Raw genomic sequence first — 115,343 nt, 5'->3', positions numbered from 1 at the left:
ATGTATCGGAGAGAGTAAAATACAGATTATCCTTACAGTGTTACTTCAACGTAATCCATAATCATCACTATAGCTACATAACGAAATATGGTCATGGAGTTAGTGACAAGATCATGTTCCCATGTTCTGAGTCTTATTCAACAAAAATTTCATCATTAAGAGAAATTGAACGTCTGGATGCATTAAGTCTCACATCTTCATTCTCTATTCCACTTCAACAACATGTCACAGACCTTCAGGATGAAGAGCCTAATGAGTCGAATGGGATTACCCCTTTACAATTTAGCAGAAGATTGAAACCAACCTTAACTCGAGTACTCGTATCCACGATAATTATTGCACTGATCTCTTTCATATACGTCCCAGAGTATTCATATACAAGTGAGAAAGTATTTGCAAATGTTATAAATGTATCTCCCGAATTAACCCAACGAATCGATCTGGAACCTAAAGTAATAACTGAGAATAATGAATTAACATCTTCTACTCCTTTAGAAGAAAATTCCTTATCTTCAGTAAATGAGCCATCCGAGATTACGGTTATGTCACCTCCTTCCCCCCATGTAATTGACATGGATAAGGAGGTCAATTTTAAGGTACCTGTTGGATCCGTTTCCATCACTTTTGATGATGGTCCTTCCATTTATACCAAGGATATCGTCAATATATTAAAGCAGTATAACGTAGGGGGAACATTCTTTTTCGTAGGAACGCAAGTTCGTAAATTCCCTGAGGCTGTCAAGTACGTAGATGACAATGGGTTCTCCATAGGAAATCATTCAATGACTCATGCTAATTTGGCTGAATTATCTGCAACCAACCAGAAATATCAAATCGAGCAGACCAATCAACTAATTCAGAACATTATATCCAAGCCAGTTCTTCTGTTCAGACCACCCTATGGCTCAAGGGATGACACACTTGACCAGCTAGTATCTAATAACAACATGAAAATGGTTCTGTGGAATAGTGATCCCGAGGATTGGAATCATAGTAGTTCGCAAAGAGTATTGGATTACATTATTAGTACCAAATCATCTGGTTCTATTATTCTTTTACATGAATCGAAAGAAACATTAAAGGTATTACCCTTAATCATTGAATTCTTACAAAAACAACAACTTGAAGTTTCGAGTTTACTCTAATTAATAAGACTAATATCCAGGAGTATCACTAGAAATTGGCCGTTACGATAACAGATTAGCTTGAGCAGTTTAAATAAAGTAAATATACAATAAAGACTGCTGATTCATTCAGCAGTCTTTTATTTGTCTTATATTCTTTTTTCGCCCCAAAAGTTAGACAAGTAACGATTTAGTAATAGTTATAGGTCAGTTAGATTAATTTATCTCTATTATCTCGTCAGATTCATTCCACTTAATCTAATTCTATATTTTATACATCATGTTAGCCATCCAAGAAAAAGATTTCACCCTCAAATGTACTCTCCCCTTCACCCTCCAGCGCTATCGAATAGCGCTTCATATTTATTCCCTCCTGTCTATCACATAACCACTCTCCCCGTGAATATACTTACTTAATAACAGACCACACTGTGCCGTACAATCCAATGGGAGGTGTCTATCATGTCATCGTCGCCCCAGCCTTATTCGTTCGTTGTTTCTCGCGAGGATTGGTCTCTTCATCGAAAAGGTTACCAAGATCAAGTCCGTCATCAACAAAAAATACGCGATGTAATTAAGCAGAACTTGCCCGATCTGATTACCGAAGAGAATATCATCATGTCTGATGGAAAACAGATTATTAAAGTACCGATTCGAAGTCTAGACGAGTATCGCTTTATCTATAATTCCCAGAAACAGAAACACGTGGGGCAAGGGGATGGAGATAGCCAAGTTGGAGACGTACTTGGTCGTGAACCCGCACAGAAACCGGGTAAAGGAGATAAGGCAGGGGACCAGCCAGGACAGGATATTGTAGATGCTGAGATCAGTATTGAAGAAGTGGAGAACATGCTTTTTGAAGAGTTAGAGCTACCCCACTTACAACAGAAAGACAAGGAACAAATCGAGACACACAAAGTTATTTTTAATGATGTCCGTAAGAAGGGTATGATGTCCAATCTAGATAAAAAAAGAACCATCCTAGAGAACTTACGTCGTAACGCATCCGCGGGTAATCCAGGAATTCACGGAATCAATCCAGATGACCTTAGATACAAAACATGGGATGATGTTGTGGTTCCTGATTCCAATGCAGTCATCATTGCAATGATGGATACCTCTGGGTCTATGGGATCTTTTGAGAAATATTGCGCACGGAGCTTCTTCTTCTGGATGAACCGTTTCTTACGGAAACAATATGAGAATGTTGATATTGTATTCATCGCTCATCATACAGAAGCAAAAGAGGTAACAGAGAATGATTTCTTCACACGTGGAGAAAGTGGTGGTACGATCTGTTCATCCGCATACCAGAAAGCACTTGAAATTATCGATCAACGTTATCCCCCATCCAAATTCAATATCTACCCTTTCCATTTCTCTGATGGTGATAATCTGACGTCCGACAATGAACGCTGCGTAAAGCTGATTGGTGAGTTACTCAAAGTCAGCAACATGTTCGGCTACGGCGAAGTCAATCAATACAACCGGAGCAGTACCCTCATGTCAGCCTACCGCAACATTAAAATAGATCAATTCATGTATTACGTTATCAAAGAAAAAGGTGAAGTATATCAAGCACTGAAGACCTTTTTCCATAAGCGTGAAGGTGCACCTAGTTAATGATTATAAAATAACGCTCTTGTCCCTCCAATTTGGAGGAGCAAGAGCGTTATTTACGTTGTAGTCCATATTTAAGGATCCCAGTTCACTAGCATCCAGTATTTCGCATTACGATCTCTATGAGATCCGATTCACTTGCAGCAATGAAATTTTCTTAATGGATAGTGTATCTCTCACGGTGTCTTCTGAAATAACATTCAACTTAATAAGACTAGCAATCTTCGTAGGATCTGCTTTAGAAATCATCTTCCACACACTAGGATCGGGCAAAGCGGCATATAACTTGTTATCGTCATATTCCTTTCGCTCCTGAGAAACGATCTTCACATGGTAAGGACCCATTTGAAGCTCTGTCAGCTCTTGTTCCGTACAGTGATTGATGATGTCATTTCGTAGATCGCCTAATTCGTGTTCTATTTCTTTTTGCTTCTTTTTGAGTTGGAAATACCGTTTTACTTTCGTCTCCATCATTTCACGCCTCTCTCTTTTTAACATAGATATGCTGAGAGAGTCACTTTTATAACGAAATAGAACGCGTGAGAAATTGCGGTCTATCTCATCTTATTCAGAAAACTTTGCTTGAAGATCGATCCATACCTTCTTATTACTATACTGCTTCTCTGAGCTTATATCTTTACCGAACCAATCGGGTGCTACGAAGGCATTCGCTTCCTCTAAGGAATCAAATTCAACCTCAACTACCATCAGATCAATTTGGTCATAACAATCAATTTCAACAACCATACCTTCCCACACTGCCGTAATTCGGTTCTTCGTTAACGGAATCGCATCAAATGCTTGTACAATTTGATCATATATCCCCTCTGAGATGGAATATTCAATCTCCTCGCGAGCCAGACCATTGCCTTTCTTGAAGGTATGTGTGAATGACATCTCATTCGTTTCTAGGTCAATAATCCTCCGCACTCTCAATTCCTGATCCGTATCGAGCGCTATATACGTCTGCTCTATCCGGTGTTCTGAACGGAATTGCAGCTTCCCTTCACCTACTAACGATTCTGATATTTCAGGTAGTAGGAACTTACGTTCAATTTCTAAAGACATATGTTATAGCTCCTTCTTCATACGATAAATAGCTTTATTCTCTAATCCACGAATGAACGGCGTCCATTCCTCTGTCTCTGGTGTTGTATCGAGTGCATCCTCTACCATCTGTAGTTTGGCATCCATCGCATCAATGAAATGAAGGGCAACGGCTTCTGCCATTTGAGGTTGAACCGGACTTCCCCATTCACCCAAGTTGTGATGTGATAAGACCATATGTTGTAGACAGATCACTTTTTCAGAATGAAGATCAATATCACATCTTATTGCAGCTTCCGTAATCCAATTCGACGCCATGGAGATATGACCTAGCAACTTACCTTGAACACTATATTCTTTGACGATACCAAGCTCTGCTGTCAGTTCCTCCGTCTTCGCTATGTCATGAAGAATAATACCTGCTTTGATCAGCTCTGCATTTAAGAAAGGTCTCTGTTTGCAGATGAATTCTCCAAGTTCCAACATGCGTACCATATGATAAGAAAGTCCTGCGTAAAAGGCATGATGGTGCATTTTGGCAGCAGGATAATGCATTAATTTATCTTCTACTTTAGTAACGCAGAAGTTAACAATAGTACGCATCTCTTCATCTTGAATACTTTCCATTGTCTGCTTAATGGTATACATCAGATCTATAGGCTGAATCGGAGCCGCACGAATAAAATCAGTGATCGTCACACCATCTTCATCCGTGACCTTACGCATCTTCGAGATTTTGACCTGTAACCGTTCACGATAAGTGTGTGCGATGCCCTGAACCTTTACGAGATCCATAGGGAAAAATGTTTCTTTATCTGTTGCACTAGCATCCCAGAATTTAGCTGAGAGTTGACCACTGGAATCGCCCAGGACAATATCAAAGTAATCCTTCGGAGGAGTCCCGTTCGTCTGTTTGACTTCCAGCTCTTTCAATATATAAAAGCCAGTAAATTCATCCTGATTTGTTAACGTATTAATTAAAGTCATGTGTTTACCTCCAACATGAAATGAAACCATTGTATTTTTTTAACAATAATATATTCGTAACTAGTTTCTTATAACTAACTACAATAACATACTGAGCATTTCTGTGCTATTTCTAGGCTTATCTTTTTTATGTAAATCTCTATTCATACCTAAAATGTTCTGCTCACCATTGATGCCCGCTCATTTGACACACTTCCTTATCATACAACATAACTATAAGAACGCCCATTGAATATCTCTACATCTCTCCACATACACATAATAAGAATCTAATTTTTCTCCTTACAGAACAGGAAAGGGGGAAGCTCAATAACATGCATCCGGATGAAATAACCGCATTAGAGCATTCCATAGCAGAAATTACTGAAATAGCCACTGGATTCGGATTGGATTTCTATCCTATGCGTTACGAAATATGTCCAGCGGACATTATCTACACTTTTGGAGCTTACGGAATGCCGATCCGATTCTCACACTGGTCCTTCGGAAAAACATTCCACAAAATGAAGACACAGTACGATTTCGGTTTATCCAAAATTTATGAGCTTGTCATCAATTCCAACCCCTGCTACGCTTTCTTACTTGATGGAAATTCGTTAATTCAGAACAAATTAATCGTTGCCCATGTTCTTGCTCACTGCGACTTTTTTAAGAATAATGCGCGGTTCAGTAAAACAAATCCCGCAATGGTTGAGAGTATGTCTGCCACAGCCGAGCGAATCAGCCAGTACGAAATCAAGTATGGTAGCCAACGAATTGAGGAATTCCTAGATGCTGTGTTAGCGATTCAAGAGCATGTCGACCCTGATCTAGTTAGTCCCTACCGTCGGAATCGTTATGACCGTAATGGAGATGGTATAACAGACTCTGGACACGAGAAGGCTGATAAGCCGATAACCGGGTTCGAGGATCTATGGGAATTAGATCAGGACGCTACAAATACTAAGAATCCCACAAACCAACCCAAGAAATTCCCTCCACGTCCGGAGAAGGATCTCTTGTGGTTCATCCAAGAATTCTCACCTAATTTAGAACCTTGGCAACGCGATATTCTAACGATGCTTAGAGATGAAATGCTCTACTTCTGGCCACAAATGGAAACCAAAATTATGAATGAAGGATGGGCCAGTTATTGGCATCAACGAATCTTAAGAGAACTGGATCTGACTTCCGAAGAAACCATTGAATATGCCAAACTCAATTCTGGGGTTGTTCAACCGTCAAAGAATAGCCTAAACCCTTATTATCTGGGACTGAAAATTTTTGAGGATATCGAGAAACGTTGGGACTCCCCTAAAGGGAACGATTTACATTCACATTCCTCTTCTCTTCAATCTGGGCAGGGACGAAGCAAAATATTTGAAGTACGAGAACTAGACTCAGACACCTCTTTCATACGCAATTATATGACGAAAGAGCTTGTGAATGATTTAGACTTGTATGTATTTGAGAAGAAGGGTCCCGAATGGAAAATAACCGATAAGTCATGGGAGAACATTCGTGATCAACTCGTCTACTCACGCGTAAATGGTGGCTTCCCTTACCTAGTCGTTCAAGATGGTAACTATGAAGATAACGGAGAATTATATTTAAAACATATGTATGAAGGATCTGAATTGGATCTAAAGTATGTTGAGCGGACTCTTCCCTACGTTCATAAGCTCTGGGGTAGGACCATTCACTTAGAAACAACGATGGAAGATAAAACGGTACTCTTTACATTCGACGGAAAAAAAGCAGCTAGAAAATTCGTCTAAACCATGTCATCACAAAAAGGACACGCAAATGTGTGTGTCCTTTTTGTGATATCCGTTAGTATTCCCTTGGCTTCCCTGTCGATTGCCTAATGACAAGATTCGAGGGCTCTGTCAAAATGGGTGGTTGAGAATTAGAATTCTCAATCATGACTAGTAAATGTTCAATGGCTCTAATTCCGATATTATGTACGTTCTGATTAATTGTCGTTAATGCTGGTTTAAATACCTGCGCATAGTATGTATTATCAAACCCTATAACAGATATATCTTGTGGAACGGACATTCCTTGTTCTTCGATCTCATGAATTGTCCCAAATGCAGCCATATCCGAAGTACATATAATACCTGTTGGTGGTTCAGGTAATGAGAGCAACTCTCTTGTGGAAGCGCTTCCCCCTTCAAATGAATAGTCGCATATTTTCAAATAGGAAGGTTCAAATGGAAGGTTTAAAAATTCTAATTGTTTCCTATATCCATTATATCTACCATCTGCAGCAATATGTCCTAGCACTCCTGAAATGTAAGAGATCTTACGATGGCCTAAACCATATAAGTGCTGTACTGCTAACTCTACAGCGTTCTCATTGTCTGTTGTAATATTACCAGCACGTTTCCCTGTTAATGCCGTATCTATAAACATAGCGGGAACTTCTGATTGAATAAGTTGCTCTAAATTAGGATTATCGTATTCCACACCAAACACCACAATACCATCCAAATTACGACTCTGACAATGATCAATAAAGGAGTAACTTGGATCATCAAGTCGGGTAGACAATTTCATGAGGTCATATCCACTATGTTCTAATGCTGTCTTAATCCCCTCTAATAACTCTGCTACGTAAGGATTCGTAAATGGAATGTTAATTAATACACCTACAGTCCAAGAACGTCCTTTCACTAATCCACGTGCGACTACATTCGGTTGATATCTCAGAAGTTGGATTGCAATCTTTACCTTTTTTCTTGTTTTATCACTAACGTCTGGGTAGTTATTGATAACCTTGGAAACGGTTGCAACAGACACGCCTGCTTCCTTTGCTACATCATGAATAGAAGCCACTACAAACTCAACCTACTCTCTCTTTTGAATCTATATCTACATGATACACTTGTCCTATATATTATAACGCACAACCAATTGTTTACAATACAAATAACCTCCAGTTCTCAGTTATAGAGTCTAGAGGTTATTTATATATTTATTTCCTAATCACTCCCATTACCTATTCAGCAAACTTCCCACATATTTCAACAACTCATTAGCACAGATTGGGCAGTACCCATGATCATTAATAAGTCGTTTACTTACCTCATTAATTCGTTTCAATTGGTTTCCATCTGGTGTTTTGGTCGACGTTGTAATCTTCACGATGTCTTTAAGATCAACGAAGAGTTTCTTCTCTATCGCTTCACGAAGCCGATCGTGATTGTTGTATTCGAACTTTCTACCCTTTCTGGAATAGGCAGAGATTCGGATTAGAATTTCCTCACGGAATGCTTTCTTAGCATTCTCAGAGACCCCAATCTGTTCTTCTATGGAACGCATCAGTCTTTCGTCCGGATCCATCTCCTCATCCGTCAGCGGATCTCGAATTTTGGACCAATTGCAGAATGCTTCTATGTTGTCGAGGTAATTCTCAAATAAAGTTTTGGCTGATTCTTCAAAAGAATATACAAACGCCTTCTGAATTTCCTTCTTAGCCAGTTCATCGTATTCTTTACGAGCAATCGCTATGAAATTCAGATACCGCTCACGCTCTTCTTTCGTGATGGATGCATGTTGATCCAACCCATCCTTGATAGCTCTCAGCACATCAAGTGCATTGATACACTGAAGATCTTGCTTAATTAGAGCACTAGAAATCCGGTTAATAACATAACGAGGGTCTACGCCCGACATTCCTTCATCTAGATATTCATTCTGCATTTCTTTCAGATCAGCTTCTTTATACCCTTCGACTTCTTCCCCATCGTACATACGCATTTTTTTGACAAGATCCATCCCTTGTTTCTTAGTCTCTTTGAGACGCGTCAGAATGGAGAAAATTGCGGCAGCTTTAAGTGCATGTGGGGCAATATGAATATGTTTCATATCACTTTGTCCAATTAATTTTGAATAGATCTTCTCTTCCTCAGAGACCTTCAGATTGTACGGTATGGGCATAACTATCATACGTGATTGTAGAGCTTCATTCTTCTTGTTAGAAATAAAGGACTTATACTCGGATTCATTCGTATGAGCAATAATGAGTTCATCTGCTGATATTAGAGCAAACCTTCCGGCTTTGAAGTTCCCTTCTTGTGTCAACGACAGGAGATTCCACAGAAACTTCTCATCACATTTCAACATCTCTTGAAATTCCATTAAGCCCCGATTCGCTTTATTCAACTCACCATCGAATCGATAAGCACGAGGATCTGACTCCGATCCAAATTCCGTAATTGTCGAAAAGTCTATACTACCTGTTAAATCCGCAATATCTTGGGATTTCGGATCCGATGGACTAAATGTTCCAATTCCGATACGTCCTTCTTCAGATATCAATACCCGCTGCACATTTACCTTTTCAATATCTCCACCGTATTCTGTCTTTAATCGCATTTGGCAAGAAGGGCATAAGCTGCCTTCTATACGAACGCCTAGCTCTTTCTCAACTTCGGGACGAAGGTCCAGAGGAATCAAATGTAGTGGTTCTTCATGCATCGGACAACCCTCAATCGCGTACACTGCCCCTTTATCCGTCTTGGTGAATCTCTCCATACCACGCTTTAAAAGGGTTACGATGGTTGATTTCCCTCCACTTACAGGACCCATGAGCAATAATATCCGCTTACGAACATCTAATCTTCTTGCCGAGGAGTGGAAATACTCTTCCACAAGCCTCTCAACAGAACGATCCAATCCGAAGATCTCCTGCTCAAAAAACTTATACCTCTTATGCCCATTAACCACTTCTGTGCCAAATGATTCGATCATTTCATACACACGAGCATGGGCAGTCATGGCAGGTGTAGGATCTTTTCGAAGCAATTCAACGTAATCTTTGAATGTCCCACTCCACTCCAACTGATTACTCTCTGCACGATAGGCTGCTACTCGTTCGAAAATATCCATGATTGGTACCTCCTATGACTTATGTTTAGAACTGGCATCTCCAAGTAGAACCGGCTTCTGCGTGAAATATAAGGATCCAGTATAGTGTGAAACCTATTCCTGCTTATATTTCTAAATGTGTCACGGGTCAACCCCTTATCGTTTGAAAAAGTGTACTACATACCTATGCAAGAAAGTGAGTTTAGTTGACCTATTTTTTATCAATATAGAGTTTGCCTTTTTAGAAATGCTATAATTAATCATTACTCATCCATGAATAAAGTCAGTGAAGGAGACATCTACATGGCCATTCAACACGAAACGGAGCTATATGAACCATTAAAACTTTTTTTTGAGAACCAGGGATTTGTCATTAAAGGAGAAGTACGCCATTGTGATCTGGTCGGAGTAAGGGAGGATTTAGCTGAACCTCTAATTGTGGAAATGAAAAAGACATTCAATCTCTCGTTGTTATTACAAGGGATGGAACGCCTCAAGATGAGTTCTAACGTCTATTTAGCTGTAGAACGTAGTCGCGCCAAGCGTGGAGCAGTAAACCAGCGTTGGAGTGAGTTGTCTGTTCTCTGTAGACGTCTAGGTCTAGGTCTAATCACAATTACCTTTTACAAGACTAGGAAGCCTATTGTAGAGATTCTCACTACGCCAATGGCACAAGTACAACCTCAAACAAGAAATAAACGCCGTCAATCCAAGCTAATTGATGAATTCCGTGAACGTAGTGGTGATTACAATATAGGTGGAAGTAATCGCGCGAAGCTCGTCACAGCTTATAGAGAAAAAGCACTTCGCGTCGCATTGCCTCTACGAAATGCCGAAGACTGCGGTATCTCTCCAGCGTCGATACGTGCTACTACCGGAGTAGCTAATGTAGCTTCCATCCTACAAAACAATTATTATGGATGGTTTGAACGGGTCTCTCGCGGTCGTTATATTCTTACCTCCGTAGGTCTTGCTGCCTTAGATCAGTATCAAGGTGTCTTAGAGGTGTCCTCTTCACTTCAATCTATACCTACACTTATAGAATATCCCACGGATTCAGAATAATCATTTAACTCCTAGCTGTGAATTCGTTCATGGCCTCGCCGATCAGATGCATCCCTAGCAATAATTCATCTCGTCCAGGATGGGTGAAATTAAGTCGAATGGTCCCCAAACCTTCTGCCTTGTTCGCGAAACATAATGTTCCTGGACAGAATGCCACCCCTTTACGGATAGAGCATTTAAGTAAAGCTTCGCTCCGCAGCCCATCAGGCAATCGTATCCATAGGAACATTCCTCCGGAAGGTAGATCATACCTAGCATCATTCCAAGCAGGACGCTTTAACAACTCATTCATCAGCTTCAGACGAATGCTATACTCACGTTTTAATAGAGCAACATGTTCATACCAGTCGAATGTTGTAGATTCCAGTAACTCGTACAATAATCGTTGATTCAAGTTACTGGATTGCCAGTCCGCTAATTGCTTCGCTGCACGCATTACCTCAATCAACTTCCGATGACCCACTGCCCATCCTGTTCTTAGACCTGGTGCCACTGTTTTGCTGAATGATCCGACATATAACACTTGTCCACCCTCACCGTGACCATCCAGTGCGAATAATGAGGGGTACTGTATTCTGAAAGTAGTAGGATCACTTATTTGATTAAAATAAAGATCCCCGTAAGAGTCATCCTCTATAATTAGAACCTGCTTCTGTCGACATAGTTCTAATACTTGTTGTCGTCGCTTAAGGCTCCACAGAACTCCTGTTGGATTCGTAAAATTAGGAGAAATAAATAGCAACTTCGGAGTTTTAGTCTCGATGAGCTCTTCTAATTGTTGTAGGTTTAACCCTTCATGATCCCCATCTACAGGAATAATGTTGGCACCTTGCATCCGTAATATTTGCAGACTACCCGGTGAAGTAGGATTCTCAACAAGTACAGCATCACCTATATCTACATACACTCGTGCTAATAAATCCATGGCTTGCTGGCTTCCTGTAGTTAGAAGAATTTGACTCGTGTCTACACTGATTCCTTTGTGCTGATTCCACTCGGAGCTTAGCCACTCGCGAAGTGGCATGTACCCTTGTGGGTCTCCATACTGCAACGCCATGGGATGACTCGAGAAAACAGCTGCTGCTGCAGTATGTAAAGGAGTAAGTGGAAATAGATCTTCCGCTGGAAGTTCCTCTGCGAGTGATATAAATGAGCTCTGTCGGGAATACGATTGGATATTCTCTAATGGAGAAGACATAATCCATTCTGCACGTGAAGCAAAAGAATATTTCATGATACAACCTCCTCTACTTTTCTCTTTACTCACCTACAGCCCTAATGGGTATTCTAAAACAGGGTGAATTATGCTAAGAAATAGTAGATATCTTTCATTACTATGTATATAGAGACCGAATCGGATACGTATAAACAGCGAATTTCTCAATCGCCTGCGCTCGCGTACTAACCCCTAACTTCACATATATCCTTCGCAAATAATTATCAATAGATCTTCTGCTAAGCTCAATTTCGAGTGCTATTCTATCGTAAGTGATCCCTCTTACAATACGCTCCATGATTAATACCTCCGTCTCAGACAGATGGAACAGATCCTGAGTACTTGGGGGTACCTCTGCTGGCCATATCCCTTTCTTCAACCATTGAAGCGGCATAAATGCGTACCCTTCACGCAATCCCTCAATAAGAAGGAGCAGTTGCCTTGAAGATGCTTGTTGAGATAATACTCCGCTTGCTCCAAGACTAAGTAAACTGTTAGCCTTTTGAAGGCCTTCTTCACCTATGAAAATAACAATATGACTTTTCGCTGAATGAATTCTTAACTGTCCTAACACATCTTCCAACTTCCCTTTTGGTAATAAGTAATCCAGTAGAATTAAATCTGGCTGTAACTCTTTAACCATATGTATTCCTTCGGAGAAACCAGAGGCCATTCCTATCACATTTAAATAAGACTGTTCCTCTAAAATTAACTTGGTTCCTAACATACTTGTGGGCTGACCGCCCAAAATAATGACGTTCCAAACTAACGACATCTATATAATCCTCCCAGTCATTCTAAACAGACATAATAGAATTGTATCGCAGAAGTTCCATTAATAGGAACAATATTATGAATAAATATATGATTTTGCGTTTTTGCGTAAATGATAGTGTAATGTTAGAATGGGAACTTGGAAAAAAAATATTAAAAGATGAGGTGATCATTTTGCAATCCTCAACGGATTCTCCAGCCCCTTACAATGAACGTCGTACCGCAAAACGTAAACCTTCAGTAAAAGTATTCTTATTGCTGTGGATATTACTGATCGGAATAGGAATAACTGCTTCCTATTTATATAGTAATGAGCTGAAAAAGGACATGCTCCAACAACTCCAAGCGGACAACCGACAGCAAATGACATTATTAAAAACAGAATATGTACAGAGATTCACAGAATTATCTTCTCAAGTTGAAGTATTGAACAATAAGGTGCAATCATTTAATGAATTACTTACCTTCACCAAGGATAATGCGACGAGTAAAACCGATAATAGCAACAAATTATACACGCAATTAAATGAAGTAAAGACCCAACTTAATACGCTTCAGAAGAAAATGGATCTTCTCAAATGAAATTGCAAGTTAAACAGGTCAATCGGCTTTTTCTACTCGCAACAGCACCATTCATAGGAATCTTGTTCTGTCTCATACTCAACCATGGATCAGTAGAATTGGACATCGATACAGCTACCTACATTCCTACTGAATCTATTCAAACGGAAGATATTATAAATTATCTAAATATGGCAGAGGATATGGTCCATAGTACCCTTTCAACCATACGTCACACATCGGAGTTATACCAGAAAACACTTCATACAACAAACAGTATTGTAAAGACGACAACATCACAGGCCCATATGCCAGAGGATATTTACAATAAGAGGATCACTACTAAACTCGGTACCCCTTATGAGAAGGTAACTAGTGATCGCATATCTATTGAACTTTATAAAGTGAATCCCGGTACATACCGAGGTTACGCTATGAAAATAAAGCTAAAGGATCCTAAGGCCATGAATATGAGTCTCGGAAGAGACGTTATTGGAGGCTCCGAGACGACCATGCAAGCTGTCCAACGCTCTGGTGCTGTTGCTGGCGTTAACGCAGGTGGGTTTGCCGACGGTAAAGGAAAACGATACCCACTAAGCACAACCATCTTGAATGGTGAGTATTTAACCGGTTTTGAATCTAGCTTTAAGGATCTCTCGTTTGTTGGATTAGATAAGTCAGGTAAACTTATCGGTGGGAAATTCCATAACAAGGAGGAACTTGATCAACTCAATCCCTCTTTTGGTGCAACCTTTGTACCTGTACTCCTACATAACGGTCAGAAGGTACCCATTCCAACCCAATGGCAGACATCGCCTTTACGAGCACCACGTACCGTTATAGGAAACTATAAAGATGATCAACTACTGATCATGGTCATAGATGGATACAATGAGAATGGAAGTTCTGGTGCCACCTTACAAGAACTTCAAGGTAAGATGTTTCAATTAGGTGTTCGAGACGCCTACAATTTGGATGGTGGAGGCTCCTCCTCTCTGATCTTGAACGGTAGAGTGGTTAATAATCCTTCGGATGGCAGTCTTCGTTCTCTGCCCACCAATTTTTTGTTTTTTAAATAAAATTTAAATGGTATAATAAGTATAATAAAGTAGTTATAGGAGGTGTGGTAGCCACGATGTCTTTTTCATTAACTTTTTGGATCATTGCATTGGTTCTAGCTCTATTCTTGACCGGCATCCTCACATCATCGTATAACGATGATAAAACAAAAGGCCTATAATTTCGCATGGATAGGATGGCTTCCTCTAATGAGGGGGCCCTTTTTTTGTCGTTAGCTAAACAAAAAAAGCATCACGGTAAAACGCGATGCTTCCTGTCACATGCATTAAGCCTCAAGAAGACCCGTCATTTCTGACTGGCACTGTGCACAAATAAAGCGTTCTTTGAATTCGCTCACTTCTTCTACAGAACCACAGAACACACATTTCGGACGATATCTCTCCAAAATGATATGATCACCTTGCACTAAAATCTCAACTGGGTCGCCTTCATTCATCTGATATCTTTTTCTCAGTGATTTGGGTAAAACGATTCTTCCCAGCTGATCCACCTTACGAACTACACCAGCAGGCTTCATAATGGTACTACACTCCTCTATCCAAAAAATATACTACGCCCTCAACGAATAAAATGGGTATATCTTATTAGTTCGATATGATTATGTCGAATCCTGCTGTTATAAACAATTTTTTATCGTAAATCCACGAAATCTAACTGTCTCAGTGCTTCATACACAACTATTGCCGCTGAATTAGAGAGATTTAATGAGCGAACTTGCTCACCCATAGGTATTCGCATACATGTATCCGGATTAGCTGCAAGTAGTTCAATAGGCAGTCCCTTAGTCTCTTTACCAAACACGAAAAAGTCTCCATCCTGAAATTCAAAGTCACTGTATCTTAGAGATGCTTTCGTAGAAGCGTAGAAAAACCGGCTTCCTGCATACTTCTCCTGAACCTCTTCGAAGGAATCATGATATTCGATATGGACAGCATGCCAATAGTCTAGTCCTGCTCTCTTCAATGTTTTATCGTCGGTAAGAAACCCAAGAGGGTGAACCAAATGTAGATGTACCCCTGTTGCTGCGCATGTTCTTGATATATTTCCTGTATTTGCCGGTATTTCCGGCTCTACAAGTACAATATGTAATGCCATGATGATATCCTCCACCTATCTATTTTTAATGATTATAACCCTAAAGGTTACACAAAACAAAAGCCCTCCACCGTTGGCGGAAGGCTAAGAGTATCAGAGAATTGAAGACGTTCAACTTTCGTTACCCATGACTTTTTTGGAAATGTGACATGAAATCAGTTAATGCTTTACAACTCTCATAAGGAACTGCATTATAGATCGAAGCGCGTAAACCGCCTACACTACGATGCCCCTTGAGACCTACAAAACCTTCCTTCTCTGATTCTTTAATGAACTGATTCTCAAGTTCTTCGGAAGTCAGACGGAATGTGATATTCATAATCGAACGGCTTCCTGGTTCAACAGGTCCCCGATAAAAGCCACCGCTGTTGTCTATTGTATCATAGATTAGCTGTGCTTTCTTGCGGTTTGTCTTCTCTAATCCTTCAAGAGCGCCCTGCTCTTCAACCCATTTCAATACTTCATTCACCATATATACTGAAAAGGCTGGTGGTGTATTATACAAAGAATTATTTGAGAGATGTGTATTATAGCGTAACATGGTTGGGATATCCTTAGGTGATTCGTTAATCAGTTCTTCTCGAGCAATAACAACGGTTACTCCAGAAGGCCCTAGATTTTTCTGAGCACCAGCATAGATCAGTCCGAATTGATTCAGATCAATCTGGCGACTTAGAATGTCACTCGACATATCCGCTATTAATGGAATACTACCCGTGTCCGGGTATTGTTGGTATTGTGTGCCTTCAATGGTTTCGTTAGAAGTCACATGAAGATATGCTGTATGATCAGACAATTGAATTTGACTTAGATCGGGTATGGACATAAACTTGTTAGCCTCAGAGGATGCCGCGATGTGTGTTTCCCCAATAAGTTTAGCTTCTTTAATCGCTTTATCAGCCCAACTTCCAGAGTGAACATAGCTAGCAACTTTACCTTTTGGAAGGAGGTTCATCGGTAACATTGCAAATTGAGTACTAGCTCCCCCTTGTAGGAATAGCACTTTATATCCCTTCGCATGACCAAGCAATGATAACAGACGGCTCTCTGCTTCATTATGCACTTCTTCGTATACTTTACCTCGATGAGACATCTCCATAATAGACATACCTGTATTTCTAAAATCTACAAATTCAGCTTGTGCACGTTCTAGAACTTGGAGCGGTAACGCAGCAGGTCCCGCATTAAAATTATAGGCTCTCTTAGTCAAGTGTACTCCCCACCCTTTCTCTTTCTTCATCTTAGAGGTTGTTCAAAAAGTCATCTTTTGATCACGAAGTATACCAAGAAGCTTATTCGACATCGAATATTGAATTCAGCCGGTCCTTCCGGTGCTCACGTAGATACTGCCTACGCTCCGCTCCTCACTCCCTATCTTCATCCAATCTTCTTGGTGCTGAAAATCCGACTTTTTGAACACGCACTTATATGATATCGCTATGATAGCAGTATTACTACAGCCCATCAAGTACGATTTGCACTAACTCATCGGAAACGGGAGATATAATTTTTTTATAGGTAGACTCATTTTTATTTATCGGATTAAAGCGGCACAGTGTGAAGGGACCATGCACCCTTTATATACAAAATCCTTCGGGCATGCCCGAAGGATTAACTTAATATTTGATTGTATGATAGCTATTCTAGCAATCGAAATATAGACCATATTCATGTGGATGAACACGTATTGCAACGGATTTCGCTTCAGCACGTTTCATATCAATAAAGTTATCAATGAAGGACTTCGTAAATACGTCGCCTTCTGTAAGGAATTCAAAGTCTGCTTCCAATGCATCCAACGCTTCATCCAAGGTTCCAGGAACGCTACGGATTTTGGATTTCTCTTCATCAGATAATTCATAAATATTCGTATCCATCGGTCCATAACCTAGTTCCGTAGGATCAATCTTTCTCTTGATTCCGTCAAGACCAGCCATAAGCATAGCTGAGAACGCAAGATAAGGGTTAGCCGTAGAGTCTGGTGTACGGAATTCAATACGACAGCCTTTAGGTGTAACGGCTGCTACTGGAATACGAACTGCTGCGGAACGGTTACCTTTGGAGTACACAAGGTTTACTGGAGCTTCATAACCAGGAACTAGACGTTTGAATGAGTTCGTGGACGGGTTAGTCAATGCAATTAGAGCTGGAGCATGGTACAAGATACCACCGATGTAATGTAACGCCATTTCGCTCAAGTTTGCGTATGCACCTTTTTCGTAGAAAAGAGGTGTGTCGCCATTGAAAATGGATTGGTGAACGTGCATCCCACTACCATTGTCACCAAAAATAGGTTTTGGCATAAATGTTGCAACCTTACCATATTGGCGTGCCGTATTGTGAACAATATATTTATATACCATAAGGTTATCTGCTGTTTTCTTCAATGTATCAAAACGGAAGTTAATCTCAGCTTGACCCGCTGTTGCTACTTCATGGTGATGGCGTTCTACACGCAAGCCTGCTTCTGCAAGTAGACGGCACATTTCACTACGAATGTCTTGTTGTGTATCTACAGGAGCTACTGGAACATATCCACCTTTAACCCCAACTTTGAATCCTAGGTTACCGCCTTCTTCTTTACGATTCGTGTTCCATGCAGCCTCTTCTGAATCTACAAAGAAAGAAGAACTATTCATGCCACTTTCATATCGTACATCATCAAAAATGAAAAATTCAGATTCAGGTGCGAAGAATGCTGTTGTACCTACACCGCTCTTTTGCAAAAACTCTTCAGCTTTGGCAGCAATCCCACGTGGATCACGCTCATAACGCTCACCATCTGGTGTATGAATATTACACATAATATTTAAAGTAGGGTGGGCAGTGAAGGAATCAATAAATACCGATTCCGGATCAGGCATCATAACCATATCTGATTCTTCTATGCCACGAAAACCGGTAATGGAGGAGCCATCAAATGCCACCCCGTTGATAAATGTTTCTTCTTCTACTTCTGAAGCTGGTACTGAAATATGATGGGCACGTCCTGCCAAATCTACAAAACGAAAATCCACCCATTCGATATTATGATCCTCAATACTTTTCAATACATTTTCAACTGACATGTCTCTTCCTCCCAAATTCCGAACATTAACCCGCCATATGATTTACAATGTTCATGATCATTTATTTTCTGTCGCAATTATAAGGCTTAATCATTTGCACCGTCAATACATATGTCAGGTATTTCTTTAGATTATGTTAGAAACCCTGACATAAATGAATTTTTCAATTATTACTAACAAAAATAGCCCACTACATCCGATTTTTTTTCAAAAAATGGAGTGGGCAAATCAAACTATTCATCTTCAGAGCTTATAATTACGTTCAGTGACTCATGCATCCATTCATTCAAACATAGGCTTGCTTACAGTCTACCAGCAAATGCCTCAGCCGGAGCCTTCTCCGTATTAAATGTTCTTCCTACCAACGGTGCCAATTTCTCTAAATCCTTCAATAGAGCTGCAAATTGATCAGGAAATAGGGACTGCACTCCGTCACCTGTCATCGAGTTATCTGGATCTGTGTGCATTTCAACGATTAGACCATTCGCACCCGCAGCGATAGAAGCTTTGGACATTGGCTCTACCAATTCACGTCGTCCCGTACCATGACTTGGATCCGAGATAACCGGAAGGTGACTTAATTGTTGTAAAACAGGTATCGCTGCTAAATCTAGTGTATTACGAGTATAGGACTCAAATGTTCTAATACCTCTTTCACACAACATCACATTTGGGTTCCCTCCGGCAAGAATGTATTCCGCCGCATTTAGCAACTCATCATAAGTAGCACTGAATCCACGTTTCAGAAGGACGGGCTTACCACAGGTACCTAGCTTGCGAAGTAGGTCAAAGTTCTGCATATTACGGGTACCAATTTGTAAAATATCCGCATACTCCGCACATATATCCACATACTCAGGCGTCATCACTTCAGTAATGGTTAATAGTCCATGTTTCTTACCCGCTTCTTGCATCATAATAAGACCTTCTACCCCAACACCTTGGAAGCTATATGGTCCCGTACGTGGTTTGAATGCCCCACCTCGTAAAACCTGTCCTCCAGCAGCTTTGACTAATGCAGCTATTTCATCGATCTGTTCAACCGACTCTACTGCACAAGGCCCACCCATAATCACAATCTCTTTACCACCGATCTTCACACCTTTAATATCAATGATCGTATCCTCAGGGTGGAAGTCTCTACTGGCAAGTTTATAAGATTTAGAGATCTTAACTACGTTCTCTACACCCTTCATTTGACGTAGATGTTCAGCAAGCTTAGGATTTACACTGCCAATCAGACCGATAACAGTACGGTCAGCTCCCTTAGATACATGAGCTTGTAATCCCTCTTTCTCAATTGCCTTCACAATCTCTCCAATTTGTTCTTCTGGCGTTACATTCGATGTAATCACGATCATAATTTATATCATCCTTCCTCATCATTTACTATTTAACACTCCACTTTTCAACTTAAACGCTTACCCGCTTTTATGCTTTTAATCGCTAAAGTAAATATACATCAAATGCTCATTCTCCGTCAAGCGAACTTCATGGTGATCATAAAAACAAGACTCGAAAGATGAGTGCTCTTGCTGAAGAGTCTCTCTTTCGAGTCATATAAAATAAGTCATACTTAACATTAGCTACTTCACAATTGATCTTACGTCGTTGGACTACTTTTCACTTTAACGTTTGGAAGTAGTTTCTTCATGTTAACGGTTCGTTTGGTCTCCCATGTCTCTGGATTGTTAGGGTCATACTGTTCTAGGTACAATATAACTTCCTTCGTTATGGGTGTAGGTGTAGATGCACCTGAGGTTACTGCCACTTTCGAGATGCCTTCGAGCCATTCCCTCTTAATTTCAGTTACATCTCCTACACGATACGCCGTAACGTTAGCTATTTCCTCAGATACTTGAACCAGACGATTCGAATTATTACTCATTGGGTCGCCCACAACGATAACTAGATCAGCTTGACCTGCTTGTTCTGCCACCGCTTCTTGACGTACTTGTGTCGCTAAGCAAATTTCATTATGAACTTCAGCAGAAGGAAACTTCTCTAACAATTTTTTCATAATATACTTAATATCCCATTGACTCATCGTAGTCTGATTCGTAATGACAATTCGAGAGGAATCTAAATGAAGATCCTTAATTTCCTCTTCTTTTTCAATGAGATGTACATGATCAGGAGCAATACCGATAGCGCCTTCTGGTTCTGGGTGCCCCCCCTTACCAATGTAGATCACTTCATATCCATCGTTAACCTTCTCTTCAATAAGAACGTGGGTCTTCGTAACATCTGGACAAGTCGCATCTACTGTTGTTAATCCTTTGTCACGAGCGATCTTACGTACTTCTGGAGATACGCCATGGGCCGTAAATATAACGGTTCCACTCTCAACTTTATCTAGAATATCAAGACGGTTAGTACCATCTAATGTAATAATTCCATCATCTTCAAAAGAATTCGTGACATGGCTATTATGAACGATCATTCCTAATATATATATAGGTCGGGGAAGATCTAAATTCTGCGCTGCTTGACGTGCAAGCACCATTGCATCTACGACTCCATAACAATATCCCCGAGGAGAAATCTTAATTACTTCCATTGGTATCAACCTCTTTTCATAAGCTTACCTTTCCTCATTATACCCTATTCCAAAGGGACAGGAAAGATCATAGGAAGCCAGATAATAAAGGTGGTTCCCTCATTCACTTTTGTCACCACTTCAATCGAACCATCCATTTCTTCAATAATCCATTTCGCAATCGACAACCCTAGCCCAATACCTTCTGTGACACCTCTAGACTGGTCTGCTCGATAGAAACGATCAAAGATAAGGGGTACATCCTCTTTATTCATTCCAATTCCCGTATCCGCTACACGTATTCCCACTTGATCTTGATATTTAAATGCATCTAAGGATACTTGACCTTCAGGTGTATATTTAAAAGCATTCTCTATGAAAATAAACAACATTTGCTGTAGATAGTCCTTATTTCCGTTCACATAAACACCATTTAACGTGGATAAGTTACCTATAATCCACTCTGCTTGATGAGGCAGGAATTGTGCACGTCGAGCTACTTCCTCGACCAATGGCTCGAGTGGTACGGGGGTTTTCGCAAAGGTCTGACCCGTATCTGCACGTGCTAATGAAAGCATATCAACGACAAGTTGACTCATTCGTTTGGCTTCATCCGAGATGTCATTTAATGCTTCTTTTGTCATGACTCGCATCGTCTCTTCATCCATATTAGAACGATTACCCTGTTCTTCATCCCATATCTTTTCGAGTAAATCAACATTGCCTCGTATCGTCGTAAGTGGTGTTCTTAGTTCATGTGAAGCATCCGATACGAATCTTCGCTGAGCTGCATAGGCGTCTTCTAATTCTTTATAGAATCCATTCATCCGGCTAAGCATATTATTGACAGTGCCAATTAATTGGCCAATTTCATCATTAGGGCCCTTATACTCAATTCGTAAGCTAAGATCTGCACCCTTCTGTATCTGATTAGCTGCCTCAATCACCTTGCCTATAGGTCGAATGGATTTATGCGCAAGAAATAACCCAAAGCTCGAAGCAATAATAATCATGATCACCGAGCCTAATACGAGTATATTCTGAAGACCATTTAATAGATTCTGTTCTGAACCTACATAAGTTGCGATTTGTAACAGTCCAATGATTTCTCCATTGTAAATAAAGGGCTCTTGATAAACCAAAAATGGATTCCCTTGAATTTGAACCTTGCTATACCCTTTGACCATGGTTTCTGGTTTTCCAGATGGAATGGGTATCTCCATACCTACTCTTTTCAAGTTGTCATCTGGGTTGATTACACCGTTAGTATAATTAAAAACTTGCACAAAGGTCTGAGACTCATCAAAATTACTTGCTGATCTCACCGAGAAATCATATGTTCCTCTAACTACATCAACTATAATTGTCGTTTTCACTCGTTGATTCTGCTGATAAATACGCTGCTCTACTTCATCGTACGTATTATAATAAATCACACCATAAACAGCAGACCCGAAGATGATAAGTGTTACAGCTAAAATAGCGGAATACCATGCTGTTAATCGGAATCGGATGGACATATTATGTATCTCCTCTTAGAATATATCCTGCTCCACGGATCGTCTGTATGATCCTCTTGCCTCCATGCTCTTCCAACTTTTGACGTAACATCGCTATATATACTTCTAATACATTAGATTCACCACTGTAGTCATAACCCCATATCTTATCCATAATCAAGTCACGCGATAGTACTCTTTTGGGATTCTGCATAAATAAGTTCAGCAATTCAAATTCCTTCGCTGTTAACTCTAATCTAACCCCTCCACGAAGTACTTCTCTTGCATCCATATCCAAGATAATATCTTCATAACTAAGCTTAGGTTCGCCTGCCTCATTCGGTCCTGGCTTACGGCGAAGAAGTGCACGCACACGTGCTAACAACTCTTCGAGGGCAAAAGGCTTAACCAAATAGTCGTCTGCACCAAGATCTAATCCTTTGACTCTATGTTCGATCTCATCTTTGGCTGTCAACATGAGAATAGGAACATTACTTCCCCCTTCCCGAAGTCTTCGACATACTTCGAATCCATCCACCTTAGGCATCATAATATCTAATACAACAAGATCTGGTTCACTATCCAGAATCATATGCAAGCCTTCAGCACCATTTGCTGCAGTTAGAACATCGTAGCCTTCAAAAGCAAGACCCCTGCGTAACATAGAAATAATTTTCTCATCATCATCAATTAGTAGAATAGTGGAACGCATAAATAAATCATAACCCCTTTATTATTGCATAATTAGGCATCTACCGATTATCCTTAGCCTCTATGCTCTATTGTAACCAACCACGAACACTCTAGCTATATATCCATATATAAATAGCGGAAGGGGAGTTTCCCTTCCGCTATTTAGTCACACCACTTCTATTCCTGAGTCGTTTGGATATCAAACCCATTACGATCTCCTATCGTTACAGGGAGATCCATCTTTCTACCGTCTCTGACAATATTGATTGTTATCTTCGTGCTCACTTCTTGCTTCTGAATGAAATCAATGAGATCTTGGCTTGTAGGATAATCTGTACCATTGATTCCAGTAATGATGTCGTACGGACGAAGGTCAGCTACATAGGCAGGAGATTTATATGTGATCTCAGCAATGACTGATCCTTCTTTCAAAGTCGTTCCCATTTGTTTTGCAACTTCATCGGTTAGTGTGATTAATGATGCACCAATGAATGGAACCGGATCTTTTGGAATTTCTTGATTATTCTTCAGTTTATCCACGACTTCTGAAATCACACTGGTAGGGATAGCAAATCCAATCCCTTGAGCATCTGCGCTTACCGCCACATTCATTCCGATAACTTCACCATTGAGATTCAATAGCGGTCCACCAGAGTTACCTGGATTAATAGAAGCATCTGTCTGTAGTAAATGCTCGTACTTACGAGTACCACTACCATCTTCCTCATTGATATCTATACTACGTTCTTTTGCACTAAGCACACCAGATGTTACCGTGTGGTCGAACCCTTGGGGATTACCGATAGCTACTACACTCTCACCTACTGCAGCTTTATCCGAATTACCCATTGGAACGATAGGGAAATTGTTGTCACCCTCAATCTTTAACACTGCCAAATCAAGATCCTTACTTGAACCAAGCAATTTAGCTTCATAAGGTTTGTTATTGCCTTCTAACGTCACTTGAATTACATCTGCGCCGTCAATAACATGTTGATTCGTTAGAATGTAACCCGACTTTTCATAGATAAATCCAGATCCAATACCGTAAGGAACTAGTTGATCTGATTCGGTTGTAGAATCAGAGTTCGAAGATGAACCTCCGTTTCCTTGACCGCTACTTCCACTTCCACCGAACTGATCCCCGAAGAAATAGGAGAATGGGTCACTTGAATAGGGGTTGGACTGCTGTCCACTTTTAGCTTTACCCGATTTAACCAAGGTTGCAATCTTCACCACGGCAGGACTTGCTTCCTTAAATACCGCAGAGACATTCCCTGGACTAGTTAACGGTAAAGTAGTCGTAGTAGCCGCGGCATTTTCATTATTACTAGGTGTTGTTACCGCTGTTGCATTGGATTCAATTGGAGCAATCGCCGCTAGCGGCGTGTCCGGTGTGAACAAGTTCATCCGATCCGCTGTAAACATGAGTGAAGTAATGACCAACATACCTGCTAGGAATGAAACTAATATCGTTTTTACTGAACTCTTAGGTTTCTTACTATATTGCCAATTTCCATTTCCACCAGAACCACCGTTGTTATCTCCTCCATCTTGACCATTTCGCGGTGAATTAAAAGAATTCCCCACAGGTAAGTTTCGAAGAGGCTGCGGTGGCGTAATCTCCACTTTGTCTCGATCACGATCATAGGAATCTGCTTCGTTCTGTATCACACTATCTTTACTTATCGATTGAAATGGTCCGTAGGAATAATAATAGGAAGAACCTGATTCTGAGGAATCTTTTTCTTTTGACATCTCTTGATCTAATTCATCATCCAACCGTCCGAATTTATTATCGCGTTCGTCCATATATAATTACCTCCTATACCCTAACCTCACTATTTGTAGGTGGGATATTATTTAACTGTTCTTATCATGTACTATTAACCTTAAAGTCACATTAAAAACAATTTAAAGGGAGATAAAACATATTTTTTTACAGATCTACCTTGGCCCACCCTTTACGATGAGCAAAAATAGCGAGTTGTGTTCGATCATCTAGTTCACATTTCATGAGTAAATTACTAACATGCGTTTTAACCGTCTTAATGCTGATATGTAGTTCTTCTCCGATATCCTTGTTACTTTTACCTTCAGCAATAAGAAGGAGTACTTCCTTTTCACGCTCTGTAAGTCCAGATGAATCTGCTTCGACCATCCTTTGGCGAATGCCTCTAGTAAGAGCTTGGGAGACATCGCCAGTCATCACGGGCATCCCTCTATAGGCACCTTGTAACGCATATATGAGCTCATCAGCTGATACTGTCTTAAGCACATAACTTACAGCACCTGCTTCAATCGCATCCACTACTAGATTATCTTCTAAAAAGCTGGTTAGGATCACTATTTTTAATTGCGGATATTCTTTGAGCACTGCCTTAGTCGTCTCGGCTCCATTCATGATAGGCATCATTAGATCCATTAATATTAAATCAGGTGGACCCTCAGGTATTCCTTTTCTTAATATATCTAATACTTCCTGACCGTTTCTTGCCTCCCCAATAACTTCGAACTTTGGCTCTAACATTAAATACGTCTTGAGACCCATTCGAACCATATCATGGTCATCTACGAGTAAAATCCGGATATTTCCTTCCATACTTATACTTCCCCCTCATATGTAGACACGGAATCATTCTCTCCAGGAGTAAATTTAGGAATATGTACGCGAATCGTTGTCCCTGCGCCTTCTTTACTTATAATTTCTACATGTCCACCCAATTTTTCTGCTCGCTCACGCATCGTAAGTAATCCATAGGATCCTTGTTTCTGAAACCCTTCGTTAAACCCTTGGCCATCATCACTAAGACTAAGTACCACTTGATGTTGCCCTTCGCGCAAAGACATACTAACTAATACCGCATGTGCATGCTTTACGATATTAGCCATCGCTTCTTGTATGATCAGGAATAGCTGATGTTCTATAGCTTCTGACAATTCTCCTTGTAACTCCATTTCCTTTATTCCTTTAAGTCCATTCTGACGGCAATAATCGGGGAACCACTTCTCCAGTGCTTCTGCCAGACTCTTCCCTTCTAATTCTACGGGTCGCAACTGCGCAATAAGTGCGCGCATTTGCTTCTGTGCCATATGAGACATCGTAATTAACTGTTCGAGAACCAACTTACCTTGCTCTTCATTCTGAACTAATACCTTCGGAAGAGCCGATGCAGACATATGAATGGCGAAGAGTTGCTGACTTACGGTGTCATGCAGATCTCTCGCCATCCTTCTGCGTTCTTCTAATACCGCATTCTCTGATGCTTTTTCTTTCTCTACCACTTCTTGAACACCTAATCGTTGTAGTAACATCATCTTCTTCTCAATCGCATCGATCATCGTATTAAATTCATGGTATACCCGTGCGAACGATTGATCCTCTGCTATAGGCATCCGCACAGATAGATTCCCTTTAGCAACCTGTAACATATTAAGATCTAGGACATCGATTCCTCGCTGAATGCGCTGCCCTGCCATGTAACCAATGACCACAGTGAATATAATAATGCCAAGGGAATAATACAACCACATGACATTATCTTTCACTTCAATATAGCCCATATAAATACCCATATATATAATCGCAGCCATAACGACTCCACTCAGTAAAAAATAAAACATTAACAACCATTTCGTGTTTTTCAGAATTTTCACCATTCGCTTAACCTACCGTGTTCACTTTAATGTCACCAATAAAGGCGCTGACATTAATGACTATTTTCTTTTGAGCCTCTTTGTAATAAGGCGTTGAGGATTGAACGGAGCTCATGAATCCGCTTTTAGATTGAGATAATATGGTCATGTCGCCAATAAAGGAACTTGAATTCACCTTAATACCCAAGTCCATGTCATTGGGAACATATATCTTAATATCACCGATGAAAGCAGAGATATTAATCTTAGTCTTTCCGTACGGAATTTGAGCTTTCGTCAGATCAAGTACCGCGTCTCCTATGAACTGAGATATGTTAGTAGGCTTTAGCTCGAAATAATCACTGCCCATATGAACATCGCCAATGAAGGCCGATTTATTAACCTTCTCACCGTCGCTATAGTTGTCATATTGAGCCTTGAATTTGTGTCTTTTGTCGCGAATATGATACGTTTCATCCTCTTCTTCATGCTCGCTATCATCACCCATATGAATATCAAAACTGATTCGTCTTTTATCCTGCTTTTTATCTGCAAACGAAACTCCAAACTTTTCTTCAAACTGTTTATCTAACGTCGATTGAGATTCCAGATCAGGTAAATCCGGTAGCTCAGATGGTTCTGGTGGATACCCCATTGGCTCAATAGGTGTCTTCATTTTCTTATCAGGTTTAGTTGTAGACCGGGTAGGCTTGAAAATGACATAAAGACCACAAAGAATCAGAAACCCAGGAATAAGAAACTTAAAGAACTCACCAGGACTTAAGAAGACCCAATCTAATGCCCGTGCTTGAAAATATCCCCCTACCGCTAGTAAGATGAATGAGCCTATAAAGGAACCCCCTTCACCACGTGCAGTCAACATGTTCTTAAGCCCTAAATAGATTAAGATTAGCGGCCAAAACGTTGAAATAATAGAACCTATACTAATATCTACATACCCCATCTGCTGAAGTAGAAATATAATCCCAATTCCGATAAGCACAAATCCGCCAAAAAAACGATCTGCCCATCCCTTTTTCATGTTCAACATCCCCTTATCCTCTTACGTAATCCTTAGTTTACAATAGAGTTATCATTTCGGATACAGGCCACAGAATGAACATGACTCGGTCTAGAGGATGAGATGAAGTCATATGAAAAAATGCCCCCAACGATAAGCGTTGAGGGCATTCTTAACTTGTCAAAAAAATACTTAAGGGGTCTCAATGATCAAAAACTAATTTTGAGATTTAAACTCCTCATCATACTTTTCATCCGGTGTCTTGTAATTATCTTGAACTTTATTTGGTTTCTGAATTTTACCATTTTCCTCAGCGAATTCAGCGTTAAACTTTTCATCAGGTGTTTTGTAATTATCCTGTACTTTCTTTTGTTTCGAATTCATGTTTTGATTGTTGGCCATGAGATTTTCACCTCCTCTTAGGTTTGCTTATGCAAACTTTAAGTAGGGCTACGACTTTTCCCCAGTCCATAGTATGTAACACGGACGAAAAATTATGCAGTAGCAGAGCGATAAAAATCTAATGCCGTAGTTTCCTTCATCAAATCGATTGTTCAAGCACAAATGCAGGTAACGATTTATAGGTCTCAATCGCCTTTCCTAGGCTCTGTACCATCTTTTCAGTACATTTCCCATTCCCGCGCTTAATCACTTGTACTTCCACATCTTTCTTACCCCATTCTTTATACACTTGCTTCGTTGTTGCAAAATATAGGTCAATCTTCCGCCCCTTAATGGCAGAACCCGTATCAGCTACAATACCGTAACCATAGCCTGGAATATACAAAATACTACCTAATGGAAATACTTTAGGATCGGCAGCAATTGTTGATACCTTGTTTTTATCGCGTTTCACCTTTACACCCGAATACGTAATCCCGTATTCAGGATGGTTAGGTTTCTTACCTGTAGATTCATATCCAGCTGTGTACCCTGTTGCTACTACCTTCACTGTTCGAATGACTTGGTCTTGGCTTGGAGCCGACACTGCAACAGCCGGTGTTGTGGATTTAGTCGTTGATTGCTTCGCCTTCACTGTGGTATTCTTCTTTGCTTTATCCTTACTTACATTAGATTTAGGAGTAGCATTATATACCTGTTGCTTATAGCATATATTTTCAGGAATTCCCGCGTAATAACATTGTGAATAATTCATTGAAGCATACGTTGTTTTCTCCCCAATCACCAATCCTACCAAAAATATACATAACAAAATCCTCTGCCCTATTTTAACCTTGTTCATAAGAAAATCTCCCCCTTACTAGCGAGGGTTCCCATTTAAACAGGTAAATATACATGAAGGACTGCCAAGCATATGTACATTGCTTGACAGTCCTTCACTTAGCAGAGGACTAAAAAAACATCCAACAGGTTCATTAATTATGAAATTTGATGGTTTGATATTTCTTCCTTCAGCATGGAAATAACCTCATCCAAAGGTTTAGTTCCGATGTCTCCTTCGCCACGTTTACGGATGGAAACTGTGCCACCATTCATTTCATTCTCACCAATGACGAACATATACGGTATTTTCTCAAGTTGGCTTTCGCGGATTTTGTAACCCAATTTTTCGTTACGAAGATCAGCTTCAACAGAAATACCACTTAACTTAAGCTTATCTGCGACTTCATTGGCGTAATCTTCAAAGGCACCTGACACCGGAATAACTTTTACTTGAACTGGTGACAACCATAGTGGAAGCGCACCGGCGAAGTTCTCAAGTAGGAATGCAGTCATGCGCTCCATCGTTCCAAGAATACCACGGTGAATTACGACTGGACGATGCTTCTGTCCATCATCACCGATATATTCCAACTCGAATCGTTCAGGCAATAGTACGTCGATTTGAGTTGTAGAAAGCGTCTCTTCCTTACCAAGGGCTGTCTTCACTTGAACGTCTAGTTTAGGACCGTAGAACGCAGCTTCACCTTCAGCTTCAAAGAATGGAAGTCCCATTTCTTCAACAACTTCACGAAGGATACGTTGAGTGGATTCCCACATTTCATCATCTGGCCAATATTTCTCAGTATCCAGTGGGTCTCTATAAGATAGTCTAAAACGATATTCCTTGATTCCAAAGTCTTCATACACTTTAGTAATCAATGTCACAACACGCTTAAATTCTTCCTTGATCTGGTCAGGTCGGCAGAAGATATGAGCATCATTCAGTGTCATCGCACGAACACGGTGTAAACCAGTCAATGCTCCTGACATTTCATAACGATGTTGCATACCAAGTTCTGCAATACGGATAGGTAGATCGCGGTAACTGCGCATATCACTCTTAAATACCATCATGTGATGAGGACAGTTCATAGGACGCAACACAAGTTCCTCATTATCAAGTTCCATTTTGGGGAACATGTCCTCTTGATAGTGCTCCCAGTGACCTGAAGTTTTGTAAAGTTCCACATTACCAAGCACTGGTGTGTAAACATGTTGATACCCTAGACTCTCTTCCATATCTACGATATAACGTTCCAATGTCCGACGTAACTTAGCACCTTTAGGCAACCACATGGGAAGACCTTGACCTACAAGAGGTGAGAATGTGAACATTTTTAGCTCTTTTCCTAGTTTACGATGATCACGTTTCTTCGCTTCTTCTAAGAAGTGTAAATGCTCGTCCAATTGGGCCTTCTTAGGGAATACTGTTCCGTAAATACGTTGCAACATCTTGTTCTTACTATCTCCGCGCCAGTAGGCTCCAGCCACATTCATCAGCTTAAACACTTTAATCTTTCCTGTTGAAGGTAGATGTGGTCCACGACATAGATCGAAGAATTCACCTTGATCGTACATGGAAATAATACTGTCTTCCGGAAGATTATTAATTAATTCTATCTTGTATGGATCTCCAAGTTCGCCGAATATTTGTAGTGCTTCTTCACGGCTAACTTCTCTACGAACGATTGGTAAGTTCTCACCAATAATGCGTTCCATTTCTTTCTCAATCTTCTGTAAATCTTCAGGATTAAGTGGATGCTCAAGATCCATATCATAATAGAAACCATCTTCAATCACAGGACCAATCCCAAGATGAACTTCTTTGTTACCGAACAAACGCTTAACCGCTTGGGCCATAACATGGGCTGTACTGTGACGCATTACTTCAATACCTTCTGGAGAATCCAGAGTCACAATTTCAATGAGAGCTCCTTCTTCCAATGGAGTGGACAAGTCCACAACGACCCCATTTAACTTACCTGCTACAGCACTCTTCTTCAAGCCACTACTTATGGATGCTGCTACATCTTCAATACTACTACCTTCAGCATACTCACGAACGGAACCGTCCGGTAATTTAATGCTTACTGCCATATTAATTCCTCCTAGATATTTCTATTTTAAAAAAAGACAACAAAAAAACACTCATCCCGGTAAGGGACGAGTGTTATCACCCGTGGTTCCACCCTAATTTGATAGTTGCAATACATTCTTGAAACATTGAATGCAATACCCATATCCTTCATCAGCATTTCATAACGGTTATGAACCGGTGATTCTTACTGTTCTCCAAATGTAACACATCAGAGAAGTTCATAATCACAGCTACAAAGGGGTAAACCAACGTCGGATACTGAAGGGAATTACAGCCTGGTTCCCTCTCTCTGTACAGTCCAAATCTTCGTGGTTCATGTCTTTTTCATTGCTTTTAGTCAATTTAACAGTAATTATAATTCTAGCTGACACTAAACGTCAAGTCATATCTTCTCTTTCTCTCTAAAGAAGGTGTGGCATTGTGGACAATAATGGCATACTTCCACGCGCTTATCAAAAATTTGCAGTATCGTCTTCACCGCCGGCATTTGTGGATCCCTAGTGTGAAGAATCAATTTGGCTGGAGATACCGAAATAAGCGTACTCACAACGGCATCCTCCATTTCCATATCCTGCTGATCAATTCTTTCTACAAAAACACCTTCGTTTGTTTTAGCCTCCAAAGGATTCATTTTTCCATCAAATAGTAAAAGTTCCTGACCGCCCTTATGAACAACATGAACTAATGGAATCTGTGGCTCTTGAAAATACACGAAATATTTAAGTAAACCTACAAATTCTTCATATTGCCGGTCAACTAAGAACTCATCTACGGCATATTCTATGATCTCTCGAAGTTCAACACCATAATTTTGAAGGCGAAACGAGATAAATCCATCTATATTTACTATAGGACTCTCCCGAAAACATTGGTACAAATTTTTGGTAAGCATCTTATATCGACGTTTCCATGGTTCGTTTGGGGCTCCATTTCCTTTTTCTACTAAAGAGATGCAGTGTTTTATAATTCGCTCTGAATCCTCTTTCCCCGAAAAATCAAATTCATCCCGCAGTAAGGTTCTGATTATATGTTGTTCCTTTATTTCTAAGATGACTTCCGCTGCTGCCTCTGCAGCAAGCTGGTACAAGGAGTCCATTCCATCTCCCAAGGAGATCTTTTGTTCATTCCCCATGCATTTCCACACTGACGTACCTTCACTCGAGATACATGAGAATTTCAATGGTTTATATTTCTTATGTAGTTCTTTGTTCTTTCTTGATACGATGCTTTCGAATAGAACCACTTCTTCTGCAGATGCTATCTTAGCTGATATACTGAATAGTACCATGGAGATCACTCCTTTCATTATCCTTGTTAAGTATATGGTCCCTGAACAAAGGATATACGGAAGGTGTTAGTGGAAAACAAGCTAACATTTCTCAGTTACTTAGCCCATAAGCATTCTAACTGAAAAGGTTGGTATTAAAAGTAAAAAGGGCTAATCCCAGAAAGTCGTTTTCCGACTTTCTGGGACAGCCCTCTTCATCACTTTCTTTTAATTCTGCATGATAAAATCACGATCGATGGTTGTTCCTTCTTCAAAGACCTTCAAGATGTCATATTTCGTATTACGTTGAGCTGGTATTTTACCCGCTTCACGAATTAATCCAAGAATAGACTCTATGTTGACCTTATGAACCGTACCAGCAGAAGAAACCACGTTTTCTTCCATCATCGTACTCCCGAAGTCATTGCATCCATAACTTAAAGACAATTTACCTACTTCAGGTCCCATCGTTACCCATGATGACTGTAAATTTGGAACATTATCAAGTAAAATACGACCCACCGCTACCGTCTTCAGATAAGCTTCTGGGGTCTCGCGTTCACGTGCATAGTTCGTGTTATCTGGTTGGAAAGTAAATGGAATGAATGCTAAGAAGCCTTTGGAGTTATACTTATTTGTAATACACTCATCTTGCGCATCACGAATCCGTAGCATGTGTAATGCTCTCTCTTCCATCGTCTCACCAAAACCAATAACCATTGTAGCCGTTGTATTCATACCTTGCTTGTGCGCGATTTGCATGACATCCATCCATTCACGCCAAGTGCCCTTTAAGCGGCTAATCTTTTTGCGAATACGATCATCTAGAATTTCGGCTCCACCACCTGGAAGGGAATCAAGTCCCGCTTCATGAAGCTCACGAACAACCTCTTCTAGGGATAATCCACCAGAAACCTCCTGCATCTTGCGAATCTCAGCAGGTGAGAAGGAATGCATCGTAATATTAGGGAATCGTTGTTTAATACCTCTGAGCAGGTTCGTATAATAATTAAATGGAAGATCTGGATTCGTTCCACCTTGCATCAGAATCTCGGTACCTTCAACGTCCTGTGTTTCTTGAATCTTCTTGAAGATAGCTTCATCTGGTAATACATAACCTTCACTAGAACCTGGGGCTCTATAGAAAGCACAGAACCTACAATATGTATCACAGACATTGGTATAATTAACATTCCGCCCAATAACAAAGGTCGTAATCGGGTCAGGATGTATCCGTTTCATAAGAATATCCGCTGTATGTCCTAGTTTCTCGATCTCGTTACTCTCTAACAGCCTAACGCCTTCTTCTAGATTAAGTCGCTCACCGCGTACTGCTTTATCTAGAATACGATCTACCGTATTCATAAAGGTAACCTCCCTTGATATGGATAATAAAAACAAATAAAAATATAATAACTACTCTTCATCTTAACATATTAGATTCAGAAGAAGAAACAGCACCGCCTAAACGATGCTGTTCATTCTTAATCCTCTTGGAGGGCTTGATCAAGATCTTCAATTAAATCCTCAATGTCCTCTAAACCTACAGAGAAGCGGAGTAATCCGTCTGTAATACCTCTCTCAGCACGAACTTCGACAGGCATAGCCGCATGAGACATCATCGCGGGATAAGACAAAATACTTTCAACAGCACCTAGACTTACAGCAACTAATGGAATTTTAACTTTGTTCAGTACCTTCTTAGCTCGTTCTCCTGAGCCAACATCAAAGGACACAACTGCACCATAACCCGTGGACTGCTTCTCATGAATTTCTCTACCTGGGTGCTCTGCCAGACCCGGATAATAAACCGCAGAAATATCCTGTCGTTCATTAAGCCAATTTGCAAGCTTCCCCGCACTGATTTCACTTTGATTCATACGTGTTTTCAAGGTCTTCATTCCACGCATAAGAAGCCAGGAATCCTGTGGACCGAGTACAGCACCCAATCCATTCTGAAGTTGCTTTAATTGCTGACCGATCGACGCCGTCCTAGCCACTGTAAGGCCAGCAAGAACGTCACTGTGTCCCCCTAGGAATTTGGTAGCACTATGGATGATAATATCTACACCTTGTTCAATTGGGCGTTGATAGTAAGGCGTCATAAACGTATTATCCAACATCGTAAGGAGATCATGCTCTTTTGCCCAGTCAGTTACCGCTTGTATATCAGTAATTCTTAATGTAGGGTTAGACGGTGTTTCCATATAAACGGCTTTGGTGTTAGATCTAAGTGCTTGTTTCACTTGATCCAAATCTGTCATGTCAACGAACGTTGTCTCAATTCCTAATCTGCTAAGAATACTTGTTAAGAGACGATAAGTTCCACCATATACATCCTCTGTGACAATGATATGATCCCCAGCCGATAAGAGCATGAATGTACTTGAGATGGCTGCCATACCTGATGCAAAGGCTAAGCCGCGTTCGCCACCTTCTAATAAAGATATATAATCTTCTAAAGCCTGACGCGTTGGATTGCCAGAACGACTGTAGTCATGCAGAGGTGGATTAAATATATCTTCATGATGAAATGTGGATGCTTGATAGATTGGAACACTTGATGCACCTGTAGTTCGGTCAATTTCAGATCCAAAATGAATTAACTTTGTAGCAAAATCCAGATCTTTGGGAGAACTTTTTCCTGATTGTTGTTGACTACTCATGCTTATTGTCCTCCTTCAATTTCTTGACGCGCTGCATCTAATGCCCCACCAAGATCTGCTATTAAATCCTCTACATGTTCTATTCCAACAGAGAAACGAAGTAATCTATCATCTACACCAATGGCATCACGAATCTCCAATGGAATGTCTGCATGTGTCTGTACTGCCGGGTAAGTCATCAACGATTCAACACCACCGAGACTTTCCGCAAAAGCAATTAATCGGATATGTCTAAGTAAGGGTTCCACATACCGAGCATCTTTCACTTTAAATGAGAAAATCCCCGTGTTGCCACTACACTGCTTCTTCTGAATATCATGGCCAGGATGATCCTTCAAGTACGGATGAAATACTTCAGCTACAGCAGAATGAGTCGTTAAGTATTCAGCTATTCGAATCGCATTACTCTCATGACGTTCCATTCGGAGTGCCAATGTCTTCATCCCACGCATAAGTTGATAAGAGTCTGTTGGACCAAGAACTGCGCCAAGCGAGTTATGAAGGAAAAACATTTCTTCCGATAGTTCTTTACCTTTTGTAATAATAAGACCTGCCAGTACATCGTTATGTCCACCTAAATACTTCGTAGCACTATGAACGACAATATCTGCTCCTAACTCCAATGGACGTTGAAAGAAGGGGGTCATTAATGTATTATCAACGATCGTTAATATTTGATGACGTTGTGCCCATAGGCATACCGCTTCAATATCCGTGATCATCATTAATGGATTCGTAGGCGTTTCAATAAACACAGCCTTGGTGTTAGGTCGTCTTGAACTTTCTAGTGCATCGATATCGTTCGTATCTACATAAGAGGCAGTGACTCCGAATTTAGAAAGAATTCGTTCCAATAGACGATATGTACCGCCATATAAATCTAAAGAGACAATAAGATGATCGCCTTGCGCGAACATGGCAAAGACAGTCTGTAATGCAGCCATTCCTGAACTACATGCGAAGCCCGCATCACCAGATTCTAGTTGAGCTGAAGCATCCTCTAATACTTTACGGGTTGGGTTCTTCGTACGTGAGTAGTCAAATCCAGTGCTCTTTCCTAACTGAGGATGGCGGAAAGCTGTAGCCTGATATATAGGGAAATTAATAGCACCTGTTACTGGTTCCTCAACTGATCCGATCTGAGCCAAGCGACTTTCTATTCGTAAGTCTTTCTCATTCATAGTGTTTTCCCCTTTATCATCATATTCTGATTATATTTGTGGCCATACTTCCATCGCTTCTCCAATATCAAAAGGTGTCTCTTGGTATACATAATAGTTCAGCCAATTTGCGAATAATAAACTTGCATGTGCACGCCATATCGCTGGAGGTACACGAGAAGGATCATTTTCAGGGTAATAATGTTGAGGTAAATCTATTTGCATACCCTTGGCTACATCACGTTCATATTCCCATTTCAACGAGAATGGATCATATTCCGAATGTCCTGTCACGAAGATTTGCTTGCCGTCTTTCGTCGCAACAATGTATACACCCGCTTCTTCTGATTCTGATAAGATCTCCAGTTCAGGAATCCCTTCAATATCTTCCTGACGTACTTCCGTATGACGAGAATGAGGGACATGAAACAATTCATCAAATCCTCTCAGCAACTTCACATTTGGCGTACTGATCGTATGTGAGAACACACCAAATATTTTGTCATTCAGATCATATTTGGGAACGCCAAAGTGATAATAAAGGCCTGCTTGAGATGCCCAACATATATGAAGGGTTGAGGTGACATAAGTCTTGCTCCATTCAAATATTTCTTGTAACTCTTCCCAATAATTAACGTCTTCAAATTCCATCTGTTCTACTGGAGCTCCTGTAATAATCAGACCATCGAATCGACTAGATTTCACCTCGTCAAACGTCTTATAGAATGTTCTCAAGTATTCTTCAGATGTGTTCTTGGAAGTATGTGATCTGGGATGCAACAATACGATATCAACCTGAAGTGGTGAGTTCCCAAGTAAACGAAGTAACTGCGTTTCTGTCGTTTCTTTCGTTGGCATTAAATTGAGAATCGCAATACGCAAGGGACGTATGTCTTGATGATAAGCCAGGCTCTCATCCATGACGAATATATTCTCCCCGGCAAGTACTTCCTTCGCTGGCAATGTATCTGGAATCTTAATTGGCATGCTGATTACACTCCTTTAGCTGAAATCGGCGATAATCATGTGAGGAAAGGGTTTTGTAAACAAAAATGACCTTAATCCATAGGAAAAAATCCATAGGAGAAAGGTCATCATCGTTAATCTATGCGCCTCTCTCATCTCTCAGGAATGGTTTGTCAGTGAAGTCGACAAATCTTCCTGCAAGAATTAGCACCGTGCGTATTACACGCCGGTTGCCGGGTTTCATCGGGCCTGTCCCTCCACCTGCTCTTGATAAGATTTCGCTGTATTCATTTTTAGTTTAATTGATTTTGGTAATATTTAAATCTGAATTAACTTTAAATCATAAAATTACCTTCGTCAAGAACTGTTCAACATTTTTACAAAGACTTATATTAAGTAACACCTAGATCACTCTTATTTCATAAACTGAAGACTAGAAGTAACCAGCTTTTCTTCTTGAAAGGATGTTAGGAGGACGTTATACTAGACAAGTATTACAATCCGGTTAAAGAAGAGGTGACCTGAAAGATGGACGGCGACCCGAGGCCCAAGCTGATTATTGGTGCATTACAACCGCATAGAACTAGTACCAGCCTGTTGGAGGAAGGAGCTATTCGACTCTTTCGTGCGTAAGCCTCTTACTCCATGAACAAGACTGATCTCTTTTCTATGCGCAGAAATTTAGCGCTACCCATAGCGAATTATGGGGATGAAGGAGTGAATATATATGAAAATCCGGTTGGTTAATTCTGGGGTATTCACCCCCATTAATGACATCCAAGTTACACTAACCCCACCAGAACAAGGATTCTACTGGATCGATGCAGATGCAGAGGATCTCACTTTATTACAACCTCTCTTTTCTCTTCATGACCTAGCTGTTGAGGACTGTCTTAGTGAAGATGAACAACGTCCTAAGATTGAAATATACGATAACCATTATTTCATTGTAGTTAACAGTATTCGATTCGACGATGAGGAAATTTTTCTAAGAGCTCTCAGCGTATTCTTAGGCAGACATTATATTATTACGGTTACCAACCAAAAAATAAACGAGCTTCGAACACTAAAGCCCATTCTGTGGGAGCAAGAAGTTAGTGAACCCGATAAATTTTTATATCTGCTCATCGACTTAGTTGTCGACAATTATTTCTCTGTAGGTGATCGGATCGAGGCCAAGATTGAGAAATTAGAAGAAGATATTCTGATGCACACTAAGAAATCTCATCTCATTGAGATTATTGGTCTACGAAGCGAAATATTATGGCTGAAGAAGGTTCTTGGACCCCAGAAAGAAGTAATCAACATTTTAAACAAGAAAGATCTTCGTCTGATCGATGACCAGCTACAGAAATACTTCAGCGATATTTATGAAAATGCTGTTAAGATCGCAGAAACTTTCGAAACCTATCGCGACCTTATGGGTAACTTACGAGAAGCGTATCAGTCCAGTATCGCCAATCGTGCGAATGAAATTATGAGAGTATTTACAGCGATTACTACCATTTTCATACCCTTAACACTCATTACTGGGATTTATGGAATGAACTTCACAAATATGCCCGAATTAGATATGAAGTATGGCTATTTTATGATTATTGGGATTATGGCTACATTGGGTTTCGGAATGTTCTTCATATTCAAAAAAAAGGATTGGCTCTAATCATTACACAAGGACGAAAGACGCTCTGTATACAGAGAATCTTTCGTCCTTGTGTTATTTAACCGACGTCTTGTCTAGAAGCCTGCCCCCGCCGAAAGCGAATGCGAATCATGCGTATGCGTTCATACAGTTGGTCTATACTTCCTTTCGCAATAGTATCTTTCCCTTCACCATATACCTTTTGTAGGATAGGCTTCAACAATAGATCTCCTAACTCTTCAAAAGCTGACCATATGGCATTCTGCTCGTCAGCAGACATATCATATAGTTCATTCTGAATAAGATATTCCGTATCATAACCTTCTTTCTCCATTTCCTCCAAAGCTTCAAGAATGTCTTTCCTAGGAGTATTGCATTCTTGTTCTAATTCTTCGAGACTCTTCCCTTCTGATATTCCTGTCATGAGTGTACGGCGTATCCTATACTGATCAAGCTCTAATTTGTATTTTCGCTCTTTTTGCTTGAATACCCAGTTCATATAGAGCTCTTCATTTAATTCACCATAAACCCAGTTTAAAGGATAATGATGATGACGTTCTACTTTTGCTGTTATTTCTAAAATATCTACACCGTACTCCCCGGCTTTCACATCACCGACCCCCGGTAGTTGGATTAGCTCGTCCACTGTCTGGGGGATAAAGGTACTAATGAGTCGGAGCAGTTTGTTACTAGCAATGAAGTAAGGAGCTTTACGTTCAGAGACTGCTCTTCTACGTCTCCATGAACATAATTCAGAATATAGATTCTCCTGTGGATGAAGCTCGCTGTAACAATATAGTTTCTGAGCACTCTGGCCACGATACCGTTGCTCATCTTCTTCATGAAATACACCTTCAATGATGGGTCGATACCCCTCTCCTAACTTGATTGCAAGACCATGACGATAGATGCATAGTAACTCATCCCATGAGACACCTTCGTACCAAGATGAATCGATCGTATCTTCACCTATTTGGAAATCTCTCCAACCTAAATGCCAAATACCATCCTCTTCACCAATCCATACTTGTCCTGCTGATTCTTCATCTTGTTGTGACCCTTTAACCAGACGATTCATAAATAAAATTTGCATCTTACATCCCTCCCATCATTCAATACAACACGCAAAAAAACACCCCTCTTACAATAAAGTAAGAGAGGTGCTTCCTCAGTCGAGCCATGTTATACTGTTATTCCTATAATACCATATACTGTATATTCGTCAACGAAATTTCGTGAGGGCTCAATATTCCAGACTAAGCTCCTTTAAGTGCTAAGGTTGCGAGTGCTAATGCCCCACACAGTCCTGCATTATCCCCTAATTTAGGAGAGACAATGTAGTTCTCTATATCGTTACTAATGGATGTATGTTGTACATAACCATTTAGGAGGCTACGAAGCTCACGTTGAATAAGTGGGAATAGCTGCTGTTGCTTCATAACTCCACCGCCCATAATAATTTTCTGCGGGGAAAGAATCAAGATATAATTCATTAATGCTTGAGCTAAATAATAAGCCTCGAGCTCCCAAGCTGGATGGTCGACACCTAACTCAGCACCTTGTAGTCCAACGCGGCGACCGATAGCTGGCCCTGCAGCTAACCCCTCTAAGCAGTCAGCGTGATAAGGACATGTCCCTTCATAACTATCATCAGGATGTCGTCGAACGATGATATGTCCCATCTCAGGATGAGAGAGTCCATGTAACATTTGCCCATTAACGACAGCTCCAGCACCAATACCTGTTCCAACTGTAATATACATACAGCTATCTAGGCCTTGTCCAGCCCCCCATAAATGTTCACCAAGTGCTGCACCATTGACATCTGTATCGAATCCAATAGGTACGTCGAAATGTGACTTCATAAAACCCACGATATTATATTGGCTCCAATGAGGTTTCGGTGTGGTTGTGATATAACCATATGTATCGCTCTCTTTAATCGGATCAATAGGCCCGAAAGAACCAACTCCGATGGCCTCGACTTCTTTCCCTTTAAAAAAATCCACTACCTGTGACATCGTTTCTTCCGGTGTTGTTGTAGGAAAACTGACTCTCTCCACAACCTCGCCATCCTTCGTGCCTATACCGCAGACGAACTTTGTTCCACCTGCTTCAATCGCTCCTAACAAGCCCATGTATAACATTCCCTTCTGTCCTAGGGTCGAATTTCCCCCATTATATTATATTGTACCTTTTTAAGATACTATAAAATAACGACATCCTTCACCTTGCCTGATAGATTCATAGAGAACTGTCCCCCGCAATAGATTCCATAAATAAAGGCGATTTCCCATTCTTGATTTCCGAATGAAAAGTCGCCTTTATTTATTAAGGATTTCTAATGAGGTTATACCTGAAAACCAATTGTCGTTCCGTAGTGTCCCATATGTGCAACTCGTCCATCTACAATTAGATTGCCATAAGGATTTGGAGAGCCACCATCGGCTTCAATGAATGCACCATTTATGGCAACTTCCGCATGATAGGCTATTACGATACTAACGTTATTATCGCTAGTATTCCTATTCATACCCATCCTTTTCGCACTGATTTAGATCCTAGTCTGCTCACTTAGACGGCTGCAACTCCAATCAATTGACATAAACTCTTCATTTCTAATTCTTCAAATTTGGAAGAGATCAGAACATTGTCGATTTGTAGCTGACAACCATCTACGGAGCACTCCACGGGCACTTCACAATGAATCTCTGCAAGTCTACGTGAAAGATGTAGCATTTCTAGATCTTTCTCAATCTTTATTCGTACGCTAGAGGAGAGTTTGTCTAGATTCTCCAGAATTCCCTCAATAGATTCGTATTCTTGGATCAACTTGATAGCTGTCTTCTCACCAATCCCACGTACTCCTGGATAATTATCACTCGTATCACCCATAAGTGCCTTCATATCTATGATTTGACGAGGACGAAGTTGCTTTTCCTCATATAAAGACTCTGGTGTATATACTTTATAATTACCCTGACCCTTTTTCATGATAATGACACTGGTTGCAGGACTTACGAGTTGAAGTAAATCATGATCTCCCGTTAATATTATAACATTCATTTCTTGGCTAATTTGAGCTGCTAACGTACCAATACAGTCATCAGCCTCGAAGCCTTGGTAACTCACATTAGGAATACCAAAACTTTCAATGACATCACGAATTAATGAAAACTGAGGAATAAGATCATCAGGGGCTTCCGATCGATTTCCTTTATATGCGGAATACTCCTTAGTTCGAAAAGTCCCGCCTCCGAGATCCCAACAGCATACAACATGGCTCGGATCAAAGGTCTGTACAGCATCCCAGAAATAACGTACGAAACCATAAATAGCATTCGTAGGTACGCCAGCTTTTGTTCGACGAATATATCCACTCGTAGCTGATGCAAAATATGCCCTAAACAATAGCGCCATTCCATCTACCAGCATTAATGATTGTTGTTTATTATTATGACTTGTCACTCTTTTAACCGCTCCTTATATATCTTTCTTCCGCTTAAACAGCGGCAATAGTTATAGTATAACATACCTCTAACAAGGCTTTGTCGTTTTATTCGCTTCCCCAAACATTGGCATATTGATCCTCTTTATAACCAACTGTCACCTGTTCACCACTACTTACGATAGGGCGTTTGATTAATTTTCCATTTGAAGAGAGCAACTCGATTTGTTCTTCGCGACTCATTTCACCAAGCTTATCCTTTAGTCCCATACTCTTATATACTTCACCACTCACATTAAAGAACTTCTTTAATTCTAGCCCACTTGTATTAATCAAATCGTTTAATTCTGAGACTGTTGGTGGCGCCTCAACGATATGACGAATTTCAAGTTCATGTCCATTAGCTCGCAACCATTTCACCGCATTGCGGCATGTACCACACTGTGGATATTGATATATTAAAAGTTTGCTCATAATTATTCTTCCTCCTCTATTGGATGTTGTATTAGTTGATTACGAAGGGTCTCCATATCGAAAGGGAGTGGTGCAGTAAAAGTCATCATCTCATGTAGAATCGGATGGACAAATGATAATTCTGATGCGTGCAATGCTTGACGTCCCATCAATTGATCAAGTCTAACTACTGCATTCTCAGCAATCGTAGGGTCCTCTATTTCAGTTATAGCACGATCTACATCCATCTCATGATAGACAGGATGTCGGTAAAATGAATCACCAATTAATGGGCAACCTATTGATGTCATATGCACACGGATCTGATGCGTTCTGCCCGTCTCTAATTTTAATTGTAGCATGCTCGCATCGTGATATCGTTCTAGTAACCAGTATCGTGTCAGCGAACTATATCCTGTTGGTGTTACTATTCGACGGTGAGGTTCCAAGGGATCTCTATCAATAGGTCCATCTACCACACCTTCAGAGGGATTAGGCACACCATGGACAATTGCAATGTATTTCTTATCGACCTTCCCCTGGCTCATTTGCTCAGAGATATGTTGATGCACGTAAGGATTCTTAGCAATAACTAGGACTCCTGTAGTCTCTTGATCAAGCCGATGAACGGGTCGAAAACGATACCTTTTCCCTTGTTCAATCCAATAATAGACTACTCCGTTAGCCAATGTGTTGGTGTAATGACCGTGTGTAGGATGTACGATCCTGCCAGATTCCTTATTAACGACCAATAAATGATCATCTTCATATAAAATATCAAAAGGAATGGGCTGAGGTAAAATATCTTCTGAAGACTCCTGCTCCATCCGAATTTCGACTCGATCTCCATTCCTTACAGGCACGCTAATATACACTCTCTCACCATTAAGCATGATTCCTTCCTCGGTCTGTTTCAGACGTGATACCAGTTTTCGGGAAATATTCATTCTTTTCTGTAAGATTGTCTTCAGAATCCAGCTGTCTTCTTCGACTGGAACAACGTATGTAATGGGGTTATAATATTGGTTCATTTGCCTGATTTAAACACCTTTTGACTACGTACATATTCGATGTCTGCTACTCCTTTACGAGCATTCACCGTTCTTGCAATGACGAAGAAATAATCAGATAAGCGGTTTAAATATTTGCACACATCTGGATTAATGTCCTTTTCCTTACCCAGAGTAACCGTTCTTCGTTCTGCCCTACGACACACCGTACGACACACATGGAGAGTAGAAGAAATGATGTCTCCACCTGGCAGAATAAAACGCTCCAATGGCGGATTTTCCTGCTCGCAAGTATCCAGCCAAAGTTCCAATCGCTCTACCATATCGCCCGTCACTTTATACTTATCTACACTAAGATTAACAAACGCTAAATCGGACCCACAGTCAAATAGCTCATGTTGAATCTCCAATAATTGTTCCTTAAGGTCACTAAAAGTCTCTTGATCCATAAGGCTAATCACTTGCCCTACATAACTATTTAGCTCATCTATCGTTCCATAGGCTTCCACTTGGTTATCATCTTTGATCACGCGACCTCCGATGACCGAAGTCTCACCCTTGTCACCCGTCCGTGTGTATACTTTCATTTGGAATCCTCCTAAAATTTTTTGGGGCGTTACTCCTTGATTTACTACGTCAAAAAATCACTTCGAAAGCATACGCTTAGTTATTGGAGAGCTGTGCTTCTCCGATTATTCTCCGTTCCAAAAACTTGCATCGGAAGCATACGCCTAGTTTTTCGAGCGTTACTCCTTGATTTACTCCCCGATCATAGCCTTCAGTATTTTAACCGAATCTTCCACGGAATCCGTGGATATGGGAATGGTAGCTAACATCCCCTCTGTGGTATACCCCAAATCTTGAAATACTTTCATTTCAGAAATAGGAATGGCAAATAAATGTTTCTCTTGTATCACTTCATCTGTATCCTCATCCGTTACGCCACCCTCAAAAAAACCTGTTGGATATGTGGCAGAATCAAAATAGGGATCAAGTGCGATATGTGTTCCCTGCTGTGCATAAACTTTCGTGACACCTTCAGGTAAAATAACAATCTCATGTTCTCGAGCTGCATATTCTATCAATATTTTCTGCTCATTATATATTCCAGCAGTTGAGATTTTTACCTTAAGGTCCTCTCCAACCTTCTCTTGTAAACTCTTTTCTAAGGGTTCACGAATGTTGGTTGCGTCAACAACATTATCCGTTATAAAAATAGAGACCCCTGCCTCATCTTTCCCGCACCCTGCTAACATGACAATACTGGAACAAATAAGAAGCCATCGACCTATAAATTTCAATGTTAATCCCCCAATCACTTATGAACCCAATATATCATAAAAACTGAACATATAAAAAGAAGGCTCGTCATGACGAGCCTCCGTTTATTGATCATATTATTTTTTGCTAGGGAATGTTTTCATATATTCATTGATTTTTAAATCTAGTAAGCTACTAATTTCTATAACAACTTCAGAAGTAAATGATTGTTCTTCAACAAATATTTGCTCCATCTTAGCTCTGAGCATCTGGATTTCATCTTCCAACGTAAACTCTCTATTCAAAGAGTCAATCGTTTTGCTTGACCATTTACCACGTTTGCCTTCAGCAATATAGCCTCCGCGATATGTGGGCAGATCATAATCAGCACAAAACAAATCGAATCCCTCCTTAGATAGTTCATTTCTGCTCCTAAATACAAATTATAACATATTAAACTAAAAATAAAAGTGAATATATTGTTAAAAATTCAAAAAATACTGATTTTCATCAATTTTATCCTTTTTTCAATTTTTCCACAAAACTCCCTACTCTTTCAAGAGCCTCAGATAGTTGAGCTACTGATGTGGCATATGAACAGCGAAGAAACCCTTCACCACCGAGACCAAAAGCATTACCCGGAACAGCAGCTACCCTAGCTTCTACTAGTAACCTATGAGCAAAATCATCCGATGACATTCCCGTACATTGAATACTTGGGAACGCGTAAAAAGCACCCTGTGGTTCGTGACAATCAAGCCCAACGTCACGTAGGCCTTGTACGATTAAACGTCTACGCTGATTATAAGATTCTATCATTCGGTCTTTTTCTTCTAAACCATTCGTTAGAGCTTCTAGAGCAGCAACTTGACCCATAACAGGTGCACACATCACTGTGTACTGATGAATCTTTAACATCGCCGAAATGAGATCTTCATGTGCACATGCATACCCCATGCGCCAACCTGTCATAGCAAATGCTTTGGAGAAGCCACTCACAAGCACAGTTCGATCTTTCATTCCAGGAATAGAGGCGAAGCTAACATGCTTATCCCCATAGGTTAATTCTGCGTAAATTTCGTCCGAAATAACGATCAAATCATGTTTTTCAATTACTTTTGCAACAGGAAGCCAATCTTCGTAAGTCATGATCGCTCCCGTGGGATTACTAGGGTAACATAATATCAAGACTTTTGATTTGGAAGTGATCTTTGCCTCCAAAGCTTCAGCAGTTAATTTAAAGCCATTAACAGATGTTGTCTCGATCCCAACTGGAATTCCGCCTCCTATGGAGGTGATTGGGGAATAGGATACATAACATGGTTCAGGGATAAGGATCTCATCACCCGGTACGATCAGTGCACGAAGTGCTAAATCAATCGCTTCACTCCCGCCTACTGTCACTAGAATCTCTTTCGCTGGGTCGTATGTGGTTTGAAAATTGTCATTTAAATATTGACCTATCGCTTCGCGAAGCTCAGGCATTCCCGCATTCGAAGTATAACCTGTACGTCCTCGTTCTAAAGAATACACACATGCTTCACGTACATGCCATGGTGTAACGAAGTCAGGCTCACCTACACCAAGCGTAATGATATCCTTATTGGCAGATACAAGGTCGAAAAACTTTCGAATGCCTGAAGGAGCGATCTCTCTAACGAGTGGCGCTAAATAGGATTCCATTGACTTCTTCTGTTCTGCTGCACGCCCTTCATTCAAGACCATCATATTTCCTCCTTCATGGTGATATCATGAGGCGATTATCTTCTTCATGATCCTCGAGAATAATTCCATCTTGCTTATATTTTTTTAAAATAAAGTTCGTCTTTGTTGAAAGTACGGAATCGATCGGAGATAACTTCTCAGAGACAAAGTTTGCTACTTCTCTTAAGTTATGCCCTTCTACTTCTACAAGTAAATCGTAAGCACCAGACATTAAATACACTGATTTCACTTGAGGGTATAAATAAATTCGTTCTGCTATTCCCTCAAATCCGCGTCCCCGTTCAGGTGTAATTTGTACCTCTATTAAGGCGGTTACTTTCTCATCTTCAATCTTGCTCCAATTCACAACAGCAGAGTACTTCACAATCACGTGCTCATTTTCAAGCTGGGTGATCGCTGCTTTGATCTCCTCTTCACTAACACCAGTGAGTGTAGCTAATAAAGCCGGTGACATTCTTGCATCTTCTTTTAAAAGATCCAATACCTTCTTGTTCAGATCGTTAAGTTCCTTCATAAGTTATCCTCCAGTGCTTGCTTTTCGTGGGCACCGATAATATTACAAATGACACACCCGCGTAAAAGAGATTAATACATATACTACAATATTTTAAGGTTTATGCATAGAAAAAAACCGCCTCACGGGGCTTACAGTCCCGTAAAGACGGATTTAATTCATGTAATACATCGTTACCACATTTTTTACATGTACTGGGAGTTTCCAGATTGAGATGCTTGTTGCTGAGCATTTGGAATATATCCACTCTGGATACTATTCCCTGTTTTTTGTGTTACGAATTGACGGGAGTTTTGTTGTGCCTTCTGAGAGGCTTGAACCTGCTTGTCTAATTCAGACTGTGATGCCTTACTTGGTACTTCATACTGAGTCTGTTGCTGCATCAATGTAAATACCTCACCTTGTAAACGTAACGTATCATTCGTCAGACTCGTAAACATTTGGCGTACCGCAGAACAGTTCGATTCCGTCGCAGCTGTGAGATATTCTCTAGATGTTCTTTTTAAATCCGCAACAATGGTATATAACAAATCCTTATCTTCCATAAATGTTGAATTATTCTGAGTGTTCACGTAAGGATCCTCCTCTAATATCAGTATGTTGAGACACTATTGCATTTGTGTTGGCGCTAGCTGCTGATGTTCTTTGAGCGATTGTACAAGTTGATCCACGTGTTTATCCAGACTATGAATATAAGTTAAACACGCCTGTTGAATGGTTGCATTTTGCGTCGCTGCAGCCGTTGCTGCACATTGTTTAATCAGTAAATTCTCGTTGGTAATAGAGTCCGAAATGTAATTAAGTTCTTTAGTAGTTAAAGGTTGCATCTGCGTAGATTGCATGACTGTCGTCCCTCCTGGGTAAGTATATTTTAACAAGGATAGTATCACCCAACCTCTTCTTTTTATGTGTAATTCATATATTGTTCAAATTCTATAAAGGAGTGTTAATTAAATTGTGACGGCAAGCTGAGCATTTATTCCCTGAGATTGACCCCTTACAAATAGATTATTCTTGGGCGCTGTCTTTGGATCAACTCATGACGGAATTCCCATGATTGGTCCACATCCACAATATCCGCACTGTTACTTTCTAGAAGGTTATGGCGGCAATGGTACCGTGTATAGTATGATTGCTGCCGATATCATAGCGGATGTCATAATAGGAAAATCACGAACAGAAGATCTAGAATTATTCTCCTTAACTCGGACGAATAAACCTTCGCCTCCTTCAGAACACGCATTAACGTAATAAGACAGATATTGAAGAACCCGATTGGCAAGTATGCCAACCGGGTTTCTCTCAGATCATTAAAGTGTCCCTATATTACATATTATTTACTCAAAACTTGAACCATTCTTAAACGGTCTTCCTCAGACAACGTTGTCTGAACATGGAAGCATCCCGGGCAAATGTACATATCAAGTGTAAATGGTGTGCTTAACACAGGAGACTGTAGTGCTTTAACTAAGCTAGGTTGAAAGCCACCATCAGTCATTTGCTGTTGTCCTGCTAACAGCATGTATTCGTGGCAGTGAGGACATTCAGGCACTTCCTCCTGTTCATCTAACACTTTCTCAACCATTTCCTCATAATTCATCAAATCATGACTTGTTTCATACTTATCAAGTGCACGAATGACTGGGGTGGCACTAATAACATCCCTTTCCCAGAAAGGCTCTATCGATCCTGTATCTTCATCAGAAGGAGGGGATTGTAATGGCGTAGTTTCTTCCGGATCAAACTCCTCATCATCTTCATCAATACCAATATTAATTGTACGATATTCATTCAGTTCGTTCTGGCAATGCGGACATTCCTCTTCAGGGCCTAATTCTTCATCCCATACAATTTCTGTCTGACACCATGGGCACACTATAGTTTCCATGAAAATTTCCTCCTAAGCATTCTTCAAATAAACAATACCAGCGACTATAAACATAACAGCACACACAAATAAAATACGTATCAAGTTTTTCATAGGAATGACGCTCCTCACAACTGAACTTAAAAATAATTAATTCAACTCAGCTACAGTGACGCCATTTCCGCCTTCACCATAATTACCTAATCGATAGCTCTTAACATGTTTATGTTTACGAAGATACTCCTGCATCCCTGTACGAAGGATCCCCGTTCCCTTACCATGAATAATATATACTTGACCTAAATTACTCAAGAATGCTTCATCGATGAAACGGTCCACTTCCATTAACGCTTCTTCAAGGTTGGCTCCGCGAAGATCTAGTTCCGTACGAATATTGTCATCTCGAGTTCGTTTAACCATTGTAACATTCTTCTGCTTTTGGGGCTTATCCGATTGATTGACATTAGCATTTAAGAGTTCCAAATCGTCCAGACTAACTTTCATTTTCATAATACCTAACTGTACCATCGCTTCTTTTGTCCCTGTTAGTTCTACAACATGTCCCTTTTGGTTCAAGCTGTACACTCTTACTTCATCGCCAGGTTCAATCGTTCGAACTTTAACCGCATTCCTTGAAGGTCCCTTCTTCCGTTGCTTCGGCTCAGCTTCTTCAAGTTGTTTACGTGCCTCGATTAACTTGTGCTCTTTGACCGAAGCTCCTTCACTCATAGCGAGCTCTCGAAGTTCAGATATAATGCGTTCAGATTCTGAACGTGCCTTATCGATCACTTCTTGGGCCTGAAGTTCAGCTTTTTCCAAAAGTTTGTCACGTTGTTGTTCCAACTTCTCCAACTCTCGTTGATGCTGGCTTTTTAAGGATTCCATTTCGATTCGAAGAATCTCCGCTTGTTCACGTTCTTTCTCCGCACGTAGGCGATTATCTTCAAGGGAAGCAATCATATGCTCCACGCGCATATCTTCCTCTTTCACTTCGCCACGAGCGAAGTCCAATATACTTTTCTGTAATCCTAACCGTTCTCCAATGGCGAACGCATTACTTCTACCGGGAACACCAATTAACAGACGATAAGTCGGACTCAGTGTGTTGACATCAAATTCCATACTTGCGTTGATAATGCCTTCTCGTTCATAAGCATATGCTTTTAACTCACTGTAATGTGTTGTTGCCACCATACGACATCCAAAGCGATGAATATGTTCTAGAATAGATATAGCTAGCGCAGATCCTTCTGCAGGATCCGTCCCAGCCCCTACTTCATCTAAAAGTATTAGACTCTTAGGGGTCATCTGCTTCAAGATACGAATAATGTTAGTCATGTGACTAGAAAAGGTACTTAAATTTTGTTCGATACTTTGTTCGTCGCCGATATCAGCGAATATAGCATCGAAAACACTAAGTTCACTACCCTCTTCTGCTGGAACATAAAAGCCTGACATAGCCATCAGACTAAGAAGTCCTATCGTCTTTAACGTAACTGTTTTTCCGCCTGTATTCGGGCCTGTTACGATAATAGAAGTATGTGTAGCTCCTAATTCCACATCAATTGGAACAACTTGCTCCAGCGGAATGAGGGGATGACGTCCTTTTTTCAACTTCAGATACCCAGTATCATTCATCTTCGGCATAGTTGCCTTCATCACATGTGCGAGACGTGCTTTCGCAAATATGAAATCCAGTTCTCCAACTAAATCTATATCTATCAATAACAGCTCGGCTTGATCACCAACAAGCGCCGTTAGTTTCTGCAATATGACTTCAATTTCACGTTCTTCTCTCATCCGTAATTCACGTAATTTGTTATTCATGGCCACAATGACTTCTGGTTCAATGAATAATGTAGCACCTGACCCGGATTGATCATGAACGATCCCTCCGAAATAAGATCGATGTTCTGCCTTTACAGGAATTACGAATCGATCTCCACGAATGGTAACTAGCTGGTCTTGAAGCATCTTAGAGACCGTTGAGGAACGAATCATCGAATCAAGCTTCTCACGAATACGAACTTCCCCTGATCGAAGTTCTCTACGAACTTGAGCTAGTTCTGAACTAGCAGAATCCATCACGTCAGCACTTTCATCTATACAGATCTTGATAGCATCTTCAAGTACTTTCTGCTCTGAAATCCCTTCACTGAGCGTAAATAAGATCTTAACAGGCTCATCCTCATGAATGTTAGCAATAAATCGTTTAATCCTTCTTGATCCGTAAGTAGTATTACTTATAGCAAGGAACTCATGAGGATTCAATGTCCCTCCAAGTTCTGCTCTTTTCGTTGCTGCTGTAATATCAGTTATTCCACCGAAGGGAGGGGTGCCCTTTAATCGATCTACTGTATATGCTTCATCGGTAGCGTTTAAGAGTTGTTTAACAGTCTCTACATCCGTAACGGGTTTAAGTTCTTCTGCTCTCAGTTTCCCCATGCTTGTCTGGGTATAACCAGAACATTTATTTAAAATCTTGCGATATTCTAGAGTGTGCAAAATTTTGTCGTCCAAGAATATTCACTTCCTTCCATGTTAACTTTTATTATAACGAAACCAGTTGAAATACGCTATTTTGAACATCCATACATAAGTTTCTGATAAATGAATACAATAACTCTTGCATAACACACATTAATCATGTGTAAAGGAGGCGAAATACATGCATTTCCTAGGTCATGTCGTTAGGTTCATTGTAGCAGCGATAGTGTTAATGATTGTGGGATGGATTGTACCACAATTTTCGGTCGGTGGATTCTGGAGCGCACTTGTACTTGCTCTAGTCATTGCCTTGCTAAGTTGGGTCATCGAGGGTATATTTGGCAAACGAATCAATCCATTTGGTCGAGGTATTGTCGGATTCCTGGTGAGTGCTGTGGTAATCTATATTGCCCAATTCATCGTTAGTGGAGTCGACGTCACCATGATTGGTGCCTTACTTGCGGCACTTGTCATTGGAATTATTGACCTCTTCATTCCAGTAGCCACACCTTATACTGCTGGTCGTGACCGTCATTAATTAAGAATAGACTGTCTATTCTTAGTCCTAATCAGGTAAGCCCCTGTTCACGGAACAGGGGCTTACCTGTGACCATTTATTCATTTATACCATAGTAATTCACCTATGTATCGTCATAGGTTTGTTCACGAATTTTACAAATCATCATGTGCATACATGTTATCTATAAGGTATGATATTACTATATTTGTCACAATATTAGAGTTATAGGAGGGTGAATTATGAAAAAGGCACTTGTTTTTATTATTAGTTGCGTTCTTTTGATGACCTTATCTGCATGTGGAGAAAATAGTTCCTCATCGAAATCATCCAATAGCGGGGTTTCAGATACCGGAGTCGCTCCAAGCGAGGAAGTCGTCATTAAAGCATCAAATTATACGTTTGACCAAAAAGAATATCATATCAAACAAGGTGAAGCCGTTAAGATTGTTTTCGAGAATGAGCAAGGTAATCATGGCGTTATCATTCCAGGACTTGATATAGAACTTAGCAAGGAAAACCCTTCACAAATTATTACACCAGACAAGCCCGGTGAATACGAAGTTATTTGTTCCGTATTCTGTGGTCCAGGTCACACCACCATGACTTCTAAAATAATTGTAGACTAAACAAGCTAGGATCCCCGCGCTTCCACATGAATTGCGGGGATTCTTCATATTCTAGGTTTGATCCTGTTCAATCAGTTCAATCCATTCATTGTATTCACTTTGTAATTTCCCATATTCCTCACTGAGCTTGGCGAGTTCTTCCTGATGTTGCCTAGCTTGCTCTACCTGCATATCATGTTCCAACTGTAGGAGACGATATTGATGAGCTACAAGTTCAAAGGATTCTCCAATGGTATGCAACTCCTGAGCTACAGCTTCCTTCTCTTCACGTAACTCGTCCCGTTGTTCCTCAGTCGCAGCAATCTCTTGTTGCCAATTATCCAATTCTGCCTGAAGTTTCCGTTCTTCTTCCAGCAATGAAGATTGTTTGCGTTCAAGTTCTTCATACCGTTCTTCCCATTCTTTCAAAGACTCTTGAGCGATCCCCAGCAAGTGATGATGTTCCGCTTCGCGTGAATCAGCGCCTTCTATCTTATGCTGTAGCTCTGTCAAGAGTTTTGCGTTCTCTTCCTTCTCTTCTAACAACATCAAGTTCTCTAATCTTGTTTCTTCATCACGTCTGACCATCTCACGATAAACTTCCTGTACTTCTTCATGCTGCTGTTGGAGATGTAACAATTCATTCTCAGCTGTCTGGCGTTTATTAATATCGACTTCAGACTGCTCCTTCAGTACACTCAATTCATCATGAAGCGACTTCAACCCGACTTCAAGTGTCTCATTCTGTTCATTTGCTTCTAATAACATTTGTTCCAAGTCAACGATTTCATCAGCTTTCATGTCAGCAAGCATCTTCCAAGACTTCACTTCTGCCAACAACTTATCCACTTCAGCTTCAAGGTTACGAGTTGTAATCCCATTCTCTTCGAGGGAGTTCTGGGCCAATTGACGTGCTGTCTCAGATTTCGCTAAATGATCCTTAATTTGGCTCATTTCATCATGTAATTTCGTGATTTGAGTTTGTAGAGATTGTTGTTCAGCCTTTGCACCCTGTTCTTTTTGTAACGATTGCTTCAGTTGTTCACCCAATTGAGATTGCGCATCTTGTGATACCTTCAATTCCTTCTCACTAGTACGCAATTTGTTCTGGAGCTGATTGTTATTGTTTCGAAGATTAGCAAGTTGCTTGTCTAGTTCCAGAAGAGACTGTTTGTGCTTCTGCTCTTGTGTAACTTGATTGTTCGTTAAATGCTGATTCCTGAGTATTTCTTTATCAAGTAAAGATTTATTATTCTCTAGTTGTTGCTGTAGTTCAGCTTGTATACGCGTGTGTTCTGCCTGCAACTCTTCTTTTTCCTTAACAACAACAGCAGACTCCTCCTGTTGCTTCAATAAGTTCTCACTCTGTTTAGCACGGTCTGCTTGCAGCTGTCCGATCTCAGCTTTTAGTTCGCTACGCTCTCCAGTAAGCATCTTTAATTCATTACGAATTTCCTGAGTTTGAATGGCTTCCTCAGCCATATGGACAGCAGCGAGCACCGCGATCTTAGGTGTATCGAGCCGAGAGTGATTCTTAGATATGGAATTCATTCGTTCATCAACATACTGCGCAATTTTTTTCATATAGTCAGAACTACTTCCGACAAGTTTATAAGAAGTCCCGTAGATTTCCACGGTAACGCGATTACGATCGGGTATATTCACTGTTGTTCCCTCCTTCATATGTGTTCGACTCTTAGAGGTCTCATTAACATAGAATTAAGTGTATAAATTGAATCGATTCAGTTGCTAAAAAAGCCACATCGAATCTTTAATTCTATGGATTCGATGTGACTGTGTTCAATTCCTTCTATTTTCTTAATTCAGCTGTAAAAGTTTGTTCTAGGGCGGTTACAACTTCACCATGTAATGAAGTAATTTCTTCATCGGTCAGAGTCCGTTCCTGATGTCGATATACAAGGGAGATCGCTACACTCTTCTTATTATCGCCTAATTTACTTCCAGTGAACACATCAAACACCTGTACGTTCTGAAGTAACTCTCCAGCAGCTTCACGAATCGTTGTCAGTAATGCTCCCGCTTCTATACCATTATCCACGACAAGGGCTATGTCACGTTCAACAGCAGGATAACGTGGTAGATCACGATATTTCACTTCATAATTCGTGTTATCAAATAGCGGTTGCAACAAGATCTCTGCGACGTAGACATCTTCCAGATCACGATCATGTTGCAATTGTGGATGCACTTGACCAATGGTACCTAACAATACATTAACGCCTGATCCATTGTCTAAATAGATTGATGCAGAACGACCAGGATGGTACCCATCTGGTTGATTTCCTACATAGGAAATGCAATTTTGCAATCCAAGATGATTAAACAACGTTTCAAGTGTTCCTTTGATATCAAAGAAGTCAACCTTCACAGGATTAACGTTCCATTGTTTTTGGCCCTTAAGCCCACTAAGTAATAAAGACATTACCGGTAATTCTTTTGGCTGAACGGTTAAGTTCTCTTCTTCTGTGAAGAAGACGTGCCCGATCTCAAACAACGCTAGATCTGGGTGCTTACGGTTTACATTGTAAGTAGCAGCATCTAGTAATTGAGGAATAATACTTGTACGCAGTACACTACGTTCCTCACTCATCGGCATCGCTAATTTAACAGGCTTACTTCCCATTGTTAACGCTGGGAATACTGCCGTTTGATCAGGATGTGTAAAAGAATAACTGATTATTTCTTGCCATCCTCCGTGAGTAAGCAATCTCCGTAATTCACGACGTAACGCTTGTGGCTTCGTATAAGCCCCTGGGGTCGTCGGTCCTTCAATAGGAGTCGTTGGAATGTTGTCATATCCGTATAACCGAGCGATTTCCTCCATAAGATCTACGTCACTTGTAATATCTCCTCGACGAGTAGGAACTCTTACATCAATCACACCTGAAGCCGTATCCGCACATGCGAAGTGAAGACGGTTAAATATCGTTTTCACTTCAAGCATGGATAGTTCAGTACCTAAGACGCGATTAAGTTTCTCAAGGCGTAACGCAATCGTTACTTCTTGTGCCGGTTCAATGACAGATTCAACGATACCTTGATGGATGGTACCCGTTGCATGACTAGCCATAAGAGATGCTGCTCTGTTCAATGCAGTAACAACGATACCCCGATCGACTTCCTTCTCAAATCTTAGACTTGCTTCGGAACGAAGGCCCAATTGGCGAGAGGTTTTACGTACAATAGCTCCATCAAAATGAGCTGATTCCAACAAAATATTCACCGTCTGCTCAGTCACCTCAGAATTGGCTCCACCCATAACACCAGCAAGCGCTATAGGCTTCACTCCGTCTGTAACAAGTAACATATGAGGTTCTAACTTACGTTCTTGACCATCCAATGTAATTAACGTTTCTCCTGCTTGAGCAAGGCGAACATCTATAGCGCAATTGTTCAACTTATCCGCATCAAAAGCATGAAGTGGTTGACCGTATTCTAACATCACATAGTTTGTGATATCTACGATATTGTTAATGGGGCGTATACCCGCAGCCATTAAGCGATTCTGCATCCATTGTGGTGATGATGTGATCGTAATACCAGAAATATAACGAGCAGCATAGTGACTACAATATTCAGGTGTACTAATATGAACTGAAATATGATCTGCTGCAGCATCACTTACTTCAATAAGGTGGTCTAGTGGATCGGGAATATTTACTTCACGACCTAAGATAGCACCCACTTCATATGCAGCACCACGCATACTGAGACAATCAGAGCGATTCGGCGTCAGGTCGAAATCAAGCACTTCATCATTCAATCCAAGCACATGACTAATCGGAGTCCCAATCTCTACGGATTCTGGTAGAACAAGTATCCCTTCCGTTTGAGCTTTAGGAAGTAATTTCTCATTCAATCCCAATTCTTTCGCTGAACAGATCATTCCTTGAGATACGACGCCACGAAGCTTCGCCTTCTTGATCTGCATACCGTCAGGCATGGTAGCACCGATAAGAGCGACAGGGACTTTCTGTCCTGCATCTACATTCTTCGCACCACAAACGATTTGTAATTCCTCTTCCTGTCCAGCATTTACGATACAGACATTCAATTTGTCAGCATCCGGATGTTTCTCCTTACTTACCACATACCCAACAACGATCTTATCTACACCTTTATTGCGATTCTCAACCTCATCTATTTCTATACCTGCACGTGTAATTTGTTCAGCTAAATCTTCAGCTGTTACGTCCTCTATAGTAACGTAATCCTTCAGCCATTCTGTTGATACCTTCATGACAATCCCCTTCCTTTTTTTGCGAATTAAATCCGTGAGAACTGCTTCAAGAAAGCCATATCACTATTATAAAAATGACGAATATCGTCAATACCATATTTCAAAATGGCAATACGTTCTACACCCATACCAAATGCGAAGCCACTGTATTTCTCTGGGTCATATCCACCCATTTCCAATACCTTCGGATGTACCATTCCGCATCCTAGAATCTCTAACCAGCCTGTTTGTTTACACATACGGCATCCATTTCCGCCACACTTCACACACGTTACATCAACTTCCGCACTAGGCTCAGTGAACGGGAAGAAACTTGGACGAAGACGAATCTGAGTGTTTGGACCGAACATTTCTTGAACGAACTGTTGTAAAGTCCCTTTAAGATCGCTCATACGGATATTCTCACCGATCACAAGCCCCTCGATCTGATTAAACTGGAAGGAGTGTGTCGCATCATCATCATCCCGACGGTACACTTTACCTGGGCAAATGATTTTGACAGGAGATTCACCATTCATGCTCTGCATCGTACGCATTTGCACCGGAGAAGTCTGCGTACGCATCAACAATTCTTCTGTAATATAGAAGGTATCCTGCATATCGCGAGCGGGATGATCCTTAGGTAGGTTAAGTGCTTCAAAGTTAAAATAATCCGTTTCAACTTCAGGACCTTCCGCAATACTGTAGCCCATTCCGATAAATATTTCTTCAATATCTTGAATGACCTTGTTCAAAGGATGAATAGCCCCTTGTGGCATAGCACGCCCAGGTAACGTAACATCAACTTTCTCAGCTTGAAGTCGTTTCTCTGTCTCTTCTTTTTGAAAAGCATGCTGTTTAGCTTCGATCACGTTCTCGATTGCTCCGCGCACGTCATTTCCGACTTGCCCGATTAATGGTCTTTCTTCTGCACTTAAAGAGCCCATTCCACGCAATATCTCAGTTAGTGCACCCTTTTTTCCCAGGTACTTCACACGTAGATCATTTAGCTTCTCAGGGCTATCTACCACTTGCAACTGAGCTAGTGCCTCATTCTTCAATGCTTCTAATCTTTCCTTCATAGCCATTCAAGCCCCCTTAATCCATCCATATATATTAGATTTTAAACAAAAAAGGCCCTTCCTCCCGATAAAGGGACGAAAAGACCGTGGTACCACCCTTGTTAGAAATCATGTCACTTACTCTCCAGCAACTTATCATCACTGCTGAGCAAGACATACAATTCTCACTTTAAACGATGTAACGGATCGTGAACCGGTATCCCCTACTTATCATCGCTGTAGATCCTAATTACACAGGACACGACAAGTTCAAGGAACTGCTCCGGAGGGAACTTCAGCAGCCTATTTCTGTAGAAACGCTCTCAATCAAACGACGTTTCCTCCCTGTAAAGAGGCACTGCTTACTTTACTCCATCATGGCATTTCATTCATAACACTCTATTCACTAATTATAGCATATTTGTGTCCACTGGCAAGAAAAATGGGTACACCGTCCCATAAGGAAGGGTATCTGTGTCTTCTCATCCCTTATTAGAGACTTTTCAGTTGTTGCTGAAGCATCCGAATGGCAAGAAGACGTTCCATTTCCTCTAAGTCTGTTCCACCCTCGTCACTAAGCAATTTTGCAAGTGCCCATTCTAACTCAATTCTTGCATTATCTTGAGATGAATCGCCACTTATTCCTACTCCACGCCTCATGATCTGCAATTCTTCTTCCTCTACAGACCCTTCAAATAACTGAGGTTTCTGGGTCTCAGATAAGGTTAATATGCGATTCGCCAACTTACGTACTAACATGCGATCATGGGACACAACGACAAAGGCACCTGAATAAGACTGAAGTGCATCTTCAATGACTTCCCGTGTAGCGATATCCAGATAATTGGTGGGTTCATCCAGCACAAGTAGATTAGCCCCACTAAAATAGAGCTGTACAAAGGCTGCTCTACATCTTTCCCCCATGCTGAGATCCCCTATTCTTTTGAAGACATTGTCGCGAGAAAATAGAAAACATCCCAGAATGGTTCGTGCATTTGTCTCCGTCATCTCAGGCAAATAAAGGAGGCTATCTAACAGTGTTTGATCCATGTTCAGTCCTTCTAACTCCTGTGAGAAATACCCTACCTTCAATTTGGGATGCTGTCGCACCTCACCGGCTAGAGGAGTAAGCTTACTCATCATCAATTGTAACAACGTTGATTTCCCCGTACCATTAGGTCCACGAACCACAAGGCGATCTCCCCGTGATAGAACAAGATCAAACTGATCTAATAAAGGCTTATGCTCATTGAATCCAAATGTGACTTGGTTCAATTGGAGCATATGACGCGCAGCAAACCCTTCTGCTTCTAACTGCATTTTGACACTTGGAGCATTACGTGGCTTCTGTACACTTTCCGCATCTAGCCTTTCCATTTCCTTTTGCTTCGCATGATAACGAGAAATATTCTTCTTTGCCTTCGATTTATAGAAACTGGTGGCACTTGGCATCTCTTGCTTCGAAGCCGATTGATCCGCTTTATTGAACCATTCCTGGTATCTACGAATCGATTCCTCCAGCGCTTTCCTAGCTAACTGTTGTTGTCGATACAACGATTCTTGTTCACGGATTTCCCGATCTTTCTCACGGGAATAATCACTGTATCCACCTTTGTATTTCTTCAAGCCCTGACTCGTCAGCTCACATACACCCGTAGCTACACGATCCAGAAAAGTTCGATCATGAGAAACGAATAATACAGTCCCCTCATAGTGCACCAACCAATTCTCCAACCATAATATACTCGACTCATCCAAATGGTTCGTTGGCTCATCTAGGATAAGAAATCGAGGACAATGCACAAGTAATGAAGCAAGACGAACTCTCGTTTTTTGTCCACCACTTAATTGACAGAATGGCATACCCCATAATTCATCACCAATGTGAAGCACATTCAGCATTTTCTCCACATCTACTTCCCATTTGAATCCATCCTGTTGCTCATAGCGTTCCAACCAGCCTCCATATTCATCTAACAAAGACTCATGTGAAATAGGATTGGCATCGGGATCCTGACCAAGTTCTTCTTCTATTCGCTTCATATTCGACTTCAGCTGATATAATTCGGTACTATCATACTGAGCCGCTTCTAGTGTAGTCATGGCCAGCAAAGCCTCAGAATTTTGTTTCATAAAGCCCCACTGAGACAACGGAAGTCCTCGTTCAATGGTACCTTCAGTAGGATCTTCCTCCCCAGCTAATAATTCAAGTAATGATGTTTTACCAACACCGTTGCTTCCGAATAGTGCTAGTCGTTCTCCTTCATATATGTCAATGTCCACCTGTTCAAAGCAGACCCTTCCCTGCCATTCCTTAACCAAATTTCTACCACGTACGATATTCATCATGACATCATCACCCTTTCTAAGTGTACAAAAAAACCGCAGGCATAAGCCTACGGTGAAAGGTTATAGATAAGATGACTTAAACAGAGAGAAACCGTCAAAGAGGCCATTTAAGCCCATTCGTAACGATACGCCCGAATTTAGACACACCTATCCTCACCTCTACCTACCGTAGAGACTGCCTGTTTCAGTTACATGCAGTTTATTGAGAAATAGATGATTTACTTCATGGGCGTCGTGGTTACCTCGTTTTTCGTATTTGTTAATTGCTGGGTTCATTATATCAGAAAAGATATCGGATTGGAACTAGGGCTATGAAGGATGATGATACACACAAAACGCAAAAAGGCCCTTGCCATTACATCATAACAAGGTTCTTTAACAATGCGAAGTTATCACACCAATTATTTTTTATCGTTATTGATATTGTTGTTTTTGGCGTTATTGTTATTGGCGTTGTTGTCCTTACGATGATCTGGATTATCTATCGTATTACCACCACGTTTATTAAAAGCTAGTTCAAACAATCCTGTTGCTGAAAGTCCTGCCAGTCCTCCACCCCATAACCTTTCTACTGTCTGTAAATCGGTGAAAGGGTAAAATGCTAACCCTAACAGTAGTCCAATGAGTACCCCAACTAGAGGTATAATATTCTTTGGTAAATTTATTGTATTCTTAACAAGTTGCACAACTGCCATCACAAATACAGCTAGTACCGAAGCAAATGCCAGAACATCATTTAAATTCTGATTCACCATACATGATCACTGCTCCTTTTCAAGGGTATACAAGATTCACTGCATGTCTTTCACAAATTTATAGATAACGGCTACGATCGCTGGTCAAGATCCCTTTGAGAATAAATATGTTGCTATGGTGAAAATAGTACTAAAAAAGACAAATAAAAAAGCCCTTGATGATCAAGGGCTTCGAAGTTATATAATTGGAGCGGGTGATGGGAATCGAACCCACGCTATCAGCTTGGAAGGCTGAAGTTCTACCATTGAACTACACCCGCAAAGGTCGTATCGGGACGACACGATTTGAACATGCGACCCCCTGGTCCCAAACCAGGTACTCTACCAAGCTGAGCTACGTCCCGTTATCTATCTATATTCAACTTCATTCCGTAATAGTACGAGAAAAAATATACCACGAAATCACATCTTTTGCAACCATTCATGAATTAACTTACTCGTCAAAAATAAAAAGACATATCCAATGATATGCTCATTGATATGCCTTTATGCACGCTTATTTTTTCTGATCAAATGTCACTTCAGGAGTCATTAATTTATCGTAGAATTCGGCTGATTTATCTTTCGCATCCGATGCTCTCAGAGCCATCGCAGAACGTGGATGTTCATCAAGCGATCCTGTAATCATATACGGAATAATATATCCCCACTCTTCCTTCTCACGCAAAGGAATCATTAGTTGTTCAATGACGTCTAGCACAGGACGAAGCTTGTACGGCGTGTTCTTTAACTGCGATACAAGTAATTCTGTAGGGCAATTACCAGCTGCACGACCCATTCCGTATACGGAAGCATCTAACATTTCAACACCTTTTTCAGAAGCAATCAAGGTATTAGAGAACGCCAGTTGCAGATTATTATGCGCATGAATACCAAGACGTTTGTTCGGTAAATGTGTCTGGAACTTGTCTACCAAGAAGATAATGTCTTTATGATCTAAGCTTCCGTAAGAATCTACAATGTAGACGACATCGACAACACTGTCTTTAATCATCTCGAACGCTTCAATGAGTTCATTCTCCATGACATTAGAAAGCGCCATAATGTTCAGTGTAGTCTCATATCCACGATCATGGAACGTCTGCACGAGTTGGAGAGCTTTATCTACGTCTTTGATATAACAAGCCACGCGAATAAGATCTAGCATGCTTTCTGAACGATCTAGAATATCATTCTCATCCACACGTCCAATATCCACTAGTGCAGAGAGTTTCGTATTTCCCTTTTGAGGAATGACCTTCCGAAGGAAGTTATCATCTAAGAATCTCCAAGGACCGGCGTCCTCTGCCCCTTTAAGTAATTTAGGTGCATTCTTATATCCAATTTCCATATAGTCGACACCAGCTTCATTTAACCCGGCGTATAATTTCTGGACAAATTCCACACTGAAATCCCAGTTATTAACTAGACCCCCATCACGAATGGTACAGTCTACAATTTTGCTTTGATTCAATTTCATTCCAAACTCTCCTTTCACCCTTTACAGTATTAATCCATCATACTAGAATAAAGAACTTGATGTAAAGGGCAATGACTACACCGAAACGAACTCACTGGTGTCAACATCATGTAATCCATTTCTAATGGGTGTCATGTGGACAAGAGCAATTAGACGTTTCTTGCAATGAACAACCAGAACAAGCCGATTCTCCTTTGTGGAGTTTCCGAACATTCTTCACAACAATAAGGAGAACTAGAGCAAAGATTAATCCACCAAGAATCCAATTAATCATGATGATCGCCTTCTTCCAGAAAAATATTTGTATGCATTCCGTTCAGATTAACCTAGACCAAGCAACCTTCCACCCTGATAAACGATAAAAGCAACGATCCAAGCTGTAGCTGTCTGATATCCTACGGTAAATAACGTCCATTTCCAAGAATTCATTTCTCTCTTTATCGCTGCAAATGCTGCAATACAAGGCATGTATAGTAAGGTAAACGTCATGAAGGCGTACGCCTTCAGTGGAGTGAAATAAGTCTGAAGTGAGGCAATAAGTTGTACTGAATCTTCTCCAACTTCACCTAAATTGTTTAGAATCCCCATCGTTGCCACGACAGCTTCTTTTGCAACAAATCCAGTTAGTAAAGCGACAGATGATCTCCAATCTCCGAACCCAAGTGGAGCAAAGAATGGTGCTATAAATGTCCCTACTGCTCCAAAAATACTACTACTAACGTCTTCCACCATATGGAGTGATAAATCAAATGTCTGACCGAACCAAATAATAACGGATGCTGCAAAGATAACAGTCCCAGCTTTCTTAATAAACCCCTTCCCCCGATCCCACATATGAATCATTAACCCTTTAAATGTAGGAATGCGGTAAGGTGGAAGCTCCATTACGAATGGCTCTGCTTCACCCTTGAAGATTGTCTTTCTAAGTAATATGCCAGAAAGTATGGCAACAACCATCCCTAATAGATAGAGAGAGAATATAACTAAACTCTGAGCATTCGCAAAAAAGGCAGCTGCAAAAAGTGCATATACGGGAAGTCGAGCTCCACAGGACATGAAAGGAGTCAATATAATCGTGAGCCGTCTATCTTTTTCGTTCTCCAATGTTCTTGTAGCCATAATTGCAGGAACACTACATCCAATTCCCATAATCATCGGTATAAAAGACTTACCACTTAAGCCTATTTTTCTTAACAATCGATCCATCATAAAGGCAGCTCTAGACATATAACCACTATCTTCTAAGATAGCTAGAAAGAAGAATAGAATCATAATCTGCGGGACGAACACTAGTATACTTCCCAGACCAGCAATGATCCCACCTACAATTAGAGAATCCAACCATGATGCCGCACCTGCACTTTGAAGCCATGTACTCACGCTATCTGCTAGGGTCACATTAATGAAATGATCGATATAATCGATGGTGAATGTTCCAATGAAACCAAAAGTAATGGTGAATACCAAATACATAATAAGTAAAAATAACGGAATGGCAAAAATCCGATGCGTTAAAATTTTGTCGATTTTATCTGAGACTGTTAGTCCACCAAGGCTTATTTTCTTTTTGACTGACTTACTTATGACTTTGGAAATAAACTGATACCGTTGGTCAGCAACAATGGTCTCCATATCATTATCATATTGCTCTTCTAAAGAAGTTCGTGTTGCACTCATTCTTTCAGTCAGTTCATTACTAGGATTAAGTTTGGCGATAACTGTCTCATCACCTTCGAGTAACTTTACCGCAACCCAACGTGTTGGGTATATCGGTTCAATCTTAGAAGTAATGACCTCTCCTAGCTCTTCCAAGCTGGATTCAATCCGTTCCTCAAAAATTCTAATAGGGTCTGTTTGAACTCCTGTTACTGCACTTTGAGCCACTTGAAGTGATTTTTCAATCAACTCCTTAGTCCCATGTGCTTTATTTGCTGATGTCGGGAGAACGGGAACTCCCAGGTGTTTCTCTAATTGAAGAATGTTAATCTGATCACCCTTGGATTCAAGAGCATCCATCATATTAAGGGCAACAACAACCGGGATCCCTAACTCAATCAATTGTGTTGTTAAATATAGATTACGCTCTATGTTGGTTGCATCGACAATATTAATGACAACATCAGGCTTTTCGTCTAATATATAATTTCTCGCTATGATTTCTTCTAATGAATAGGGTGATAACGAATAAATTCCAGGAAGGTCAATAATCTTTATATCTTCTTTGAATCTCCTTGCTTTACCCTCTTTCTTCTCAACCGTCACGCCTGGCCAGTTACCCACATGCTGTGTACTTCCTGTAACTTCATTGAACATCGTTGTTTTCCCACAGTTGGGGTTTCCTACAAGCGCGAATCTAAAAGACATTTCTCTTACCTCCTGCTCAAAATGTTGATAACCATTCTCATTTGATTGTATTTTTTAAAAGCTACCAACACTGCATAGCTTTAGCTCTCTAGCTTCTGAATAATAATATTGCCTGCTTCTGCTTTCCGAAAGGTAAGCTCATACCCACGAATATTTACCTCAATAGGGTCTCCCAAGGGTGCTACTTTCCGTACGAGCATCTCAGCACCTCGTGTAACTCCCATATCCATTAAGCGTCTCTTCACTGCGCCTTCTCCGCTAATACGAACTATAACTACTTTATCACCCGGTCTGCATTCCTTTAATGTTGCTTCCATTTCCAATCCCCCTTAAGCTACTACATCTGAACTAATAATTGTTGTGCAATCCCCTTGCTAAGTGCTAGTCTCGAATCCTTCACATTCACAATCAGATTTCCACCATGCTCTGAAACAACCGTAACAGAAGCACCCGGAACCATGCCCAATCCTTCTAGAAATTTTTTAGTCGATTCCTTTGCTCTGCAATCATGGATAATCGCCGCTATTCCTGTAGGTAACATCGTTAAAGGCATTTTCCAATCCTCCTCTCTACCATCTATATATCAAATTCCCATACCGGGATTTATAATGACTTAAGTCACCTGTTATTCACCAGTGAGATTGAGAACCACTATCACTGATGTTGCCCTTTAAATGTACTGGTTACTTCTAGAAGGAGATATGACAAAAGTCACACTTCTAAACTCCATTATCCGAAAAAAGGAATGCAAAGCCACCTCTCCTTTGGCTTTGCATTCCTTCTATATATACCCCATTAAAATATGATCTTTACTTATGATCTTTCAAACGGTCTATCGTGTGTTGCAATTGTTGCTCTTCTACCTCTTTTTCTCCATAACGTACATCATTATAGAATGAGGTCATTTCCTGCACAGCAGATATGGCGTGTACCGTGTCCCTTGATTTCCGCCCTTCCAAATGAACGGCAACTTCATTAGGTGTTTGTGAAGTCGAGTATGATAATCCCTGTTGGATCGCCCTTTGGACCATGCGCTTATAATAGTAACGAACTTTTCCATGAATATCTTCTGGAAGGTTATCTTTCTTACGTCTAAATGGACGAGGACGCCGTTTTGTTTCGATCTTCTCAATCTTATCTATATAAGAAGCTGTATCCTTCGATTGGTGGTTACGAGGTACTGACTCTTCGGACGTCAACATGGCTATGAGTCTCCCTAGTTGTCGGCTAATGAAACGCACGAATTGATATAGAAGATACATAACAACCACGGCCAGAATCAATCCGATCACCCAATATATCACTTCCATCCATATGGAGGTACCACTATCCTTAGTAGGCTCTCCATCCATCGGGAATAATTCAGGAGGGATGATCTCCTGCTGGGGAGTCACCGAATCCGATGGCTGATTTATATGGCCTATCAAAACGTTTAGCCATTTCGCAAACTGAATCCATAACCAATACAATCCCTGACTTAATTGTGTCAATGCTCCAAAGGCTATCATAACGCCCATAACTACAATGCTCCATCTACGATTCACGCTTACAAACCCTTTTAGAGCAACTTGTTGATGGGGAATGTCACTCAACGTTTCCTTCTGAACCTGCGTGGAATTGAGTCGTAACAGCCATGAACATAGTGAAATTAACCCAGCCACATATAATGAACCTGCATCTAACGCTGTCAGAGATAATTTAAAAGAAAAAACAAATAGAATTAATGTACATCCAATACCTACTAATTGATGTTTAAGCGCAATGCTAGATTTCCATACATGTTCGTTAAGTATACTTCCTCTTAATGCTGTTGCCGTCACAACTAACCATGTCATCCATCCACGTATGCCAATATTAAACTGTCCTAACGTTGCAAAGATCAATCCCCCCACTAGCAATATGCAGAGCCAAGTCATCCAGCGACGTTTTCTTCCAACGAGAACAGAGATAACCATTCCACACACGCCACCAATCCACATGATACCAGCAATGTACAGAGATGGTTGTCTTATTAGATAGAGACTTATCAGAAGAATAATGGCATACCAAGCGGCTAATTCAAAAAATAATGCACTCGATAACGTTCTCATTCCGGCTAATCCCTTTTTCGCATTCACGAAACTGCCTCCTTGCTGGTTCCCATTCCCTCATTCACAGGAAGAACCATGACACTATTGCCCCGAGAACGAAGTCGCCATATCTGCTCTTCCATTTGTTCTGATACATGACCTGAAATCATTAGATAATCCCATGTCTCTCCGTCAGATCTGATATCTAACTCATCTTTTAGAAACTGGTCAAAGGGTTGCAGGCACTTCATCTCTACTTGAGCCATTGCCTTCAAGATATCATCTAAATGGGCCTTTCCATACCCAGGAGATATACGGATCGCTTGTATGGATTGATTTCCATAGACTGCATTATGTCCAAATCCAACCTTCATTCCCTGTTGAATGAGATAGGAAGCAGCCGTTGCCGCATATGATAAAGCGCGTTCTACTATATCTGGATTACTTACCACATTCCACATCTGTGCATTAACCTGTACATTTACATATATAATGACTTCAGGGTCAGCGGTATAACCTTGTTTATACACTTGTAACTGCCCCACACGCGCACTAGCTTTCCAATGGATACGATTCATGGGGTCATTTCCTGAATACTCCCTTGTACCCAAGATAAGAAATGGATCCTCCACTACCCAACGTGACACTTCTAACTCTCCCTGCCAAGTTCGATAAGATGAGGGCATATTGTCTAGAGATAATAGTGTGGGGTAGACCCATAAAGATGCATTCACAGGTATTAATTTTGTGTTCGAGAATAGTCCGAATAAGTCGCCGCCAGACATGGACAACGTTTCTAATACGTATACGCCTCTATTTTTAGCAATAAATGGATGATGTCTAGTAATTTTATTGTAAGGTTTCATTGTAAACACACTTCTATGATTCTGATAAATACTTCCTTTGCTGATCTGCATGACGTCATCCGAAAGGAACACAAAGGACGCAGGCAACATAGCTTCTAACCGCAACCAGATGATGGGGATTCTTTTCTCATTCAGAATCACTTCAACCATCTCTAGTGAGTCACCCGCATAACAATGATTTTTATTCAAATGACGAGAATAAGATATATTTCTTAATACGGGAACACCGAATACAACACCTTGAACAAGGACGACTATCATGCAAGCGAAACATAACCATACAAAGGTCATAGATCACTTCACACTGCTTTCGAATTGATCTTCACTTGGAACGGGAACATGATTTAGTATTTCCTGCAACAGCAGATCTGCTCTTCCTTCTTGTTGCTGAAGACGATTTCTAAACACTAAACGATGTGACAGTACAAAAGGAGTCATATGTTTGATATCATCTGGCAGAACATAATCTCTACCTTTCACTGCCGCAAAAGCCTGCACTGCACGAAGTAACGCTTGCGTCCCTCTTGGACTTACACCAAGAGACACATCCCCATGATTTCTGGTAGCTTCTGCAATCTCGATAATATACCGTAAGAGATCATCCTGAACCTTTACATTTCTATAGGAAGTCATCGCTTCAACGATTTCTTGCTGTGAAACGACAGGTTGTAGCTTCTGGGATACTTCGTAAGAAGCCGTTCGCTTCAAAATTTCAACTCCTTCGTCCAATGAAGGATATCCTAATTTCATCTTAAGCATGAATCGATCCATTTGCGCTTCTGGAAGAGGGAATGTCCCTTGATTATCTATGGGGTTCTGAGTAGCCAATACTATAAAAGGTTGTCCGAGAATATGAGTTTCTCCATCGACACTAATCTGACGTTCCTCCATACACTCCAACAAACTTGCCTGTGTACGCGGAGTAGCACGGTTAATTTCATCTGCTAGTACCATATTGGCAAATAAAGGCCCGGGCCGGAAGCTGAAATCCCCTTCTTTTTGATTATAGAAATGAATCCCTGTTAGATCTGATGGCAGTAAATCTGGGGTAAATTGAATCCGCTGGAATAAACTTTCCATAGAGGCAGATAATGATTTGGCCAATAACGTTTTTCCCGTTCCAGGTACATCTTCAAGCAGGACATGTCCCGATGCTATAATGGCTGTTAAAAGAAGTTCCACTGCTTCCTCTTTCCCAACAATAACGCGGCTAACATTCACCTTTAATCTATTAGCTATTTCCTGAATTTGTTGCACTTCCATCAAAATCATCTCCTCAGGAAACCGTTTTCAATTCGGTTTCTCATTTGTTCCTACCACGAGCAAGTAACCCTTTTATTATAGCATTCAGTAATCAAGGATTCATCTAGCAATTAGAAAATATGGATAGAGAAAATATCACAAAAAAGGTATCTCTTTAAATTACAAAGAGATACCTTTCAAAGGGTTTGTTCAAATATGTGGGAGCGATATCATAAACTGTGTTCCTTCCCCCATTTCGCTCTCCACGGATATATATCCTCCATGGTTTTTTATAATGCGATAACTCACGGAAAGACCTAGGCCTGTCCCACTTTCTTTCGTCGTAAAAAATGGGTCAAACAAGCGAGATAAGGTGTTATTATCCATACCTTTTCCATTATCAAAAATTCGAATTTGTACATCTTTGTGAACCTGTTCTACATGGATTTGGATCATTCCAGGATGTTCATGACCTAGGTCGTTAATAGCATCCATGGCGTTCTTGATAATATTTAATATGACTTGTTTAATTTGCTTAACATCAACTGATATATATAAAGGGAGTACCCTATCGTGCAAGATGATTTGACAGCCATTCATTAACGCTTCACTTTCGGTGAGAAGAACAACTTCCTTCAATAATGAAGCAACGTTAATAACGGATGTTTGAGGTGCCGATGGTTTAGAAGAATTCAAGAATTCACATATAATATCATTGGCTCGATCTATCTCCATCAAAATGATTCTCGCATATTCATCTTTACCCAAATGAAGTAAGTGTGGTCGCAATAATTGAATAAAACCACGTATTGCTGTTAATGGATTACGAATTTCATGTGCAATGGATGCCGAAATTTTACCTAACATAGCTAGCTTGTCATTCTGATAAGCTGTCTGCTCTATTTGTTTGTAATCCGAAACATCCTTCGCACTAACTAAGAAGTCTCCGTCCATTTGATCACCATAAGTTACGGTAAGAAGCCAATGGCGTCCTCGCTCATCACTAAATTCATGATGCTTTTTACGTTGAAAGATGGTTTCGCGATATATCCGTAGCAATTTCCTCTTGTTTGAGCGACTTAATTGCTGGTGATGTAATATCTCTATTAGTGTGCATCCAATGAGTGAAGAACGGGATATCTCGAGTAGCCTGGCCATTTGCACATTAACAAATGTGAGCATTCCATGACTGTCGAAAAGGATAATTCCACTGTCAAGATGCTCTAGAATATTCTCATATTTATCCTTTACCAGTTGTGTTGACTGAAAAGCCTGAAGTGACTTTAACAATGTTTCCTGGATTTCACTCAACTCGTCTTACCCCCTTTTTCTACCATAACAATGAATAACTAACCGACGACATCTTCAATAAATATTTCCAAATTCTTTCATATATTTATCATAGCTAGAGTGGAGGAGAAACGTCAATCAGAGATACTGTCGAAAAAGATAAGATAAAGGGATACACTCCAAACTAATGCCTTTTACAAAAAATAAAGAGCCTTCGCTATTGCGAAGACTCTGAAACAACATATAATTCTATGGCTGATTTAAGCCTTATTATGAAGGCGAATTCGTCGTTGACTCATAACAGCAAGTCTAGACTTAAGTTCTCTTTCCCACTTTTCATCTTGAAACTGTTTAGCTACTGCAAGTAAATCTAGAGCCATATCAATTTGATTCTGAATGATATTTTTTGGATCTTCGGTTTCGCGGTTAACTACGTTTTCAAAAATAGCCTCTTCATCTTCTGTTACGTAATCTTGGAAATCAACTTCAAACGCTCCATCCCCATGCGCATATTCGGCAAGGATCTCGTACTCATTCTCAACTTTATAATGAACCTCTACTCGCTGACATACCGGACAGATAAGTAGGGGAACATTATGCACTTGGGTGCGGTAATGCTTTAAGGTACCTTTCGTGCCAACCATACTCGCTCCACAGCAAAAACTCATTGTAGTTCACCCTCCTCAAATTTCATCATTCATGCTTTAAGTTATTCGATTCAACGCTCCACAATACCTCTTTTTGTCGGATATTTACTATATATATTCAATCATTTTGTTTATGTTTGAATCATTTTATCCATTAGATAAGAATTAGATAAAAATACCCTTTTAACTGCGAAATCATAGCAGTTAAGAGGGTATTCTTTATGATAAGCATATTAATCATTAGATTAAAAGGACTTATTACAGATTCTTGTCACCAGGATTTCATTCATTGTACATAGTCGACTGGAGAACATAAATGTTATCATCCAGGGAATTCAAAGTCAAGATTTCAACATGTTATTTCTTCATAGCTGCAACAATTAAATCTCCCATTTGACTCGTTCCAATCGCCTTACTTTTATCTACGGCGATGTCACTAGTACGATGCCCTGCATTCAATACTTCAGCTACAGCAGTTTCAATAGCACTCGCAGCATCTTCATATCCAAACGTTAAGCGGAACATCAATGCAAGTGAGAGGATCGTTGCAATTGGATTAGCCAACTGTTGTCCAGCGATATCTGGTGCTGAACCATGTACCGGCTCGTACAATCCGTAGCTTCCTTCACCCATAGAAGCCGAGGATAACATTCCGATAGATCCTGTCAACATTGCCGCTTCGTCACTCAGAATATCTCCAAACATATTCTCTGTAACAATAACATCGAAGCTAGATGGACGACGTAGAAGTTGCATAGCACAGTTATCAACAAGGACGTGCTCCAATTCTACATCTGGATATTCCGGAGCTAAGCGATTTGCAACTTCACGCCATAGACGAGATGTTTCAAGCACATTCGCTTTATCAACCGAAGCAAGTTTCTTACGTCTCTTCTGAGCAATCTCAAATCCTTGGCGGATAATACGCTCTACCTCTGTTACATTATAGACACATGTATCAACGGCTTCTTCACCTTGTTCCCCTTGGCGTCTGAATTTCTCTCCGAAATAAATACCACCGGTTAGTTCGCGGACAACCATTAAGTCTGTGCCTTCAAGTACTTCCGGTTTCAACGTGGATGCATCTTTCAAACAATCGAACACGACAGCAGGACGTAAGTTTGAGAACAACCCTAATTCTTTCCGAATACCAAGAAGTCCTGTCTCTGGACGAAGTTCTTTAGGATTGTTATCCCATTGAGGCCCACCTACAGCTCCAAGAAGAACAGCATCTGCCTTTTTACAAATGTCTAATGTCTCTTGTGGTAGTGGTGTACCTTTCTGGTCAATGGCAATTCCGCCAAATAACGCATGTTCAGTTTCGAAGAAATATCCGAAGAGTTCTTCCGTACGTTTCATTACTTTTTCTGCTTCTGCTACTACTTCTGGTCCAATGCCGTCTCCGGAAATGACGGCAATCTTCTTAACTTCTGACATCTTCATCGCTCCTCTATTTTAAAACTACACTGTTTCATTTCTTCTATATACTGTTGTATCATACTTTTCACTGATCTGACAAAGATATAGAATCTATGAGATTAATAGTTTTTACCTATAAGTGAACATCAAATTTCCATGATTTGTTGTACATACGTTTCTAAGATACAATGTTAAGGAATGGGATGATTGTACTATAAGTGAGGAGATGAACATAATGCAATATACTGCCCTTGGTAAATCAGGTATGCAAGTCAGTCGTTTATGCCTTGGGACCATGAATTTCGGTCCAGCCACCGATGAGAAAGAAGCTTTCCGGATTATGGATGCAGCATTGGATGCTGGAATCAATTTTTTTGATACCGCTAACAACTATGGCTGGGGCGAGAATTCAGGACTTACCGAAGAGATCATTGGACGTTGGTTCAAGCTCGGTGGAGGTCGTCGTGAAAAGGTCGTACTGGCTACCAAAGTTTATAGTTCCATGAGCGATGTTCTTGATGGTCCCAACAATGAGTCTGGATTGTCTGGATATAAAATTCGACGTCATCTAGAAGGTTCATTACGCCGACTTCAAACCGATCATATTGAATTATATCAGATGCACCATGAAGACCAACGTGTAACTTGGGATGAACTGTGGGGAGCTTTTGAAATTGCAGTCTCACAAGGAAAGATTGGGTATGTAGGTTCCAGTAATTTTGCCGGATGGGAAATTGCTGTAGCTCAAGGCGAAGCCTCTAAACGTCACTTCCTCGGACTTGTTGCCGAACAACATAAATACAGCTTAACTTGTCGTCTACCTGAACTTGAAGTACTTCCTGCAGCGAAAAACCTAGGTCTAGGTGTTATTCCTTGGAGTCCACTCGATGGAGGTCTGTTAGGTCGTAATGCATTGATGAAGATTGAAGGATCCCGTAGTGGCGGCATTGCTGGTCGTATTGACCAACATCGTTCTCAACTCGAAGCCTTCGCCGACCTATGTAATGAACTAGGTGAACCACAAGATAATGTTGCTCTAGCTTGGCTACTCCATAACCCTGCTGTTACAGCTCCAATCACTGGACCTCGTACGCTAGAACAACTTGAAAGTTCATTGTATAGTCTTGAGATTTCCCTTGATGAGTCTATCATGAAACGATTGGATGAAATCTTCCCAGGCCCTGGCGGAGCAGCTCCACAAGCTTACGCATGGTAAGATTTAAGAATTCGTTTTTTTGTAATTAATAAACAAAAAATGCAGATCCTACTCATGATAAACATGGTTGGTCTGCATTTTTTTATGAAGGCTCATATTCCTAGAACCATTCTACAATTTAACATTTTCACGATTGCTGAATGAAATTCTCTTTTCTAACAATCGATTCAATGCATCCACATAAGCACGTGCACTAGCTTCTAGTATATCCGTACTTAGTCCACGACCCTGTGCAGAGACACCATTCTGGTTGAGTATAACATGTACTTCACCAAGTGCATCTTTACCATGAGACACTGATTTAATTGAATAATCTGCAAGTGTCACTTCTTCTAACGTTGCTTTGTCAATCGCATTATATATGGCATCTACTGAACCATTACCTTCTGCTTCTTCGATAACCACCTGATCATCTTTCATAATTCGGACTTTAGCCGTTGGTACCGATTCATTTCCATAAGTTACATAGATCGTTTCGAGCTTAAATACTTCCTCCGTGTCTACAAGTTTCTCTTCAATGAGTGCAAGTAGATCATCATCGGATACTTCTTTCTTCTTATCAGCAAGATCTTTAAATTTAGCGAATGCATCATTCACTTGTTGATCTTCCAACTCATACCCTAAATCAATCAGCTTATCACGGAATGCATGTCGTCCTGAGTGTTTCCCTAGAACGAGCTTGCTCTCCTTCAATCCAATCGACTCAGGTGTCATAATTTCATAAGTCGTTTTCTCTTTCAACATTCCATCCTGATGGATCCCTGACTCATGTGCGAAAGCATTTGCCCCTACAATTGCCTTGTTTCCAGGAACAACCATTCCCGTCAACTTACTTACTAAGCGGCTAGTACGCGCAATTTCTGATAATTGAAGAGAAGTCGTAGCATTAAAAAATGATTGCCGTGTTGCCAAAGCCATCGCTACTTCCTCGATCGCTGTATTTCCAGCTCGTTCACCAATCCCATTGATCGTGCCTTCGATTTGGTCTGCACCATTCTGAATAGCTGCTAATGTATTGGCGGTAGCCATACCTAAATCGTTATGACAATGTGCACTCAATTGAATTCTCTCGACGTCAGGTACGTTCTCCTTAACGAATTTGAAAATGGCACCATACTCAGCTGGATTCAAATAGCCAACGGTATCTGGAATATTGACAACAGATGCTCCTTCTTTAATAGCCATGCCGACCATTTGAGCTATGAAATCATATTCCGTACGCCCTGCATCTTCCAACGAGAATTCTATTTTTGAGAAATACTTACGAGCATATCGAAGAGCAGATTGTGCTGTCTCCAATACTTGTTCCTTTTCCATCCGAAGTTTATGCTTGCGATGAATAGGTGACGTCGCTAGAAAAATATGAATACATGGATCTTGTGCGCCTTGTAGCGCTTCACGAACAGCATCAATATCTTGCTCACGAGAACGTGATAGTCCAATCACGGTCACATTCTTAACAGCTCTCGCGACAGCATTCACAGCTGCAAGATCTCCTGGAGATGCTGCTGGAAAGCCTGCTTCCATACGATCAATACCCAATTTTTCTAATTGATATGCAATTTCGACCTTCTCACGAGTATTCAAGTTCACACCTGGAGATTGTTCACCATCTCTTAACGTCGTGTCAAACACATAAATTTTTCGCATGACAGACACCTCCTTAACTAGTTGCAATCCTATTAAAATATCCAATGCGGCTCACGCAAGTTGTGCACGGCCGCATTGGAATACATCTTCACTTTACTCCTCCAACGCCTTAAAGCACAGGTATGTAAGAGAATATAAAGCGGATCTTCAGATCATTGCTATGATCTATAATATGATGTTACTTCTTGCTCCAATGCATCATTTCACGTAGTTGTGCACCAACAACTTCAATTGGATGGTTAGCTTCGTTACGACGAGTAGCGTTCATGAAAGCATTGTTAGATTGGTTCTCAAGAATAAAGTCGCGAGCAAATTTACCTTGTTGAATATCTGTCAATACAGCCTTCATAGCTTTCTTCGTTTCGTCAGTGATAACACGTGGACCTGTAACATAGTCACCATATTCAGCTGTATTCGAGATAGAATCACGCATACTTGCCATTCCACCTTCATAAATCATATCCACGATCAATTTCATTTCGTGTAAACATTCGAAGTAAGCCATTTCAGGAGCATATCCAGCTTCAGTCAATGTTTCGAATCCTGCTTTAATTAATGCAGTAACTCCACCACATAGAACCGCTTGTTCACCGAATAGATCTGTTTCTGTCTCTTCACGGAAAGAAGTTTCAATAACTCCTGCACGTGTACAACCGATTCCTTTTGCATAAGCTAATCCGATTTCTTTTGCTTTACCTGTAGCATCTTGCTCGATAGCAATCAATCCAGGAACGCCAAATCCTTCTTCATAAGTACGACGAACCATATGACCAGGTGATTTAGGTGCTACTAGAAGTACGTCATTTCCTGCTGGAGCCACAATTTGTCCAAAATGAACGTTAAATCCGTGAGAGAACATCAATGTCGCATCTGATTTAAGATTGGGTGCGATTTCATTGTTGTATACAGAAGCTTGTGTTTCATCAGGCATAAGGATTTGAATAACATCGGCACGACGCGTTGCATCAGCTACGGAAAGAACTTCAAAACCATCATTTTTTGCTTTGTTAAAAGATTTACCTTCACGAAGACCGATAACTACATTCACTCCGCTATCACGCAAGTTTTGTGCTTGTGCATGTCCTTGGCTACCATAACCAATTACCGCTACCGTTTTTCCTTTCAACACGTTCAAATCTGCATCTTTTTCATAATAAGTTGTAACTGCCATTTTATAAGTCCTCCTTTAATTTTAAAAGAACCCTCCATGATCAATTCTGTTTAGAATTTATCTACAATTGAATTCAAGAGCGGGTGTTTCAAAGATCCATTAGGCTATCCTCATGTGAATCTCTCAAACGCCCGCTCTTTATAGTCATGAGAGGGCATTTAATCATTTAATCATTATCTTTACTCTGTTGTATGATTACTTTGTGTCATTTCCACGTGTCATTGCCGTAACCCCGGTCCGAGATAACTCGCGAATACCGTATGGTTTAAGTAACTCAATCATAGCATCAATCTTGGTTGTGTCTCCAACGACTTGAACCATCATGCTATGCGAACCAATATCAACAACGGATGCCCGGAAGGTCTCAACTACACCCATAATTTCTGGACGTTCGTTCGTTTCCGATTTCACCTTAATGAGAGCTAATTCACGAGCTACCATTGGCTTGGATCCCAAATTAACAACCTTGATAACATCAATCAATTTATATAATTGTTTCTCAATCTGCTCTAGTGTCTTATCGTCGCCGTTTGTAACAACAATCATTCGAGATAATCCAACTTCTTCCGATTGTCCTACTGTAATACTCTCAATATTAAATCCACGTCTACCAAAAAGTCCAGAAACTCTTTGAAGGACACCCGGTTGGTCATTAACAAGTATAGAAATCGTATGTTTCATACTCATATTACTCATCCCCCATCAACATTTGATCAATGGTCGAACCCTGAGTAACCATCGGATATACATTTTCATCCTTATTAACAACGAAATCCAAAAGAACTGGACCTGGAGTATCAAGTGCTTCTTGCCAAGCAAGCCGCGCTTCTTCTTTCGTTGTAGCTCGAAGGCCCTTAACGCCATAAGCCTCTGCTAATTTCACAAAATCAGGGCTACCTGCAAGATCAATATGACTATACCGATTATTATAAATAAGCTCTTGCCATTGTCTTACCATCCCAAGGACCTGATTGTTGATTATAACGATCTTAACAGGAATGTTATTAATAGCACAAATGGCTAATTCCTGCGAACACATCTGAATACCTCCATCTCCGTTTATGGAGATAACCAGACGTTCTGGTTGTGCCATCTGGGCACCAATTGCGGACGGTAAACCATATCCCATTGTTCCAAGTCCACCCGAAGTGATCCATGATCTTGGTTGATTAAATTTATAGTATTGTGCTGCCCACATTTGATGTTGCCCTACATCCGTTGTAACAATGGCTTCACCTTTGGTCGTTTCATTCAACATCTCGATAACCCACTGAGGTTTCAATACATCTTCTGAATCTGTATATCTGAATGGATATTCGTGCTTCCATTCCTGAAGTTGAGTTCTCCATGCATCCGCTTTTTTCGTATGACTCACCATAGGATTGAGCATCTCGAGAACCGTTTTTATATCCCCAACAATTGGGATGTCTACCGTCACGTTCTTCCCGATTTCAGCAGGATCAATGTCAATGTGTACAATCTTAGCATGAGGAGCGAAACCATTTAATTTCCCCGTTACCCGATCATCAAAGCGAGCTCCAATATTGATAAGTAGATCACATTGTTGAATCGCATTGTTCGATGTATACGTACCATGCATTCCCGGCATTCCCGTCCATAACTCATGACCACTTGGAAATCCACCAAGACCAAGGAGTGTCGTCGTAATTGGGATTCCAGTCCGAGTAGCAAATTCGAACATTTCATCGTGAGCACCTGAGTAGATAACTCCTCCACCTGCAATTATGAACGGACGTTCAGCTTCGCTAATGGCTTGTGCTAATTTATCTAATTGCAATTTGTTAGGTACAGTACAAGGATTATAACCCCGAATGTTAATCTCACTACTCGGTGTAAACAGTGTCATCGCCGCGGATACATCTTTTGGTATATCAATGAGAACTGGACCTTTACGACCTGTATTGGCTATATGAAAAGCTTCATGAATCACCCTAGGTAAGTCTTCTACATCTCTTACCAAATAGCTGTGTTTCGTGATTGGCATAGTAATACCTGTAATATCCGCTTCTTGAAAAGCATCCGTTCCAATTAAAGTTGTAGCTACATTTCCCGTAATAACAACCATAGGTACCGAGTCCATGTATGCTGTAGCAATTCCTGTGACTAAATTTGTTGCCCCAGGGCCAGATGTTGCAATACAGACACCCACCTTACCACTTGCTCGTGCATATCCATCAGCTGCATGAATGGCTCCTTGTTCATGGCGAGTCAATAAATGCTTGAAGTCGTCAAATCCATACATTGCATCATAGATATACAAAACTGCTCCACCAGGATAACCAAAAACACATTCAACGCCTTCTAGAAGAAGGCTACGTAGCAATACCTCCGAGCCAGTAATGACTTCCGGTTTCATCCATTTTTCTCGTAATTGCTCAGTTGACGTCAGTTCAGGAATTTGCTTAGTCATTAGTCATCCCCCTCTCAAAATTGCACCCATCACTACTTTTTTTGGAACAAAAAAACCCTTCATCCTTCACAACAGACTTATCTCTCTGTGTGAGGGACGAAAGGTTATAACTTCCGTGGTACCACCCAAGTTTGCTTTAAGTTTCACAACAAAAAGCCTTATCAAGTATAATCTCTTATACCTGTGGTCTATAACGTGGACCAATCGATTTTCCCTAATAAACAATAACGTTTTTCAGGAAAACAGCTCCGAGGTGAGCTCGCATAAAAGGGATTTTGGTGGAGGTTGCAGCAATTCCTCTCACTCTCTGAACAATAGAGCCCTTAAAACTTCGTCCTCTTCATTGCCGATTACATATACTCGTTAAAATGTTACATGTATTATATGATTCATCCACCATAATAGTCAATACCCATATTTTTATTGTTATTATTAATTCTTTTTTCAAGTGTCTTTTTCTTTCAGTTTTCTAGCACAAAATCTCCCCTATAGCACATATGATGAGATAAACTTACTCAGCAATGAGCCCATGTGAGGGGAGGATTACATGAATGATCCGTTATAGAAGACCTAAACAAGATGACTCCATCATTATGAAATTAATTGAAACAGAACTTGTCCCATTATCTAGTATGAATGATAAACAAATTCTTGCAATAAAGAATGAATTACCCAAGCGCTTAACTAACGGAGTCACACTTGTAGCTTCACCTTATTATGAGGCGGATGCTGTAGGCTTTGTTCATTTCATGTTACACGGTCACTTATTATATATTGATATGTTAGCCGTGGCACCCGCTGCACAGCGCAAGCGCTGGGGTAACCTATTAATGGTTCAGGCAGAACGCTTTGCGCAGTCTCGCGGATGCACACGATCCAAAGTTATGGTAGATACCATCAATAAAAATGGGCTATCCTTTTATAAAAAATTAGGCTATATTCCAATACGTTCGCATCCATCTCAAAAAATCTATGAACTGGAAAAACAATTTCAAGTATTCTGATTAGAAAAAGTTGTTGTATTGCTGCGGATAACCGCCCTGATATCCGTTGCCATAGTTACCATAACCATTGGGCACGGTATTAGGCGCCTGATATGGCGCTCCGTATGGGTTACCTCCATAACCATATGCCCCAGTAACATACGGAGCTGTTCCAATTGCCAACAAATCAAATAATACGAGTGGAATAATTGCCTTAGTGTGTACCCTTTTGGCTGAGTTTCTTTGTATGATGAGCTTGTTTCCAGATATTTTTAATAGCTTTCCGGTAACAAAAGTTCCATCTTTTTTCGTGGCAACAATACTTTTTCCTATCCACCTACGCACTTGAGCCTTCGTAACCGAATGCTTCATCATTTTCCCCTCCTTATCGTTTCAAATATAGTGTATTCTGGGGACTGACCTAATGCTTGTTCGTTAGCCCTATAAGATGCCTAAATACAAAAAAACCAGACCCTGTTAGGGTCTGGTTTAAGTCTTTTATCCATGTAATATTTAGCGTTTACCAGGATCATAAGGTTCACCTAAGGCTGAAGGTGCAGAGGATCGTCCAACTGCAGCTACAAGCACGATAACCGTTAATACATAAGGAAGCATGTAAATGAATTCTTGAGGTACGTTTTGTGACCAATCAAACAACTGAACATAACTTCCGAAAGCTTGAGATAGACCAAATAATATCGCTGCTCCAAAAGCCCCAATTGGATTCCATTTTCCAAAAATCATCGCAGCAATGGCGATAAATCCTTGACCAGAAATCGTATTATGAGCGAACATACTGGTAGTCGTCAATGTAATGGTTGCACCACCTAAAGCTGCTAAAGCACCACTCATCATAACTCCTGTATACCGCATCCGTTTAACTTTAACACCTACAGTATCTGCAGCACTAGGATGTTCACCTACTGCACGTAGACGCATACCAAATGGTGTTTTGAACAGAACATAATACGCTACAAAAACTAATATAATTGCTAAATATGTCGTTGGATAATGATGAAACAATACATTTCCGATGAACGGAATGTCAGATAATCCGAAAAAGTTAGTCTTCTGAAATACCTCTTGAAGAAGTGGTGTTTCACCTTGTCCATCAAACAAAAGTCTAACTAAATACAACGTACTTCCTGCAGCTAAAAAGTTAATAACTATACCACTAATCGTTTGATCTGCTTTAAAAGTTATTGATGCTACAGCATGAATCAATGAAGTGATAATACCTAACACAACCGCTGCCAACAAACCAATATACGGTGAAGCAGCACCCATTCCTGCATCTTCAGCATAATACGTTGCTATAGCAGCAGCAAAAGCACCAAAGACCATGAACCCTTCAATACCAATATTTATTACGCCAGATCGTTCCGAGAAGATACCTCCCAAAGAAGCAAAGATAAGCGCTGTAGAAAATACTAGCGTTGTGTTGATGAGTTGGCCTATCGTTGTAATCCAGTCCATTTACAACACCTTCTCTTTCTTACGTTTGAGATATAGAGGCTTAAGCACCCAGCGTACAATTCCTTGTGCAGCAATAAAGAAGATAATTGAACCTATTACAATTCGAATAATTTCTGGAGGAACTCCGGCACCAAAGCTCATACCTGATGATCCGTATGTCAATGTTCCAAACAAAGCAGCTCCTAGAACCGTACCGAATGGATGATTCATTCCAATCAAGGCTACGGCAATTCCGTCAAAACCAACTCCTGGTGATCCCGTAAATATCGCTTGGTAATGAAAGACACCAAGAACCTGGAAAGCACCACCGAGGCCTGCAAAGATACCACTGATAAACATAGCCTTAACGATATTACGGCTTACACTCATCCCTGCATATTCTGCAGCATTTGGATTATGACCTACAGCTCTAAGCTCATAACCTTGTTTGCTCTTCCACATATACACATAAAAGAATACAGCCGCTACAATAGCTATCAAGGTACCCCAGTGCATACGCGCATTACCCATATATTGCGAAAGCGAATCCAGGGAAATAAACGCCGTAGATTGGATGTCCTCTGATTTCTGTTGACCTTTAAGAAGCAAGAAATTTCTCACAATGTAGTTACTAAAATACAAGGCTGTCCAGTTCAACATGATAGATACAATAACTTCATTCACACCACGTTTTGCCTTTAGATAACCAACAATTCCAGCCCATAGACCACCACACAGACCTCCTGCAATAATGGCAAGTGGAGCATGGATAATTGCTGGAAGACCTGTTACTTTAATCCCTACAATCGATGCAGCTGTCATCCCAATAATATACTGACCTTCAGCACCAATATTGAATAGACCCGCACGGAATGCAAAAGCAACAGCAAGACCTGTCATGATCAGGGGCGTTATTTCTCGAATCGCTTCACCAAAACCGTATACATCACCAAACACAGATGAAAATAGTGAGCTATAGGCAAGGATTGGGTCATACCCTCCTGCAAGCATAATCACTGCACCCACGATAAGTCCAAAAATAACAGCGACTACAGGAATAATTAGACTATCAACCGACAATATTTTCATCAATTTATTCATGTTGCTTACCTCCTGAAGTGCTACCAGACATCATTAAACCTAACTCCTGATCATTCGTCTCTTCAGGCAGAACCTCACCAACAATTCGACCTTCATAGATCACGACAATTCTGTCTGCCACATTCATAATTTCATCCAATTCGAAAGAAATAAGCAATACAGCTTTGCCTTGATCTCTTTGAGAGACCAATTGTTCTTGGACAAACTCAATTGCACCTACATCTAACCCACGAGTTGGTTGTGCTGCAATCAGAAGTTCAGGATTCTTATCTATTTCCCGGGCTATAATCGCCTTTTGTTGATTACCACCAGATAGCGATCTAGCTTTAGTATCTATACTAGGCGTTCGTACATCGAATTGCTTAATTAACTTCGTTGCTTGCTTGTCAATTTCCAGTTGATTCAGGAAACCACCTTTATTAAACGGTGCTTTGTAATACGTTTCTAGAATCATATTCTCACTCATCGTGAAATCTAGTACTAAACCATGTTTATGGCGGTCTTCCGGAATATGAGAAACGCCTTGTTCTGTCACATATCGCGGATTACGATTTGTCAGATGCACATCTTTCATGGTCACTGAGCCACTATCCACTTTACGCAATCCCGTTATAGCCTCAATTAGCTCACTTTGCCCGTTACCGTCAACACCAGCTACACCTAAAATTTCACCCGCTCTCACATCCAAAGACAAGCCATTGAGAACAGGTACGCCTTCTTTGTTCTTCAATTTCAAATCCCGAACCTCTAGAATTGCCTCTCCTGGCGTAGCAGGTTTTTTATCAATTTTAAAGGAAACATTCCGACCAACCATTTTTTCTGCAAGTGTATTCGGATCTGTTTCTGATGTCTTCAATGTATCCACAACTTTACCACGACGTATAATCGTTACCGTATCGGAAATATGCATAATTTCTTTGAGCTTATGTGTGATTAGAATAATGGATTTACCCTCTGCTACCAAACGTCTCATAATAGACATTAGTTCCGTAATTTCCTGTGGAGTTAGCACTGCAGTCGGCTCATCAAATATAAGAATATCCGCACCACGATAAAGTGTTTTTAGAATTTCAACTCTCTGTTGCATCCCTACCGATATATCAGAAATTTTAGAATTAGGGTTTACTTTCAGACCATATCGATCAGATAGTTCTTTAATCTTAGCTGTTGCAGTTTTATAGTCAACATGAAATCCTAATTTCTTAGGTTCCATGCCTAGAATAATATTTTCTGTTACAGTAAAGGGTTGTACGAGTTTGAAATGCTGATGTACCATACCTATTCCCAGATCAATTGCCATATTTGGGTTGTCAATATTGACATGCTTTCCTTTTATTTCAATACTTCCCTCATCCGGTTGGTACAATCCAAATAAAATATTCATTAATGTGGATTTTCCCGCACCATTCTCACCCAGAAGTGCAAGTATTTCTCCCTTATGTAACTTCAGACTTATCGAATCATTGGCAACAATGCCGGAAAATCGCTTTGTAATTTGCTTAAGTTCTACGACTGGGTTTGCAGCATCCATGATATCACCCTTATTCCATATTTAAAAACTTGTCTAAATGAAAGGTTCACACGTAAGAACAAGGCCAGTCATAATAACTAGCCTTGTCATTTGTTAGTTTTTCATATCTCTTTATTGATAGAGTCTATTTTTTTTCAACTTCTTGTGGAACTTTGATTTCTCCGCTAATAATTTTAGCTTTGTAATCTTCTACTAGAGCTAGAACATCAGCTGGTACATTCTTCTCAGATGTTTTAGCGATACCTACGCCATCATCTTTAAGACCAAGTTCAACTTGTCCACCCTTGAAAGTTCCATCAATAACTTCTTTAGTTACTTTTTGAACAGCAGCATCAACACCCTTAACCATGGATGTTAGAGTAACTTCATCTCCAAATTCCAACGATTGGTCTTTATCAACACCGATTACCCATACCTTCTCACCGTTTTTAACACGTGCAGTTCCTTCGTTAAATACGCCTGTTCCTGTTGCTCCTGAAGCATGGAAAACAATGTCTATTCCGTCGTTATACATTGTTGATGCAATTACTTTACCTTGGTCTGGCTTATCAAATGCACCAGCATAAACGTTTTGAACTTTAATATCAGGATTTACAGCAGCTACACCAGCATTAAATCCAGCTTCGAAACGTTTAATAACTGGAATTTCAGCTCCACCTACAAAGCCAATTTTACCCGTTTTTGACATCTTGGCCGCAACAACCCCAACTAAGAACGACCCTTCATGCTCAGAGAATGTAACAGATTGTACATTTGGTGAATCTACAACAGCATCAATAATAGCGAGCTTAGCATCAGGATTCTGATCAGCTACCTTTTTGACATCATCACCAAGATCAAATCCGATTCCCCAAGTAAGAGCGTATCCACCTTTAACATACTTGTTAAGATTTGGTGTATATTCTGTTTTGTCCTTACTCTGTAGGTACGTTACTTCTGCTCCTGTATCTTTCTTAACAGTAGATAGTGCTTCCCAAGCAGATTGGTTAAACGACTTATCATTAACACCACCCACATCGGTTACCATACCAATCTTCATATCTGATTTAGTTCCAGTGGTTGCGCCTTCATTTGCTGCCTTCTCTTCATTCTTGCCACAACCTGCTAATACTACAGATAATGATAATGCCAACACGAGTGATGCGTTAAGTATTTTCTTCATTGTCTACTTTCCCCCTATAAGAATGTATCCTCATATTTGCCGTTCTACACTTAACAAGCCAATGAAAATCTTGCCAAAAATTGAAGAAACAGCGAAAGGACCTTCAATGATCAAATTATACAATCTAACCGTCATAAAATCCAGTAAAATACGCATCCATGTCAACTAAATTAATAAATCTGCAGATGAAAGCGCTTTAACGAATTAACTCAAAAAAGTAATGTTACAGTTATGTAAAGGAATATGACGCATGTTTATCACTTTAATTAATTTCTTCAATTATATGACTTCGCTAGCTCTTGTATCCCAAAAAAAAAACCGCCATATGCTAGCGGTTTTTTTATTAGTACAATACTTTTTTAAGCATTAATTTTTTCTTTTGCAACAGATGCAATAGAATTAAATGCAGTGATATCATGTACAGCCAAATCAGCAAGCATCTTACGGTTAATATCAACGCCAGCTAATTTCAAGCCGTGCATCAATTTGTTGTAAGACAATCCGTTCATACGTGCAGCAGCATTAATACGAACAATCCATAATCTACGGAAGTTACGTTTAGTCTGACGACGGTCACGGTATGCATAAACTAGTGATTTCATCACTTGTTCGTTTGCAGTTTTAAAAATGCGGTGTTTAGATCCAAAATAACCTTTAGCGAGTTTCAATACTTTCTTATGTCTACGACGAACGACAAATCCGCCTTTTACTCTTGCCATATTAGTAAACCTCCCAATAAATGTTGTTAATTACTTCAAGTTAGATAGACCTTGCTTCAAACGCTTAACGTCCCCTGGTGCCATTGTAGGGTTTGTGCCAAGCACACGTTTTTGACGTTTGGATTTATGAGACAAAAGATGGTTTTTGAACGCTTTATAGCGCATTACTTTACCTGTTCCGGTAATTTTAAAGCGGCCTTTAAGACTGCTATGTGTTTTCATTTTAGGCATTATAGTTCCTCCTCGGGATTATTGAGCTTTAGGAGCCAATATCATAATCATACTGCGACCTTCAAGCTTCGGAAAACGCTCAACACTGGAGTGCTCAGCTACTTCTTCTTTCACACGTTCCAGAATCTTCTGTCCAATGCTTGCATGTGCAATTTCACGTCCACGGAAACGCACAGAGCATTTAACTTTGTCGCCTTCTTTTAGGAATTTAACAACATTACGAAGTTTAGTCTGGTAATCATGTTCGTCAATGTTTGCTCTGAACCATACTTCTTTGGTATCCACGATCTTCTGGTTCTTACGAGCTTCTTTGTCTTTCTTCTGCTGTTCATAGCGGAACTTGCCGTAATCCATGATGCGGCACACCGGCGGTTTCGCCTGAGGCGCTACATTTACCAAATCGAGATTAAGATCCGTTGCCATCTGCAGCGCCTCACGAATCGGAGTAATCCCGATTTGCTCTCCTTCTGCACCCACCAACCGGACCTCTTTGGCCCGAATTTCGTCATTGATCATATGTTCCTTACTGATAACCGTCCACCTCCAAATTGATTCATTTCTCAATCTTTCCAACAAATAAAGGGATGCTGGCTCAATCTACCAGCATCCCTATTGATCAATTAATCATGAAGTCTTCATTCACAAATCAATTGGATCAATACCAGCCAATAATCTTGCATTGGTCAGGTGAGAAGCCGGTGCTTCTGCTTAAATCCAAATATTCTTTTAACATACTAGAAGAGTATATCATGTGACTGCTAGCAATGTCAATCACTTTCTTATACTTGTTTGCTCTGTACGACCTCTTCCATTCGAACCACTCGTGTATGTTCTGTATGGCTCCACTGTTTATTGTTCTGTGTAAAGAACGCGTAGAACGTTATTGGGTACCAAGACAATAGATAGATCGGAAACAAAATAATATATTGATATACTTTTTTATAGGTTATCTTCTCTAATACCATAGCTATAATAAAAGTAAGGATATTAGCTGCTACGGCAACAAAACTTAACCAGAATGGTAAATACCCATAAATATTAACAATGTTCGGTCCACCGAAGAAAGCAATATCTACCCACATTGTAGCAGTCATCAGGAACGTAAGGAGTACGATGTATACGTTCGCTCCATACAAAGCTAAGTCAAATTTAACAAGGCTTCTTTCCTTAATACTTTGCCATAGTAGTGGGAAAAAGTATCTACGTGCCACTGTAAAGTGACCTTGCATCCAACGAAGACGCTGTCTTGATGAAGCTTTGAAAGTAAGTGGTTTCTCATCAAAGACTTTGGCATCGTAATTGAATTTAGGATATACGCCGTTTTTGACGCTGCGCATTGTAAACTCAAGATCCTCAACCAAACTTGTAGCTCCCCAACCCATTTCTTTCAACAGCTTTGTTTCAAAACACATTCCTGTGCCACCTAAAAAGTTAGCCATATTCATGTTGTGCCGAGATAACTGCCACAGACGATTAATGTACCAATACGAAATTCCGTATGCCGCAGTAATCCATGAATCTTCTGGATTCTTCGTATCAATATAACCTTGAATAACACGTGCTCCACCAGATAAGTCATCGTTCATTTCACTAAGGAAGTTAGGTGCTGCCAAATTATCCGCATCAAACATAACAACAGCATCATATTGACGAGGCATATTCCAAAGTTCCTTCAACATCCATTCAATAGCGTAGCCTTTGCCCCGAAGATTCGGGTTTGTGCGTACACAAGCATGCATGCCATGCTCACGAACGATATCTGCAGTGCGATCCGTACAGTTATCGCAAATCACAAAGACATCATACAGTTCTTCCGGATAATCAAGTTGTTTCAAATTCTCCATCAGAGCCCCAACGACCTGCTCTTCATTATGTGCTGCAACTAAGACAGCGAATGATTTGGTTGTTGGAAAATGCTCTTTTTTCTTTTTCCTATACAAACCAAATAAAGAGAACACAAATTGGTACACAGCGACCACAGCCAATACGATCTGCATCGCGACGAAAATAACGTCTATCATGTTTCTCTCAAACCCCCTTTTTAACCCTACATTACTTAAAATTTGTTTCGTTCTTTCTTGCTTTGTTTCTCTAATTTTCTCTGTCTCTGTTTTTGACCTTAATGACCCTTTTTAAACAATTCGTTTGTAGTACCTTAACAATAATGTATGTTTTTGAATCCTTTGTCAAAATGACTAAAGAGGTTCCTGATTCAAAAACAAGATAAGAACCGTTATTTAGCGATGCTATGTGGTTTCTATCTCATCCTCTTGAGGGATTAGTTCTTATTTTCATCCATTTGCTAAAAATTTATTTCTCTATCCCCCTTTTTCATAATTTTAGCATTCGTGTGAAACAGTTGTTCCTATATAAACAGACGTAGTAAGTAATGGAAAAGTTGACATACTTTATTGATAATTTATAAACAGTTCGTTTGTATCTGAATCATTGTACGTTGTAAATAGGATCAAGTCAAAAGACTAAGGTCCTATTACAGCTTTCCCTTGAAAATAAAAGAAATTAAAAATATGATAACATGAATATGATAGACACAAAAAAATGATACTAAAAGCTAACAGCGAATACCTTAAGACGTTAAGGTCATAGGAGAGGATTATGATGAAACAACTTATCTCTAAGTTTCAAATATTGGATCATCGGTTATTTCATTGGATCAACGGTCAACTTCATAATCGTTTCTTGAATTTTTGGCTATATTATCTAACATTCCTAGGAGGAGCAACATTCACTATTAGTATCAGCATATTAACTTGGGCATTTGCTTCACTTCCCTGGAGTATCGCTGGTGCACAAGCCGCTATCGCACTCGCGGTTAGTCATATTCCCGTCGCTATCGCGAAGAAACGATATCCGCGAATTAGACCTTATCTTGCTTTTCCAGAGACAAACACATTCCGTAATCCACTTAGTGATCATTCATTTCCATCAGGTCATACAACAGCATCATTCGCTGTAGCGATCCCTTTTATATTTGCAGTTCCAGCCCTATTCACGCTATTTCTCAGCATTAGTCTTATTGTTGGTTTCTCTAGAATATATCTTGGACTTCATTACCCTTCAGATGTATTAGCAGGCGCTGTTATTGGTACATCCGTTGCCTCGGTGACTGTTGCAATATGGGCTTAAAGTAGATATGGTTATTTATATGGAAAACCCTGCAGGAATAGGTGATAGTAAATTGATTAAAAAAAGAGTTTTATTATTGTCAGAAGGCTTTGGTGCAGGGCATACTCAAGCTGCGTATGCACTCTCCAGCAGTTTGCGCAAACTGTCACCAAATATTCAGACGAAAGTTCTCGAACTGGGCAGCTTTTTAAATCCTAGAGTTGCTCCTTTAATTATAACAGCATACAAAAAAACGATTGTTTCACAACCCCGCTTAGTGGGCATGATGTATAGACATCAATATAAAAAGTCACTCAATCGTCTTACGACTTTAGCCCTACACCGTATTTTTTATACACATACGAAAAATGTCGTAAATCAGCTCCGCCCAGACGTTATTGTATGTACACACCCTATTCCAAATGCCGTCATTTCTCGACTTAAGCGACTTGGGGTAGACGTCCCCTTATGTACGGTCATCACAGATTATGATGCTCACGGCACATGGATCAGCTCAGAAGTCGATCGTTTCCTTGTCTCCACACCTGAAGTGAAATACAAGTTAATCGAACGTGGTGTGCCATTGTCTAAAATTCAAGTTACTGGAATCCCTATACACCCTAACTTCTGGGAGCATCCTAGCAAAGCTACTATTAGAGAAAGATTTCATATAAAAGATATGCCTACTGTATTAGTCATGGCGGGAGGATGGGGGATCATAAACGATGAGATCGTAAATGACTATCTTGTGCAGTGGAGCGATCATATTCAAATTATATTTTGTCTAGGTAGCAATGATAAAGTCCGTCTCAAAATGGAGTATAGTTCTAAATATAACCATCCCAACATTCATGTACTTGGCTTTATAAAAGAGATTGATCAACTCATGGAAATATCCGATGTACTGGTTACGAAACCCGGGGGCATGACTTGCTCTGAAGGATTATCTAAGGGTATTCCGATGCTCTTCCATCACCCTTTACCGGGTCAAGAGGAAGAGAATTGCCAATACTTCACTTCACAGGGATTGGGTGAACCTATTACTTCTACCGTCGTCCTCGAGAAGTGGATGAATAAGTTGATACATAACTACGATGATATCATCCAACAAAGAGAGAAACATCTGATGGACATTGCCCAGTACCACCCGATGCAAAGTGCCCAAAGCATTATAGAGATGTTTGAACTAAATAAGGTGTCCTCCTAGGAGGACACCTTATTTAATATTTGATTAGATACCCTCTACCACGGTGGATGGTTTATTCTCTTGAAGACGGTATTTCTTTAGACGTTCTGCATTATACCGCTGTAATGATTGTTCTCCAACCATGACTTCACAACGATTGATATGCATACCTCGATCTACGAACTTGGATTCATACTCCGTCATAACATTCCATTCCTGAATGCCTTCACGATGGAGATCAAGGGATATATTATTCATCTGCAAGCCATAATCAGCAAAAGAGTTCAGTGAGAACTCAAACAATGTCTGCGAATCTGTCTTAAGATGAATCTCCCCATTAGAATTTAGAAGAGATACATACTTCTCAAGGAACCGTGGATGTGTCAGGCGACGTCTTGCATGTTTCGCTTTTGGCCATGGATCACTGAAATTTAGGTATACACGTTCTAATTCATCTACTTCAAATACTTCATCCGCATATTCCACGTTTGCAAATGCCAATCGTAGATTTGGTGGAAGATCAACTTGCTGTTCAGACCACACATTCAGTGCTTTCTCACTTGCGCGTCGAATTAACTCATCGTACATATCAATCCCAATGAAGTTAATGTCTGGGTTGTTAAAACTCATTTGGCTAATAAATTGTCCTTTGCCCATTCCAAACTCAACATGGATAGGATGATCATTACCAAATAAGGATGACCATTTCCCTTTATAATCCTTAGGATTCAGAATAACTAGCTCCTTCTGCTCCTCTAGACTTTCTCTTATGCCTTTTCTACCACGTAAACGCATGCTAAAACCCTCCGCTTTCATTTCTATATGGACTCATATCAAGAGATCATTCCCGAAAATCATCACTATTGCAATATTGTGCCGAAGTTCTTAACAAATGTAAAGAGCCTTTCGTGTATCTTCTTATGATTATGCAAAGAAAAAAGAATTCTGTTCCCCATATTATAGAGGTATAGCACAGAATTCCTTAACTTATATATTTAGAATTAGAGTCCAACAAATTTACGATTTAGGAGTCTGTCGAATGATCTTTTTGAATGTCGAACCTTTTCTCAAAAGCGTTACGAATTTTTCTTCTAGCTGCTGCCTTTACTTTATGATTGCCGTTAAATTCTACCCCTGTTAATGCAAGCGCTTCATCAGGAGTCAAGTCTACTGCAATCATGTTCTCTTCATTAAGATGAGCCGTTGAATTCATGCAAATCACCTCACGGTATTAGTATGTTCCATGACGCCTTAAAATATGAATTCTAATATGAAATATCCTCTCAAATCGAGTCTGACGCACAAGATAATATTAACATATTATGTAAGATATTTCAATGATATTATTGTCTTATTTCAGCCTGTTTTCAATGCCCTCACATTACTTTTACCCGTCTTTTTGTTATAATAGTTGCTGTATGTCTTATCCAAGGATTATATAAAAGGAGCACTTCATGAATCAATCAAATTTGACTACCCCCATGCTTTGGGGAGATAAAAGATTTCATACATGGAATTACGAAATGCATCATCACTTTAATGATAAAGTATTCAAAGTTATGCTCGATGCTGGGTTCACTTGTCCCAACCGCGATGGTTCGATCGCAAAAGGAGGTTGTACTTTCTGTAGCGCCAGAGGTTCAGGGGATTTTGCAGGAAGTAGACGTCTTGATCTTGTTACACAATTCAATACGATTCGGGATAAGCAACATCTGAAATGGCCTAACGCCAAATATATTGGTTACTTTCAAGCTTATACGAATACGTATGCGCCTGTTGAGGAGTTAAGAGAATACTTTGAAGTTATTTTAGAACAGCCTGGCGTTGTAGGATTATCGATTGCAACTCGGCCAGACTGTCTGCCGGATGACGTCATTGAATATCTAGCTGAATTAAATGAGCGTACTTATCTGTGGGTAGAAATGGGCTTACAGACGATCCATGACTCTACCTCTGAACTCATCAATAGAGCACATGATACAGCATGTTATGAAGAAGCTGTGGCTAAGCTACGAAAACACAATATACGAGTATGTACACACATTATCTACGGCCTCCCACAAGAGACTCACGAAATGATGCTAGAAACGGGTAGGGCCGTTGCGAATATGGATGTCCAAGGTATTAAGATCCACTTATTGCATCTGATGCGTAAGACACCCATGGTGAAACAATACGAGGCAGGTCTACTCCGTTTCTTAGAGAAAGATGAATATGTCAATCTCATCGTTGACACCTTAGAAATGCTACCTCCTGAGATGATCGTTCATCGACTTACAGGGGATGCTCCAAGAGATCTATTAATTGGTCCTACGTGGAGCCTTAAGAAGTGGGAAGTATTGAATGCCTTCGATGCTGAGCTTAAGGCACGCGATACTTGGCAAGGCAAATATTGGAGGGGGAAATAACATGGGTTTTCTCTCGGTTCTCAGCTTTGCTCACAAGTTAGTCTCCGAACGGGTGCAGCTTGGAGATGTTGCCATTGATGCGACAATAGGAACAGGTACAGACACGCTATTCTTAGCCAAGGTAACAGGTCCTAAGGGACATGTATACGGGTTCGACATTCAAGAAGAAGCTATTCATCTTACTCAAACAAGAATAGATCAACATGTGCTGCCAGCTATCTCACCCGTTACGCTCCTGCTTCAGAGTCATGCTTTGATGAAGGATGCTATTTCGTCGAATCATCATGGTAAAGTAGCCGCCATCATGTTCAATCTTGGATACTTACCGTCAAGCGCTTCTAATAAAGAGATTATTACGATGACCGATAGTACTATAGATGCACTTCAGCGTGGCCTTGAACTTCTCCGCCCTGGTGGCATTATAACCATCGTGTTATACCCTGGTCATCCAGGTGGGGATACAGAATCGGTAGCTGTTAAGGAATGGGCTTCACAAATCCCACAATCCTTGGCACAGTCCATTATCTATCAGCAACTACAGCGCTCCGATGCGCCTTTTACTATTGCTTTAGAAAAGAAATAGTACACAAGTATATGATACTAACGAAAGATAACTCCAACTGGTACTTTTTTAATAGAAGTATTAATATGGAAACAAGTTAGTTCAAATCATATAGTTTAACTCGAGAGGATGGCTGATTATGATAAAACCTTATCCATTGCAATTTCAACCTGAATTTAAAGAACGTGTGTGGGGTGGGCGAGCTCTAGAAGAATTCGGATTAGATATTCCCGAAGGGCATATTGGAGAAGGTTGGATGATTGCTGATCATCCGAATGGCACTACCACTGTGATGAACGGTGAACTTGCTGGCCTTGGACTGGATCAAATTCGCGAGCAATTAGGTAAGGATTGGTTTGGAAGTAAGGGATTCTCTGAGGTTAATGGACGTTTCCCACTACTTATTAAACTTCTTGATTGTAATGATGACTTATCTGTACAAGTTCACCCTAAAGATGATTATAACGGGTTACCAGAGGGTGAATTGGGTAAAACTGAAATGTGGTACGTGCTTGATGCTAAACCTGGTTCCAAAATTATATATGGTTTGAATGATGGCGTGACACGTGAAAGTCTACAACAAGCTCTAACTAGCGGAAACATTACAGATTGTTTACGAGAAGTACCTGTTGAAGCAGGAGATACGTTCTATATTCCATCGGGTACAGTTCATGCTTTATGCGCAGGTGTCGTTGTAGCTGAGATCCAACAGAATTCGGACACGACCTACCGTCTGTATGACTATAACCGTCCAGGATTGGATGGCAAACCACGTGATTTACATATTGAAGATTCATTGAATGTTATTGCTTATGAGGGTTCTGGTGCCTCTACCATGAAGACCAATCATGCAACGCCAGGAGAATGGTTGGAACTAGCTAAGTCTCCCTACTTTATCGTTGAGAAAGGTATAGTTTCGGGTAACTGGTCACTAAGCACGACACCTGCAAGCTTTACTATTCTTGTCATTTGCGAAGGCCAAGGGATCCTGAAATGGGACGGCGGAGCGATAGACTATAAAGCGGGACAATGCTTCCTATTACCTGCTAATCTACTTGATTATGAACTTGAAGGAAGTGCTACTGTTTTACGCTCTTATCTTCCATAGTTTTATAGCTTGGGTTACGTTTTGATAGACACTGTAAGGGGTGACGTTTGTTGAAAAAGCGTTCATTTACGTTATTAAACCAGCAAGGGATGTCTCTTTATATATATGAATGGCTTCCCGAGGATTCGATTCCTTTAAGAGGCGTCATTCAGATTGTTCATGGGATGGCTGAAACTGCAGACCGCTATACGCGGGTAGCTTCAGCTTTGTGTGAATCAGGCTATGTCGTGTATGCCCATGACCAACGAGGACATGGAAAGACAGCCAAGAGCATGAAAGACCTCGGAGACCCTGGCGAAGATGCTTTTAACGGAATGGCAAATGACATCTTAGAACTTCACACCTTACTTAAAGAAAAGTATTCTGAATTAAAGCATTATCTACTCGGCCATAGTATGGGTTCATTCCTCACTCAGCAAATACTAGAGCAACACGGTGATGAGTATTCAGGTTATATTTTATCTGGCACAAATGGCTTCCGTTCGAACCTTCGAATAGCCAAGACCATAGCTCAAATTCAATTAAGCCTCCAAGGAGCACCTCATCATAGTCTGATGTTGAATGCACTGATATTTGGTAGATATAATCATGGTATATCACCTGTAAATACTCCATTTGACTGGTTATCTAGAGATGAAGATGAAGTGAAGCGATATGTCGAGGACCCGTATTGTGGTGAGATCTGCACAGCTGGATTCTTTCGTGATTTCTTCGCATTGTTACATGACATCCAGAAACCAAGTAATTATCATAAAATTCCGAAGGATAAACCTATCTATTTATTCTCAGGATCTCAGGACCCTGTTGGTTCTTATGGAAAAGGCGTCACGCGTCTATATCAAAAGTACCTCGATTTGGGGATATCCGACGTAGAGTGTCAACTGTATTCTGGTGGAAGACATGAAATGTTGAATGAAATTAACCGTGATGAAGTTACAGCTGATCTGCTGAATTGGTTGGAGCGACACACATAAATGACAACATGCAACAAGGCTACCTAGTCCATCGTGGACTAGGTAGCCTTGTTCGTTATCCATTGTTATTTCAGTTGTGCGTACCTAAACTGATGTTGATGGTTCTAACTTTAACGTATACCAATAAGGACGCTGACTCTCATCTTGTTGATACAGAACAATCAATAGCGTCTGTTGATCGCTTTGATCTGATACCGTACCTTCTTCATTCGAATCCAATAACTGATCCAGATCGAATGGGAGCACATCCATTACAGCATGTTTCTGCAATGCGCGTTCGTCTAACTGAAGTGCTTCAAACTCAGGAGATACAAGCTCTGGGTGCTCTACGAGCGATTTCAAATATATCGACCACTTATCTTTCGTTAATCGTTCATCCCACCAGATGGTGCGTGGTTTATATTTATGATTCAAGAAATAATCAAGTTTCATCAAACCTAATATAACGTCCATCCGTCGTACACCTCGGAACTCAAGGAACTTATGAAGACGTAGGAACAGATCCTCTAGTTGATGACCTATCTTCTGCCAGCCTTGTCCTTCCCAATAATCGCCGAAGTCTTGGAAGAAATCAAATGGAGAGTCAAATTCATTTTTCATAAGATACTTCAAAGTATGATCCATACGATGAGAATTCCAGAACTTCTCAAGTACATCCTCAAGTCGCTTCAAATGAATAATGTCAGCAAATGAGAGTTTATTACTGCTTAATATTTCATAAGGTGCGTATTCCATATACTTATACTCATATTTGTCAGCGTCATTGCGTAGTCCAGTTCCTCGCAACATTTTGAGAAATCCAAGTTGCAGTTCTTCGGGTTCCATCGCGAATACATCATTAAACGTCGTACGGAATGTATCATAATCCTCATCAGGCAATCCAGCAATAAGGTCAAGATGCTGATCAATGTTACCGCTGGCTTTGATTGTATTAACGGTACGAGATAGCTTCGTGAAATTCTGACGACGCTTAACAAGTTCATTCGTAATATCATTCGTAGATTGTACGCCAATCTCGAAACGGAATATACCTGGAGGTGCATTCTCAGCTAAATACGCTAATACCTCAGGTCGCATAATATCAGCGGTAATCTCGAATTGAAACACGCAACCACGATGATTCTCAATAATAAATTCAAACATTTCCATTGCATAGTTACGATTAATATTAAATGTTCGATCTAAGAATTTGATAATCTTCGCACCATGCTCGATTAAGTAAAGAATATCTGACTTCACCCGTTCAATATCGAAATAACGTACACCTACTTCAATACTGGATAGACAAAATTGACAGTTAAATGGACAACCTCTACTTGTCTCAAAATATACGATACGTTTGCTCAAATCTGGAATATCCTCGGCAAATCGATACGGTGTTGGTAGCGTATCTAGATCTGTCTTCGGACGTCCGGGATTGATAATAATCTCGTCGCCTTTGCGATAAGTTGCGCCATACACGAAATGGAACTTTCGATCCCCCTCGATGGTTTGCAAGAGGTGATGAAATGTCTCTTCTCCGTCACCCATGACGATATGATCCACATTCTGAATGCGCTCCATCCAATGCTGTACATCATAGGACACTTCAGGTCCGCCCATCACAATCGTTACCTCTGGCATAACTTGTTTAACAATATCGATGACTTTAATCGTCTCTTCAATATTCCAAATGTAACAGGAGAATCCAATGACATCAGGTTTCTTCTGAAATAGATCCGATACGATATTCATCACAGGGTCTTTGATGGTATATTCAGCAAGTTCAATATCGAATTCCTTCTCGCTATATGCCTTTAATAACCGAATCGCAAGCGACGTATGAATATATTTAGCATTTAAGGTAGACAGTACAACTTTCATCATTCACACAACTTTCTTCTATTCATAATCATCTATAATTCCATCTTGAGTCTGGTTCTGAAAGAAATCCAGGAATGGCTTACCATATTTACGGAATTTCACTTCCCCGACACCTTTAATCTTCAGTATTTCTGCTTCTGTTTGTGGGCATACCACGCTCATCTCACGCAATGTTGCATCATTGAAAATAATGTAAGACGGCACACGTTCCTTACCTGCAAGCTCGCGCCGAACAAGCCGCAATTGTTCAAATACCGTCTCGTTAACTGCAGAGGGAGAATGATCCCGATCCCTTGTTCTGCTATAGCCACCTGTGCCTGTCCCGCTAGTTCGAGTTGGACGCGCGACACGTTGCATCACCTGTCGTTGTCCTTTTAGAACATCTGCAGCCAAAGGTTGAAGTTTCAATACGGGATATTGCCCTTCAGAAAGCGCCAAATACCCATCTGAAGCCATCACATTGATCACTTCTGAGATTTCCTTTTCTGTCCGATTCGACATAGCTCCATACGTGGACAGACTTTCAAACCCATACTGTAATACTTTTTTGTTACGAGATCCTTTGAGCACGGACGCCACCATCGACACACCGAACCTCTCACGCATCCGATGAATGCAAGAAAATATTTTTTGGGCATCAATGGTCATATCCACAAGTTCCCTCTCATCCGTACAGGAACTACAAGTACCACATGGATGACCTTCATGAGCCTCCCCAAAATAATCTAACATCGCATTCCGCAAGCAACGATTCGTATAACAGTAATCCAACATCTGTTGTAACTTTCGGTAATCATTATGTTTCCGTTCATCATCTTGCTGGTTCTGCTCAATTAGGAACTTCTGAGTCATGATATCCTGCCCACTAAACAGTAGGATACATTGACTTGGTTCACCATCTCGCCCTGCACGACCGGCTTCCTGTACGTATGCCTCCATATTCTTCGGCATACTGTAGTGGATGACATAACGGACATTCGATTTATCGATTCCCATCCCGAATGCATTGGTCGCTACGATCACGTGGATATCATCATACAGAAACCCTTCTTGGCTTGTTGCTCGTTCTGCATCACTCATCCCTGCGTGATAACGCCCCGCAGCAATACCCGAACTTTGGAGTCTCTCGTATAGTTGATCTACGTCTTTCCTTGTCGCGCAATAGATAATACCTGTCTCATGAGCATGTTCTCTTGTATACGTCATAACGAACTCTCGCTTGTTCTCACCACGTAGCACGGACATAGCTAGATTATCTCGACCTAATCCTGTAACAAACACCTGTGGATCTTCAAGACGTAATAACTTCACAATATCGTCCATCACTTCTGGTGTAGCCGTTGCAGTGAATGCCGCTATAATAGGACGTTCTGAGAGAGTTTTAACGAATGGAGCCACTGAAAGATAACTTGTCCGAAAATCATGCCCCCATTGCGAGACACAGTGCGCTTCATCTACAGCAACACAGGAAATGGGGAGTTGAGCCATTTGTTCACGGAACCAATCCAACTCTAAGCGTTCGGGAGCTACATAGAGTAACTTTAGATCACCCTGTGCAGCAGCTCGTATTCGTTCATTCACTTCTTTTCCACTAAGTGTACTATTAATGAAAGCGGCAGCGATTCCCGCTGTCGTAAGCGCATCTACCTGATCCTTCATTAAAGAGATCAATGGTGAAACAACAAGTGTAAGTCCTGGAAGCATCAACGCCGGTATCTGATAACAGATGGACTTACCTCCACCTGTCGGCATGATTCCAAGTGTATCTCTACTATTCAGCACACTAGATACAATATTTTTTTGACCTTCCCGGAAATCGGAATAACCATAATATTTCTGCAGATAACTCTGCGCTCGATCCAATGTCATAGGTTCCATTATCATCATTAATAACTCCTTACTAACTACTTCGTCCTTCGAGACTGTTAAATAACAAATCTTCTATTATATAAGTTTACTGGGCTTTGGTTGATTCAGCAACCCAAGTTGAATGCTGGGCTTTCACTTTCATAGCATTGCACCATGACTCATGGTATTATTGGACAGTAAATCACATGAGGATGGAGAATTCATGAAATGAAGAATAAACAACGTTCAGGGCAAGGTAAGCATCAATCTTATAATAAAAACAAAACTAAATCGAACTTAACACATCGTGATAATGCTTCTAATAGTAAACAATATACAGTTAAAGAGAACTCAGAGCTGCTGGTATTTTTATTAAGCACATTAGGCAATGTTGGGCGGAACTCTGTGAAATCCATGCTAGCGCGCGGACAAATATCGGTCAATGGCCAAGCGGTAACTGCATATAATTTTCCACTTCAAGTAGGGAACACGGTAACTGTCTCTAAAGATAAAATCGTAGAAGAAGTTCCCCTTATTGGGCTTCGTATCATGCACGAAGATGACGATATTATTGTGGTATATAAGGAAGCTGGGCTATTATCCGTCGCTGCTGCCCAAGAAGATGAGCTAACCGCTTATCGTCAGTTAACAGCACATGTGAGAGAAAAGAACCCACAAAACCGCATATTTGTCGTGCATCGTCTTGATCGTGATACATCGGGAGTTATGATGTTCGCAAAGAATGAGGAAGTGAAAAAGACACTCCAGAACTCATGGCAGGATATGGTCAAGGAGCGCACCTATATCGCATTGGTTGAAGGGAAAATAAAGAAAACCGAAGGAACAATTAAATCGTGGCTTAAGGAAAGTAGCACATTAAAGATGTATTCCAGTTCCCACGTCAATGACGGTCAACTCGCGATTACACACTATAAAACAGTACAAACTAGTAGCTACTTCTCGCTGCTTGAAGTTAATCTTGAAACCGGACGGAAGAATCAGATTCGGGTTCATATGGAGGATATTGGTCACCCGATCGCGGGTGACAAGAAATATGGAGCGAAAACAAGAAACCTTGGGCGACTTGGTCTTCACGCACAAATTCTAGCTTTTGAACACCCCACTACAGGGGAGATCATGACCTTTAAAACAGACATTCCAAAGACATTCCTTCATCCTTTCAAAGAGGTTCCCACTCAATAAAGGATAGCTAATACATTCAATATCAGTAAACAAGTACCCAATCTATCCTTATCCTGTTGGATAGGGTTAGATTGGGTACTTTAACATTGAATGAATCAAAAAAATGACATGTCACTTGATTTACTGATTAAACCTAGTATAATACTTGGTATAACTTACATAAAGGAGATTAGTAATCATGAAAATAACTCCAAACATACATACTTCGTCGCAGACAGATGATTATCTGGATCTTCTGAATTACGCTAAGCAAATCGGAGATCTATCCTGGCAGGAAGAGATTATCGCAGAACTCACATGTAATAAGAAGGACACTATCCAATCTTTTATTCTACATGACGAAGAAAACGAATTACGAGAAAAATTCAATGCCATCAATGCTGAACTTCTTGAACTGTTCGAAAGAATTGAACTATCTAAGGATAACAAGGAACAATTACGTTTAACCGAGAAAGTATGGGATCTACAACTTCAAAGAGTTAATATTCATCACAAAATCCGTGCATTAGATACTTTAAAATAAATGCTAATTACATTTTATTTGAGAAACGTTATCAATTAGAATAAAAATATGATACAATAATGTTCGAATCCACTTGGACAAAAGGAGTCGAACATATGAACACTGTAACGGCACATCATGCCTCTTTGCAAATTGATGACTATTTGGACCTGTTAAACTTTGCAATCAAAGTAAAAGATCACAAATGGCAAAAAGAAATTATACGTAAACTTGAAAGAATGAACGCATCAACTACATCCTTCACTTTACCTTTATCCATCTAATCATACTAACCACTGTAAGCACCCAACTAAGCTATAGTTATGTGCACCAGAATATAAAGAAGGGGCTACCCAATGAGGGTAGTCCCTTTTGATGTCTCTTCTGGCTTATGAGACACGCTATTTCTTATCATTCATCATCATTACTTACCTTCAGATACTGGACCTTCCCAATCAAGCATACCGCCTGCCATATTTACCACTTCATAACCCAGTCCAGTGAGGAATTGACAAGCTCTAGCACTGCGAGCACCACTCCGGCATACCATAACGGTTACTTGGTTGGGATCAAGTTCTTGATAACGTTCAGATAACGTTCCGAGAGGAATATGTCTTGCTTCTGCGATATGTCCTGACTCCCACTCATCATCTTCACGAACATCAATAATCTCAATTTTTTCACCATTAGCTATCTTCTCTTGAACTTCTTCAACGTCCCATTCTTTAACAGTTGTATCCATATATGACACTCCTTATAGTCCAATATTAACACTTCATGGTTTCTCTACTCATCGTAACACAAGTAGTTCACATTATAAAACAAGCAGACCAAGGATGGCCTGCTTGTAATGTGCCCTTGAAATAAATTACCCTTCAAGTAATAACTTTTCTGGATCTTCTAGCATTTCTTTTACAGCGACTAAGAAACGAACAGCTTCACTACCATCAACGATACGATGATCATAAGAGAGTGCGATATACATCATCGGACGATTCTCCATTCTCTCCTGATCAATGGCGATTGGACGCAGCTGAATTTTGTGCATACCTAGAATACCTACCTGAGGGGTGTTAAGAATCGGTGTAGACAATAAAGATCCAAATACTCCCCCATTAGTTATGGTAAAAGTACCCCCTTGTAGTTCCGAGATAGTCAATGAATTATTCCGTGCTTTTCCTGCTAAATCACCGATTTGTCTTTCAATCTCTGCAAACCCTAACCGATCAGCATCACGGACAACCGGAACAACCAATCCTTCTTTCGCTGACACGGCTATTCCAATGTCATAGTACTTCTTAACAAGAATATCTTCTCCATCAATCTCAGCATTAAGTAGAGGATATTCCTTCAATGCACCTACAACTGCCTTTGTAAAGAATGACATGAACCCTAGACCCACATCATGTTTCTCTTGAAAAGCTTGCTTACGTCTCTTCCGAATATCAAGAATCGCTGTCATATCTACTTCATTAAATGTTGTTAACATCGCAGCCGTTCTTTGAGCTTCAACTAGACGTTTCGCAATGGTTGCACGACGTCGTGACATTCGTTCGCGTACTGTCGGCTTAGCGGGATTATCAACCACATTCTGTTTGATGGTCGCCGCTGGAGCAGACTGTGCAGGAGCACTTACCTTACTAGCTATATCTTGTCTATCAGAGGAAGACTTCGCTTGTTCTTGGGGTGCATCTGAATGATTACGTACATTTTCTTGATAAATCCGACCCTTCGTGTCTCGATCTTGTACTTGTTCTAGATCAATTCCACGTTCACGAGCTAATTTACGTGCTGAAGGTGAAGCGGCTAGGAAGGATGCACTTTCAGATGCTGAAGGTTGCTCATCTCGTGTAGCCGTTGCCACTGCAGCAGACTTCTGTTGAGCAGCTGGCTGCTTATGATCGTCCATGTTCGCCTCCTTAGCAGGATTACCTCCAACATTCACAGCTTTTCCACCGGATTGAATTACACCGATAACCTCACCAATCTGAACTGTATCGCCTTCTTGCCTGAGCACTTTATCTAACATCCCGTCCAGTTCGGCACTAATCTCTAGGTTCACTTTATCCGTCTCCAGTTCAAGAAGAACATCCCCGAGGTTAACGGAGTCCCCTTCCTTCACATGCCATTTATAAATCGTTCCTTCGGTAATGGATTCTCCCATTGCGGGTACTGTAATATTATTCAAGTCTCCTACCTCCTCATGGAAATACTAAATTAGTTAACCTATTTATTTGAATCTTCTAAACGAAGTGCCACTGAAATAATCTGTTGTTGTTCAAAAGTATGCACTTTCTGGTAGCCACTAGCCGTACTTGAACGTTCAGGACGACCGTTATACGTTACGGATACGCCAGCCGGTGCAACAGCACGAATATGTGGATCAATATAACGCCATGCTCCCATATTTTTAGGTTCTTCCTGAACCCAGATGATTTCTTTAAGATTCGTTAGTCGACCTAATATCTCCTTTAATTCGCTCTCAGGGAAAGGATACAGCTGTTCTACACGTGCAATGTGCAACCATTCCGGACGCTTATCTTCTTCATTATCTAACGCTTCTTCTAGTTCAACTGCAATTTTCCCAGTACATAATAATAATCGTTCTACTTTGTCAGGATTCTCTCCTAAACCAACCTGTTCCATGATTCGTCTGAATGATCCTTCACTGAATTCAGTTCTAGAAGAAGCGACTCTTGGATTACGTATTAAACTCTTTGGAGACATGATAACGAGTGGTCTCGCTTCTTCTGTCTCTGTCAGAGCAGCCTGACGACGCAACAAGTGGAAATACTGTGATGCACTAGTTAGATTAGCAACCGTCCAGTTGTCATCTCCAGCCAATTGTAGAAAACGTTCTAATCGAGCACTAGAGTGTTCTGGTCCTTGCCCTTCATAGCCATGGGGAAGCAACATAATTAAGCTTGAATTCTGTGTCCATTTAGAACGCCCAGCCGAGATGAACTGATCCATAATCACTTGTGCACAGTTAGAGAAATCACCATATTGTGCTTCCCAGATCACAAGCGTCTCAGGTGAAAATACGTTATATCCATACTCAAATCCTAATACCGAAGCTTCCGACAAGGGACTATTATGAATAGCAAACGATGCCTTCGCTTGCGGTAATTCATGCAATGGACAATACGTAGCACCTGACTCAGAATCATGCAGAACTAGATTGCGATGCGCAAACGTTGCCCGCTCTACGTCCTGCCCACTAATTCGAATCGGTTTACCATCACTTAATATCGTTGCGAAGGCTAACGTCTCTGCAAGTCCCCAATCGACTTTCTCTCCTGCATTTAAGGCACCTTGCCGGCGTTCAAGGATACGCTGTAATTTGGGATACACGTTGAATCCTTTAGGACGTTTCAGAAGATTCACATTAATCTCTTGCAATTTATCTAATGATACTGACGTGGATACTGGTTGTGCCGCTTCAGGGACCATGACAGCAATACTCTGCTGGGCCGCATTCTGTACATCATTTCGTTTCATTAAATCATAAGCATCCTTCAAGCGGTTCATTACACCTTGCTTGAGTTGTTCAGACTGTTGCTCTGTAATCCAACCTTCTTTGGAGAGCTTGGCAGCGTATATATTACTTACACGTGCATGAGCTCTAACTTTCTGATATATCAACGGTTGAGTGGTGTCTGGATCATCCGTTTCATTGTGACCGTATCTGCGATAGCCTACAAGGTCAATGAGGAAGTCTTTCTTGAAGCGATTACGATATTCACTCGCCATACGTATAGCCGCAATACAAGCTTCAGGATCATCTGCATTCACGTGAACAATAGGAATCTCGTACCCTTTTGCTAAATCACTTGCATAATGGGTAGAGCGTGAGTCTTTGCTCTCTGTTGTGAAACCTAGATTGTTATTCACAATGATATGAATGGTTCCACCATTCTGATAACCTGGCAACTTGGTGAAGTTCAACGTTTCTGCAACAATTCCTTCTCCAGGGAACGCAGCATCCCCATGGATGAGGACCGTTGCAGCTTTATTTACATCCTGTAGTGGATACCCGGGTTGTCCCCGATCTTCCTGAGCCGCACGAGCATATCCTTCTACAACTGGATTTACAAATTCTAAATGGCTCGGATTGTTAGCTAATGTAATTCTAGCTTCGAGTTTATTACCTTCTTTTAATAAACGTTTGGCACCTAAGTGGTATTTAACGTCACCCGTCCAACCATAGTTAATGCCAGTCGAACCTTCAGAAGGAATTAGCTTTTTGTTAGGTGAATGATGAAATTCGGAAAAAATATTCTGATATGGCTTACCTAGCACATGCGCTAAGACATTCAATCTTCCTCGATGCGCCATTCCCATCAATATATGTTCCGCACCACTATCCATCATATAGCTCAGCATTTCATCTAGCATCGGAACAAGAACATCATTCCCCTCAATGGAGAAGCGTTTCTGTCCTACAAATGTACGATGAAGAAACTCTTCGAATTGTTCTACTTGATGTAGTCTTTCTAGCAGTGTTGTACGTTCATCTAAGGTTAATCCACTGGATGGAGATTCCGCTTGGCGATTAAGCCAAATCCGTTCTTCCTCTTCATGGACGTGGCTAAATTCATAAGCTATCGTGCCTGTATATAATTCACGTAGTCGTAAAATAGCGTCCCACCCTGTAGAAACATTCTCAGGAGCGCTGTTCCAAATTAAGGAAGATGGAAACGCTTTTAAATCTTCTTTTGTCAAATTGTACCGCTCCGGTTGAAGCAGTGTTGTATCGGAAGCAGGACGTATGCCAAGTGGATCGATATCCGCCTCTAAATGACCATAAGCACGAATATTCCACACAAGTTTCCCGGCATCTACGCCTTTCTTCAAGAGATTTCTATCCCAAGAAATCCGTTCCGTTGGAGCTTTAGGAGTTGTCTCTTCATCCGCTTCCATAGGTGGTGCTCCCCATAAGCTAAATAAATGTTGGAAAGTCTGATCTACCGATGTAGGATTGCTTAGATACCGTTCATATTGTTCCTGCACATAACCAAGATTGGGACCATAGTAAGTTTGCCACGGATCGCTAGTGTGTTGCTTATTGGTTATCATTGTCGGATATACCTCCGTCTTGATTTATAATAATTGCTCTTAGCCGAAATTGTTAAATATTATCTCTGATCTCCTCTATTATAATCCTTTACATACAATAGCTGAAATAACCATTTCATATAATTATGATCTAATAAACAGATCAATCACAACATTATCCATTCATACCCTAAATAGGGCCACTCGATTCCTATTCGAGTGACCCTAGGAGCGGTAATGAGGATATTTTCTCCGGTGAGAAGATCACATCCATCGCCTATATCCCCCTCATCTATTCAAAATAGTGGTAATATATTAATAAAAGTCTATTCATCTTATTTCCGATTTTCAGGAAGGAGCAATCCATGTTATCTTCTTTTTTCGACTCAAATAGCACAGAATCATTTCATGCCTACTCCATAGCTCATTTCGTACAAATAGGCATCTTATTGGTCTTAGCCCTACTGATGTTCTTGTTTAGATTCTCTATCAGAAGAACCACTTCAGCTAAAAAGGTGATTCGTTACTTACTAATTTCGATCTTGATTGTGTCAGAGCTTACTCTACATATCTGGTATATCTCTCAAGGAAAGTGGAGCATTCGAACCTCATTGCCGTTGGAATTATGTAGTGTTACTTTATTACTAGCAATTGTAATGCTGTTTACCAAAAGCCGTTTATTATATTCAATCGTTTTTTTTGCTGGATTTACAGGAGCCCTTCAAGCTGTACTCACCCCAAGCTTAGACTATACATATCCACATTTTCGCTTTCTACAGTTTTTCATTGCACATATCGCCATTATTCTCTCAGCGTTATATATGACATGGATTGAAAATTATAAACCAACCTGGAAATCAATCGGAGTTGCATTACTTTTCTTAAACGTCCTTGCCATCGTGGTAGGAATCATCAATTATACAATTGGGTCAAATTATATGTTTCTCATGCGTAAACCACTCACCCCATCCATTCTTGATGTATTGGGTCCACATCCCTATTATTTATTATCTGAACAAGGCATTGCTCTACTATTCTTCACTTTGCTACATCTGATATTCTTTGTCATACCTGATAGATGGAAGCGACGTTCACATCAAGAAATCTCGAAGTCCAAATCCTATCTTGAACGGTGATAATTATACGTATATCTAAATCGTTTAAGAATATACTTAAATTATACAAGCGGTCTCAATCCAAATTTTCATGTGTATCGTCCAACTTAAGCACAGGAAAGGATACAGATAAATGATTTATATTAAAAATCTAATGTCTGGAATTAATATTTTTAAAGCGTTAAGTTCAGAAATTCGTATACAAATACTAGAATTGTTAGCTAACAACCCAAGCCTGAACCTTAACGAAATCGCTAGTAAACTCAATCTAAGCAATGGTGCCATCACTATGCATATTAAGAAGCTTGAAGATAGTGGACTTATCGAAATTAATACAGCGGTCGGCAAACATGGACTCCAGAAAATTTGCTATCTGAACAAAGATAAACTGATGGTAGATTTAAAGAGTAAAGAAGTGGCTAATCTATATGAAGTAGAGATCAAGATCGGACACTATAGTAATTATCATGCCGTTCCAACCTGTGGTCTTGCTACAAAAGATAGTATCATTGGAGACTTTGATGAACCTAGATATTTCGCTGATCCCAAGCGTGTCGATTCAGAAATCATATGGTTATCTGAAGGTTTTTTAGAATATCGCATTCCTAACTATCTGAAACCGAATCAATCATTCAGTGAAATTCAGTTCTCCATGGAACTAAGTTCAGAGGCTCCAGGGTATTGCAACAATTATCCTTCTGATATTCACTTTTATGTGAATGATATTGAAATTGGGTATTGGACCAGCCCCGGTGACTTTGGCGATATTCGCGGAACATTTAATCCGGATTGGTGGCCCCCTCACCTCAATCAATATGGTCTGCTTAAATTGATACGGATCAATAATGATGGTAGCTATATTGATGGATGCCGAATCTCCAATATAACGCTCAGAGACATTGGACTAGACTATAAAAGTAATATTCATTTACGTATTTCCGTTACGGACAATCCTTCGAACAAACGAGGACTAACCATCTACGGTAAGTCTTTTGGAAATTATGGTCAAGACCTTCTTTCACGGGTACTTTATACCGTTCATGAGGATGATAACACCATTACGAACTAGTCATTACCGTAATAAATCAAAAATGGTTGAGCAGGATGTACCCTGCTCAACCATTTTGTGTTCAACTATTTTTGATATTTACTATTGACGTTCAATCAAGATAGCTTTACTTTCACCATCCCATTGTACTGTAGATCCTAATGCACTAGCTATGAAACGTAGTGGTACATAATAAGTTCCTTCAATATTCATTACAGGCTCAGCAAGCTTCACCTTTACTCCATCAACTAAAGCCTGATTGGAACCATTCTTTAGTACAATTGTAGAACCTGTTATATCATCAATAACGGTAATTTGTTTCAATACACCGTCCCACTTCAATTGAGCATCAAGCTCTTCAGCAACATAACGAAGGGGTACCATTTTTGTTTTGTTTACATCAATTGGAAGATCATAATCATAGTACCACTCGTATTCTTCATCCATGATCGTGCTCATGTAAATATACTTCTGACTAATTTCCATGTCTTCTTTCATGAAGCGATATACATCGGATTGATGATCAAAATTACGCAATACTGCTCCTGGTGTAACTTCATCTGCATTGATCAAATCGATTAGAAAAGATCCTTTAGAAGTATCCACTTTATTTGCAGTAACTGCCTTGTTAACATTCCATACTTCACTTGTAGAATGTACTTTAACTTGCTTAACCGGAACTTCTAAAGATGCAGGAATCTGAACCGTAAGTTCTATGTTTTGTTTACGGACCTTTAATTGATTGTCTAACAAGAAGTCCATAGCCAACACTGTATCTTTACCCAACAATTCATTCATTTCAGGTGAATCAGTAAACATTGCATCTACGTTCTTATCATAATCTACGAGCAATTTATTCAATTCTTTTTGCAGTTGATTCGTTACGTAAATGACCGTTGCCTCTTTATCCTCAATAATGCTGGATAATGAACCGAAACCGATTGACTCAAATTCATCATATTCATCGCTATACGTATCTATTTCGGATTTGAACATAGGATAGTATACATCATATATTGTACTGATTAATTCTTTGACTCCTTCTTTATCCTTAGAAACACTAGTCAAGAAGGATTTAACAAGCCCTCTCAATTCGTCTCCACGAATCTCTAAATGAAGCTTCTGTAAATTCAACGTTTCACCGTACACCGTGTCTGTCACTGAAGTGACGGATATAGCAGCAGGGTTAGATGCATTTTTAAATAAGAATGTTCCTACATCCTTAACTAATTTAAGAGATTGATCTGTTTGTGATTGTAGATCAGCCATATCTAAACCTGATTCGGAATATAGTGTATCGAGAGATACTGAGATTGGTAGTTTAGCACCTTGTACCCAAAAAATAAGATTGCTCTTATCTATGGATAGATGGAACGGAATGCTTTTACCATCAAATTTTAAAGATCCTTCCATTGAAGCTGTTGACGCATCTTGTACCTTGGCATGGTCAATTGAAAATGAGAATGAGTTAATAAGATCAATCATTTCCTTGTCTTCATCCGTTAGCTGTGCATCAGAAGGAACCAATTCAATAGATAGCGCTTGTTTCGATTCTGAAGATGTAGCCGTTTGATGATCTATTAAAGCCTTACTAATATCCAATCCTCCGACAGATTGGCATCCTGCTAATATCATGAGCATAGATACTAATACAGCTGCCAACAATACTTTCATTCTTTTCATTACATACTCCCCTTTAAAAAATATTGGAACTTATTCCCTAAGTATGCCAGTGAGGCTTACATCTGTAAAGCTAAATATTGTAATTTCTATACCTTTAGACCAACAATAACTAAGTCACGTTCTACACCATCTAATACAGCAACACCTGGTAGGAAGCCCCATTGTTTAAACCCGTATTTAGATAGTAAACTCAGGCTCCCAACATTATGACCGAATACAAATCCTACCAAGCTAGTTACTCCAAGTCGTGGACATTCAGCTACAGCCTTCTCTATGAGGATGCTACCAACTCCAACTCCACGATATTCCTCAGAAACATAAATACTGATCTCTGCGGTTCCGTTGTAAGCTGCTCTTCCATAAAAGGACTGAAAGCTCATCCAAGCTACAACTTCACCTCCAGCTCTCATAACCCATAAAGGGCGTTGTTCGTCATTATGTTCCTGAAACCATGGTATTCGACTCTCTACGCTTATAGGCTCTAAATCTGCTGTAACCTCTCTTCCCGCCACTGTCGAGTTATAGATAGCTACAATCCTCTCTAAATCACTAGCTTGGGCACTTTCAATACAATATTCTTCTAATCTCATTTCTATTCCCCCACCTTGTCATTGTAATTTAAAGTTCAACTTGCTCTTCACTCCAACGCCACAGCCATTCCGCATCCTGAATATGGTTTGCTCGAGGTGAGAGAGTCTGAACTTTTTGACGGTAAAAGTATTCACCGCTCACACTAGAAAGTTCACGCGCAGTAGCCAGATAAATAGCCGATTGTGAACCTTGATCCGGTGACAAAAAGAAGGGTCTCAACAGCGAATACACCCTTTTACCGAATCCCGTCTGACGATCGACCCCTAAGTTCGTTACGACAGCTCCAGGATGTAGACAATTGGATGTCACACGGGTTCCCTTCAACTTAACTGCCAGCTGTTTGGTGAACAGAATATTTGCAAGTTTCGATTGGGCATAACCCTTAGCCACATTATAGTTCTTCTTAAGTGTTGGATCAGCCACATGTATTTTTCCAACCTTATATGCACCGGATGATACAGTCACTATTCTTCCTTGTTCCGCTAGCATAAGTTGATCTAACAAGAGATTCGTAAGTAGAAAATGCCCCAAATGATTAATTCCTAGATGCATTTCAAACCCATGTTGGGTTAATTGACGCTTTAAGGAGACTACTCCTGCATTGTTAACGAGTACATCTAACACCTTGAATCTCGCCTTATATTCATCGGTAAATCGTCGAATACTATTTAGGTCTCCTAAGTCACAGATCATAAGTTCAATCTTGTGTGAACCACTCTCTTTTATCGCTTCTTCAAGAGCAATTTCACCACGTTTCTCACTTCGACAGACCATGATCACATGAGCGCCTCTTCGTGCTAACTCTTTCGTTGTGGCAAGTCCCATTCCTGAATTTGCACCCGTTACCACCACTATTTTTTCAAGCATAATATTCATCTCCTCGAATTATAATTAACATATAAATCCATATGTAGATGGTAAGCCATTTAGCTTCCCTTTCTCATTTGCTAATAGAAGTTTATAATATAGGTTAGTTCAGATCTACACTATAACCATCATTGCAAATTGGAAAGGATTGAACTTGAACATGAATGAAAGAATAAAAAAATTAGACCAATTTATACAACCTATGGGTCTTGATGCCCTTATTATTACAGACCCTAAACACGTATATTATTTGACTGGTTTTGCAAGCAACCCTCACGAACGTTTCTTAGGTTTGGTCCTAATTACAGGTGAGGAACCTCTACTCATTGTACCTGCTCTTGACGCTGAAGCTGCCCATGCAGCATCCTCTGTTCAGAACATCGTAACGCACTCGGATACGGATAACCCATACGTTCTATTAAAAGATCACATCAAGGGAAGCATTGGTGCCCTGGGAGTTGAAAAAGATCAACTTACAGTCTCTCGGTTTGAGTTATTAAAAGAGTCATTACATGCTCAGTCATACCATGATATTGGCCCTGCTCTTCAAAGTTTGAGAGTACAGAAGACTCCCGAAGAGATTGTTCGAATGAAGCATGCTATTACGCTAATTGAAGAAGTACTTAGACAAGGTCTATCCCGAGTTCAAGTAGGTGTTACCGAAATCGAGTTAGTCGCTGAGTTAGAATATCTTATGAAGAAACTTGGTGCAGACGGTCCTTCTTTTGACACCATGGTCCTCTCGGGATCCAACACAGCACTCCCTCATGGTTGTCCAGGACAGCGAAAGATTCAGAATGGTGATTTGCTGATGTTCGATATGGGTGTCTTCGCAAATGGTTATGCTTCTGACATTACACGTACCTTTGCGGTTGGAGAACTCAACAGCGAACTCACTACCATCTACAATACGGTGCTCGAAGCTAATCTACAAGGTATTCAATCCATTCGACCTGGTGTGACGTTGGCATCGGTTGACCAAGCTGCTCGTAACGTTATTGATCTAGCAGGTTATGGTCCATATTTCGTACATCGTCTTGGACACGGGTTGGGCATGGATGTCCATGAATATCCGTCAATCCATGGTAACAACTCGGATCTTGTTCAAGCCGGTATGGTATTTACAGTAGAACCAGGAATCTACGTTCCTGGATTGGGTGGAGTACGTATAGAGGATGATATTGTCGTAACCGAAGATGGGGTTGAAGTGCTAACCACCTTCCCTAAAGAACTAACTTTCTTAGGTTAAAAATACCACTTAGGACGATACTATATCGCTAATTCACACAAGCATAAACGGCTTCGCCGTCCTTTAGCGGCGATGAAACGTTTAGCGTTGAAATATAATCCTATGTATAAGCAGAAATACTTATACATTCTTATATTTTAATAAAAAGGTTATCCTATGCCCAATTATTGGCATTAAGGATAACCTTTTTTTTTCAATGTATATGGTACGTTCACTTACTCGTCATCGGTAAATTTAAAAGTTCGCGCCTTATATAGAAATGGTGTTCCAACAGCTGTTAATACGAACTTAATAATATAAGTAGTTAATAATATCTCCACCCAGACACCCCAACCGTAACTTGGTATCGAAAAGGCTATTAAACAAAAGATTAATGTATCCACGAAAGAACTGATCATCGTACTTCCATTATTACGAATCCAGAAATGCTCGGGCTTCGGATAGAACTTTCGAATCCAGCTGTACAACTTCACATCGAGAAACTGACTTACGAAGTATGCGCTTAGACTACCTACAGCTAGTCTTGGCATAAGTCCAAATACCTTCTTCAACGAATCTTGAGCAAAGTCTCCTTCTGCTGGCGTAAACAAAAGTGCCATCTGCATAATGACTGTTGTCATCAATAAGGTAAAGAACCCGAACCATACCGCTTTGCGAGCTTCTTCCTGCCCATACTTCTCATTTAGCAGATCGCTAGTCATATACAGACTCACGTACATGGTATTTCCTAAAGTCATAACAATACCAAACATATCGATCGTTTTGGTAACCTGAATATTAGCAATGACCGTAGCAACTCCAATCCATGCATAGAGCCCCTTCTTACCGAATAGGCGGTAACACAACAGAAAAAGCGAAAAGTTTACGAGCACATATACAATGCCCCACCCTAAATTAAACATGATTAATCCTCCTAGTTTTGATACGCGGGATGGTTACGAACCGCGGTCTTAAACGTCTACAACGTTCAAAACATGATCTACTTTAACATAAAGGACAGCTACTGACTAGCCTTATTTTAGAATCCTCCTTTTATTTATCCATAAGAGAGAACTCACTATATTTCTTTGGAAAAGTGACCAAAGACCTAGTATAATTAAGTATATGGAAATAATTTCATCACATGTTGTATTTTCTGAAATATTTCAGTTGAGCTATGAAAAAACACTATTCAATTATCTATTATTTTTGTAAAATAGTAACTACGTCATTGAATAGTTTCATTTATATTCTTTATTTGGTTGTTATTTCCGAAAGTTATGGACTAAGGTCCCCCCTTTTATCCTAATAAGCCAGAAACTATCATCCAACAAAAGACCACCTTTCTATACTGTGCTAGAAGCTGAGAATCGCAATATCACGATAGCATCCAGGGAACCGAATCAGAATTGCAGAATCTTAAGCCGAATAAGGAGATGAACCATATGTTTAAAATTAGAGATTCTATTGGACGTAAATTCATGTTTGTTGTTTCTATTGTGTTATTAATCGCTGCTTTACTCTTCAGTATAAGCTTCTATAATGTGTCTATGGGAATAATCAAAGACTATGTATTACCCAAGGTTGACAGCAGCCTTCAAACTAACTCCGATGATATTTACAAAAATCTTAACACATCTCAAATATTGCAGACTCAAAAAGGTAATGAAGGTTCTCAAAGCATGATTTCCTCTTACTTCGATCAAAAAATAAAGAAGTTTGAACTACATAACATCTATCTTGCAGACGTTAAGGATAATAAAGTAACCATTCTCGCTTCCAACATGCATTCACCAATGAAGGCGCAGGAGTCTGTTGAATTCCAAGCTGAAATGAATGCTGCCGTCAAGAATAAAATAGCTGTAAGTGATGTATATACAAATAAATTTGGTACGTTTAAAACAGAATTCATCGCAATCCCAGGAAGTACTATGATTCTTGCCATCAGTGTGGATGCGAGCTTTATTCCTGCAGAAACTCAACTCATCTTATGGATTTGTATAGGAATCACAGTACTTGTTATGGCTGTTGGACTTCTCATTGCGTTCTTTAGTAGCCGGGGTATTATCCGTCCCATTGTTAAACTTGTAGCGCACAGTAATCTTCTCGCACAGGGTGACCTACAACAAGAGATAACGGTCAAGGGACATGATGAAATAGCTCAACTTGCAAGTAGCTTCCATCGAATGACTCATAATTTAAAAGATATGATCGAACACGTGCAACAGACTTCCCTTGAAGTATTGAGTGGATCTGATGATTTGATGAAACGTACTGATTCTATGAAGACTATGGTTGAACAATCCAACTCCGTTCTGAGGGAAATTGACAAAGGCAGTGAAAGTATAGCCTCTACTTCAAGAGAAAATGCCATCGCCATGGATGAAATCACTCAAGGTATCAGCCATATTGCTAATTCTTCAGGTGACGTATCTGAACAGGTATCCGAAGCTTCTAATGAAGCAACTAGTGGTAATCTACTTGCACAGCGTGCTATCGATCAGATGCAACAAGTAGAGCAAATTTCCCTTGATTCATTAGAATCCTTCCGTTTAATGAATGAACGTTCGCAAATCGTAGGAGAAGTGGTGACCTTCATTACTGATATTACGAAGCAAATACAAATGCTCTCACTAAACGCCTCTATTGAAGCAGCTCGTGCAGGTGAGCATGGAAAAGGTTTTGCGGTTGTTGCAGGTGAAGTCCGTAAGCTATCCGATCTATCACGTAATGCGACGCAACAAATTGGAGAACATTTGTTATCGATTCAG

The 115,343-nt window shown here is 40.3% G+C and carries 105 protein-coding genes, 2 tRNA genes, 2 pseudogenes and 1 riboswitch (2 of these 110 cut by a window edge); of the genes and pseudogenes, 25 read left to right on the top strand and 84 right to left on the bottom strand.

Translation table 11 applies throughout. The annotated features are described in order from the left end of the window. On the top strand, positions 1-1,145 hold the 3' portion of the coding sequence (locus AC1D7X_RS07705) for a polysaccharide deacetylase family protein (RefSeq protein ID WP_495474945.1). Its footprint begins 112 nt before the window's first position; only the last 1,145 of its 1,257 coding nucleotides appear in the window; its start codon lies beyond the left edge, outside the window; the stop codon is at positions 1,143-1,145. 441 nt (positions 1,146-1,586) lie between these two features. Beyond that, positions 1,587-2,747, top strand: a complete 1,161-nt coding sequence (yhbH, locus tag AC1D7X_RS07700) for a sporulation protein YhbH (protein ID WP_495474944.1) — start codon at positions 1,587-1,589, stop codon at positions 2,745-2,747. A 117-nt stretch (positions 2,748-2,864) separates the two neighbouring features. On the opposite strand, the gene AC1D7X_RS07695 is transcribed toward yhbH, so the two are convergent. From AC1D7X_RS07695 to AC1D7X_RS07685, 3 genes are all read right to left on the bottom strand, one after another. Further along, a complete protein-coding gene (locus AC1D7X_RS07695) occupies positions 2,865-3,215 on the bottom strand; it encodes a hypothetical protein (protein WP_495475016.1) in 351 nt (116 codons plus the stop codon). Positions 3,216-3,308: 93 nt separating this feature from the next. Beyond that, complete coding sequence (locus tag AC1D7X_RS07690; protein WP_495455106.1) at positions 3,309-3,812, bottom strand: CYTH domain-containing protein; 504 nt, start codon at positions 3,810-3,812, stop codon at positions 3,309-3,311. Between the two features lie 3 nt (positions 3,813-3,815). Next, the gene (locus AC1D7X_RS07685) at positions 3,816-4,778 is read right to left on the bottom strand and encodes a 3'-5' exoribonuclease YhaM family protein (RefSeq protein ID WP_495474943.1); all 963 of its coding nucleotides are present in this window, start codon (positions 4,776-4,778) and stop codon (positions 3,816-3,818) included. Positions 4,779-5,092: 314 nt separating this feature from the next. Between AC1D7X_RS07685 and AC1D7X_RS07680 the strand changes: the two genes are divergently transcribed. Continuing rightward, a complete protein-coding gene (locus tag AC1D7X_RS07680) occupies positions 5,093-6,535 on the top strand; it encodes a SpoVR family protein (protein WP_495474942.1) in 1,443 nt (480 codons plus the stop codon). Positions 6,536-6,590: 55 nt separating this feature from the next. Here AC1D7X_RS07680 and AC1D7X_RS07675 read toward each other — a convergent pair whose 3' ends face one another. Both AC1D7X_RS07675 and AC1D7X_RS07670 read right to left on the bottom strand, forming a co-directional pair. Continuing rightward, complete coding sequence (locus tag AC1D7X_RS07675; RefSeq protein ID WP_495474941.1) at positions 6,591-7,598, bottom strand: LacI family DNA-binding transcriptional regulator; 1,008 nt, start codon at positions 7,596-7,598, stop codon at positions 6,591-6,593. Positions 7,599-7,757: 159 nt separating this feature from the next. Further along, the gene (locus AC1D7X_RS07670) at positions 7,758-9,653 is read right to left on the bottom strand and encodes a PrkA family serine protein kinase (RefSeq protein ID WP_495474940.1); all 1,896 of its coding nucleotides are present in this window, start codon (positions 9,651-9,653) and stop codon (positions 7,758-7,760) included. A gap of 282 nt (positions 9,654-9,935) precedes the next feature. Here AC1D7X_RS07670 and AC1D7X_RS07665 point away from each other — a divergent pair, with 282 nt between their 5' ends. Further along, on the top strand, positions 9,936-10,697 hold the full coding sequence (locus AC1D7X_RS07665; RefSeq protein WP_495474939.1) for a DUF2161 domain-containing phosphodiesterase: 762 nt from the start codon (positions 9,936-9,938) through the stop codon (positions 10,695-10,697). 4 nt (positions 10,698-10,701) lie between these two features. Here the strand turns inward: AC1D7X_RS07665 and AC1D7X_RS07660 are convergent, their stop codons facing one another. Both AC1D7X_RS07660 and AC1D7X_RS07655 read right to left on the bottom strand, forming a co-directional pair. After that, positions 10,702-11,931: an aminotransferase-like domain-containing protein gene (locus AC1D7X_RS07660; RefSeq protein ID WP_495474938.1), complete on the bottom strand. Its 1,230-nt coding sequence runs from the start codon at positions 11,929-11,931 to the stop codon at positions 10,702-10,704. A 100-nt stretch (positions 11,932-12,031) separates the two neighbouring features. After that, positions 12,032-12,688, bottom strand: a complete 657-nt coding sequence (locus AC1D7X_RS07655; protein ID WP_495455099.1) for a response regulator — start codon at positions 12,686-12,688, stop codon at positions 12,032-12,034. A 173-nt stretch (positions 12,689-12,861) separates the two neighbouring features. Here AC1D7X_RS07655 and AC1D7X_RS07650 point away from each other — a divergent pair, with 173 nt between their 5' ends. Together AC1D7X_RS07650 and AC1D7X_RS07645 are read left to right on the top strand one after the other, a co-directional pair. Next, positions 12,862-13,269 carry a hypothetical protein gene (locus AC1D7X_RS07650; protein WP_495455300.1) on the top strand — a complete coding sequence of 136 codons (408 nt, stop codon included), beginning with the start codon at positions 12,862-12,864 and terminating at the stop codon, positions 13,267-13,269. Beyond that, positions 13,266-14,327 (top strand): phosphodiester glycosidase family protein, encoded by a 1,062-nt coding sequence (locus AC1D7X_RS07645; protein WP_495455098.1) that lies wholly within the window; start codon positions 13,266-13,268, stop codon positions 14,325-14,327. Before AC1D7X_RS07650 ends, AC1D7X_RS07645 begins: the two co-directional genes overlap by 4 nt. Before the next feature lie 266 nt (positions 14,328-14,593). On the opposite strand, the gene AC1D7X_RS07640 is transcribed toward AC1D7X_RS07645, so the two are convergent. The 20 genes from AC1D7X_RS07640 to metA all read right to left on the bottom strand — a co-directional run bounded on the left by AC1D7X_RS07640 (position 14,594) and on the right by metA (position 37,281). Further along, a complete protein-coding gene (locus tag AC1D7X_RS07640; RefSeq protein ID WP_495455097.1) occupies positions 14,594-14,845 on the bottom strand; it encodes an AbrB/MazE/SpoVT family DNA-binding domain-containing protein in 252 nt (83 codons plus the stop codon). Between the two features lie 113 nt (positions 14,846-14,958). Beyond that, positions 14,959-15,423: a tRNA (uridine(34)/cytosine(34)/5-carboxymethylaminomethyluridine(34)-2'-O)-methyltransferase TrmL gene (gene trmL / locus AC1D7X_RS07635; RefSeq protein WP_495455096.1), complete on the bottom strand. Its 465-nt coding sequence runs from the start codon at positions 15,421-15,423 to the stop codon at positions 14,959-14,961. Positions 15,424-15,544: 121 nt separating this feature from the next. After that, complete coding sequence (gene serC, locus AC1D7X_RS07630; protein WP_495455299.1) at positions 15,545-16,633, bottom strand: 3-phosphoserine/phosphohydroxythreonine transaminase; 1,089 nt, start codon at positions 16,631-16,633, stop codon at positions 15,545-15,547. Positions 16,634-17,066: 433 nt separating this feature from the next. Further along, on the bottom strand, positions 17,067-18,491 hold the full coding sequence (gene glnA, locus AC1D7X_RS07625) for a type I glutamate--ammonia ligase (protein WP_495455095.1): 1,425 nt from the start codon (positions 18,489-18,491) through the stop codon (positions 17,067-17,069). A gap of 302 nt (positions 18,492-18,793) precedes the next feature. Next, positions 18,794-19,852, bottom strand: a complete 1,059-nt coding sequence (gene aroF, locus AC1D7X_RS07620) for a 3-deoxy-7-phosphoheptulonate synthase (RefSeq protein WP_495455094.1) — start codon at positions 19,850-19,852, stop codon at positions 18,794-18,796. Positions 19,853-20,094: 242 nt separating this feature from the next. Next, a complete protein-coding gene (locus AC1D7X_RS07615) occupies positions 20,095-21,051 on the bottom strand; it encodes a 4-hydroxy-3-methylbut-2-enyl diphosphate reductase (RefSeq protein WP_495474937.1) in 957 nt (318 codons plus the stop codon). Positions 21,052-21,095: 44 nt separating this feature from the next. Next, positions 21,096-22,550, bottom strand: a complete 1,455-nt coding sequence (locus tag AC1D7X_RS07610) for a sensor histidine kinase (protein ID WP_495455092.1) — start codon at positions 22,548-22,550, stop codon at positions 21,096-21,098. A 1-nt stretch (position 22,551) separates the two neighbouring features. After that, positions 22,552-23,241, bottom strand: a complete 690-nt coding sequence (locus AC1D7X_RS07605; RefSeq protein WP_495455091.1) for a response regulator transcription factor — start codon at positions 23,239-23,241, stop codon at positions 22,552-22,554. A 158-nt stretch (positions 23,242-23,399) separates the two neighbouring features. Next, positions 23,400-25,034, bottom strand: a complete 1,635-nt coding sequence (locus AC1D7X_RS07600; protein WP_495455090.1) for a S1C family serine protease — start codon at positions 25,032-25,034, stop codon at positions 23,400-23,402. A gap of 127 nt (positions 25,035-25,161) precedes the next feature. Next, positions 25,162-25,824 (bottom strand): response regulator, encoded by a 663-nt coding sequence (locus AC1D7X_RS07595; protein ID WP_495455089.1) that lies wholly within the window; start codon positions 25,822-25,824, stop codon positions 25,162-25,164. Between the two features lie 2 nt (positions 25,825-25,826). Further along, complete coding sequence (locus AC1D7X_RS07590; protein ID WP_495455088.1) at positions 25,827-26,882, bottom strand: sensor histidine kinase; 1,056 nt, start codon at positions 26,880-26,882, stop codon at positions 25,827-25,829. A gap of 4 nt (positions 26,883-26,886) precedes the next feature. Then, complete coding sequence (gene liaF / locus AC1D7X_RS07585) at positions 26,887-27,900, bottom strand: cell wall-active antibiotics response protein LiaF (RefSeq protein WP_495455087.1); 1,014 nt, start codon at positions 27,898-27,900, stop codon at positions 26,887-26,889. A gap of 195 nt (positions 27,901-28,095) precedes the next feature. Continuing rightward, positions 28,096-28,281, bottom strand: coding sequence for a hypothetical protein (locus AC1D7X_RS07580; protein WP_495455086.1), 186 nt, complete (start codon positions 28,279-28,281; stop codon positions 28,096-28,098). A gap of 139 nt (positions 28,282-28,420) precedes the next feature. Then, the gene (locus AC1D7X_RS07575) at positions 28,421-29,122 is read right to left on the bottom strand and encodes a 3D domain-containing protein (protein WP_495455085.1); all 702 of its coding nucleotides are present in this window, start codon (positions 29,120-29,122) and stop codon (positions 28,421-28,423) included. Positions 29,123-29,259: 137 nt separating this feature from the next. Further along, positions 29,260-31,200: a threonine--tRNA ligase gene (gene thrS, locus AC1D7X_RS07570; protein ID WP_495474936.1), complete on the bottom strand. Its 1,941-nt coding sequence runs from the start codon at positions 31,198-31,200 to the stop codon at positions 29,260-29,262. Between the two features lie 383 nt (positions 31,201-31,583). Then, on the bottom strand, positions 31,584-32,489 hold the full coding sequence (locus AC1D7X_RS07565) for a putative sporulation protein YtxC (protein ID WP_495474935.1): 906 nt from the start codon (positions 32,487-32,489) through the stop codon (positions 31,584-31,586). Positions 32,490-32,696: 207 nt separating this feature from the next. Continuing rightward, positions 32,697-33,833 (bottom strand): cyclic dehypoxanthinyl futalosine synthase, encoded by a 1,137-nt coding sequence (mqnC, locus tag AC1D7X_RS07560; protein ID WP_495455082.1) that lies wholly within the window; start codon positions 33,831-33,833, stop codon positions 32,697-32,699. Between the two features lie 119 nt (positions 33,834-33,952). Beyond that, positions 33,953-35,134 carry a trans-sulfuration enzyme family protein gene (locus AC1D7X_RS07555; RefSeq protein ID WP_495474934.1) on the bottom strand — a complete coding sequence of 394 codons (1,182 nt, stop codon included), beginning with the start codon at positions 35,132-35,134 and terminating at the stop codon, positions 33,953-33,955. A gap of 2 nt (positions 35,135-35,136) precedes the next feature. Continuing rightward, a complete protein-coding gene (locus tag AC1D7X_RS07550) occupies positions 35,137-36,315 on the bottom strand; it encodes an aminotransferase class I/II-fold pyridoxal phosphate-dependent enzyme (RefSeq protein ID WP_495455080.1) in 1,179 nt (392 codons plus the stop codon). A gap of 30 nt (positions 36,316-36,345) precedes the next feature. Next, entirely contained in the window at positions 36,346-37,281 is a 936-nt protein-coding gene (metA, locus tag AC1D7X_RS07545; protein WP_495455079.1) for a homoserine O-acetyltransferase MetA, read from the bottom strand. Positions 37,282-37,409: 128 nt separating this feature from the next. Further along, a riboswitch (SAM riboswitch) is annotated at positions 37,410-37,537 on the bottom strand. A gap of 450 nt (positions 37,538-37,987) precedes the next feature. On the opposite strand from metA, the gene corA reads away from it, so the two are divergent. After that, complete coding sequence (gene corA, locus AC1D7X_RS07540; RefSeq protein WP_495455078.1) at positions 37,988-38,923, top strand: magnesium/cobalt transporter CorA; 936 nt, start codon at positions 37,988-37,990, stop codon at positions 38,921-38,923. Between the two features lie 58 nt (positions 38,924-38,981). Here the strand turns inward: corA and AC1D7X_RS07535 are convergent, their stop codons facing one another. The 13 genes from AC1D7X_RS07535 to AC1D7X_RS07475 form a co-directional block, all read right to left on the bottom strand. Then, positions 38,982-39,995 carry an HRDC domain-containing protein gene (locus AC1D7X_RS07535; protein WP_495455077.1) on the bottom strand — a complete coding sequence of 338 codons (1,014 nt, stop codon included), beginning with the start codon at positions 39,993-39,995 and terminating at the stop codon, positions 38,982-38,984. Between the two features lie 163 nt (positions 39,996-40,158). Then, entirely contained in the window at positions 40,159-41,040 is an 882-nt protein-coding gene (locus AC1D7X_RS07530; RefSeq protein WP_495455076.1) for an ROK family protein, read from the bottom strand. Positions 41,041-41,252: 212 nt separating this feature from the next. Further along, entirely contained in the window at positions 41,253-41,435 is a 183-nt protein-coding gene (locus AC1D7X_RS07525; protein WP_495455075.1) for a hypothetical protein, read from the bottom strand. Between the two features lie 41 nt (positions 41,436-41,476). After that, the gene (locus AC1D7X_RS07520; RefSeq protein WP_495475015.1) at positions 41,477-42,337 is read right to left on the bottom strand and encodes a 5'-3' exonuclease; all 861 of its coding nucleotides are present in this window, start codon (positions 42,335-42,337) and stop codon (positions 41,477-41,479) included. Between the two features lie 121 nt (positions 42,338-42,458). Continuing rightward, entirely contained in the window at positions 42,459-42,824 is a 366-nt protein-coding gene (locus AC1D7X_RS07515) for an arsenate reductase family protein (RefSeq protein ID WP_495455074.1), read from the bottom strand. Positions 42,825-42,826: 2 nt separating this feature from the next. Continuing rightward, entirely contained in the window at positions 42,827-43,834 is a 1,008-nt protein-coding gene (locus tag AC1D7X_RS07510) for an RluA family pseudouridine synthase (RefSeq protein ID WP_495474933.1), read from the bottom strand. Further along, complete coding sequence (locus AC1D7X_RS07505) at positions 43,831-44,400, bottom strand: cob(I)yrinic acid a,c-diamide adenosyltransferase (protein WP_495474932.1); 570 nt, start codon at positions 44,398-44,400, stop codon at positions 43,831-43,833. The genes AC1D7X_RS07510 and AC1D7X_RS07505 overlap by 4 nt, the downstream gene beginning before the upstream one ends. Positions 44,401-44,571: 171 nt before the next feature. Then, positions 44,572-45,114, bottom strand: coding sequence for a hypothetical protein (locus AC1D7X_RS07500; RefSeq protein ID WP_495474931.1), 543 nt, complete (start codon positions 45,112-45,114; stop codon positions 44,572-44,574). Between the two features lie 96 nt (positions 45,115-45,210). Then, positions 45,211-45,471, bottom strand: coding sequence for an aspartyl-phosphate phosphatase Spo0E family protein (locus tag AC1D7X_RS07495; RefSeq protein ID WP_495455070.1), 261 nt, complete (start codon positions 45,469-45,471; stop codon positions 45,211-45,213). A gap of 118 nt (positions 45,472-45,589) precedes the next feature. After that, positions 45,590-46,798, bottom strand: coding sequence for an aminotransferase class I/II-fold pyridoxal phosphate-dependent enzyme (locus AC1D7X_RS07490; protein WP_495455297.1), 1,209 nt, complete (start codon positions 46,796-46,798; stop codon positions 45,590-45,592). A gap of 13 nt (positions 46,799-46,811) precedes the next feature. Beyond that, a complete protein-coding gene (locus AC1D7X_RS07485) occupies positions 46,812-47,312 on the bottom strand; it encodes an Lrp/AsnC family transcriptional regulator (protein WP_495455069.1) in 501 nt (166 codons plus the stop codon). Between the two features lie 185 nt (positions 47,313-47,497). Continuing rightward, entirely contained in the window at positions 47,498-47,884 is a 387-nt protein-coding gene (locus tag AC1D7X_RS07480) for a spore coat protein (RefSeq protein WP_495474930.1), read from the bottom strand. A gap of 36 nt (positions 47,885-47,920) precedes the next feature. Continuing rightward, positions 47,921-48,154 carry a hypothetical protein gene (locus AC1D7X_RS07475; RefSeq protein ID WP_495474929.1) on the bottom strand — a complete coding sequence of 78 codons (234 nt, stop codon included), beginning with the start codon at positions 48,152-48,154 and terminating at the stop codon, positions 47,921-47,923. 128 nt (positions 48,155-48,282) lie between these two features. Between AC1D7X_RS07475 and AC1D7X_RS07470 the strand changes: the two are divergent. After that, positions 48,283-48,563: pseudogene (locus AC1D7X_RS07470) on the top strand (NAD(P)/FAD-dependent oxidoreductase); the annotation flags it as partial. 82 nt (positions 48,564-48,645) lie between these two features. Here the strand turns inward: AC1D7X_RS07470 and AC1D7X_RS07465 are convergent. Together AC1D7X_RS07465 and AC1D7X_RS07460 are read right to left on the bottom strand one after the other, a co-directional pair. Continuing rightward, on the bottom strand, positions 48,646-49,200 hold the full coding sequence (locus AC1D7X_RS07465) for a hypothetical protein (RefSeq protein ID WP_495474928.1): 555 nt from the start codon (positions 49,198-49,200) through the stop codon (positions 48,646-48,648). Positions 49,201-49,329: 129 nt separating this feature from the next. After that, a complete protein-coding gene (locus tag AC1D7X_RS07460; protein WP_495455065.1) occupies positions 49,330-51,699 on the bottom strand; it encodes an endonuclease MutS2 in 2,370 nt (789 codons plus the stop codon). 148 nt (positions 51,700-51,847) lie between these two features. Between AC1D7X_RS07460 and AC1D7X_RS07455 the strand changes: the two genes are divergently transcribed. Together AC1D7X_RS07455 and AC1D7X_RS07450 are read left to right on the top strand one after the other, a co-directional pair. Then, positions 51,848-52,204 (top strand): phage holin family protein, encoded by a 357-nt coding sequence (locus tag AC1D7X_RS07455; RefSeq protein WP_495455064.1) that lies wholly within the window; start codon positions 51,848-51,850, stop codon positions 52,202-52,204. Positions 52,205-52,425: 221 nt separating this feature from the next. Then, positions 52,426-52,812 carry a cupredoxin domain-containing protein gene (locus tag AC1D7X_RS07450; RefSeq protein ID WP_495455063.1) on the top strand — a complete coding sequence of 129 codons (387 nt, stop codon included), beginning with the start codon at positions 52,426-52,428 and terminating at the stop codon, positions 52,810-52,812. Positions 52,813-52,863: 51 nt separating this feature from the next. Here the strand turns inward: AC1D7X_RS07450 and zapA are convergent, their stop codons facing one another. From zapA to leuB, 18 genes and pseudogenes are all read right to left on the bottom strand, one after another. Further along, on the bottom strand, positions 52,864-54,456 hold the full coding sequence (gene zapA / locus AC1D7X_RS07445; RefSeq protein WP_495474927.1) for a cell division protein ZapA: 1,593 nt from the start codon (positions 54,454-54,456) through the stop codon (positions 52,864-52,866). A 145-nt stretch (positions 54,457-54,601) separates the two neighbouring features. Next, the gene (gene pheT / locus AC1D7X_RS07440) at positions 54,602-57,052 is read right to left on the bottom strand and encodes a phenylalanine--tRNA ligase subunit beta (RefSeq protein WP_495474926.1); all 2,451 of its coding nucleotides are present in this window, start codon (positions 57,050-57,052) and stop codon (positions 54,602-54,604) included. A gap of 26 nt (positions 57,053-57,078) precedes the next feature. Then, positions 57,079-58,113 carry a phenylalanine--tRNA ligase subunit alpha gene (gene pheS, locus AC1D7X_RS07435; protein ID WP_495455060.1) on the bottom strand — a complete coding sequence of 345 codons (1,035 nt, stop codon included), beginning with the start codon at positions 58,111-58,113 and terminating at the stop codon, positions 57,079-57,081. Between the two features lie 471 nt (positions 58,114-58,584). After that, on the bottom strand, positions 58,585-60,441 hold the full coding sequence (gene abc-f / locus AC1D7X_RS07430; RefSeq protein WP_495455059.1) for a ribosomal protection-like ABC-F family protein: 1,857 nt from the start codon (positions 60,439-60,441) through the stop codon (positions 58,585-58,587). A 494-nt stretch (positions 60,442-60,935) separates the two neighbouring features. After that, positions 60,936-61,196: pseudogene (locus AC1D7X_RS07425) on the bottom strand (holin); the annotation flags it as partial. 186 nt (positions 61,197-61,382) lie between these two features. Beyond that, positions 61,383-61,456: transfer RNA gene (locus AC1D7X_RS07420), tRNA-Gly, on the bottom strand. A gap of 10 nt (positions 61,457-61,466) precedes the next feature. Continuing rightward, a tRNA-Pro gene (locus tag AC1D7X_RS07415) sits at positions 61,467-61,540 on the bottom strand. A 152-nt stretch (positions 61,541-61,692) separates the two neighbouring features. Then, complete coding sequence (locus tag AC1D7X_RS07410) at positions 61,693-62,655, bottom strand: aldolase catalytic domain-containing protein (RefSeq protein ID WP_495474925.1); 963 nt, start codon at positions 62,653-62,655, stop codon at positions 61,693-61,695. A gap of 121 nt (positions 62,656-62,776) precedes the next feature. Next, positions 62,777-62,929 carry a FeoB-associated Cys-rich membrane protein gene (locus tag AC1D7X_RS07405; protein WP_495455057.1) on the bottom strand — a complete coding sequence of 51 codons (153 nt, stop codon included), beginning with the start codon at positions 62,927-62,929 and terminating at the stop codon, positions 62,777-62,779. Between the two features lie 47 nt (positions 62,930-62,976). Next, a complete protein-coding gene (gene feoB / locus AC1D7X_RS07400; protein ID WP_495455056.1) occupies positions 62,977-65,019 on the bottom strand; it encodes a ferrous iron transport protein B in 2,043 nt (680 codons plus the stop codon). A gap of 80 nt (positions 65,020-65,099) precedes the next feature. Next, on the bottom strand, positions 65,100-65,336 hold the full coding sequence (locus AC1D7X_RS07395) for a FeoA family protein (RefSeq protein ID WP_495455055.1): 237 nt from the start codon (positions 65,334-65,336) through the stop codon (positions 65,100-65,102). Between the two features lie 20 nt (positions 65,337-65,356). Further along, positions 65,357-65,572 carry a FeoA family protein gene (locus AC1D7X_RS07390; RefSeq protein ID WP_495455054.1) on the bottom strand — a complete coding sequence of 72 codons (216 nt, stop codon included), beginning with the start codon at positions 65,570-65,572 and terminating at the stop codon, positions 65,357-65,359. A 256-nt stretch (positions 65,573-65,828) separates the two neighbouring features. After that, on the bottom strand, positions 65,829-67,136 hold the full coding sequence (locus AC1D7X_RS07385; protein WP_495474924.1) for a DUF4129 domain-containing protein: 1,308 nt from the start codon (positions 67,134-67,136) through the stop codon (positions 65,829-65,831). Continuing rightward, entirely contained in the window at positions 67,133-68,245 is a 1,113-nt protein-coding gene (locus AC1D7X_RS07380; RefSeq protein ID WP_495474923.1) for a DUF58 domain-containing protein, read from the bottom strand. Before AC1D7X_RS07380 ends, AC1D7X_RS07385 begins: the two co-directional genes overlap by 4 nt. 3 nt (positions 68,246-68,248) lie before the next feature. Further along, a complete protein-coding gene (locus tag AC1D7X_RS07375; RefSeq protein ID WP_495474922.1) occupies positions 68,249-69,217 on the bottom strand; it encodes an AAA family ATPase in 969 nt (322 codons plus the stop codon). A 189-nt stretch (positions 69,218-69,406) separates the two neighbouring features. Then, a complete protein-coding gene (locus tag AC1D7X_RS07370) occupies positions 69,407-70,507 on the bottom strand; it encodes an ATP-binding protein (protein ID WP_495455050.1) in 1,101 nt (366 codons plus the stop codon). 239 nt (positions 70,508-70,746) lie between these two features. After that, the gene (locus AC1D7X_RS07365) at positions 70,747-71,154 is read right to left on the bottom strand and encodes a hypothetical protein (protein ID WP_495455049.1); all 408 of its coding nucleotides are present in this window, start codon (positions 71,152-71,154) and stop codon (positions 70,747-70,749) included. A 336-nt stretch (positions 71,155-71,490) separates the two neighbouring features. Next, positions 71,491-72,570, bottom strand: coding sequence for a 3-isopropylmalate dehydrogenase (gene leuB, locus AC1D7X_RS07360; RefSeq protein WP_495455048.1), 1,080 nt, complete (start codon positions 72,568-72,570; stop codon positions 71,491-71,493). 217 nt (positions 72,571-72,787) lie between these two features. Here leuB and AC1D7X_RS07355 point away from each other — a divergent pair, with 217 nt between their 5' ends. Further along, positions 72,788-73,768: an aldo/keto reductase gene (locus tag AC1D7X_RS07355; protein WP_495455047.1), complete on the top strand. Its 981-nt coding sequence runs from the start codon at positions 72,788-72,790 to the stop codon at positions 73,766-73,768. A 111-nt stretch (positions 73,769-73,879) separates the two neighbouring features. Here the strand turns inward: AC1D7X_RS07355 and AC1D7X_RS07350 are convergent, their stop codons facing one another. The 4 genes from AC1D7X_RS07350 to ilvB all read right to left on the bottom strand — a co-directional run bounded on the left by AC1D7X_RS07350 (position 73,880) and on the right by ilvB (position 79,020). Next, entirely contained in the window at positions 73,880-75,418 is a 1,539-nt protein-coding gene (locus AC1D7X_RS07350) for a 2-isopropylmalate synthase (protein WP_495474921.1), read from the bottom strand. Between the two features lie 178 nt (positions 75,419-75,596). Continuing rightward, positions 75,597-76,589, bottom strand: a complete 993-nt coding sequence (gene ilvC / locus AC1D7X_RS07345) for a ketol-acid reductoisomerase (RefSeq protein WP_495455045.1) — start codon at positions 76,587-76,589, stop codon at positions 75,597-75,599. 195 nt (positions 76,590-76,784) lie between these two features. Continuing rightward, on the bottom strand, positions 76,785-77,276 hold the full coding sequence (gene ilvN / locus AC1D7X_RS07340; protein WP_495474920.1) for an acetolactate synthase small subunit: 492 nt from the start codon (positions 77,274-77,276) through the stop codon (positions 76,785-76,787). Between the two features lies 1 nt (position 77,277). After that, on the bottom strand, positions 77,278-79,020 hold the full coding sequence (ilvB, locus tag AC1D7X_RS07335) for a biosynthetic-type acetolactate synthase large subunit (protein WP_495455043.1): 1,743 nt from the start codon (positions 79,018-79,020) through the stop codon (positions 77,278-77,280). Between the two features lie 551 nt (positions 79,021-79,571). Between ilvB and AC1D7X_RS07330 the strand changes: the two genes are divergently transcribed. Beyond that, entirely contained in the window at positions 79,572-80,024 is a 453-nt protein-coding gene (locus tag AC1D7X_RS07330) for a GNAT family N-acetyltransferase (protein ID WP_495474919.1), read from the top strand. Here AC1D7X_RS07330 and AC1D7X_RS07325 read toward each other — a convergent pair whose 3' ends face one another. The 9 genes from AC1D7X_RS07325 to AC1D7X_RS07285 form a co-directional block, all read right to left on the bottom strand. Beyond that, a complete protein-coding gene (locus tag AC1D7X_RS07325; protein WP_495455296.1) occupies positions 80,025-80,375 on the bottom strand; it encodes a hypothetical protein in 351 nt (116 codons plus the stop codon). Positions 80,376-80,516: 141 nt separating this feature from the next. Further along, entirely contained in the window at positions 80,517-81,479 is a 963-nt protein-coding gene (locus AC1D7X_RS07320; RefSeq protein ID WP_495474918.1) for an ABC transporter permease, read from the bottom strand. Next, positions 81,480-82,559, bottom strand: a complete 1,080-nt coding sequence (locus tag AC1D7X_RS07315) for an ABC transporter permease (RefSeq protein ID WP_495474917.1) — start codon at positions 82,557-82,559, stop codon at positions 81,480-81,482. It abuts the gene before it with no gap. Further along, positions 82,552-84,090 (bottom strand): ABC transporter ATP-binding protein, encoded by a 1,539-nt coding sequence (locus tag AC1D7X_RS07310; RefSeq protein ID WP_495474916.1) that lies wholly within the window; start codon positions 84,088-84,090, stop codon positions 82,552-82,554. Before AC1D7X_RS07310 ends, AC1D7X_RS07315 begins: the two co-directional genes overlap by 8 nt. Before the next feature lie 124 nt (positions 84,091-84,214). Beyond that, on the bottom strand, positions 84,215-85,252 hold the full coding sequence (locus AC1D7X_RS07305; protein WP_495474915.1) for a BMP family lipoprotein: 1,038 nt from the start codon (positions 85,250-85,252) through the stop codon (positions 84,215-84,217). A gap of 359 nt (positions 85,253-85,611) precedes the next feature. Beyond that, positions 85,612-85,971 (bottom strand): 50S ribosomal protein L20, encoded by a 360-nt coding sequence (gene rplT / locus AC1D7X_RS07300; RefSeq protein WP_495455037.1) that lies wholly within the window; start codon positions 85,969-85,971, stop codon positions 85,612-85,614. Between the two features lie 30 nt (positions 85,972-86,001). After that, complete coding sequence (gene rpmI / locus AC1D7X_RS07295) at positions 86,002-86,202, bottom strand: 50S ribosomal protein L35 (protein ID WP_068527635.1); 201 nt, start codon at positions 86,200-86,202, stop codon at positions 86,002-86,004. A gap of 18 nt (positions 86,203-86,220) precedes the next feature. Then, entirely contained in the window at positions 86,221-86,718 is a 498-nt protein-coding gene (gene infC / locus AC1D7X_RS07290) for a translation initiation factor IF-3 (protein ID WP_068582645.1), read from the bottom strand. Positions 86,719-86,981: 263 nt separating this feature from the next. Beyond that, the gene (locus AC1D7X_RS07285; protein WP_495455036.1) at positions 86,982-88,223 is read right to left on the bottom strand and encodes a glycosyltransferase family 2 protein; all 1,242 of its coding nucleotides are present in this window, start codon (positions 88,221-88,223) and stop codon (positions 86,982-86,984) included. A 598-nt stretch (positions 88,224-88,821) separates the two neighbouring features. Here AC1D7X_RS07285 and AC1D7X_RS07280 point away from each other — a divergent pair. Both AC1D7X_RS07280 and AC1D7X_RS07275 read left to right on the top strand, forming a co-directional pair. Then, a complete protein-coding gene (locus AC1D7X_RS07280; RefSeq protein ID WP_495455295.1) occupies positions 88,822-89,349 on the top strand; it encodes a phosphatase PAP2 family protein in 528 nt (175 codons plus the stop codon). A 52-nt stretch (positions 89,350-89,401) separates the two neighbouring features. After that, complete coding sequence (locus AC1D7X_RS07275) at positions 89,402-90,535, top strand: MGDG synthase family glycosyltransferase (RefSeq protein WP_495455294.1); 1,134 nt, start codon at positions 89,402-89,404, stop codon at positions 90,533-90,535. A gap of 24 nt (positions 90,536-90,559) precedes the next feature. Here AC1D7X_RS07275 and trmB read toward each other — a convergent pair whose 3' ends face one another. After that, on the bottom strand, positions 90,560-91,309 hold the full coding sequence (gene trmB / locus AC1D7X_RS07270) for a tRNA (guanosine(46)-N7)-methyltransferase TrmB (RefSeq protein WP_495455035.1): 750 nt from the start codon (positions 91,307-91,309) through the stop codon (positions 90,560-90,562). A gap of 229 nt (positions 91,310-91,538) precedes the next feature. Continuing rightward, positions 91,539-91,727 (bottom strand): hypothetical protein, encoded by a 189-nt coding sequence (locus tag AC1D7X_RS07265; protein ID WP_495474914.1) that lies wholly within the window; start codon positions 91,725-91,727, stop codon positions 91,539-91,541. A 241-nt stretch (positions 91,728-91,968) separates the two neighbouring features. Between AC1D7X_RS07265 and mnmL the strand changes: the two genes are divergently transcribed. The 4 genes from mnmL (at position 91,969) to AC1D7X_RS07245 (ending at position 95,566) form a co-directional block, all read left to right on the top strand. After that, a complete protein-coding gene (gene mnmL, locus AC1D7X_RS07260; protein WP_495455033.1) occupies positions 91,969-92,922 on the top strand; it encodes a tRNA modification radical SAM protein MnmL/YtqA in 954 nt (317 codons plus the stop codon). A gap of 1 nt (position 92,923) precedes the next feature. Next, positions 92,924-93,505, top strand: a complete 582-nt coding sequence (mnmM, locus tag AC1D7X_RS07255; protein ID WP_495455032.1) for a tRNA 5-(aminomethyl)-2-thiouridylate-methyltransferase MnmM — start codon at positions 92,924-92,926, stop codon at positions 93,503-93,505. 118 nt (positions 93,506-93,623) lie between these two features. Beyond that, positions 93,624-94,592 (top strand): type I phosphomannose isomerase catalytic subunit, encoded by a 969-nt coding sequence (locus tag AC1D7X_RS07250; RefSeq protein ID WP_495455031.1) that lies wholly within the window; start codon positions 93,624-93,626, stop codon positions 94,590-94,592. A gap of 50 nt (positions 94,593-94,642) precedes the next feature. After that, a complete protein-coding gene (locus AC1D7X_RS07245) occupies positions 94,643-95,566 on the top strand; it encodes an alpha/beta fold hydrolase (RefSeq protein ID WP_495455030.1) in 924 nt (307 codons plus the stop codon). Between the two features lie 84 nt (positions 95,567-95,650). On the opposite strand, the gene AC1D7X_RS07240 is transcribed toward AC1D7X_RS07245, so the two are convergent. After that, entirely contained in the window at positions 95,651-97,429 is a 1,779-nt protein-coding gene (locus AC1D7X_RS07240; RefSeq protein WP_495475014.1) for a B12-binding domain-containing radical SAM protein, read from the bottom strand. An 18-nt stretch (positions 97,430-97,447) separates the two neighbouring features. Further along, positions 97,448-99,313 carry a DNA helicase RecQ gene (gene recQ / locus AC1D7X_RS07235; RefSeq protein WP_495475013.1) on the bottom strand — a complete coding sequence of 622 codons (1,866 nt, stop codon included), beginning with the start codon at positions 99,311-99,313 and terminating at the stop codon, positions 97,448-97,450. Between the two features lie 192 nt (positions 99,314-99,505). Here recQ and AC1D7X_RS07230 point away from each other — a divergent pair, with 192 nt between their 5' ends. The 3 genes from AC1D7X_RS07230 (at position 99,506) to AC1D7X_RS07220 (ending at position 101,266) form a co-directional block, all read left to right on the top strand. Next, positions 99,506-100,480, top strand: a complete 975-nt coding sequence (locus tag AC1D7X_RS07230) for an RluA family pseudouridine synthase (protein ID WP_495455029.1) — start codon at positions 99,506-99,508, stop codon at positions 100,478-100,480. A 178-nt stretch (positions 100,481-100,658) separates the two neighbouring features. Then, a complete protein-coding gene (locus AC1D7X_RS07225; RefSeq protein ID WP_495455028.1) occupies positions 100,659-101,003 on the top strand; it encodes a hypothetical protein in 345 nt (114 codons plus the stop codon). 95 nt (positions 101,004-101,098) lie between these two features. After that, complete coding sequence (locus tag AC1D7X_RS07220; protein WP_495455027.1) at positions 101,099-101,266, top strand: hypothetical protein; 168 nt, start codon at positions 101,099-101,101, stop codon at positions 101,264-101,266. Between the two features lie 140 nt (positions 101,267-101,406). Here AC1D7X_RS07220 and AC1D7X_RS07215 read toward each other — a convergent pair whose 3' ends face one another. The 3 genes from AC1D7X_RS07215 to AC1D7X_RS07205 all read right to left on the bottom strand — a co-directional run bounded on the left by AC1D7X_RS07215 (position 101,407) and on the right by AC1D7X_RS07205 (position 106,061). Next, on the bottom strand, positions 101,407-101,724 hold the full coding sequence (locus tag AC1D7X_RS07215; protein ID WP_495455026.1) for a rhodanese-like domain-containing protein: 318 nt from the start codon (positions 101,722-101,724) through the stop codon (positions 101,407-101,409). 126 nt (positions 101,725-101,850) lie between these two features. After that, on the bottom strand, positions 101,851-103,170 hold the full coding sequence (odhB, locus tag AC1D7X_RS07210) for a 2-oxoglutarate dehydrogenase complex dihydrolipoyllysine-residue succinyltransferase (RefSeq protein ID WP_495474913.1): 1,320 nt from the start codon (positions 103,168-103,170) through the stop codon (positions 101,851-101,853). 38 nt (positions 103,171-103,208) lie between these two features. Beyond that, complete coding sequence (locus tag AC1D7X_RS07205) at positions 103,209-106,061, bottom strand: 2-oxoglutarate dehydrogenase E1 component (RefSeq protein ID WP_495474912.1); 2,853 nt, start codon at positions 106,059-106,061, stop codon at positions 103,209-103,211. Positions 106,062-106,405: 344 nt separating this feature from the next. On the opposite strand from AC1D7X_RS07205, the gene AC1D7X_RS07200 reads away from it, so the two are divergent. After that, positions 106,406-107,176, top strand: a complete 771-nt coding sequence (locus AC1D7X_RS07200) for a YwaF family protein (RefSeq protein ID WP_495455023.1) — start codon at positions 106,406-106,408, stop codon at positions 107,174-107,176. A 112-nt stretch (positions 107,177-107,288) separates the two neighbouring features. Continuing rightward, positions 107,289-108,224, top strand: a complete 936-nt coding sequence (locus AC1D7X_RS07195) for an ArsR/SmtB family transcription factor (RefSeq protein ID WP_495455022.1) — start codon at positions 107,289-107,291, stop codon at positions 108,222-108,224. 81 nt (positions 108,225-108,305) lie between these two features. Here AC1D7X_RS07195 and AC1D7X_RS07190 read toward each other — a convergent pair whose 3' ends face one another. From AC1D7X_RS07190 to AC1D7X_RS07180, 3 genes are all read right to left on the bottom strand, one after another. Further along, positions 108,306-109,886, bottom strand: a complete 1,581-nt coding sequence (locus tag AC1D7X_RS07190; RefSeq protein WP_495455021.1) for a copper amine oxidase N-terminal domain-containing protein — start codon at positions 109,884-109,886, stop codon at positions 108,306-108,308. Between the two features lie 86 nt (positions 109,887-109,972). Then, the gene (locus AC1D7X_RS07185) at positions 109,973-110,476 is read right to left on the bottom strand and encodes a GNAT family N-acetyltransferase (RefSeq protein ID WP_495455020.1); all 504 of its coding nucleotides are present in this window, start codon (positions 110,474-110,476) and stop codon (positions 109,973-109,975) included. Positions 110,477-110,504: 28 nt separating this feature from the next. Then, positions 110,505-111,344, bottom strand: a complete 840-nt coding sequence (locus AC1D7X_RS07180; protein ID WP_495474911.1) for an SDR family oxidoreductase — start codon at positions 111,342-111,344, stop codon at positions 110,505-110,507. Between the two features lie 160 nt (positions 111,345-111,504). Between AC1D7X_RS07180 and AC1D7X_RS07175 the strand changes: the two genes are divergently transcribed. After that, a complete protein-coding gene (locus AC1D7X_RS07175) occupies positions 111,505-112,593 on the top strand; it encodes a M24 family metallopeptidase (RefSeq protein ID WP_495455018.1) in 1,089 nt (362 codons plus the stop codon). A 215-nt stretch (positions 112,594-112,808) separates the two neighbouring features. Here the strand turns inward: AC1D7X_RS07175 and AC1D7X_RS07170 are convergent, their stop codons facing one another. After that, positions 112,809-113,495 carry a queuosine precursor transporter gene (locus tag AC1D7X_RS07170; RefSeq protein ID WP_495455017.1) on the bottom strand — a complete coding sequence of 229 codons (687 nt, stop codon included), beginning with the start codon at positions 113,493-113,495 and terminating at the stop codon, positions 112,809-112,811. Between the two features lie 522 nt (positions 113,496-114,017). On the opposite strand from AC1D7X_RS07170, the gene AC1D7X_RS07165 reads away from it, so the two are divergent. After that, positions 114,018-115,343: the 5' portion of a methyl-accepting chemotaxis protein gene (locus AC1D7X_RS07165; protein ID WP_495474910.1), read on the top strand. 363 nt of this gene lie beyond the right edge of the window; the window shows 1,326 of its 1,689 coding nt (coding positions 1-1,326); its start codon is at positions 114,018-114,020; the stop codon falls past the right edge of the window.

The sequence above is a fragment of the Paenibacillus sp. Y568 genome (assembly GCF_059445545.1).
This window is presented reverse-complemented; position numbering and strand designations above follow the sequence as displayed.

Bases quoted from the DNA above. Each gene is read 5' to 3' on its own strand.
- pheT (WP_495474926.1), bottom strand. From the start codon at position 57,052: ATGAAGGTATCAACAGAATGGCTGAAGGATTACGTTACTATAGAGGAC.
- leuB (WP_495455048.1), bottom strand. From the start codon at position 72,570: ATGTCAGAAGTTAAGAAGATTGCCGTCATTTCCGGAGACGGCATTGGA.
- infC (WP_068582645.1), bottom strand. From the start codon at position 86,718: ATGATCAATGACGAAATTCGGGCCAAAGAGGTCCGGTTGGTGGGTGCA.
- AC1D7X_RS07225 (WP_495455028.1), top strand. From the start codon at position 100,659: ATGAAAATAACTCCAAACATACATACTTCGTCGCAGACAGATGATTAT.
- AC1D7X_RS07355 (WP_495455047.1), top strand. From the start codon at position 72,788: ATGCAATATACTGCCCTTGGTAAATCAGGTATGCAAGTCAGTCGTTTA.
- AC1D7X_RS07365 (WP_495455049.1), bottom strand. From the start codon at position 71,154: ATGAGTTTTTGCTGTGGAGCGAGTATGGTTGGCACGAAAGGTACCTTA.
- AC1D7X_RS07685 (WP_495474943.1), bottom strand. From the start codon at position 4,778: ATGACTTTAATTAATACGTTAACAAATCAGGATGAATTTACTGGCTTT.
- AC1D7X_RS07180 (WP_495474911.1), bottom strand. From the start codon at position 111,344: ATGCTTGAAAAAATAGTGGTGGTAACGGGTGCAAATTCAGGAATGGGA.
- ilvN (WP_495474920.1), bottom strand. From the start codon at position 77,276: ATGAGTATGAAACATACGATTTCTATACTTGTTAATGACCAACCGGGT.
- rplT (WP_495455037.1), bottom strand. From the start codon at position 85,971: ATGGCAAGAGTAAAAGGCGGATTTGTCGTTCGTCGTAGACATAAGAAA.
- AC1D7X_RS07600 (WP_495455090.1), bottom strand. From the start codon at position 25,034: ATGGACGAACGCGATAATAAATTCGGACGGTTGGATGATGAATTAGAT.
- corA (WP_495455078.1), top strand. From the start codon at position 37,988: ATGAAAATCCGGTTGGTTAATTCTGGGGTATTCACCCCCATTAATGAC.
- mnmM (WP_495455032.1), top strand. From the start codon at position 92,924: ATGGGTTTTCTCTCGGTTCTCAGCTTTGCTCACAAGTTAGTCTCCGAA.
- AC1D7X_RS07615 (WP_495474937.1), bottom strand. From the start codon at position 21,051: ATGGAAGTAATTAAGATTTCTCCTCGGGGATATTGTTATGGAGTCGTA.
- AC1D7X_RS07610 (WP_495455092.1), bottom strand. From the start codon at position 22,550: ATGTCCATCCGATTCCGATTAACAGCATGGTATTCCGCTATTTTAGCT.
- AC1D7X_RS07680 (WP_495474942.1), top strand. From the start codon at position 5,093: ATGCATCCGGATGAAATAACCGCATTAGAGCATTCCATAGCAGAAATT.
- AC1D7X_RS07695 (WP_495475016.1), bottom strand. From the start codon at position 3,215: ATGGAGACGAAAGTAAAACGGTATTTCCAACTCAAAAAGAAGCAAAAA.
- AC1D7X_RS07170 (WP_495455017.1), bottom strand. From the start codon at position 113,495: ATGTTTAATTTAGGGTGGGGCATTGTATATGTGCTCGTAAACTTTTCG.
- AC1D7X_RS07175 (WP_495455018.1), top strand. From the start codon at position 111,505: ATGAATGAAAGAATAAAAAAATTAGACCAATTTATACAACCTATGGGT.
- AC1D7X_RS07200 (WP_495455023.1), top strand. From the start codon at position 106,406: ATGTTATCTTCTTTTTTCGACTCAAATAGCACAGAATCATTTCATGCC.
- AC1D7X_RS07595 (WP_495455089.1), bottom strand. From the start codon at position 25,824: ATGGAAGGAAATATCCGGATTTTACTCGTAGATGACCATGATATGGTT.
- AC1D7X_RS07320 (WP_495474918.1), bottom strand. From the start codon at position 81,479: ATGGACTGGATTACAACGATAGGCCAACTCATCAACACAACGCTAGTA.
- AC1D7X_RS07375 (WP_495474922.1), bottom strand. From the start codon at position 69,217: ATGGAAGTGCAACAAATTCAGGAAATAGCTAATAGATTAAAGGTGAAT.
- AC1D7X_RS07305 (WP_495474915.1), bottom strand. From the start codon at position 85,252: ATGAAGAAAATACTTAACGCATCACTCGTGTTGGCATTATCATTATCT.
- ilvB (WP_495455043.1), bottom strand. From the start codon at position 79,020: ATGACTAAGCAAATTCCTGAACTGACGTCAACTGAGCAATTACGAGAA.
- AC1D7X_RS07580 (WP_495455086.1), bottom strand. From the start codon at position 28,281: ATGGCCAACAATCAAAACATGAATTCGAAACAAAAGAAAGTACAGGAT.
- recQ (WP_495475013.1), bottom strand. From the start codon at position 99,313: ATGATAATGGAACCTATGACATTGGATCGAGCGCAGAGTTATCTGCAG.
- AC1D7X_RS07250 (WP_495455031.1), top strand. From the start codon at position 93,624: ATGATAAAACCTTATCCATTGCAATTTCAACCTGAATTTAAAGAACGT.
- AC1D7X_RS07450 (WP_495455063.1), top strand. From the start codon at position 52,426: ATGAAAAAGGCACTTGTTTTTATTATTAGTTGCGTTCTTTTGATGACC.
- mqnC (WP_495455082.1), bottom strand. From the start codon at position 33,833: ATGAATACGGTAGATCGTATTCTAGATAAAGCAGTACGCGGTGAGCGA.
- AC1D7X_RS07535 (WP_495455077.1), bottom strand. From the start codon at position 39,995: ATGCAAATTTTATTTATGAATCGTCTGGTTAAAGGGTCACAACAAGAT.
- AC1D7X_RS07670 (WP_495474940.1), bottom strand. From the start codon at position 9,653: ATGGATATTTTCGAACGAGTAGCAGCCTATCGTGCAGAGAGTAATCAG.
- AC1D7X_RS07285 (WP_495455036.1), bottom strand. From the start codon at position 88,223: ATGATAGACGTTATTTTCGTCGCGATGCAGATCGTATTGGCTGTGGTC.
- AC1D7X_RS07590 (WP_495455088.1), bottom strand. From the start codon at position 26,882: ATGGTGAAAATTCTGAAAAACACGAAATGGTTGTTAATGTTTTATTTT.
- AC1D7X_RS07330 (WP_495474919.1), top strand. From the start codon at position 79,572: ATGATCCGTTATAGAAGACCTAAACAAGATGACTCCATCATTATGAAA.
- AC1D7X_RS07350 (WP_495474921.1), bottom strand. From the start codon at position 75,418: ATGCGAAAAATTTATGTGTTTGACACGACGTTAAGAGATGGTGAACAA.
- AC1D7X_RS07395 (WP_495455055.1), bottom strand. From the start codon at position 65,336: ATGGAAGCAACATTAAAGGAATGCAGACCGGGTGATAAAGTAGTTATA.
- AC1D7X_RS07310 (WP_495474916.1), bottom strand. From the start codon at position 84,090: ATGGATGCTGCAAACCCAGTCGTAGAACTTAAGCAAATTACAAAGCGA.
- AC1D7X_RS07645 (WP_495455098.1), top strand. From the start codon at position 13,266: ATGAAATTGCAAGTTAAACAGGTCAATCGGCTTTTTCTACTCGCAACA.
- AC1D7X_RS07665 (WP_495474939.1), top strand. From the start codon at position 9,936: ATGGCCATTCAACACGAAACGGAGCTATATGAACCATTAAAACTTTTT.
- AC1D7X_RS07325 (WP_495455296.1), bottom strand. From the start codon at position 80,375: ATGAAGCATTCGGTTACGAAGGCTCAAGTGCGTAGGTGGATAGGAAAA.
- AC1D7X_RS07475 (WP_495474929.1), bottom strand. From the start codon at position 48,154: ATGCAATCTACGCAGATGCAACCTTTAACTACTAAAGAACTTAATTAC.
- AC1D7X_RS07410 (WP_495474925.1), bottom strand. From the start codon at position 62,655: ATGAAATTGAATCAAAGCAAAATTGTAGACTGTACCATTCGTGATGGG.
- metA (WP_495455079.1), bottom strand. From the start codon at position 37,281: ATGCCAATTAAGATTCCAGATACATTGCCAGCGAAGGAAGTACTTGCC.
- AC1D7X_RS07195 (WP_495455022.1), top strand. From the start codon at position 107,289: ATGATTTATATTAAAAATCTAATGTCTGGAATTAATATTTTTAAAGCG.
- AC1D7X_RS07515 (WP_495455074.1), bottom strand. From the start codon at position 42,824: ATGAGCAAACTTTTAATATATCAATATCCACAGTGTGGTACATGCCGC.
- AC1D7X_RS07240 (WP_495475014.1), bottom strand. From the start codon at position 97,429: ATGAAAGTTGTACTGTCTACCTTAAATGCTAAATATATTCATACGTCG.
- AC1D7X_RS07315 (WP_495474917.1), bottom strand. From the start codon at position 82,559: ATGAATAAATTGATGAAAATATTGTCGGTTGATAGTCTAATTATTCCT.
- AC1D7X_RS07505 (WP_495474932.1), bottom strand. From the start codon at position 44,400: ATGAAAGTATACACACGGACGGGTGACAAGGGTGAGACTTCGGTCATC.
- glnA (WP_495455095.1), bottom strand. From the start codon at position 18,491: ATGTCAGTTGAAAATGTATTGAAAAGTATTGAGGATCATAATATCGAA.
- AC1D7X_RS07605 (WP_495455091.1), bottom strand. From the start codon at position 23,241: ATGCGTTCCACTATTCTACTAATTGATGATGATGAGAAAATTATTTCT.
- feoB (WP_495455056.1), bottom strand. From the start codon at position 65,019: ATGTCTTTTAGATTCGCGCTTGTAGGAAACCCCAACTGTGGGAAAACA.
- AC1D7X_RS07280 (WP_495455295.1), top strand. From the start codon at position 88,822: ATGAAACAACTTATCTCTAAGTTTCAAATATTGGATCATCGGTTATTT.
- mnmL (WP_495455033.1), top strand. From the start codon at position 91,969: ATGAATCAATCAAATTTGACTACCCCCATGCTTTGGGGAGATAAAAGA.
- ilvC (WP_495455045.1), bottom strand. From the start codon at position 76,589: ATGGCAGTTACAACTTATTATGAAAAAGATGCAGATTTGAACGTGTTG.
- AC1D7X_RS07455 (WP_495455064.1), top strand. From the start codon at position 51,848: ATGCATTTCCTAGGTCATGTCGTTAGGTTCATTGTAGCAGCGATAGTG.
- AC1D7X_RS07655 (WP_495455099.1), bottom strand. From the start codon at position 12,688: ATGTCGTTAGTTTGGAACGTCATTATTTTGGGCGGTCAGCCCACAAGT.
- AC1D7X_RS07220 (WP_495455027.1), top strand. From the start codon at position 101,099: ATGAACACTGTAACGGCACATCATGCCTCTTTGCAAATTGATGACTAT.
- AC1D7X_RS07690 (WP_495455106.1), bottom strand. From the start codon at position 3,812: ATGTCTTTAGAAATTGAACGTAAGTTCCTACTACCTGAAATATCAGAA.
- AC1D7X_RS07490 (WP_495455297.1), bottom strand. From the start codon at position 46,798: ATGGTCTTGAATGAAGGGCGTGCAGCAGAACAGAAGAAGTCAATGGAA.
- AC1D7X_RS07660 (WP_495474938.1), bottom strand. From the start codon at position 11,931: ATGAAATATTCTTTTGCTTCACGTGCAGAATGGATTATGTCTTCTCCA.
- liaF (WP_495455087.1), bottom strand. From the start codon at position 27,900: ATGAAAAAGGGATGGGCAGATCGTTTTTTTGGCGGATTTGTGCTTATC.
- AC1D7X_RS07265 (WP_495474914.1), bottom strand. From the start codon at position 91,727: ATGAATTCAACGGCTCATCTTAATGAAGAGAACATGATTGCAGTAGAC.
- yhbH (WP_495474944.1), top strand. From the start codon at position 1,587: ATGTCATCGTCGCCCCAGCCTTATTCGTTCGTTGTTTCTCGCGAGGAT.
- AC1D7X_RS07185 (WP_495455020.1), bottom strand. From the start codon at position 110,476: ATGAGATTAGAAGAATATTGTATTGAAAGTGCCCAAGCTAGTGATTTA.
- trmL (WP_495455096.1), bottom strand. From the start codon at position 15,423: ATGGCATTACATATTGTACTTGTAGAGCCGGAAATACCGGCAAATACA.
- AC1D7X_RS07230 (WP_495455029.1), top strand. From the start codon at position 99,506: ATGAAGAATAAACAACGTTCAGGGCAAGGTAAGCATCAATCTTATAAT.
- AC1D7X_RS07555 (WP_495474934.1), bottom strand. From the start codon at position 35,134: ATGAGTAGTCAACAACAATCAGGAAAAAGTTCTCCCAAAGATCTGGAT.
- AC1D7X_RS07215 (WP_495455026.1), bottom strand. From the start codon at position 101,724: ATGGATACAACTGTTAAAGAATGGGACGTTGAAGAAGTTCAAGAGAAG.
- AC1D7X_RS07525 (WP_495455075.1), bottom strand. From the start codon at position 41,435: ATGAATAGGAATACTAGCGATAATAACGTTAGTATCGTAATAGCCTAT.
- AC1D7X_RS07565 (WP_495474935.1), bottom strand. From the start codon at position 32,489: ATGGTACTATTCAGTATATCAGCTAAGATAGCATCTGCAGAAGAAGTG.
- AC1D7X_RS07485 (WP_495455069.1), bottom strand. From the start codon at position 47,312: ATGAAGGAACTTAACGATCTGAACAAGAAGGTATTGGATCTTTTAAAA.
- AC1D7X_RS07530 (WP_495455076.1), bottom strand. From the start codon at position 41,040: ATGGGCTTGTTAGGAGCGATTGAAGCAGGTGGAACAAAGTTCGTCTGC.
- AC1D7X_RS07640 (WP_495455097.1), bottom strand. From the start codon at position 14,845: ATGAAGCCTGCTGGTGTAGTTCGTAAGGTGGATCAGCTGGGAAGAATC.
- AC1D7X_RS07510 (WP_495474933.1), bottom strand. From the start codon at position 43,834: ATGAACCAATATTATAACCCCATTACATACGTTGTTCCAGTCGAAGAA.
- AC1D7X_RS07405 (WP_495455057.1), bottom strand. From the start codon at position 62,929: ATGATTAATTGGATTCTTGGTGGATTAATCTTTGCTCTAGTTCTCCTT.
- AC1D7X_RS07575 (WP_495455085.1), bottom strand. From the start codon at position 29,122: ATGAACAAGGTTAAAATAGGGCAGAGGATTTTGTTATGTATATTTTTG.
- AC1D7X_RS07205 (WP_495474912.1), bottom strand. From the start codon at position 106,061: ATGATAACCAATAAGCAACACACTAGCGATCCGTGGCAAACTTACTAT.
- AC1D7X_RS07520 (WP_495475015.1), bottom strand. From the start codon at position 42,337: ATGCTGGTAGATGGAATGGCGCTATTGTTTAGGGCATATTTTGCATCA.
- trmB (WP_495455035.1), bottom strand. From the start codon at position 91,309: ATGCGTTTACGTGGTAGAAAAGGCATAAGAGAAAGTCTAGAGGAGCAG.
- thrS (WP_495474936.1), bottom strand. From the start codon at position 31,200: ATGGCAGTAAGCATTAAATTACCGGACGGTTCCGTTCGTGAGTATGCT.
- abc-f (WP_495455059.1), bottom strand. From the start codon at position 60,441: ATGATGAATATCGTACGTGGTAGAAATTTGGTTAAGGAATGGCAGGGA.
- AC1D7X_RS07390 (WP_495455054.1), bottom strand. From the start codon at position 65,572: ATGCCTTTAACGATGTTACCTACAGGAATAGCGGCGATTATCCATGAT.
- AC1D7X_RS07380 (WP_495474923.1), bottom strand. From the start codon at position 68,245: ATGACCTTTGTATGGTTATGTTTCGCTTGCATGATAGTCGTCCTTGTT.
- pheS (WP_495455060.1), bottom strand. From the start codon at position 58,113: ATGAAGGAAAGATTAGAAGCATTGAAGAATGAGGCACTAGCTCAGTTG.
- AC1D7X_RS07550 (WP_495455080.1), bottom strand. From the start codon at position 36,315: ATGAATGAGAAAGACTTACGAATAGAAAGTCGCTTGGCTCAGATCGGA.
- aroF (WP_495455094.1), bottom strand. From the start codon at position 19,852: ATGATCGTGATTACATCGAATGTAACGCCAGAAGAACAAATTGGAGAG.
- rpmI (WP_068527635.1), bottom strand. From the start codon at position 86,202: ATGCCTAAAATGAAAACACATAGCAGTCTTAAAGGCCGCTTTAAAATT.
- AC1D7X_RS07465 (WP_495474928.1), bottom strand. From the start codon at position 49,200: ATGGAAACTATAGTGTGCCCATGGTGTCAGACAGAAATTGTATGGGAT.
- AC1D7X_RS07190 (WP_495455021.1), bottom strand. From the start codon at position 109,886: ATGAAAAGAATGAAAGTATTGTTGGCAGCTGTATTAGTATCTATGCTC.